The 115,343-nt window shown below is 70.6% G+C and carries 100 protein-coding genes and 1 riboswitch (2 of these 101 running past the window's edge); of the genes, 62 read left to right on the plus strand and 38 right to left on the minus strand.

All coding sequences use genetic code 11. From position 1 onward, the window contains the following. Positions 1 to 268, plus strand: partial view of a phosphomethylpyrimidine synthase ThiC gene (gene thiC / locus AMIS_RS03280; protein WP_014440761.1) — the final stretch only. 1,256 nt of this gene lie to the left of the window's left edge; only the last 268 of its 1,524 coding nucleotides appear in the window; its start codon lies off the left edge, out of view; it ends in the stop codon at positions 266 to 268. Here thiC and AMIS_RS03285 read toward each other — a convergent pair. The 5 genes from AMIS_RS03285 to AMIS_RS40205 form a co-directional block, all read right to left on the minus strand. Further along, entirely contained in the window at positions 241 to 2,361 is a 2,121-nt protein-coding gene (locus AMIS_RS03285) for a DUF5305 family protein (RefSeq protein WP_014440762.1), read from the minus strand. The two genes, thiC and AMIS_RS03285, sit on opposite strands and share 28 nt — an antisense overlap. A gap of 107 nt (positions 2,362 to 2,468) precedes the next feature. Then, the gene (locus AMIS_RS03290; RefSeq protein WP_157434728.1) at positions 2,469 to 2,897 is read right to left on the minus strand and encodes a hypothetical protein; all 429 of its coding nucleotides are present in this window, start codon (positions 2,895 to 2,897) and stop codon (positions 2,469 to 2,471) included. A 28-nt stretch (positions 2,898 to 2,925) separates the two neighbouring features. After that, positions 2,926 to 3,000: riboswitch (cyclic di-GMP riboswitch) on the minus strand. A gap of 391 nt (positions 3,001 to 3,391) precedes the next feature. After that, positions 3,392 to 4,519: an IS701 family transposase gene (locus AMIS_RS03295; protein ID WP_083888780.1), complete on the minus strand. Its 1,128-nt coding sequence runs from the start codon at positions 4,517 to 4,519 to the stop codon at positions 3,392 to 3,394. Positions 4,520 to 4,585: 66 nt separating this feature from the next. Then, positions 4,586 to 5,005: a ribonuclease domain-containing protein gene (locus AMIS_RS03300; RefSeq protein ID WP_041829532.1), complete on the minus strand. Its 420-nt coding sequence runs from the start codon at positions 5,003 to 5,005 to the stop codon at positions 4,586 to 4,588. 111 nt (positions 5,006 to 5,116) lie between these two features. After that, positions 5,117 to 6,964, minus strand: coding sequence for a YML083C domain-containing protein (locus tag AMIS_RS40205; RefSeq protein ID WP_014440767.1), 1,848 nt, complete (start codon positions 6,962 to 6,964; stop codon positions 5,117 to 5,119). Positions 6,965 to 7,621: 657 nt separating this feature from the next. Between AMIS_RS40205 and AMIS_RS03310 the strand changes: the two genes are divergently transcribed. The 4 genes from AMIS_RS03310 to AMIS_RS03325 are packed head-to-tail and all read left to right on the plus strand — an operon-like array spanning position 7,622 to position 11,950. Then, positions 7,622 to 10,537: a sensor histidine kinase gene (locus AMIS_RS03310; protein WP_231859223.1), complete on the plus strand. Its 2,916-nt coding sequence runs from the start codon at positions 7,622 to 7,624 to the stop codon at positions 10,535 to 10,537. Then, a complete protein-coding gene (locus tag AMIS_RS03315; RefSeq protein WP_014440769.1) occupies positions 10,534 to 10,941 on the plus strand; it encodes a roadblock/LC7 domain-containing protein in 408 nt (135 codons plus the stop codon). The genes AMIS_RS03310 and AMIS_RS03315 overlap by 4 nt, the downstream gene beginning before the upstream one ends. A 45-nt stretch (positions 10,942 to 10,986) precedes the next feature. Further along, a complete protein-coding gene (locus tag AMIS_RS03320) occupies positions 10,987 to 11,349 on the plus strand; it encodes a DUF742 domain-containing protein (RefSeq protein ID WP_014440770.1) in 363 nt (120 codons plus the stop codon). Beyond that, the gene (locus AMIS_RS03325; RefSeq protein ID WP_014440771.1) at positions 11,330 to 11,950 is read left to right on the plus strand and encodes a GTP-binding protein; all 621 of its coding nucleotides are present in this window, start codon (positions 11,330 to 11,332) and stop codon (positions 11,948 to 11,950) included. The genes AMIS_RS03320 and AMIS_RS03325 overlap by 20 nt, the downstream gene beginning before the upstream one ends. Positions 11,951 to 12,083: 133 nt before the next feature. Here the strand turns inward: AMIS_RS03325 and AMIS_RS03330 are convergent, their stop codons facing one another. Continuing rightward, positions 12,084 to 13,229: a uroporphyrinogen-III synthase gene (locus AMIS_RS03330; protein WP_014440772.1), complete on the minus strand. Its 1,146-nt coding sequence runs from the start codon at positions 13,227 to 13,229 to the stop codon at positions 12,084 to 12,086. A 692-nt stretch (positions 13,230 to 13,921) separates the two neighbouring features. On the opposite strand from AMIS_RS03330, the gene rplM reads away from it, so the two are divergent. The 3 genes from rplM (at position 13,922) to glmM (ending at position 16,413) form a co-directional block, all read left to right on the plus strand. Further along, positions 13,922 to 14,365: a 50S ribosomal protein L13 gene (gene rplM, locus AMIS_RS03335; protein WP_014440773.1), complete on the plus strand. Its 444-nt coding sequence runs from the start codon at positions 13,922 to 13,924 to the stop codon at positions 14,363 to 14,365. Between the two features lie 20 nt (positions 14,366 to 14,385). Continuing rightward, a complete protein-coding gene (rpsI, locus tag AMIS_RS03340) occupies positions 14,386 to 14,895 on the plus strand; it encodes a 30S ribosomal protein S9 (protein WP_014440774.1) in 510 nt (169 codons plus the stop codon). Positions 14,896 to 15,060: 165 nt separating this feature from the next. Then, positions 15,061 to 16,413 carry a phosphoglucosamine mutase gene (gene glmM, locus AMIS_RS03345; protein ID WP_014440775.1) on the plus strand — a complete coding sequence of 451 codons (1,353 nt, stop codon included), beginning with the start codon at positions 15,061 to 15,063 and terminating at the stop codon, positions 16,411 to 16,413. 21 nt (positions 16,414 to 16,434) lie between these two features. On the opposite strand, the gene AMIS_RS03350 is transcribed toward glmM, so the two are convergent. Next, positions 16,435 to 17,601 (minus strand): pyridoxal phosphate-dependent aminotransferase, encoded by a 1,167-nt coding sequence (locus tag AMIS_RS03350; protein ID WP_014440776.1) that lies wholly within the window; start codon positions 17,599 to 17,601, stop codon positions 16,435 to 16,437. Further along, positions 17,598 to 18,350: an MmpS family transport accessory protein gene (locus tag AMIS_RS03355; protein WP_014440777.1), complete on the minus strand. Its 753-nt coding sequence runs from the start codon at positions 18,348 to 18,350 to the stop codon at positions 17,598 to 17,600. The genes AMIS_RS03350 and AMIS_RS03355 overlap by 4 nt, the downstream gene beginning before the upstream one ends. A 197-nt stretch (positions 18,351 to 18,547) precedes the next feature. On the opposite strand from AMIS_RS03355, the gene glmS reads away from it, so the two are divergent. Continuing rightward, the gene (gene glmS, locus AMIS_RS03360) at positions 18,548 to 20,392 is read left to right on the plus strand and encodes a glutamine--fructose-6-phosphate transaminase (isomerizing) (protein WP_231859224.1); all 1,845 of its coding nucleotides are present in this window, start codon (positions 18,548 to 18,550) and stop codon (positions 20,390 to 20,392) included. Here glmS and AMIS_RS03365 read toward each other — a convergent pair. Then, the gene (locus AMIS_RS03365) at positions 20,379 to 21,881 is read right to left on the minus strand and encodes an alpha/beta hydrolase (RefSeq protein WP_014440779.1); all 1,503 of its coding nucleotides are present in this window, start codon (positions 21,879 to 21,881) and stop codon (positions 20,379 to 20,381) included. The genes glmS and AMIS_RS03365 overlap by 14 nt on opposite strands. After that, on the minus strand, positions 21,878 to 22,207 hold the full coding sequence (locus tag AMIS_RS03370) for a type VII secretion target (protein ID WP_014440780.1): 330 nt from the start codon (positions 22,205 to 22,207) through the stop codon (positions 21,878 to 21,880). The genes AMIS_RS03365 and AMIS_RS03370 overlap by 4 nt, the downstream gene beginning before the upstream one ends. 260 nt (positions 22,208 to 22,467) lie before the next feature. Here AMIS_RS03370 and AMIS_RS03375 point away from each other — a divergent pair, with 260 nt between their 5' ends. From AMIS_RS03375 to AMIS_RS03430, 12 genes are read left to right on the plus strand one after another with little or no spacing between them, the layout of a single operon-like run. After that, entirely contained in the window at positions 22,468 to 22,842 is a 375-nt protein-coding gene (locus tag AMIS_RS03375) for a holo-ACP synthase (protein WP_014440781.1), read from the plus strand. A gap of 12 nt (positions 22,843 to 22,854) precedes the next feature. Further along, complete coding sequence (locus AMIS_RS03380; RefSeq protein WP_014440782.1) at positions 22,855 to 24,306, plus strand: NAD(P)H-hydrate dehydratase; 1,452 nt, start codon at positions 22,855 to 22,857, stop codon at positions 24,304 to 24,306. Positions 24,307 to 24,354: 48 nt separating this feature from the next. Then, the gene (gene alr / locus AMIS_RS03385) at positions 24,355 to 25,476 is read left to right on the plus strand and encodes an alanine racemase (RefSeq protein WP_014440783.1); all 1,122 of its coding nucleotides are present in this window, start codon (positions 24,355 to 24,357) and stop codon (positions 25,474 to 25,476) included. Continuing rightward, the gene (locus AMIS_RS03390; RefSeq protein ID WP_014440784.1) at positions 25,473 to 26,534 is read left to right on the plus strand and encodes an alpha/beta fold hydrolase; all 1,062 of its coding nucleotides are present in this window, start codon (positions 25,473 to 25,475) and stop codon (positions 26,532 to 26,534) included. The genes alr and AMIS_RS03390 overlap by 4 nt, the downstream gene beginning before the upstream one ends. Then, a complete protein-coding gene (gene tsaE, locus AMIS_RS03395) occupies positions 26,531 to 26,980 on the plus strand; it encodes a tRNA (adenosine(37)-N6)-threonylcarbamoyltransferase complex ATPase subunit type 1 TsaE (protein ID WP_014440785.1) in 450 nt (149 codons plus the stop codon). The genes AMIS_RS03390 and tsaE overlap by 4 nt, the downstream gene beginning before the upstream one ends. Next, positions 26,977 to 27,660: a uracil-DNA glycosylase gene (gene ung, locus AMIS_RS03400; protein WP_014440786.1), complete on the plus strand. Its 684-nt coding sequence runs from the start codon at positions 26,977 to 26,979 to the stop codon at positions 27,658 to 27,660. Before tsaE ends, ung begins: the two co-directional genes overlap by 4 nt. 55 nt (positions 27,661 to 27,715) lie before the next feature. After that, on the plus strand, positions 27,716 to 28,375 hold the full coding sequence (tsaB, locus tag AMIS_RS03405) for a tRNA (adenosine(37)-N6)-threonylcarbamoyltransferase complex dimerization subunit type 1 TsaB (protein WP_014440787.1): 660 nt from the start codon (positions 27,716 to 27,718) through the stop codon (positions 28,373 to 28,375). Beyond that, entirely contained in the window at positions 28,375 to 28,812 is a 438-nt protein-coding gene (rimI, locus tag AMIS_RS03410; RefSeq protein ID WP_014440788.1) for a ribosomal protein S18-alanine N-acetyltransferase, read from the plus strand. Before tsaB ends, rimI begins: the two co-directional genes overlap by 1 nt. Then, complete coding sequence (gene tsaD / locus AMIS_RS03415) at positions 28,805 to 29,857, plus strand: tRNA (adenosine(37)-N6)-threonylcarbamoyltransferase complex transferase subunit TsaD (protein WP_014440789.1); 1,053 nt, start codon at positions 28,805 to 28,807, stop codon at positions 29,855 to 29,857. Before rimI ends, tsaD begins: the two co-directional genes overlap by 8 nt. 9 nt (positions 29,858 to 29,866) lie before the next feature. Next, positions 29,867 to 30,121, plus strand: a complete 255-nt coding sequence (locus AMIS_RS03420) for a hypothetical protein (RefSeq protein ID WP_014440790.1) — start codon at positions 29,867 to 29,869, stop codon at positions 30,119 to 30,121. Positions 30,122 to 30,163: 42 nt separating this feature from the next. Then, positions 30,164 to 31,849, plus strand: coding sequence for an ABC transporter ATP-binding protein (locus tag AMIS_RS03425; RefSeq protein ID WP_014440791.1), 1,686 nt, complete (start codon positions 30,164 to 30,166; stop codon positions 31,847 to 31,849). Next, positions 31,846 to 33,642 (plus strand): ABC transporter ATP-binding protein, encoded by a 1,797-nt coding sequence (locus AMIS_RS03430; protein WP_014440792.1) that lies wholly within the window; start codon positions 31,846 to 31,848, stop codon positions 33,640 to 33,642. Before AMIS_RS03425 ends, AMIS_RS03430 begins: the two co-directional genes overlap by 4 nt. Before the next feature lie 5 nt (positions 33,643 to 33,647). On the opposite strand, the gene groL is transcribed toward AMIS_RS03430, so the two are convergent. Further along, positions 33,648 to 35,300, minus strand: a complete 1,653-nt coding sequence (gene groL / locus AMIS_RS03435; protein ID WP_014440793.1) for a chaperonin GroEL — start codon at positions 35,298 to 35,300, stop codon at positions 33,648 to 33,650. 72 nt (positions 35,301 to 35,372) lie between these two features. Next, on the minus strand, positions 35,373 to 35,687 hold the full coding sequence (gene groES, locus AMIS_RS03440; protein ID WP_014440794.1) for a co-chaperone GroES: 315 nt from the start codon (positions 35,685 to 35,687) through the stop codon (positions 35,373 to 35,375). Between the two features lie 215 nt (positions 35,688 to 35,902). Between groES and AMIS_RS03445 the strand changes: the two genes are divergently transcribed. The 10 genes from AMIS_RS03445 to AMIS_RS03490 all read left to right on the plus strand — a co-directional run bounded on the left by AMIS_RS03445 (position 35,903) and on the right by AMIS_RS03490 (position 48,290). Further along, positions 35,903 to 37,090: a class I SAM-dependent methyltransferase gene (locus AMIS_RS03445; protein ID WP_014440795.1), complete on the plus strand. Its 1,188-nt coding sequence runs from the start codon at positions 35,903 to 35,905 to the stop codon at positions 37,088 to 37,090. 18 nt (positions 37,091 to 37,108) lie between these two features. Next, positions 37,109 to 37,591: a Cys-tRNA(Pro) deacylase gene (gene ybaK, locus AMIS_RS03450; protein ID WP_014440796.1), complete on the plus strand. Its 483-nt coding sequence runs from the start codon at positions 37,109 to 37,111 to the stop codon at positions 37,589 to 37,591. A 336-nt stretch (positions 37,592 to 37,927) separates the two neighbouring features. After that, positions 37,928 to 39,037 carry a sugar ABC transporter substrate-binding protein gene (locus AMIS_RS03455; RefSeq protein WP_014440797.1) on the plus strand — a complete coding sequence of 370 codons (1,110 nt, stop codon included), beginning with the start codon at positions 37,928 to 37,930 and terminating at the stop codon, positions 39,035 to 39,037. A 161-nt stretch (positions 39,038 to 39,198) separates the two neighbouring features. Further along, positions 39,199 to 40,002 (plus strand): ATP-binding cassette domain-containing protein, encoded by an 804-nt coding sequence (locus AMIS_RS03460; protein ID WP_014440798.1) that lies wholly within the window; start codon positions 39,199 to 39,201, stop codon positions 40,000 to 40,002. Then, a complete protein-coding gene (locus AMIS_RS03465) occupies positions 39,999 to 41,255 on the plus strand; it encodes a sugar ABC transporter permease (protein WP_014440799.1) in 1,257 nt (418 codons plus the stop codon). The genes AMIS_RS03460 and AMIS_RS03465 overlap by 4 nt, the downstream gene beginning before the upstream one ends. Continuing rightward, positions 41,255 to 42,433, plus strand: a complete 1,179-nt coding sequence (locus tag AMIS_RS03470; RefSeq protein ID WP_014440800.1) for an ROK family transcriptional regulator — start codon at positions 41,255 to 41,257, stop codon at positions 42,431 to 42,433. The genes AMIS_RS03465 and AMIS_RS03470 overlap by 1 nt, the downstream gene beginning before the upstream one ends. Positions 42,434 to 42,531: 98 nt before the next feature. Continuing rightward, positions 42,532 to 44,028 (plus strand): peptidase M16 family protein, encoded by a 1,497-nt coding sequence (locus tag AMIS_RS03475; protein ID WP_014440801.1) that lies wholly within the window; start codon positions 42,532 to 42,534, stop codon positions 44,026 to 44,028. A 50-nt stretch (positions 44,029 to 44,078) separates the two neighbouring features. Beyond that, positions 44,079 to 45,023 (plus strand): hypothetical protein, encoded by a 945-nt coding sequence (locus AMIS_RS03480; RefSeq protein WP_041830467.1) that lies wholly within the window; start codon positions 44,079 to 44,081, stop codon positions 45,021 to 45,023. After that, complete coding sequence (locus AMIS_RS03485) at positions 45,020 to 46,708, plus strand: peptidase M16 family protein (protein WP_014440803.1); 1,689 nt, start codon at positions 45,020 to 45,022, stop codon at positions 46,706 to 46,708. The genes AMIS_RS03480 and AMIS_RS03485 overlap by 4 nt, the downstream gene beginning before the upstream one ends. A gap of 55 nt (positions 46,709 to 46,763) precedes the next feature. Beyond that, positions 46,764 to 48,290, plus strand: a complete 1,527-nt coding sequence (locus AMIS_RS03490; RefSeq protein ID WP_041829534.1) for a molybdopterin-dependent oxidoreductase — start codon at positions 46,764 to 46,766, stop codon at positions 48,288 to 48,290. 159 nt (positions 48,291 to 48,449) lie between these two features. Here AMIS_RS03490 and AMIS_RS41430 read toward each other — a convergent pair whose 3' ends face one another. Beyond that, positions 48,450 to 48,836: a WhiB family transcriptional regulator gene (locus AMIS_RS41430; protein WP_014440805.1), complete on the minus strand. Its 387-nt coding sequence runs from the start codon at positions 48,834 to 48,836 to the stop codon at positions 48,450 to 48,452. Between the two features lie 231 nt (positions 48,837 to 49,067). Here AMIS_RS41430 and AMIS_RS03500 point away from each other — a divergent pair, with 231 nt between their 5' ends. Beyond that, positions 49,068 to 49,916, plus strand: a complete 849-nt coding sequence (locus AMIS_RS03500) for a response regulator transcription factor (RefSeq protein WP_014440806.1) — start codon at positions 49,068 to 49,070, stop codon at positions 49,914 to 49,916. Between the two features lie 288 nt (positions 49,917 to 50,204). Here AMIS_RS03500 and AMIS_RS03505 read toward each other — a convergent pair whose 3' ends face one another. Further along, positions 50,205 to 50,609 carry a DUF5319 domain-containing protein gene (locus AMIS_RS03505; RefSeq protein WP_041830468.1) on the minus strand — a complete coding sequence of 135 codons (405 nt, stop codon included), beginning with the start codon at positions 50,607 to 50,609 and terminating at the stop codon, positions 50,205 to 50,207. 120 nt (positions 50,610 to 50,729) lie between these two features. On the opposite strand from AMIS_RS03505, the gene guaB reads away from it, so the two are divergent. Together guaB and AMIS_RS03515 are read left to right on the plus strand one after the other, a co-directional pair. Continuing rightward, positions 50,730 to 52,217, plus strand: a complete 1,488-nt coding sequence (gene guaB, locus AMIS_RS03510; RefSeq protein ID WP_014440808.1) for an IMP dehydrogenase — start codon at positions 50,730 to 50,732, stop codon at positions 52,215 to 52,217. A 20-nt stretch (positions 52,218 to 52,237) separates the two neighbouring features. Further along, on the plus strand, positions 52,238 to 53,356 hold the full coding sequence (locus AMIS_RS03515) for a GuaB3 family IMP dehydrogenase-related protein (RefSeq protein WP_014440809.1): 1,119 nt from the start codon (positions 52,238 to 52,240) through the stop codon (positions 53,354 to 53,356). Between the two features lie 10 nt (positions 53,357 to 53,366). Here AMIS_RS03515 and AMIS_RS03520 read toward each other — a convergent pair whose 3' ends face one another. Together AMIS_RS03520 and AMIS_RS03525 are read right to left on the minus strand one after the other, a co-directional pair. Then, positions 53,367 to 54,779, minus strand: coding sequence for a M1 family metallopeptidase (locus tag AMIS_RS03520; RefSeq protein ID WP_041829535.1), 1,413 nt, complete (start codon positions 54,777 to 54,779; stop codon positions 53,367 to 53,369). Between the two features lie 17 nt (positions 54,780 to 54,796). Then, positions 54,797 to 55,903, minus strand: coding sequence for an LCP family protein (locus AMIS_RS03525; RefSeq protein ID WP_014440811.1), 1,107 nt, complete (start codon positions 55,901 to 55,903; stop codon positions 54,797 to 54,799). Positions 55,904 to 56,051: 148 nt separating this feature from the next. Here AMIS_RS03525 and AMIS_RS03530 point away from each other — a divergent pair, with 148 nt between their 5' ends. The 5 genes from AMIS_RS03530 to AMIS_RS03550 all read left to right on the plus strand — a co-directional run bounded on the left by AMIS_RS03530 (position 56,052) and on the right by AMIS_RS03550 (position 62,537). Continuing rightward, on the plus strand, positions 56,052 to 57,842 hold the full coding sequence (locus AMIS_RS03530; RefSeq protein ID WP_014440812.1) for a S8 family serine peptidase: 1,791 nt from the start codon (positions 56,052 to 56,054) through the stop codon (positions 57,840 to 57,842). 67 nt (positions 57,843 to 57,909) lie between these two features. Continuing rightward, a complete protein-coding gene (guaA, locus tag AMIS_RS03535; protein ID WP_014440813.1) occupies positions 57,910 to 59,457 on the plus strand; it encodes a glutamine-hydrolyzing GMP synthase in 1,548 nt (515 codons plus the stop codon). 130 nt (positions 59,458 to 59,587) lie between these two features. Beyond that, positions 59,588 to 60,535 carry an NUDIX hydrolase gene (locus AMIS_RS03540; RefSeq protein WP_041830469.1) on the plus strand — a complete coding sequence of 316 codons (948 nt, stop codon included), beginning with the start codon at positions 59,588 to 59,590 and terminating at the stop codon, positions 60,533 to 60,535. Positions 60,536 to 60,540: 5 nt separating this feature from the next. Beyond that, complete coding sequence (locus tag AMIS_RS03545; RefSeq protein WP_014440815.1) at positions 60,541 to 61,434, plus strand: NUDIX hydrolase; 894 nt, start codon at positions 60,541 to 60,543, stop codon at positions 61,432 to 61,434. 233 nt (positions 61,435 to 61,667) lie between these two features. Then, positions 61,668 to 62,537 (plus strand): CDP-alcohol phosphatidyltransferase family protein, encoded by an 870-nt coding sequence (locus AMIS_RS03550; RefSeq protein ID WP_041830470.1) that lies wholly within the window; start codon positions 61,668 to 61,670, stop codon positions 62,535 to 62,537. A gap of 90 nt (positions 62,538 to 62,627) precedes the next feature. Here the strand turns inward: AMIS_RS03550 and AMIS_RS03555 are convergent, their stop codons facing one another. The 3 genes from AMIS_RS03555 to AMIS_RS03565 all read right to left on the minus strand — a co-directional run bounded on the left by AMIS_RS03555 (position 62,628) and on the right by AMIS_RS03565 (position 66,069). Beyond that, on the minus strand, positions 62,628 to 63,872 hold the full coding sequence (locus AMIS_RS03555; protein ID WP_014440817.1) for a phosphatidylserine decarboxylase: 1,245 nt from the start codon (positions 63,870 to 63,872) through the stop codon (positions 62,628 to 62,630). Between the two features lie 80 nt (positions 63,873 to 63,952). Continuing rightward, on the minus strand, positions 63,953 to 64,285 hold the full coding sequence (locus tag AMIS_RS40210) for a hypothetical protein (protein ID WP_014440818.1): 333 nt from the start codon (positions 64,283 to 64,285) through the stop codon (positions 63,953 to 63,955). Next, positions 64,282 to 66,069, minus strand: coding sequence for a PspC domain-containing protein (locus AMIS_RS03565; RefSeq protein WP_014440819.1), 1,788 nt, complete (start codon positions 66,067 to 66,069; stop codon positions 64,282 to 64,284). The genes AMIS_RS40210 and AMIS_RS03565 overlap by 4 nt, the downstream gene beginning before the upstream one ends. A 187-nt stretch (positions 66,070 to 66,256) precedes the next feature. Between AMIS_RS03565 and AMIS_RS03570 the strand changes: the two genes are divergently transcribed. The 7 genes from AMIS_RS03570 to AMIS_RS03600 all read left to right on the plus strand — a co-directional run bounded on the left by AMIS_RS03570 (position 66,257) and on the right by AMIS_RS03600 (position 74,051). Beyond that, entirely contained in the window at positions 66,257 to 67,486 is a 1,230-nt protein-coding gene (locus tag AMIS_RS03570; protein ID WP_014440820.1) for an ATP-binding protein, read from the plus strand. Then, the gene (locus AMIS_RS03575; protein ID WP_014440821.1) at positions 67,483 to 68,151 is read left to right on the plus strand and encodes a response regulator; all 669 of its coding nucleotides are present in this window, start codon (positions 67,483 to 67,485) and stop codon (positions 68,149 to 68,151) included. The genes AMIS_RS03570 and AMIS_RS03575 overlap by 4 nt, the downstream gene beginning before the upstream one ends. A 244-nt stretch (positions 68,152 to 68,395) precedes the next feature. Beyond that, a complete protein-coding gene (locus AMIS_RS03580) occupies positions 68,396 to 70,033 on the plus strand; it encodes a peptide ABC transporter substrate-binding protein (RefSeq protein ID WP_014440822.1) in 1,638 nt (545 codons plus the stop codon). A gap of 127 nt (positions 70,034 to 70,160) precedes the next feature. After that, on the plus strand, positions 70,161 to 71,087 hold the full coding sequence (locus AMIS_RS03585; RefSeq protein ID WP_014440823.1) for an ABC transporter permease: 927 nt from the start codon (positions 70,161 to 70,163) through the stop codon (positions 71,085 to 71,087). Beyond that, on the plus strand, positions 71,080 to 72,015 hold the full coding sequence (locus AMIS_RS03590; protein ID WP_014440824.1) for an ABC transporter permease: 936 nt from the start codon (positions 71,080 to 71,082) through the stop codon (positions 72,013 to 72,015). Before AMIS_RS03585 ends, AMIS_RS03590 begins: the two co-directional genes overlap by 8 nt. A 25-nt stretch (positions 72,016 to 72,040) precedes the next feature. Next, positions 72,041 to 73,051, plus strand: coding sequence for an ABC transporter ATP-binding protein (locus AMIS_RS03595; RefSeq protein ID WP_041829537.1), 1,011 nt, complete (start codon positions 72,041 to 72,043; stop codon positions 73,049 to 73,051). Continuing rightward, positions 73,044 to 74,051, plus strand: a complete 1,008-nt coding sequence (locus AMIS_RS03600; RefSeq protein ID WP_014440826.1) for an ABC transporter ATP-binding protein — start codon at positions 73,044 to 73,046, stop codon at positions 74,049 to 74,051. Before AMIS_RS03595 ends, AMIS_RS03600 begins: the two co-directional genes overlap by 8 nt. Before the next feature lie 108 nt (positions 74,052 to 74,159). On the opposite strand, the gene AMIS_RS03605 is transcribed toward AMIS_RS03600, so the two are convergent. Both AMIS_RS03605 and AMIS_RS03610 read right to left on the minus strand, forming a co-directional pair. Continuing rightward, positions 74,160 to 74,450, minus strand: a complete 291-nt coding sequence (locus tag AMIS_RS03605; RefSeq protein WP_014440827.1) for a chorismate mutase — start codon at positions 74,448 to 74,450, stop codon at positions 74,160 to 74,162. Positions 74,451 to 74,685: 235 nt separating this feature from the next. Next, complete coding sequence (locus AMIS_RS03610; RefSeq protein WP_014440828.1) at positions 74,686 to 76,512, minus strand: bifunctional metallophosphatase/5'-nucleotidase; 1,827 nt, start codon at positions 76,510 to 76,512, stop codon at positions 74,686 to 74,688. Positions 76,513 to 76,701: 189 nt separating this feature from the next. Between AMIS_RS03610 and pcrA the strand changes: the two genes are divergently transcribed. Then, a complete protein-coding gene (gene pcrA / locus AMIS_RS03615; RefSeq protein ID WP_051041806.1) occupies positions 76,702 to 79,098 on the plus strand; it encodes a DNA helicase PcrA in 2,397 nt (798 codons plus the stop codon). A gap of 10 nt (positions 79,099 to 79,108) precedes the next feature. Here pcrA and AMIS_RS44550 read toward each other — a convergent pair whose 3' ends face one another. Together AMIS_RS44550 and AMIS_RS03625 are read right to left on the minus strand one after the other, a co-directional pair. Further along, positions 79,109 to 80,047 (minus strand): M23 family metallopeptidase, encoded by a 939-nt coding sequence (locus tag AMIS_RS44550; RefSeq protein WP_014440830.1) that lies wholly within the window; start codon positions 80,045 to 80,047, stop codon positions 79,109 to 79,111. A 139-nt stretch (positions 80,048 to 80,186) separates the two neighbouring features. After that, positions 80,187 to 80,933 (minus strand): M23 family metallopeptidase, encoded by a 747-nt coding sequence (locus AMIS_RS03625; protein ID WP_014440831.1) that lies wholly within the window; start codon positions 80,931 to 80,933, stop codon positions 80,187 to 80,189. Positions 80,934 to 81,348: 415 nt separating this feature from the next. Here AMIS_RS03625 and AMIS_RS03630 point away from each other — a divergent pair, with 415 nt between their 5' ends. The 4 genes from AMIS_RS03630 to AMIS_RS03645 all read left to right on the plus strand — a co-directional run bounded on the left by AMIS_RS03630 (position 81,349) and on the right by AMIS_RS03645 (position 86,004). Further along, on the plus strand, positions 81,349 to 81,753 hold the full coding sequence (locus tag AMIS_RS03630; protein WP_014440832.1) for a cobalamin B12-binding domain-containing protein: 405 nt from the start codon (positions 81,349 to 81,351) through the stop codon (positions 81,751 to 81,753). 607 nt (positions 81,754 to 82,360) lie between these two features. Beyond that, positions 82,361 to 83,539, plus strand: a complete 1,179-nt coding sequence (sucC, locus tag AMIS_RS03635) for an ADP-forming succinate--CoA ligase subunit beta (protein WP_014440833.1) — start codon at positions 82,361 to 82,363, stop codon at positions 83,537 to 83,539. Between the two features lie 4 nt (positions 83,540 to 83,543). After that, complete coding sequence (sucD, locus tag AMIS_RS03640) at positions 83,544 to 84,425, plus strand: succinate--CoA ligase subunit alpha (RefSeq protein WP_014440834.1); 882 nt, start codon at positions 83,544 to 83,546, stop codon at positions 84,423 to 84,425. 106 nt (positions 84,426 to 84,531) lie between these two features. Further along, entirely contained in the window at positions 84,532 to 86,004 is a 1,473-nt protein-coding gene (locus tag AMIS_RS03645; protein ID WP_014440835.1) for a cell division protein PerM, read from the plus strand. Between the two features lie 23 nt (positions 86,005 to 86,027). Here the strand turns inward: AMIS_RS03645 and AMIS_RS03650 are convergent, their stop codons facing one another. Further along, positions 86,028 to 86,366 carry a hypothetical protein gene (locus tag AMIS_RS03650; RefSeq protein WP_157434730.1) on the minus strand — a complete coding sequence of 113 codons (339 nt, stop codon included), beginning with the start codon at positions 86,364 to 86,366 and terminating at the stop codon, positions 86,028 to 86,030. A 114-nt stretch (positions 86,367 to 86,480) separates the two neighbouring features. On the opposite strand from AMIS_RS03650, the gene purN reads away from it, so the two are divergent. Further along, entirely contained in the window at positions 86,481 to 87,098 is a 618-nt protein-coding gene (gene purN, locus AMIS_RS03655; protein WP_014440837.1) for a phosphoribosylglycinamide formyltransferase, read from the plus strand. After that, the gene (gene purH / locus AMIS_RS03660) at positions 87,095 to 88,660 is read left to right on the plus strand and encodes a bifunctional phosphoribosylaminoimidazolecarboxamide formyltransferase/IMP cyclohydrolase (RefSeq protein WP_014440838.1); all 1,566 of its coding nucleotides are present in this window, start codon (positions 87,095 to 87,097) and stop codon (positions 88,658 to 88,660) included. The genes purN and purH overlap by 4 nt, the downstream gene beginning before the upstream one ends. Before the next feature lie 416 nt (positions 88,661 to 89,076). On the opposite strand, the gene AMIS_RS03665 is transcribed toward purH, so the two are convergent. Further along, positions 89,077 to 89,985: a DUF559 domain-containing protein gene (locus tag AMIS_RS03665; protein ID WP_014440839.1), complete on the minus strand. Its 909-nt coding sequence runs from the start codon at positions 89,983 to 89,985 to the stop codon at positions 89,077 to 89,079. A gap of 121 nt (positions 89,986 to 90,106) precedes the next feature. On the opposite strand from AMIS_RS03665, the gene AMIS_RS03670 reads away from it, so the two are divergent. The 3 genes from AMIS_RS03670 to adhE all read left to right on the plus strand — a co-directional run bounded on the left by AMIS_RS03670 (position 90,107) and on the right by adhE (position 94,922). Then, complete coding sequence (locus tag AMIS_RS03670; RefSeq protein WP_014440840.1) at positions 90,107 to 90,772, plus strand: hypothetical protein; 666 nt, start codon at positions 90,107 to 90,109, stop codon at positions 90,770 to 90,772. A gap of 170 nt (positions 90,773 to 90,942) precedes the next feature. Further along, positions 90,943 to 92,160 carry an NADP-dependent isocitrate dehydrogenase gene (locus AMIS_RS03675; RefSeq protein WP_014440841.1) on the plus strand — a complete coding sequence of 406 codons (1,218 nt, stop codon included), beginning with the start codon at positions 90,943 to 90,945 and terminating at the stop codon, positions 92,158 to 92,160. 161 nt (positions 92,161 to 92,321) lie between these two features. Further along, positions 92,322 to 94,922 (plus strand): bifunctional acetaldehyde-CoA/alcohol dehydrogenase, encoded by a 2,601-nt coding sequence (gene adhE, locus AMIS_RS03680; RefSeq protein WP_014440842.1) that lies wholly within the window; start codon positions 92,322 to 92,324, stop codon positions 94,920 to 94,922. Positions 94,923 to 95,051: 129 nt separating this feature from the next. Here the strand turns inward: adhE and galT are convergent, their stop codons facing one another. From galT to AMIS_RS03700, 4 genes are all read right to left on the minus strand, one after another. Continuing rightward, a complete protein-coding gene (gene galT / locus AMIS_RS03685) occupies positions 95,052 to 96,143 on the minus strand; it encodes a galactose-1-phosphate uridylyltransferase (RefSeq protein ID WP_014440843.1) in 1,092 nt (363 codons plus the stop codon). Beyond that, a complete protein-coding gene (locus AMIS_RS03690; RefSeq protein ID WP_041829538.1) occupies positions 96,140 to 96,916 on the minus strand; it encodes a DeoR/GlpR family DNA-binding transcription regulator in 777 nt (258 codons plus the stop codon). Before AMIS_RS03690 ends, galT begins: the two co-directional genes overlap by 4 nt. 85 nt (positions 96,917 to 97,001) lie before the next feature. Further along, entirely contained in the window at positions 97,002 to 97,922 is a 921-nt protein-coding gene (locus AMIS_RS03695; protein WP_014440845.1) for a glycosyltransferase family A protein, read from the minus strand. Beyond that, positions 97,919 to 98,854, minus strand: coding sequence for a sulfotransferase family protein (locus AMIS_RS03700; protein WP_014440846.1), 936 nt, complete (start codon positions 98,852 to 98,854; stop codon positions 97,919 to 97,921). The genes AMIS_RS03695 and AMIS_RS03700 overlap by 4 nt, the downstream gene beginning before the upstream one ends. A gap of 62 nt (positions 98,855 to 98,916) precedes the next feature. On the opposite strand from AMIS_RS03700, the gene AMIS_RS03705 reads away from it, so the two are divergent. Then, positions 98,917 to 99,747, plus strand: coding sequence for a WecB/TagA/CpsF family glycosyltransferase (locus AMIS_RS03705; RefSeq protein ID WP_014440847.1), 831 nt, complete (start codon positions 98,917 to 98,919; stop codon positions 99,745 to 99,747). Between the two features lie 181 nt (positions 99,748 to 99,928). Here AMIS_RS03705 and AMIS_RS03710 read toward each other — a convergent pair whose 3' ends face one another. The 9 genes from AMIS_RS03710 to cysC form a co-directional block, all read right to left on the minus strand. Next, positions 99,929 to 100,468, minus strand: a complete 540-nt coding sequence (locus AMIS_RS03710; protein WP_051041808.1) for a DUF4262 domain-containing protein — start codon at positions 100,466 to 100,468, stop codon at positions 99,929 to 99,931. 38 nt (positions 100,469 to 100,506) lie between these two features. Further along, on the minus strand, positions 100,507 to 101,502 hold the full coding sequence (locus AMIS_RS03715) for a glycosyl hydrolase (RefSeq protein ID WP_014440849.1): 996 nt from the start codon (positions 101,500 to 101,502) through the stop codon (positions 100,507 to 100,509). Continuing rightward, positions 101,495 to 102,229, minus strand: a complete 735-nt coding sequence (locus AMIS_RS03720) for a methyltransferase domain-containing protein (RefSeq protein ID WP_041829539.1) — start codon at positions 102,227 to 102,229, stop codon at positions 101,495 to 101,497. The genes AMIS_RS03715 and AMIS_RS03720 overlap by 8 nt, the downstream gene beginning before the upstream one ends. Then, the gene (locus AMIS_RS03725; RefSeq protein WP_231859226.1) at positions 102,226 to 103,785 is read right to left on the minus strand and encodes a lipopolysaccharide biosynthesis protein; all 1,560 of its coding nucleotides are present in this window, start codon (positions 103,783 to 103,785) and stop codon (positions 102,226 to 102,228) included. The genes AMIS_RS03720 and AMIS_RS03725 overlap by 4 nt, the downstream gene beginning before the upstream one ends. Next, the gene (locus AMIS_RS03730) at positions 103,782 to 104,660 is read right to left on the minus strand and encodes a sulfotransferase family protein (RefSeq protein WP_014440852.1); all 879 of its coding nucleotides are present in this window, start codon (positions 104,658 to 104,660) and stop codon (positions 103,782 to 103,784) included. Before AMIS_RS03730 ends, AMIS_RS03725 begins: the two co-directional genes overlap by 4 nt. Before the next feature lie 5 nt (positions 104,661 to 104,665). Beyond that, on the minus strand, positions 104,666 to 105,934 hold the full coding sequence (locus tag AMIS_RS03735; RefSeq protein ID WP_051041810.1) for a hypothetical protein: 1,269 nt from the start codon (positions 105,932 to 105,934) through the stop codon (positions 104,666 to 104,668). Further along, positions 105,931 to 107,298 (minus strand): O-antigen ligase family protein, encoded by a 1,368-nt coding sequence (locus AMIS_RS03740; RefSeq protein WP_014440854.1) that lies wholly within the window; start codon positions 107,296 to 107,298, stop codon positions 105,931 to 105,933. Before AMIS_RS03740 ends, AMIS_RS03735 begins: the two co-directional genes overlap by 4 nt. Beyond that, positions 107,295 to 108,971, minus strand: coding sequence for a Wzz/FepE/Etk N-terminal domain-containing protein (locus tag AMIS_RS03745; protein WP_014440855.1), 1,677 nt, complete (start codon positions 108,969 to 108,971; stop codon positions 107,295 to 107,297). The genes AMIS_RS03740 and AMIS_RS03745 overlap by 4 nt, the downstream gene beginning before the upstream one ends. An 89-nt stretch (positions 108,972 to 109,060) precedes the next feature. Then, positions 109,061 to 110,581 (minus strand): adenylyl-sulfate kinase, encoded by a 1,521-nt coding sequence (gene cysC / locus AMIS_RS03750; protein WP_014440856.1) that lies wholly within the window; start codon positions 110,579 to 110,581, stop codon positions 109,061 to 109,063. Between the two features lie 219 nt (positions 110,582 to 110,800). Between cysC and AMIS_RS03755 the strand changes: the two genes are divergently transcribed. The 5 genes from AMIS_RS03755 to AMIS_RS03775 all read left to right on the plus strand — a co-directional run. Further along, positions 110,801 to 112,093: a glycoside hydrolase family 26 protein gene (locus AMIS_RS03755; protein WP_041829540.1), complete on the plus strand. Its 1,293-nt coding sequence runs from the start codon at positions 110,801 to 110,803 to the stop codon at positions 112,091 to 112,093. Positions 112,094 to 112,216: 123 nt separating this feature from the next. Further along, entirely contained in the window at positions 112,217 to 113,131 is a 915-nt protein-coding gene (locus AMIS_RS03760; RefSeq protein WP_014440858.1) for an ABC transporter ATP-binding protein, read from the plus strand. After that, a complete protein-coding gene (locus AMIS_RS03765; protein WP_014440859.1) occupies positions 113,124 to 113,993 on the plus strand; it encodes an ABC transporter permease in 870 nt (289 codons plus the stop codon). Before AMIS_RS03760 ends, AMIS_RS03765 begins: the two co-directional genes overlap by 8 nt. Next, the gene (locus AMIS_RS03770) at positions 113,990 to 114,943 is read left to right on the plus strand and encodes an ABC transporter ATP-binding protein (protein WP_014440860.1); all 954 of its coding nucleotides are present in this window, start codon (positions 113,990 to 113,992) and stop codon (positions 114,941 to 114,943) included. Before AMIS_RS03765 ends, AMIS_RS03770 begins: the two co-directional genes overlap by 4 nt. Further along, positions 114,943 to 115,343, plus strand: partial view of an ABC transporter permease gene (locus AMIS_RS03775; RefSeq protein ID WP_014440861.1) — the 5' portion only. Its footprint extends 310 nt past the window's final position; only the first 401 of its 711 coding nucleotides appear in the window; its start codon is at positions 114,943 to 114,945; the stop codon falls past the right edge of the window. The genes AMIS_RS03770 and AMIS_RS03775 overlap by 1 nt, the downstream gene beginning before the upstream one ends.

Below are 115,343 nucleotides of genomic sequence, written 5' to 3' on the forward strand. Positions count from 1 at the left end.
GGACGATGCGCTGTCCCGGGCGCGGTTCGACTTCCGGTGGGAGGACCAGTTCGAGCTGGCGCTGGACCCGGAGACGGCTCGGGCGTACCACGATGAGACGCTGCCGGCGGCTCCCGCAAAGACCGCGCATTTCTGTTCCATGTGCGGGCCCAAGTTCTGCTCGATGCGGATCAGCCATGAGTTGCGGGCGGCGGGGATGAAGTCCAAATCGTCGGAGTTCGTGGAGGCGGGTGGCCGGGTTTACCTGCCGGTGGCACCGTCGGCCTGATCCGCTTGTTCCGGGTGCTTCGGCAGGAAGTCGTAGATCGGCTCGTGGGGTGCCTCGGGCTCGGAGCCCTCGGGTTTCGGGGCGCCACCCACTGATTTGTTGAGCTCGCCGAGGGTTTCCATGGCCTTGCGCTCGGCTTCCGGTTTGAGGCGGATCGGGCGCTGGAGGGGTGGTTTGCTGTCGGTCTCGTCGGGGGTGGGCTCCGATTTCGCGGGCTCGGCCTTCTTACGGGGGCGGCGGGCTCGCTTGGCGGGGGGCTTTGGCGCGGGGGCCGCGTCCTGTGAGGGCTCCGGCTTCTCGGCGGGCGGCTTTTCGGGGGCCTTTGCGGTGGGCTGTTCCGCAGGCTTTTCTGCAGGTTTGTCGGCTGGGGTCTCTGCGGGTTTTTCCTCGGACGCCGGCGCTTCGGCGGGAGGAACTGCGGGGGCCGGCGTTTCGGCTGCGGGCGCGGCGGGGGCCGGGGTCTCGGCCGCAGGTGGAGCGGGAGTCGGGGCTTCGGCCGGAGGAGCGGCTGGGGGTGCGGCTACCTTTGCCACCCCGGTGGCTTTGCGGGCTGAGGGGCGGCGGTGCGAGGCGGGCCGGGGTTCGGGTTGCGGTTCCGGGGTGACGTTCGCCGGGATGATCCGGTAGCGATAGGTCACCCCGTCGTCGCGAACCACGAAATCGTCCGCGCCGTCCGGCCGGGTCCAGGTGAGGATCATCTGCCCGTACTTCTCGGCGAGCTTCACCAGCGCCGGAAAACTGTCCACGATGACGACCGGTTTGCCGGGCGGGCTGGCCATCGGCTCCACCGGGACCAGCAGGTGGGGGTAGCGGCGCTGGATTTGTTCCCGGTTCTTCAGCGGAACCCGGCGGAAGGCCAGCAGGGCGACCACAGCGATGCCGACCAGCGCGACGAGCAGCGACTTCACCGCCCAGCTACGTGCCTGTCCGGCGGTGAACAGATCCGTGCCGAAAAGCGAGATCTGACGGGGAAAGGTCCCGCCGCCGGATGTCGCGGCCGACCGCTTGACCACCAGACTCTCGGCTCCGCCGAGGAGAGCCAACTGGATGTTCGTGAGGCCGAAGCTCACCGATGGCTCGAAGCTTGATCCGTCGGCATGGCTGACTCGCGCGGTGACCGACACCGTGACCGCTCCGATGTCGGTGCCGATGGCCTCGGATGCTCGCTGCGCCCGTTCGTCCAGCCCGTCGAGATCGAGCGACACGGTCCCGGTGAAGCGCTGTGCGGAGAACTCCTTGGGCTGAGCCAGCTGAACCGTCGAATGCCAGCCCGTCTGAGTCGAGAGCCGGGCACTCACCTCGACAGTTCCGGGCTTTCCGAGATACTCCATCCGCAGGACGACGAACTCCGCGAGATTCCGGTAGATCGGGTCGGGGGAGTACGCCGTGGTGCCGTCGTAGGCGGCGCTGCGCGGCACGTCCGCAGAGTAGGAGAAGGTCATCGACTCACCGGCCTCTACCGAGGAGTCGGTGGTCTGCGTGGCCGGCCTCATCCAGCCGAGCACCCCGAACAGCAGCCCGCAGACGGCCAGCACGACGGAGAGCACGGCGACAACCCAGATCGCCGGGTGGAGCCGTCTGACCGCCTTGGCGACGGTCATCACCACCGCCCAGGAGCCGCCTTGGCCGGACATGCTCTTCGTCCTCTTCTTCTGCCGGCCGCGCGGGATGTCCCGGCGGGATCTCACCGCGGCTGCCCGGGTGCCGACGATCATGAACCCGAACATCCCGAGCGCGGTCGGACTGAGCAGAGGCTTCAGCCACACTCCGCCCTTGGGGACGTGCAAGACCGCGCGGCCGATGAGCTCGTTCGCGGTGGGTTCGATCGCGTCGATAGCGGGGTTGTTGTCTCCTTGGAAGACATAGCCGGTGAGGGCGTCGCCGCCGATGATGCGGTGGAGTGTCTCTATGCCTCCGGTCCCATGGTATGCGGCGATCTGCCCGACTTCGTAGGAATCGAACTTGATCAGAAAAACCAGATCATCGGCGTAGTAGGTCGGGTTCATGCTGACGCCGTGCGTGATGACGTAGGAGAGTCGCTGGGTGCTGACCGCCCACGCACCAATGGCCGCCATCACGAGGATGGCGGCCATGGCGATACGTCGGAACCTCGGGATGGCTACTCCGCGATGTGACGACTCACAGCTGTGGTAGCAGCCATGGTGTCATCTCGGGATGACCGTTCGAGGCGGTTCTAGGATCAGATGCCCGGCTGGACCTTGACGTCGAGATCGGTCACCGCGGTCATGTAGCCGGTGGTGGCGTTGCCGACTACGCAGTTCCAGATGGTGGTCGAGCCCCAGGTGCAGGTGAGGGCCGAGGTCGAGCTCGTCGTGCCGCTGTTGTTCGTGCCCTTCAGCGTTCCGGTGATCACCGACGTGGTGGTGTTCAGCGTCGTGCCGTTGCTGCCGGCGACGTTGAGGGTGGCGCCGACGACCTTGTTGCCGTCCGTGGCGTCGTAAACCAGGGCAGCCGAGTTGAGCACCGCGCCTTCCACGGTCATCGTGGTCGTGCCACCACCGGCAATCTTGGTGAAGCCGCCGGAGTTGGTGACGCCCGAGGCGGTGAAGGCGGTGCTTCCGGCCGCGACGACACCAGCGACAGCGATTCCACCAAGAAGCTGCATCATGTTGCGCATTAAGAAGGTTCTCCCCAAGGTCGGTAGCCCAGCCAGCCTCATGGGCTCTGTGGCTTTGCGTCCCCGGCTTGCGCCGGGTTTGCTCTTGTCGGCCGAGCGGGTTGCTCGATCTCGCTTACGCCAGGTTGTTCGGTCGTGGGCTCCCCGGGCTAAGCGTTAGCAGCCACTTTTCCGGCGTCCTTTTCGAGGTTTTCGCGCCTGAGTGCAGCTCGGGTGCTAGAGGGGCGCGCGGCCGTTTTTTCGGGAGGAGAAACCGTGCGCGGCGGCTGTCCGGGGGACGGTCGCCGCGCGTACCCGGGAAGGGCTTAATACTGCAACGGCACTTCACCTGAGTGGGTAGCCGCGGCGTTTGTAGTGGCTGAGGCGGGCTTGGTGTTGGCGTCGTCGTCGCCAGCGTGACCACCACCAGATGTGTTTGGGCTGGTGGTGGCGGACGAACAGTGCGGCGAGCAGGCGCCGGATCTCCGGTACCGTGTAGCCGATCATCATGTCGTCACCGGTGCTGTTTGCTGTTGCGCGGTCTGGGTCCGGGCGACGACGAGCCAGGCGTAAGCGGCCATCGACAAGGTGATGTGCGCGTACCAGGCCCGCCAGTCCCGGACCTGGTATTCGTCGAGGCCGGCCTGACCTTTGGCCTGCTGGAAGCATTCCTCAACGGCCCATCGGGTGCCGGCGATGCGGGCCAGGTCCATCAGCCGGGTCTTCCGCGGGCCGTAGCAGACGTAGTAGGCCAGCTCCCCGGTGTTCATGCTGCGCCGGGCGAGCAGCCAGTGCCCACGCCCGGGCCGCCAGCAGATGCGGATCGGGATCCGCGCCCACCAATACTCCCGCGGTCCGTGAGCCCCGGGACCGGCCGAGATCCGCGACCAGGCCCGGCCCGGCAGCGATGCGATCAGCTCGTCGACGCGGGCGCGGCCCATGCTGGTGGTGACCACGTCGTCGTTGCAGCGGGTCGCCACCACATGCGGCTGGTCGTGCTCTTCGAGCCAGACCCGCAACGCTTTCGACTGACCGTAGGCCTCGTCCATGGTCACCCACGCCGCCGCAACCCCCGCGGTGAACGCCCGCTGCAGCATCTGCCGGGCCATCTCAATCTTCGTGGCGAAGCCGACCTCGTCCGGGATCCCTGCCGCCCGGCAGCGATCCCGGTCATCGGTCCACGCCGCCGGCAGATACAACTGCCGGTCGATCAACGCGTGCCCGCGCGTCGAGCGGTAGGCCAGGAAGACACCGACCTGGCAGTTCTCGATCCGGCCGGCGGTTCCCGAGTACTGCCGGGCGACCCCGGCGGACTTCACGCCCTTCTTCAGGAACCCGGTGTCATCGATGATCAGCACACCATTCGGATCACCGAGGTGCTCGATCACGTAATCCCGGACCTCGTCACGCACGGCGTCGATGTCCCAGTCGGCCCACCGCAGCAGGCGTTGCATCCCGTCCGGTGACAGGTCACCGGCTTGCTCGGCGAGGGTCCAGCCGTTCTTACGATCGAGGCCGGCGACCAGCCCGGACAGATACTGCCGGGCCCGCCGCCGCGGCTCCGCGCGGGTGAACCGGTCCGCGAACCGGGCATGCAACCGGTCCAGTTCACTCGACCACTGATCAAACTCGATCGACGTCACACAACAGGCAACGAGCCGATCATCTATACGTATCGCCTGCTGAGTGCCGTTGCAGTATTAAAGCTTGTAGAACGTCACATAGTGGTCGGGGGTGAAGTAGGCGACGCGGGTGCTGCGGTTGACCACGATGCGGTAAGCGTCGCGGGAGGCGCCCCGGGCGCGGGAGTAGACGTCGTATTCGCCGTAGGAGGCGGACGGGAGCTGGCCCTCGCGGTTGTAGAACGTGCCGCCGGTGTAGTTGTAGTTGCCGTACGGCCAGGCATACCAGCCGGCGCTCGTCGGCCAGTTGAGGGACTTCCAGCCGTTGTACGCGGTGCGCGCGGCTGAGCAGCGGCTGATCGTGCAGCTGTTGTAGACCGCGGCCTGGGCAGCGTCGGTGTTGGTCGGGGCTACGACGGCGGGTGCCACCAGTGCCGTGCCGGAGAGGGCGAGGACCAGGGCCAGGCCGGAGAGTAAGCGGCCGATTCGGGTGATCATGATCGGACTCCGATGCCGTGGGGGGATTACCCGGACATCGACCATCGTCACCGTGGGGGGAGGGTGGTGGTACCTCCCGGTCCGATCATTTCACCGGAGTTGGGTAACGCTTCACGCTCCGCCCAGGCCGTTCACCCAGTTGACGTACTCGTCCTGCTGGCCCTGTGCGCCGCGCTGCGGGGGAGGGCCGCTGATCGAGGTCGGCTCCACCACCGGCGGACGGGCGGTCGCCGGAGTGATGCGCGGGTGCTCGGCGGTGTCGATTCCGGTCCGGGGGCCGGGGTTGCCGGTCGCGAAACCGTCGAACGAGCCGGATGGGGAGGCCGGTGGGTTCTCCGGGGCCTGCCGGCGGCCGCGCCAGCCGCGGCGGGGTGCGGGTGCGGGCTCCTGCCGGCCGGAGAAGTGCGACGGGGCCTCCTGCTGACCGGAGAACTGCGAGGGGGCTTCCTGCTGGCCGGAGAAACGGGGCGCCGGGCCGGCGAAACGCGGTGCGGGGCTCTGCTGGCCGGGGCCCTGGTGGGCGCTGTGCTGGCCCGGGCTGTGCTGCCCGGGGTTCTGCTGGCCGGGGTTGTGCTGGCTGAGGTTCTGCTGGCCGGGGTTGTGCTGGCCGGGGCTCTGCTGCGGCGGGCCGGAGAAGCGGGCGGGGGACTGGGGCGGCTGGCCGAACGGCGTGCCCGTACCCGAATTGAAGGGTGAGTTGGGCGCGTTGGCCGGGGCCTGGTTGGCCAGGTCGGCGAGGGGGTGCGGGCGGTCGGCGACGGTGACGACGCCGGTGTCCGAGGGGCGGAGCTGCGGGTCCGGACGCTGCGCGGCGGCGGCCGCCGCGGCGGCGATGGCGGACTGACCGGGTACGGAAGGGGCGGCCTGATCGCGCCGGGGCAGCGGGGCGGGGCCGAGGTCGCTGCCGGTCGGCGCGGTGGCGCCCGAAGCGATGTTGCCGGAGGCGGTGCTGCCCAAACCGGTGTTGCCGGAGGCGGCGCTACCCGAAGCGGTGTTGCCGGAGGCGATGCTGCCCGGGACGGTGTCACCCAGGGCGGCGCCGGGTGACGTGGCGCCGGACGTGGCGCGGGACGCGGCGGTGGCCGTCGACTGCTCGTCGTCGTGGGCCCGCTCCGGCGCGCCTCGGATGATCACGGCGAGCACCGAGCCGAGGACGCCGGCGCCGGCGGCGAACATCGCCGACCAGTACGGGCTGAAGGTGAAGCCGCTGCTCTCGCCCGGACCGGCGATCAGGTAGGCGACGGTGAGCAGCGCCGGACCGGCCAGTCCGGTCAGCGCCACCGCCGAGGTCGGCATCCGGCGGCCCCGCGCCATCAGGCCGAGGATCAGGCCGGAGAAGAGCGCCAGCAGCGGCATCGTGACGAACGGGGTGCGGTCGTTGACCACGGCCGGGAGGAAATCGCCCTCCAGCACGCCGAGGCGGACCGGGGCCGCGGTGTGGCCGGGGAGCAGCGACGGGGTGACCGCGACGAGGCCGATCACCCAGACGAGCACGGTGAGGGCGGCGATGTTCCACCGGACGACCGCTCGCGCGGCGGCGGCCCAGGCGGCGAAGATGCCGACCGCGACGCCGAGGCCGGCGCACACGCCGATCACGAAGACCGGGTCGACGCCGGCGACCTGGGCGGAGCGGGCCGGCTGCATGGTCAGCGGCAGCACCACGAGAGCGCCGAGGCCGGACGCGAGGCCGACGGCGAGCGCGCCACCGGCACCGACCGGCTGGGACCGCCAGCGGGGACGGAAGCCGGTGCCGACGACGGCGCCGATCGCGGCGGCGGTCATCGCGATCCAGGCGACCCAGGCGAGCTGGGACGTCCACTGATCACTCGCTGTGACGTCAAGGTCCCGATCGAGGCGCACCATGCTGAGCCCGTAGGCGAGGCCGAGCTGACCCGCACCGACCACGGCTGCCGCCGCCGTGGTGGTGGCCAGCAGCTTCACCCAGCTCCAAAATGCCATGCCGCGCACGTTACGGAATGGCCAGGCCGACACGCCAGTCCGGAGGCCGCTTATTAAGACACCCTAAAGTCTCGATCATCAACATCGATTTGTGTAACTATGGCAGGCGTCACTGTGGGTTACTGGAGGGCGACGTACGGGTCAGTTGCCACGCCGACCGTCTGCAGTGGACACTGATCAGGCAGCCTTCAGTCCGTTCTTGGGCGGCGGTGGGGTGGTTGGAAGGGCGGACAAATAGTCCGTCGCATCGTGCCAAACCTTGCGAACGTGAGACCTTCGCAAGGTCACGGGACGGAAATCTCAGTGGCTGGAACGGTGACGGTGACTTCACGGAAGGTCGCGGGTGGAATATTCGCGCACGTCAAACCGTATGTCGCTGCTGCGCTTCGTGTTCCGGTCCGGTTTCCACCCGGACAGCCGAGCATTTTCCGGGAGGTTCCAGGCTTCCCAAACGGTCCGGCGTTCTGATGAAATCGCCGCCGTGCCGAAATCGGCGCGGGCTTTGCTGCGGGCACCGGACGGGGCCGGACCGCGGCCCCCGGCGCGCCGGCCGATCTGTCGGAGCCGAGCGGGGACGACCACGAAGGAGATGTCGTGAGCACGGGATCCTCGGCCCAGGCTGCACGACGTGGCCTTCCGCGGCTTCGCGACGCGCGCATGCGCGCCAAACTCGCCGCCCTGCTCTTCCTGCCGCTGGCCGCGGTGCTGATCCTCGCGACCGTCCGGCTCGGCGAGGTCGGCGAGCGGGCCACTGACGCCGGCCGGGTGGCCGACCTGACCAGCCTCGGCAGTGAACTCTCCCGGCTGACCGGTCTGCTGCACGACGAGCGGATGGCGGCGCTCGCGTACCTCGCGGTGCCGGACGCCGCGGACACCGGGTACCGGGAAGCGGTCAAGGCGGTGGACGCACAGGCACAGGTCGTCGGTACCCGCCGTGCCGCGGTTGACGGGATCCCGGCCATGGTCGACCAGCGGCTCACCCAGGCCGACACCGCGTTGCGCGCCCTGCCGGAACTGCGCCGGACCGTCGCCGACCGGTCCGCGACGGTGCCGGAGACCGCCGGGCGGTACGGGGACGCGATCGCCGGGATGGGCGGCTTCACCGCGACGGTGAGCCGGATCGCCGAACCGGGACCCGTCGCGGACGGCCTGCGGACACTCGCCGCCTTCAGCCGGATCGAGACGGCCGCTGCCACGCAGGCGACGGTGACGTTCGTAGCCCGTACCAGCGGGGGGTTGAACGCCGATCGGCAGCAAGCTATCGTCGCGGCGCAAGCCACCCGCCGGGAGGCCCTGGCCGACCTCCGGTCGGTCGCGACCCCGCAGCAGATCGCCCTGGTCGAGACCGTGGCCGAGGACGAGGCCGTGACCCGCGCCGACACGCTCTCCACCCCGTCGGGCGGGCTCGCCGGAACCGCGCCGAACGATGTCGTCGAGGCCTTCGGCACGGTGACCCGGCTGCTGGGCGCGGCCGAGTCGCAGATCGACGAGCAGGTGGTCGCGACCGCGCGCGACAGCAGCAGCGACACCTCCCGGCGGGCCACCGTCGAGTTCGTCCTGGTGCTGCTCGTGCTGCTGGCCGCGGTCATCGTCGCGATCTACCTGGGCCGCTCGATGCACCTCGCGGTGCGGCGCCTGCGGGAGGGCGCGCTCGCGGTGGCGAACCGGGATCTTCCCGAGGCCGTGACTCGTTTGCAGGACGTGGAGAACCTGGGCGAGGGCGGCGTCGACCGGATCGTCGCGCAGACCCGGGACCCGATCCCGGTCACCGAGAACGACGAGTTCGGCCAGGTGGCCGAGGCCTTCAACATGGTGCACCGGGAGGCGATCCGGGTCGCGGCCGAGCAGGCCGCGCTGCGGACCAGTGTCTCGACCATGTTCCTCAGCCTGGCCCGGCGCAGTCAGAACCTGGTCGACCGGATGATCGGCGAGCTCGACCAGATCGAGCGGATGGAGGAGGACCCGAAGCGGCTCGCCCGCCTCTTCGAGCTGGACCACCTCGCCACCCGGATGCGCCGCAACGACGAGAACCTGCTGGTGCTGGCCGGCGCCGAGGTCGGCTCGCCACGCCGCGAGGACGCGCTGCTGATCGACGCGATCCGGGCCGCGCAGTCCGAGGTCGAGCTCTACCACCGGATCGAGTTCGGTTCGATCGACACCGACGTGCTGGTCTCGGCCGCGTCCGTCAACGACGTGGTACGCCTGATCGCCGAGCTGCTCGACAACGCGACCCGGTTCTCCCCGCCGTCGACCGTGGTGATGGCGCACGGCGGCCGGGTGGGTGACCACGCCGTGGTCCAGGTCGAGGACCGTGGACTCGGCATCTCCGCCGACCAGATGGAGCTGATCAACCGCCGGTTGACCGAGCCGTCCGAAGTGGACGTCAGCGCGTTCCGGCTGATGGGCTTCGCGGTGATCGGACGGCTCGCGGCCCGGCACGGGATCGGCGTCGAGCTGCTGCCGGGCAGCGAGGGCGGCACGATCGCCGAGATCACGTTGCCGGCTGATGTGGTGGTTCTGCCGGGTACGCAGGCCGCGCCTCAGCGGGCGGCCAGCTGGACCCGGCCGGGACCGCCGCCGGTCCCGTCGGGCACGGGCTTCCCGGCGGCGCGGCCGGAAGCGCGGCCACCGGTCCGGAGTGTGGCGATGCCGGCCGAGCCGGTGTTCCGCAAGCCGGTGTCGCTGAGTGGACCGGCGTCCGATTTGGATCTCGCACCCACGCCGGATCGGCCGCCTCTGCCGACCCGGGCGCCGGGGTCGCCCGCGCCGGTTGCGGAAAGTTTCGCGGGGGCCTTCGTGCCGGCTGTGGAGACGCCTCCGGGCGCTTTCGCGGCGGCCCCGGAAACGCGGCCGGGCTCGGAAGCTCTGCTGGACGACAAGATTCAGCTGGAGATGCAGCACAACTGGTTCGATCGGAGTGCGGACGTGCACGGGCAGGTGGGGATGCCGACGGCGGGTTACGCGCCTCCGCCGGCGCCGGTTTCGGCCCCGGCCGCGTCGCCGGTCGCCGCATCTCCCGTCTCGGCTCCTCCGGCCTCCGCTCCTCCGGTCTCCGCCCCTTCGGCCGCGATGCCGAGGGTGGCCATGCCGCCGGTCTCCGCGCCGCCGGTATCAGCGTCGTCGGTTTCCGCGTCGTCGGTTTCCGCGCCGCCCGTGTCAGCACCGCCCGTGTCCGCGCCTATGTCAGCGCCGCCGGTTTCGGCGTTCCCGGTTTCCGGGTCGCCCGTCTCGGCTCCGGCGGGTGCTCCGGCGGCGGCTACAGTTCCGAGGCCTCGGCAGGCCGCTGAGGACCGGTGGCGGACCACGGCCGACGACGGCTGGCAGCGGGCGATGGCCGCGGCCGTGCCACAGGACGCCGGAACCACCCGGTCCGGGCTGCCCAAACGGATACCGCAGGCGCAGCTGGTGCCCGGCGGTGTGGAGAACACAGCGCGGACCCAACACCGTCGCAACCCGGAGGAGGTCCGGGGACTGCTGTCCTCGTACCACCGCGGGGTGCAACGAGGGCGGACGGACGGCGTTGCCGAATCCGCCGTCACAGCGACACATGCTCCTAAGGAGAAAGAACAGTGACCAGGCCCCCCACCATGCACGACATGGGCTGGCTGCTCAGCAACTTCGCCGACAGCATCGCCGGTATCGCGCACGTGATCGCGGTCTCGGCGGACGGGCTGCTGCTGGCCTCCTCGCGTGACCTGCCAGCGGACCGGGCGGACCAGCTCGCGGCGATCACCTCCGGCGTGGTCAGCCTCACCGACGGTGCGTCCCGGATGTTCAATGCCGGACAGGTGCAACAGACCATCATCGAAATGGACAGCGGTTATCTTTTCCTGATGTCCATCAGCGACGGTTCGTCGATGGCTGTTCTGGCGGCGCGAAGCTGCGATGTCGGCCAGGTCGGCTACGAGATGGCTCTGCTGGTGGAACGGGTCGGCGCGGCACTGTCGCCGGCGCCACGCGAGGCCGTCAGTTACTAGACGCCGGGGGCCGCTGGCCTCCGGTGGGGACGAGGTGACCGCGACATGGCAGAGCCGCACGATCCCCGGGGCAACCTGGTGCGGCCGTACGCGGTCACCCGCGGCCGGACCGAGCCGATCCGGGACATCCCGATCGAGGCGGTCCTGGTCGCGAGCGGGGCGGCCGTACAGGAAGCGCGGTTCGCCGGACATGACAAGTACCGCATCGCCGTGCTGTGCGAGCCGAAGGCGCAGTCGCTCGCGGAGCTCGCGGCGCTGACCCGGTTACCACTGGGGGTGACCCGGGTGCTCGTCGCCGACATGGTCGCCGATGGGCTTTTGACGCTGCACAGTGCCGCTCCGCGAACCGGTTTCGCGGAGCGGATGGATCTTCTGGGAAGGGTGTTGGGTGGACTACGCAAGCTCTGAGGGGGCCGGAGCGCGTCCCACGGAGATCACCTCCGCGAAGATCGTCGTCGCTGGTGGCTTCGGTGTGGGCAAGACGACGCTCGTCGGTGCCGTCTCCGAGATCGACCCGCTGACCACCGAGGCCGTGATGACCTCGGCGGGTGAGGGGATCGACGATGCCTCGAAGGTGCCCGGCAAGGAGTCGACCACGGTGGCGATGGACTTCGGCCGGATCACCATGGCCGAGGACCTGATCCTCTACCTGTTCGGGACACCGGGGCAGACCCGGTTCTGGTTCATGTGGGACGAGTTGATCCGCGGCGCGGTCGGGGCGGCCGTGCTCGTCGACACCCGGCGGCTCACCGACGCGTTCGCGCCGCTGGACTACTTCGAGAACCGGCACCTGCCGTACCTCGTCGCGGTGAACTGCTTCGACGGCGCTCCCCGGTACGAGCCGGAGGAGGTGCGCGAGGCGCTCGCCATTCCGCCCCGGGTGCCGCTGCTGATGTGCGACGCGCGCCATCGGGAGTCGGCGAAAGCGGTGCTGATCGGGGTGGTCGAGCACGCGATGGCCACGCTCGTCGCCGAGCATGAGGGAAATCAACCCGCGCCGGTCGGCTGAGCCGCCCACCTCAGCCATGCTCCGGTAGCGAAAGTCGCCGGACGGCCCGGGCCCCGCGCCCGGGCCGCGCGGCTTCTCGGGGACTCCTCGGGTGCGGTTGGGGAGGGCTTCGGGCGTACCCGATGGGTGATTTTCAGGCGGGAAGCCGGTAGCCGCGCTTGACGACGGTCTGGACCACACCGGGTACGGCAAGACCGGCGCGCAGGCGGGCGACGGCCATCTCGACGGCGTGTTCGTCGGCGCCGCGCGGAAGTGATTGCAGGAGCGCGGCGCGGGAGAGGACCCGTCCGGGTGAACCGGCGAGCTCGCGGAGGACCGCCATCGGGGCCGGCGCCAGGGGGCGGAGTTCGCCGTCGACGATCGCCGCGTGGCCGCGCAGCGTCAGGGAATGGCCGGCCACCTCCAGGGTGACGGCGCGTTTCGGCAGCTCGTCGACGATCGTGCGGACGAGGGCGCTGAGCCGGGCGCGACCCGGAGTGACGACCGGGATGCCCTGACGGCGCAGCGGCGCTGCGGTGACAGGTCCGACACAGGCTGCCAGGACGTCGCCGCGCAGCGAGTCGAAGAGGGCGTCGGCACCGGTGCCGGCGGCGCGCAGCACGGCCTGGACCGCGGCGGCCGACGTGAACGTCACGGTGTCCACCAGCTTGCCGATGATCAGATCGACCAGCCGGTGCAGCGGCGCCTGATCGACGGGCGGCGCCCAGCGGTAGACCGGCGCCTCGATCACCCGGGCGCCGGCCCGCTGCAATGCCTCGGTGTACTCCGGCTGACTGTCGCCGTGCAGCTGCAGGGCCACCGTGAGACCGGTCAGGCCGCGGGCGGTCAGGTGGTCGACGACCTCCTCGTAACCCTCGCCGTCGGGTGTCCACTGCTCGTGCAGACCGGCGGTGCGGACCGCGGCGCGTGCCTTCGGCCCACGGGCCACCAGGTACGCCCGGGACAGCACCGACCGCAGCGGCTCGGCAAGACCCCACCCCTCCGCGGCCTCCAGCCAGCCACGCATGCCGATACCCGTGTTGACCAGCACGATGTCGGGTGGCGTGTCGAGGCAGGCCCGGGTCGCGGCGCGCAGTTCGGCGTCGTCGGCGATCGGGACGATGCGCAGGGCCGGCGCCAGCACCACGCGGGCGCCGCGGGCTTCGAGGAGGGTGGCGAGCTCGTCCTTGCGGCCGTCGGCGGTCACGCCGATCGTGTAACCGGAGAGGGCCGCCGCCGGCTCCGCGAGGGCGGCAGCGGTCAGCGCGGCCCGGCGGGCGCCGGGGGGCCGGTCGGTCATCGGCAAGCCGGCTTGCTCGTGCCGCCTGGCTTGCTCGTGCCGCCTGGCTTGCTCGTGCCGCCTGGCTTGCTCGTGTCGAGAAGTCGCGGCGTGGCCGAACGGTCCACCGAAGGGCACGCTCGAAGCCCGCCGTCCTCGGCGTCGACCCGCTCCCATGTCACGCCTGCGGTCCTCGCCGTACCTCCGTCCGGGGCACGCCGCGACTCCTCCTCGCCGCACCGGCGAACCGGCCCGGCGGACATCGTCAGGTCCGTCCTCAACCCTGACGATGGTTCCTCCATGGTGCGCCCGTGAAGGCGGCATCGGCGAATCCCGGGCCGCATCTTCTCCAGAACCGCACCGTTGGGCATGACGGAAGCGTGCCGGGGTCTGATTTCGGAAGAGCGTCCCATTTGTTTCAAGCCTGCTAAGTCAGGCAGGGTGGGCTGCAGCACCCGATTAGGGGGCCTCGGCAGGGCGGGGTATGCTTGCCTCGTTTGGGGTTCCGCCGGGGCTGAGTGTCTGCAACCAGGATGCTCGCCGGTTCTTTGGTGCCCTAATCACCGCCTGTTTTGACCACTCGTCGCGTAGCCGGGTATTGTTGCCTGCTGTTGTGCGACTGTTGCGAGTGGTCCCTATGCGGGGTCGCTTGACGCATCGGCTTGATGCGACCAGCGCGCGCCCCCAGACCGACGACGAGACAAGGTAATTCTGTGCGTACGTACAGCCCGAAGCCGGGTGAGATCGAGCGTCAGTGGCACATTATCGACGCTTCTGACGTCGTTCTGGGTCGCCTGGCCACCCACACCGCGAACCTCCTCCGCGGCAAGCACAAGCCCACGTTCGCCCCGCACGTCGACACCGGCGACTTCGTGGTGATCATCAACGCGGGCAAGGTCGCGCTGACCGGCAACAAGCGGCAGACCAAGGTCGCCTACCGCCACTCGGGTTACCCGGGTGGTCTGAAGCAGGTCGGTTACGAGGAGCTGCTCACCAAGCGCCCCGAGAAGGCGATCGAGCTGGCCGTCAAGGGCATGCTCCCGCACAACAAGCTTGCGCGGCAGATCATCAAGAAGCTGAAGGTCTACCCGGGCGCTGAGCACCCGCACGCCGCTCAGCAGCCGCAGCCGTTCGAAATCAAGCAGATCGCGCAGTGAGCGCGGGAGAAGGCAGCAGCATGACCGATATCACCGAGCCGGAGACCGTCGAGACGGTCGAGACGGTCGAGGAGCCCGCTGAGGAGACGGTCGTCGTCGTCGAGACGCCCGCGCCGGCCCCGGTCCGCGCTCCGCGCCCCGGTGACCGTCCGGTCCAGACGGTCGGCCGCCGCAAGGAGGCCATCGTCCGGGTGCGCCTCGTGCCCGGCAGCGGCAAGATCACCTGCAACAACCGCGACCTCGAGAACTACTTCCCGAGCAAGGTGAACCAGCAGCTCATCCGTGAGCCGCTCGTGACCACCGAGCGCGGCGAGCAGTTCGACGTCATCGCGAACCTGCGTGGCGGCGGCATCACCGGCCAGGCCGGCGCGCTGCGTCTCGCGATCGCCCGCGCCCTCATCGCGCTCGAGCCGGACGACCGGCCGGCGCTGAAGAAGGCCGGCTTCCTGACCCGTGACGCTCGGGTCAAGGAAAGCAAGAAGTACGGTCTCAAGAAGGCCCGTAAGGCTCCGCAGTACTCGAAGCGCTGATTTTTGCGCCGCTTCTGACCGACGGCCGAGCGCACCCCGGATGGCTAGGGGCGTGCTCGGCCGTCGCTGTATTCGACACCCTCCCAACCAGCCGTTCCGGTACTCGGAGAACAAGCGTCCCTGGGGCAGTCTTGGGTCACGTGTCACCGGCGAAAGGAAGCCACCATGGGGCGACTCTTCGGCACCGACGGCGTTCGCGGTCTTGCGAACGGCGATCTGCTCACCCCCGAACTCGCCCTCTCGGTCGCGGTCGCTGCCGCCCGGGTGCTGGTCGAGACCGACAGCAGCCACCAGCCGCTCGCGATCGTCGGGCGTGACCCGCGGGCCAGCGGCGAGATGCTGGAGGCCGCGGTCGTCGCCGGCCTGACCAGCGCCGGCGCCAACGTGGTCCGGGTCGGCGTGCTGCCCACGCCGGCGGTGGCGTACCTGGTCGGGCAGACGAACGCCGACCTCGGTGTGATGCTGTCCGCCTCGCACAACCCCATGCCGGACAACGGGATCAAGCTGTTCGCCGCCGGTGGCGCCAAGCTGCCGGACGATCTGGAGGCGAAGATCGAGCAGGCCGTCGCGGACGGGCACGGCCTGGTCGGCCGGCCGACCGGCGCCGCCATCGGCCGGGTGCACGACCTTCTCGACGGCGCCGAGCACTACATCAAGCACCTGATCGAGGCGACCCCGCACCCGCTGGCCGGGCTCAAGGTCGTGGTGGACTGCGCGAACGGCGCGGCGAGCGACGTGGCCCCGGTGGCCTACCGCGAGGCCGGCGCCGAGGTCATCGCGATCCACGCCGAGCCGGACGGGCTCAACATCAACGAAGAGTGCGGCTCCACCCACCTGGACAAGGTGCGCGAGGCCGTGCTCGCCGAAGGCGCCGACCTCGGTCTGGCGCACGACGGCGACGCCGACCGCTGCCTCGCGGTGACCGCCGCCGGCGACGTCGTCGACGGCGACCAGATCATGGCGATCCTGGCGCTTGCCATGCGCGACGCCGGCACGCTCACCGACAACACGCTCGTCGCCACCGTGATGAGCAACCTCGGTCTGCGGATCGCGATGAAGCAGTCCGGCATCCGGCTGCTGGAGACCAAGGTCGGCGATCGGTACGTGCTGGAGGAGCTGCAGAACGGCGACTACGCGCTCGGCGGCGAGCAGAGCGGGCACATCGTGATGCCGGCCTACGCCACCACCGGCGACGGCGTGCTGACCGGCCTGCACCTGATGGCCCAGATCGCGGCGAGCGGCAAGTCCCTCGCCGATCTGGCGGCCGTGGTGCACAAGCTGCCCCAGGTGCTGATCAACGTACGGGTCGGTGACCGCGAGGCCGGCGCCGCGGCTCCCACCGTGCAGGCCGCCGTGGCCCTCGCCGAGAACGAGCTGGGCGAGACCGGCCGGGTGCTGCTGCGCCCGTCGGGCACCGAGCCGCTGGTCCGGGTGATGGTCGAGGCCGCCACCGAGGACAAGGCGCGCAGCGTGGCCGAGCGGATCGCCGACGAGGTACGGGCCGCCAGCCCGGCGTGACGTTTCACCGAAGGGGCTCTTCTAGAAGGGCCCCTTCAGTCTTTTCACGGCCTCGTCGATCACCTCGGTTCGTTTGCAGAAAGCGAACCTGATCAGGTGCCGGCCGGCCTCCCGGTGGTCGTAGAAGACCTGGGTGGGCACGGCCACGACACCGCATCGCTCCGGCAGACCGCGGCAGAACTCGATGCCGTCCGTCCCGCCGAGCGGCCGGATGTCGGCGGTCACGAAATAGGTGCCCTCGGACGGCAGGACGGCCAGGCCGGCGTCGGCGAGTCCGTCGACCAGACGGTCGCGGCGCTCCCGCAGGCCCTCGGTGAAGCCGGTGAAGTAGGAGTCCGGCAGGCCCAGCGCGACGGCGACAGCCGGTTGCAGCGGCCCGGCGTTCACGAACGTCAGGAATTGCTTGACCCGTAGCACCGCGGAGACCAGGGCGGCCGGCCCGGTGGCCCAGCCGACCTTCCAGCCGGTGCAGGAGAAGGTCTTGCCGGCCGACGAGATGCGTAGTGTGCGCTCGCGCATCCCCGGCAGGCCCGCCAGCGGGATGTGCACGCCGTCGAAGACCAGGTGCTCGTAGACCTCGTCGGTGACGGCGTAGACGTCGTGCTCACGGCACAGATCGGCGATCAGGTCCAGCTCGGCGCGGGTGAAGACCTTTCCGGTCGGGTTGTGCGGGGTGTTGAGCAGCACGAGACGGGTCCGCGCGCCGAAGGCGGCCCGCAGCTGGGACTCGTCGAACTCGTACCGCCCGGAGGGGCCGGGCCGCAGCGTGACCGGCCGCCGGACCGCGCCGGCCAGGGTGATCGAGGCGGCGTAACTGTCGTAGTAGGGCTCGAAGCAGACCACCTCGTCGCCGGGCTCGCAGAGTGCCAGGATCGCGGCGGCGATCGCCTCGGTCGCGCCGGCCGTCACCGTCACCTCGGTGTCCGGGTCCCGGGTCAGGCCCCAGAACCGCTGCTCGTGTGCGGTGATCGCGTGCCGGAGGGCGGGGATGCCGGCCAGCGGAGGGTACTGGTTGAAGCCTCCCGCCAGGGCCTCGGCGGCGGCCGCCAGCATCTCCGCCGGACCGTCGGTGTCCGGGAAGCCCTGACCGAGATTGACCGCGCCGGTGCGTGCCGCGAGGGCGGACATCTCGGTGAAGATGGTCGTGCCGAACGGCCGCATCCGCTCGATCAGCGGATCGGCGCTCACTCGAACACCAGCTGGGTGCAGGTGGTCGTCGCGAACGCGCCCGATCCGGTCTGCTCGGCGACCTCCTTGCCGTCGACGGTGGCGCGGCAGGTGACGCTGCCCTCGCCGCCGGTGCGCTGCGCGGAGACCGACACCAGCGCGACACCCGTCATCGTGGTGGTCACCTTCCAGGGCAGCTCGACGCGGTTGAGCACCTTGGCGGCGCCCAGCTGCTCGGTGTAGAGGATCTCGACGGGTCCGTCGCCGGTGACCTCGTAGGTCACGGTGATCTCCCGGTTGGGGTCGATGCCGGGCACGTCGGGCAGTTCAGTGGGGAACGTCGGCAGGGCCGGCAGCGTCGGCTTGGTGATCGGCTCGATCGCTTCCTGCGCCTTGTCCGTGATGCTGCGCACGATCAGGACGCCGGAGGTGACGACGCCGCCGCAGAGCAGCAGCGAGATGGCGACGATCAGGGCGATCAGCGGGGTCTTGCTCTTCCGGGGCGGCGCGCTGTACCCGCCCGACGGCGGTGGCGGAGGCGGTGGATAGCCGCTCTGGGTGTAGTCCGGCGCGTAACCCGGCTCCGGCGAATAACCCGGCGGCGCGTAGTTGACCGGCTCATAGGCGACCGGCGGGAACTGGGAAGTCGGGTCGGGGCCGGGGGCGGCGAACGTCGCGTCCGGTGGGAGGGGTGGCGTGGCCTGGCCCGGAGTGAACTGCGGGGGCCGGGGCGGCTGGCGCGGCTCGCTCGGATCGCGCGGATCGCTCATGAGTTCCCTCCCGGTGAGGCGCTGCCGTAGCCGACGGTACGCCAGCAGTGCACTTGCTCACCCATAGACCCAGCTTGTAGAGTTCCGATCACGCCCCGTGCTCGAAAGTGGCTGTCCCGAGCATGACGTTTGAGCGAAAGTCGGCTACGCTGCCCGGCATGTGTGGGATCGTGGGTTACGTAGGCAATCGTCCGGCGTTGAGCATCGTTCTCGATGGGCTCCGCCGCCTGGAGTACCGGGGATACGACTCCGCCGGGGTCGCCATCATCGACGGCGATGTCGTCCAGACCGAGAAGCGGGCGGGCAAGCTCGCCAACCTGGAGAAGGCGCTCGGCGAGCGCACCGGCGACGGCATCGCCTCCGGTGTCACGGGCATCGGGCACACCCGCTGGGCCACGCACGGCGGCCCGACCGACCGCAACGCCCACCCCCACCTCTCCGCGGACGGCCGTGTCGCGGTCATCCACAACGGCATCATCGAGAACTTCGCCCGGCTGCGCGCCGAGCTCGAGGCGGACGGCATCGAGTTCCGCAGCGACACCGACACCGAGTGCGCGGCCCACCTGCTCGCCGCCGAGGTGCGCGCGCTGCGCGCGGCCGGTGGCTTCGAGGGCCCGGCGCTGCTGGCCGAGGGCATGCGCCGCACGGTCCGCCGGCTCGAGGGCGCGTTCACGCTGCTCGCCGTCGACGTCGACGTGCCGGACGCGGTGGTCGCCGCCCGGCGCAACTCGCCGCTCGTGGTCGGCCGCGGTGACGGGGAGAACTTCCTGGCCAGCGACGTCTCCGCGTTCATCGAGCACACCCGCGAGGCGATCGAGCTGGGCCAGGACCAGGTCGTGCTGATCACCCCGGCCGGCATCGAGATCACCGACTTCGACGGCGCCCCGGCGACCGGCCAGGAATACCACGTCGACTGGGACCTGTCGGCCGCCGAGAAGGGTGGCTACGAGTACTTCATGCTCAAGGAGATCGCCGAGCAGCCGCAGGCCATCGCGGACACGCTGCTGGGCCGGCTGAGCGAGCGCGGCGAGATCATCCTGGACGAGGTGCGGCTCACCGACCAGGACCTGCGTGACGTCGACAAGGTCTTCATCGTCGCGTGCGGCACGTCGTACCACGCCGGCATGGTCGCGAAGTACGCCATCGAGCACTGGGTCCGCATCCCCTGCGAGGTGGAGCTGGCCAGCGAGTTCCGCTACCGCGACCCGATCCTCGACCGGTCCACCCTGGTCATCGTGATCAGCCAGTCCGGCGAGACGATGGACACGCTGATGGCGCTGCGGCACGCCAAGGAGCAGAAGGCCCGGGTGCTGGCCATCTGCAACACCAACGGCTCGACGATCCCGCGTGAGTCGGACGCCGTGCTCTACACCCACGGCGGCCCCGAGATCGCCGTCGCCTCGACGAAGGCGTTCCTCACCCAGCTGGTCGCCTGTTACCTGATCGGCCTGCACCTCGCCCAGATCCGCGGCGTCATGTACGCCGACGAGGTCGCCGCCGTGGTCGAGCGCCTGAGCCAGGCCCCGGACAACCTCCGCGAGCTGCTCGACGGCATGGAGGACGTGCGCGCGCTGGCCCGGGACCTCAAGACCGCCTCGACGATCCTCTTCATCGGCCGGCACGTCGGTTTCCCGGTCGCCCTGGAGGGCGCGCTGAAGCTGAAGGAGCTGGCGTACATGCACGCCGAGGGCTTCGCGGCCGGCGAGCTGAAGCACGGCCCGATCTCGCTGATCGACGAGGGCACCCCGGTGGTCTGCGTGGTGCCGTCGCCCGCCGGTCGCGGCGTGATGCGTGACAAGGTCGTCTCCAACATCCAGGAGGTGCGTGCCCGTGGCGCCCGCACCATCGTGATCGCGGAGAAGGGCGACGAGGGCGTCCGCGCGTTCGCCGACCACCTGATCGAGGTCCCGCACACCCCGACGCTGCTGGCCCCACTGATGACCACGGTTCCGCTGCAGATCCTCGCCTGCGAGATCGCCGCGGCGCGCGGGCACGACGTGGACCAGCCGCGCAACCTGGCGAAGTCCGTCACGGTCGAGTGACGGGCTCCTGAGCAGCGGTGATCCGGGCCAGCGCGTCAAGTGCGGGCCGGCCCGGATCCCAATAACCCAGGTGCCCGGCGTCGGCCTGGCTGGGGAAGACCCGGGCGCCGAACGCCGGATCGCTCGGGTTGCGCCCGAACCACAGGTCGTCCTCCGGCAGTCCGAAAGCGATCGCCGGACCGATCAGCGGCACCCGGCCCGCGAGCACGATGTCGCGGACCAGGCTGTCCGGTGACACCGCCGCGTACTGGATCACGTCGCTGCGCGATGTCGTCGACCAGGCCGGGACGCTGAGCTGGGCCGCCGAGTCGACGCCGACGCCGGGCGAGCCGACGAAGACGACCCGGTCCGCCGCGAACGATCCGGCCGCGGCGGCGCCGACGACCAGCGAGCCGTAACTGTGCCCCAGCACCGTCTGATCCGCCGGCGGACCGTCATGGGTCACCCGCAGCGACTCCTGGAACCGCCGCAACCCCTCGGCGCCTTCCCGGGCCTGCCGGTCCGACCAGGCCTCGTGCACGAAATCCGGGGCGTCGTAGTCCAGCCACAGCACCGCGCTCACCGCCTCGCCCGGCGCGATCTCGTGCGCCCGGACCGCGACGCGTTCCGCCCTGGTCAGCTCGCCGCCGAACGACTCCAGGTCACTGGTCATGCCGGGGACGTGGGTGAGGACATGCCGGGCCCGGTCCGGGTCACCCAGGGCGATCACCGCACGGCCGTCCCCCGAGACGTCCAATCCCATCAGGTACGGCCGGAGCACCGTCCCGTCCTCGACCCGTGCCCGCGCCTCGTCCACCCCGGCGGCCCGCTGGTCGTCGAGGAGCAGCCGGTTCGCCACGTCACGGTCGGCGGCCGGGATGCCGGCGGTGGACCCGAGGGCGGCCGGCTCGGTCGCGAGCAGCCAGTTCCGCCGATCCGGGGAGAGGTGGTCCCACCAGCGCCGCACCTCGGCGGGTGGGGTCGTGCAGTCGGGGCGCGGCATCGGCGCGCTGTCTCCCGAGGGCCCGGCTGTGTTTCCGGGGGAGCCGGCGGTGACAAGCGATCGCAGCCTCGTCGTGGCCTCGGTGTCGGCCGTGGCGGCGAGGCTCAGGGCCGCGGACAGTTCCGCCACGACGCCGGGTCGCTCGGGGGAGGAGCCGTGGACCGTACCCCTGTCGTCGATCACCAAGCCGCAGCGTTCCGCCCGGCCGCGCGCACGCAGAAGCAGGTCGCGGGCTCGGGCGAGCGCCGACGCGAACTCGCTCAGCACCTGGTCGGCGCGCCAGCAGAGCACCCGGAACAGGGCGATCCGGCGACGGAAAGCGACGAGCGCGTCGGCCACGGCGGAGGCGGTCGCGCCGGACCAGGCCGCCCGCAGGCGTGCCGCGACCGGCCCGAACTCGGCGCCGAGCGCACCCGCCAGGGCCGCCCAGCGACGCCAGGCCAGCGCGGCCGTCCGCCAGCGATCCGGATCGGTCATCCGCAGCCGGGCGTAGGTGGCCGGGCTCATCGGGTGAGCCGGAATCTGGTCGCGGCGCGATCATCGGCCTCCTGATAGGCCGCGGCGGCGGCGGTGATCCGCCGGGCCGTCTCCGCGATGTCCGAGCCGAGGAGCTCCAGCTGGTGCCGGAGAGCGTCGGCGGCCAGAGCGGCGGGGGTGGCCGCTGCCCAGCGTGGCGCAGACCCGGGCACGAGGCCGGACGGGCTGGACGGGCCGGTCAGGCCGGTGATCCGGGCGGCGAGGTCGTCGGTGGCCGCGGCCAGTCGGCGCAGGTCCCCGGTCTCGGCGTGGAAATCCTCGAAGTGCGGATCCTCGACGGGGAATTCGGAGCTCATCGGCGGCCTCCAGGCGCAGCGGCGGAACGGGATGCCCCGAACGCTAGGAGCCGCCGGTGTGCGCCGGCCGGTCCTGTGGACGACCGGCCCGGCGCCCGGCCGGCGGTTTGTCCACAGGGGTTGTGCGGGAGAAGAGAGCGCTGCTACTGCGCGCTCGTGAGAGGGGGTGCGCGCACACGTCCACCCGTCCGGTGGGCGGCGGGCGCGCCCCGGTTCGCGTACGCGGGGAAGGTGCTCCGGGCACCGATAGGGTGGCCCCTGTGATCGTGTCTGTGGGCATCGACGTCGTCCTGGTGGAGCGTTTCGCCCGTGCTCTGGAGCGGACGCCGCTGCTCGGGGATCGTCTGTTCACCGAGCCGGAACGGCTCACCGGGTCCGGCAATCCGCGCTCGGCCGAGTCTCTCGCCGCCCGGTTCGCGGCCAAGGAGGCCGTCGCGAAAGCGCTCGGGGCGCCGGCCGGTCTGCGCTGGCACGACTGCGAGATCGTCACCGACCCGGACGGGCGGCCGTGGTTGACCGTTTCGGGTACGGTCGCCGCCGCAGCGACCGAGCGTGGCATCCATCGATGGCATCTCTCGCTGTCACACGACGGCGGCATCGCGTCCGCGATGGTGGTCGCCGAGTCCGGCGAGTGAGGGGATGACAGGGTGCGGCAGGCATGGCGGGCGGCGGATGTCCGGGCAGCCGAGAAATCGCTGATGGCGGCGTTGCCCGAGGGCACGCTGATGCAGCGGGCGGCGGCCGGTCTGGCCCGGCGCTGCGCGCTGCTGCTGGAGGAGGCCGGCGGGGTCTACGGCGCTCGGGTGCTGCTGCTCGTCGGCAGCGGCGACAACGGTGGTGACGCGCTCTACGCCGGCGCCGCGCTGGCCCGCCGGGGCGCGCAGGTCCGGGCGCTGCTGCTCACCCCGGAGCGGGTGCATCTGGCCGGTCTGGCGGCGCTGCGGGCGGCGGGCGGCTTCACCACTGTCGAGTTGCCGGCCCGCGTCGACCTGGTGATGGACGGGATCGTCGGCATCGGGGGCACCGGCGGGCTGCGACCGCCGGCGGCTGCCGCCGTGCGCCGGCTGGGTGAGCTTCGCGGGCGTACGGGTCATCGCCCGCTCGTGGTGGCCGTGGACACGCCGAGCGGGGTGGTGGTCGACACCGGCGACGTCCCCGGTGAGTGCGTCGACGCCGACGTCACCGTCACGTTCGGATGCCTGAAGCCGGCCCACGTGATCGGCCCGGCGGCGATCCGCTGCGGACAGGTCGAGCTGGTCGACATCGGCCTCGGTCCGTCACTGGTGACCGGCCCGGCGGTCCGGGTGGCCGAGTCGTCCGACATCGCCGCGTGGTGGCCGGTGCCCGGCCCGGTCTCGGACAAGTACACCCGCGGGGTGGTCGGCCTGGCGACCGGCTCGGCCGGCTATCCGGGCGCGGCCCTGCTGTCGACCTCCGGCGCGCTCGCCGGTCCGGCCGGGATGGTCCGGTACGCGGGGAGCGCCCACGCCGAGGTGGTGCGTGCCCACCCGTCGGTGGTGGTGGCGCCCCGGGTCGCCGACGCCGGCCGGGTGCAGGCCTGGGTGTGCGGCTCGGGTCTCGGCACCGGCGACGCGGCCCGGACCGAGCTGCGCAGCGTCCTCGCCACCTCGCTGCCGGTCCTGCTCGACGCGGACGCGATCACGCTGCTGGTCGGCGGCGAGTTCTCCGAGCACCTGCGCCGGGACGCCCCGGTGGTGCTGACCCCGCACGACGGCGAGTTCAAGCGGCTGGCCGGCGAGGCGCCCGGCGCGGACCGGGCCGCGGCCGCCGCCCGGCTGGCCGCCTGGACGAACGCGGTGGTGCTGCTCAAGGGCGACCGGACCGTGGTGGCCACTCCGGCGGGTGAGATCTGGGCCAATCCGACGGGCAGCCCGGCGCTCGCCACGGCGGGCAGCGGTGACGTGCTGGCCGGGCTGCTCGGCTCGCTGCTGGCGGCGGGTCTGCCGCCGGTCCGCGCCGCGGTGGCCGCCGCCTATGTGCACGGCCTGGCCGGCCGGCGCGCGGCGGCGGACGGTCCGGTGACCGCGCCGGACGTGGCGGCCGCCCTGCGCCCGGTCCTGCGTGATCTCCTCAAGTGATCTCCGGGGGTGGCCGGGACTGTCATACCTCTCAGTAGGGTTAGAGGCATGTGGCAGGCCGAAGTCCGCGTCGATCTGGACGCGATCCGGGACAACGTCGTGGCGTTGCGGTCCCGCACCTCAGCCGAGGTGCTGGTCGCGGTCAAGGCGGATGGTTATGGGCACGGCATGGTCCCGGCCGGCCGGGCGGCGCTGGCCGGCGGGGCCACCTGGCTCGGTGTCGCCACCCTCGACGAGGCGCTCACCCTGCGCCGGGCCGGCATCGAGGCGCCGGTCCTGGCCTGGCTGCTGAGCCCGGGCCTGCCGCTGCACACCGGTGTCGAGGCGGGCATCGACCTCAGTGCTGCCACGCCGGAGCTGATCGACGAGCTGGTCGCCGCCGCGCGGCAGGCCGGCCGGGTCGCCCGGGTGCACCTCAAGCTCGACACCGGCCTGGCCCGCGGCGGGTCTCCCCGGGCCGAGTGGCCGGCGCTGCTGGAGTCCGCGGCCAAGGCGCAGGCCGGCGGCGATGTCGAGGTGGTCGGCGTGTGGAGTCACTTCGCCTGCGCCGACGAGCCCGGCCACGAGTCGGTCGACCGGCAGCTGGCCGCGTTCCACGAGGGCCTCGAGCTGGCCGAGCGCTTCGGGATCACCCCGAGGTACAGGCACATCGCCAACTCGGCGGCCACCCTGAGCCGCCCCGACGCCCACTTCGACATGGTCCGGGTCGGCATCGCGGCCTATGGTCTGTCCCCGATCGCCGGGGAGACCTTCGGGCTGCGCCCGGCGATGACCGCCCGGGCGCGGGTCACCCTCGCCAAGCGGGTCCCGGCCGGTCAGGGCGTGTCCTACGGCCTGACCTACACCACCTCGCGGGAGACGACGCTCGCCGTCGTGCCGCTGGGTTACGGCGACGGCGTTCCCCGGCACGCGTCAAACGCGGCGCCGATCCGGATCGGCGGCACGGTCGCGCCGATCGCCGGCCGGGTCTGCATGGACCAGGTGGTGGTCGACGTCGGCGACGAGCCGGTGACGGCCGGCGACGTGGCCACCCTGTTCGGGCCCGGCGACGGCGGCGAGCCGACGGCGGACGACTGGGCGGCCGCGACCGGGACGATCAATTACGAGATCGTCACCCGGTTCGGCAGCAGCCGGGTGCCCAAGGTCTATGACGGGGAGGTGCGGCCGTGAAGAAAGCGGCGAGGACCGCGGGCATATTCGGCGCCGTGGTCGGTGTCGCGGCCGCCGGGCTGGCCACCGCGTTCGCCGTGGAGCGGGTGCTCGTGCGGCGCTCGGTCAACGCGCCCGGCGACCCCTATGTCGAGGAGCCCTTCGGTGATCAGCCGTTCGACTCCGAGCTCACGGTCACCGCCGCCGACGGCACCGATCTGCATGTCGAGATCGTCGAGCCGGCCGAGCCGACCGACCGGCCCACCATCGTGTTCGTGCACGGGTTCGCGCTGGACATGGGCACGTTCTACTTCCAGCGCAAGGAGCTCGCCGAGCGCGGGGAGTACCGGATGGTCTTCTACGACCAGCCCGGTCACGGCCGCTCGGGCAAGCTGCAGTCGGGCACCTACGACATCGCGGCGCTGGGCCGTTCGCTCGCCGCGGTGCTGGAGGCCACCGTCCCGGACGGGCACATCATCCTGGTCGGGCACTCGATGGGCGGCATGACCATCATGGCGTTCGCCGAGCAATATCCGGAGTGGTTCGGCAACCGGGTCACCGGTGTGGTCCTGATGTCCACCTCGGCCGGCCTGATCGACAAGGCCCAGCTCGGCGTCACGAACGTGGTGGCCCGGGTCAGCGCGCCGTTCTTCCCTCTTTGGGACAAGGCGGCCCATCTCGGCGGCGGCACCATCGACCGGGCCCGGGTCGCTTCCTCCGACCTGGCCTGGCTGCTCACCCGGAGGTACGGGTTCGGCGAGGCGAAACCCAGCCCGTCGCTCGTCACGTTCGTGGAGAGCATGAACTCCCGGACGTCGGTGGAGACGCTGACGAAATACCTGAGCACGCTCTACTCGCACAACCGGTTCCCGGCGCTGTCGGCGCTGCGCGGCGTGCCGGTGCTGGTGGTCGTCGGCACCCGCGACTATCTGACCCCGGTCACCCACTCCGAGGAGATCCTCAAGCACCTGCCCGAGGCCGAGCTGCTGAAAATCGAGAACAGCGGTCACGTGGTGATGCTGGAGAAAGCCGATCAGGTCAACGCCGCGCTGATCCCGTTCCTGGAGAAAATCACGTGAAGCTCGCGACAGTCGAGGACACGCAGGCCTTCGGCAGGCGTCTGGCCGTGATTTTGCGGGCCGGCGACCTGCTGCTGCTCACCGGCCCGCTCGGCGCCGGCAAGACCGCGCTGGTGCAGGGCATCGGCGCCGGGCTCGGCGTCCAGGGCCCGATCACCTCGCCGACCTTCGTGATCGCCCGGGTGCATCGCGGTCCGCTGCCGCTGGTGCACGCGGACGCCTACCGGCTGGGCGAGCGCCCCGACCCGCGCGCCGAGATCGACGACCTGGACCTGGACGCCTCGGCCGACGACGCGGTGACGGTCGTCGAGTGGGGCGTGGGCCTGGTGGAGCAACTCAACGACGAATACCTGCAGGTCCGCATCGACCGGCTGGACGACGACACCCGAGTGATCGACCTGGTCCCGCACGGCGGCGACTGGGCGCAGCGACTGGAGAGCCTGTGAACCTGACCGAACTGCTGCCGGCGCAGTGGCGCGCCGAGCTGACGCCCTTCCTGGACGCCGAGGCGACCGCGAGGCTGGGCGAGTTCGTCGCCGCCGAGTATGCGAGCGAGACCGTCTACCCGCCGGTGGAGGACCTGTTCGCGGCGTACCGTCTGTGCCTGCCCGCCGACACCCGGGTGCTGATCCTGGGCCAGGACCCGTACCACGGTCCGGGCCAGGCGCACGGGCTGAGCTTCAGCGTGCGTGAGGGTGTCCGCAAGCCGCCGTCGCTGAACAACGTCTTCAAGGAGCTCGCCGAGGACGTCAACATCCCCAAGCCGGTGAGCGGCGACCTGACCGGCTGGGCTCGTCAGGGTGTGCTGCTGCTCAACGCGGTTCTGACCGTCCGGGCGGGCAAGGCGGGGTCGCACGGCAACAAGGGCTGGGAGGCGTTCACCGACGCGACGATCCGGGCGCTCAACGAGCGTGACGAGCGGATCGTCTTCCTGCTCTGGGGCAGCTACGCGAAGAAGAAGGCGGCGCTGATCACCAACCCGGCGCACGCGGTGCTGGAGGCGGGGCACCCGAGCCCGCTGAACCGGGTGGGCTTCCTCGGCAGCCGGCCGTTCAGCGCGGCCAACAAGGCCCTCGCCGACGGCGGCCGCCAGCTGATCGACTGGGACCCGCGCGCGGCCGGGTGAGCGCGGGCCGGGTAAGCGTCGACGGGGACCGGCGCGGGGCCGGGTAAGGTCAGGTGTGCTCGTTCTCGCTCTGGACACCGCCACACCCGCCTCCACTGCGGCGCTCGTCGAAGTGACAGCCGACGGCCTCTTCGGCGTTGCGGAAAGCCGCACGGTCGACCCCCGCGCGCACGGGGAGAAACTCGCCCCGGAGATCGCCGCGGTGCTGGCCGAGGCGGGTTACCGGCCGCGTGACCTGACGGCGATCGTGGCAGGTCTGGGGCCGGGCCCGTTCACGGGTCTGCGGGTCGGGCTGGCCACCGCGGCGAGCATGGGCCAGGCGCTCGGCATCCCGACATACGGGGTGTGTTCGCTCGACGGGCTGGGCCGGGCTGCCGGTCCGGGCCGGGTGCTCGTGGCGACGGACGCGCGGCGGCGCGAGGTGTACTTCGCGACGTATCAGGACGGGGAGCGGCTCACCGGCCCCGAGGTCGCGAAACCCGCTGACGTGGACGTGAACGGGGCGACGCGGGCTGCCGGCGAGGGCGCTCTGAAATATGGGGACGTCTTCGGCGTACCGGTGGAGGAACATCTCCTCTATCCGCCCGGAGCCGCCCTCGTGGCGCTCGCCGCGGAAAAGATCCGCGGCGAAGCCCGAACCGAGGCGCTGACCCCCCTCTATCTGCGGCGGCCCGACGCGGTCGAGCCGAGCGCGCGCAAGCCGGTGCTGACCTGATGCGCGTCGACCGGTTCCGCTGGTGGCACATCGGGCAGGTGATGCCGCTCGAGGAGGACCTTTTCGGCGCCGAGAAATGGTCCGCCGCGATGTTCTGGAACGAGCTGGCCCAGGGGCACTACTACCTGGTCGCGGAGGAGGACGGCGTGGTGTTCGGCTACGCCGGTCTCTCCGTCGTGGACAGTGCGGAGTCCTGGGTGCAGAACATCGCGGTGCGCCGGGACGCGCAGCGACGCGGTGTCGGGCGGCAGTTGCTCGAGGCGCTGCTCGCCGAGGCGGCCCGGCGCGGTGTCCGCAAGACCCTGCTCGAGGTGGCCGTCGACAACGCCCCCGCGCAGGCCCTGTACGCGAGTTACGACTTCGAGCCGGTCGGGATCCGGCGCGGCTACTACCAACCCAGCAACACGGACGCCCTGGTGATGATGCGCGATGCGTGACGAACCCCTGGTCCTCGGGATCGAGACCTCCTGCGACGAGACCGGTGTCGGCATCGTGCGCGGGCACACCCTGCTCGCCGACGCGCTGGCCTCCAGTGTGGACCAGCATGCCCGGTTCGGCGGCGTGGTGCCGGAGGTGGCGAGCCGTGCGCACCTGGAAGCGCTGGTGCCGACCATGCAGCGGGCGCTCGACGAGGCCGGTGTGACGCTGGCCGACGTCGATGCGATCGCGGTGACGAGCGGGCCCGGCCTGGCCGGCGCGCTGCTGGTCGGGGTCGCCGCGGCGAAGGGCTACGCGCTCGCCGCCGAGAAACCGATCTACGGGGTGAATCACCTCGCCGCGCACGTGGCGGTCGACACGCTGGAGCACGGTCCGCTGCCCGAGCCGGCGATCGCCATGCTGGTCTCCGGCGGGCACTCCTCGCTGCTGCTGGTCGACGACCTGACGGCCGGGGTCACCCCGCTCGGCGCGACCATCGACGACGCGGCCGGCGAGGCGTTCGACAAGGTGGCCCGGCTGCTCGGGCTCGGCTTCCCCGGTGGGCCGATCATCGACCGGACGGCCGTCTCCGGCGATCCTCGGAAGATCGCCTTCCCGCGCGGGCTGACCGCGCCGAAGGACCAGGCCGCGCACCGGTTCGACTTCTCCTTCTCGGGGCTCAAGACGGCCGTGGCCCGCTGGGTGGAGAGCCGCGAGCGGGCCGGTGAGCCGGTGCCGATCGCCGACGTGTCGGCCAGTTTCCAGGAGGCGGTCTGTGACGTGCTGACCGCGAAGGCGATCGACGCGTGCCTGACGAACGGCGTGAAGACGCTCGTCGTCGGCGGTGGTGTGGCGGCCAACTCGCGGCTGCGGGCGCTCGCCGAGGAGCGCGCCGCCAGGCACGGGATCGCGGTACGCGTACCCCGGCCCTCGCTCTGCACCGACAACGGCGCGATGGTCGCGGCACTCGGCTCGCACCTCGTCGCGGCCGGCGTCGCTCCCAGCCGTCTCGACCTCCCGGCGGACTCGGCGATGAGTTTGACCGAGGTCAGCGTGGCGGGGTAGGAAGCCTTCATGATCGCGCGGATGTGGGAGGTGCGGGCCTCGCGCAGCGGCTTCGACGAGCTGCTGAGCTGGGTCTGCGACACGGCGGTGCCCGCATTGGAGGTGCTGCCACAACATGTGTCGAGTGACGTCTATTCGTCCACCGATCAGCGCATCGTCGTCATCACCAAATGGCGCAACACTCCGGAGAGCATGCCGACCCCGCCGGACCACCTGGTAGCACGCACTCCGCACGTTTGGGATTTCACGCCGGTCGATCGCTGAGCGGTCGCAGTCCAGGCCACCCGGCTTTACCGTCGGGGCCTGATGCGCATCTTGCCCGAGCCGGATCCCGGCCTGCCTGACTCCCGGTCCGCCGCCCGATATCTGTTCTGGTTGGTCCGGCGGTCCCGCCTGACGGTCGTGCTCGCGGCCGCGCTCGCGATCCTCTGGATGGGCTGCCAGTCGCTGGCGCCCGCGATGGTCGGCCAGGCGGTGGACGCCGCGGTCGACCGTGACGGCCGGGAGCTCGCCGGCTGGACGATGCTGCTGTTCGGCGTCGGCACGATGCAGGCCGTCACCGGCATCATGCGGCACCGGTTCGCGGTGACGAACTGGCTGGGCGCCGCGTTCCGGACCGTGCAGGTGGTGGTGCGCCAGGCGAACCGGCTCGGCGCCACCCTGCCGCGGCGCCTGGACGCCGGCGAGGTGGTGGCGATCGGCACCTCGGACATCAGCCACATCGGCGGCGCCGTCGACATCCTCTCCCGGGGGATCGGCTCGCTGCTCGCGGTCGCCACGATCACCGTGCTGCTGCTGCGGATCTCGGTGCCGCTCGGCATGATCGTGCTGCTCGGCGTGCCGGTCATGATGCTGGTGGTGGGCCTGCTGATCGGGCCGCTGCACCGGCGCCAGCGCGAGTACCGCCGCTTGCAGGGCCGGTTGACCGGCCAGGCCGCCGACCTGGTCTCCGGGCTGCGGGTGCTGCGCGGCGTGGGTGGTGAGCCGATCATGGCGGCGCGCTATCGCGCCGCGTCGCAGGCGCTGCGCGCAGCCGGGGTACGCACGGCGCGCGTCGAAGCCCTGCTCGAGGCGGCACAGGTCCTGCTGCCCGGAGTCTTCCTGGTCCTGCTGACCTGGCTGGGCGCCCGATCCGCGTGGGCCGGGAGGATCACGGTGGGGCAACTCGTCTCGTTCTATGCCTACGCGGCGTTCCTGGTCGCCCCGCTGCGCCAGCTCACCGAGGCGGTCGACAAGATCACCCGGGGGCACGTGTCGAGTCGCCGGGTGGTCGCGATGCTCGCGGTGGAACCGGCGCTGACCGATCCGGACCGCGGTGTTCCGCTGCCCGCCGGTGAACTCGTCGACATCGAGTCGGGAGTGCGTGTGCCGCCCGGCCGGATGACCGCGATCGTCGCCGCCCTCCCGTCCGACGCCGCCCGGATCGCCGACCGTCTCGGCCGGTACGCGGACGGCGCCACGCTCGGGGGTGTGGCCCTCGCCGCGGCGTCGCTGTCCCAGGTCCGCGAGAGGATCCTGGTGGCCGAGAACGACGCGCGGCTGTTCGCCGGGCCACTGGAGTCCGATCTGGACCCGTACCGCACCGGCGCTCTGCCGGAGGCCCTCGAGGTGGCGTCGGCGTCCGGGATCGTCGCGGCGCTCCCGGATGGCGCGGCCACCGTCGTCGCGGAACGCGGCAGGTCGTTCTCCGGCGGGCAGCAGCAGCGGTTGCGCCTGGCCCGGGCGCTGATCGCCGACCCGGACACCCTGATCCTGGTCGAGCCGACGAACGCCGTCGACGCGCACACCGAGGCGCGGATCGCCGACCGTCTGCGGGCCGCCCGGTCCGGGCGGACCACGGTGATCTGCACGTCCAGCCCGCTGATGCTGAGCCGCGCCGACCAGGTCTGTTACGTCGAGAGCGGACGTCTGGTGGCTGCCGGGCCGCACGACGTCCTGCTGCGCACCACACGCGCGTACGCCCGGATGGTGTTGCGCGAGGACCAGTCGTGAGCCGCCCGCTGCCGGTGGCGAGCAGCTCCCAGGTCCGCAGGTACGCCCGTGAGGTGTTCCGGCACTACCCCGGGATGTTCCGCGCCGCGGTCGGCCTGAACGTGGCAGCGGCGCTGGCCGCCCTGGCCGGACCGCGGCTGCTCGGCGACCTGGTCGAGGGGATCGAGAAGCACGAGCCGATGTCCGACCTGAACCGGATGGTGCTCACGCTGGCCGGGTTCGTGCTGCTGCAGGCGATCCTGACCCGGTTCGCGCATCTGGCCTCGGCCCGGCTGGGTGAGCGGGTGCTGGCCCGGCTCCGCGAGGAGTTCATCAGCCGGGTGATCACGCTGCCGTTGTCCACCGTGGAGTCGGCCGGCAGCGGGGACCTGCTGACCCGGGCCACCCGGGACGTCGACGCGCTCTCCAAGTGCGTCCGGTTCGCCGTGCCGGAGACGATGATCGCGCTGATCACGCTGGTCCTCGTCGTCGTGGCGCTGGTGCTGGTCAGCCCGCTCTTCGCGATGCCGCTGCTGATCGGGGCACCGATCCTGGTGGCCGGCACCCGGTGGTATCTGCGGCGGGCGCCGGCCGGATATCTGGAGCAGAACGCCGCGTACTCGGACGTGACCGAGGGACTCACCGAGACCGTCGAGGGCGCGCGGACCGTCGAGGCGCTCCGGCGGGGACGGCAGCGGGTGGAACGTACCGACGCCGACCTCTCCCGGGCCTGGCGCGCCGAGCGGCACACGCTCTTCCTGCGGACCGTCTGGTGGCCGATCATCGAGACCAGTTACGTGCTGCCGCTCGTGGTCACGCTGCTCACCGGCGGCTGGCTCTACCTGCGTGACGTGGTGACACTGGGGCAGCTCACCGCGGCGGTGATCTACGTGCAGCAGCTGGTCGACCCGCTCGACCGGCTCTCCGCCTGGCTCGACGAGCTGGAGGTCGGCGCCGCGTCACTCGCCCGACTGCTCGGCGTGACCGCGCAGGCGGCGCCGGCGGTCACCGGGCCGGAGCCGTCCGGGAGCCGGATCGAGCTGCGCGGGGTGCGGTTCGCCTACCGGTCCGACCGTGAGGTGCTGCACGGTATCGACCTCAGCCTGGAGCCCGGTGAGCGGCTCGCGGTGGTGGGCGTCTCCGGCGCCGGCAAGTCGACCCTGGGCCGGCTGCTGGCCGGCGTGCACCACCCGACCGCCGGCAGTGTCACGGTGGGTGACGTGTCGCTGGCGGCGCTGCCGCCGGAACGGCTGCGCGCCGAGGTCGCGCTGGTGACCCAGGAACACCACATCTTCATCGGCACGCTGCGGGAGAACGTCGCGCTGGTGCGCCCCGGCGTCCCGGAGGGCGAGGTACGGGCGGCGCTCGCCGCCGTGCACGCCCTGGAGTGGGTCGACGCCCTGCCGGACGGCATGGCGACGGTGGTCGGCGCCGGCGGGTTGCCGCTGTCTCCGGCGCAGGCCCAGCAGGTCGCGCTCGCCCGGCTGATCCTGGCCGACCCGCACACGCTGGTGCTCGACGAGGCGACCGCGCTGCTCGACCCGCGGGCGGCCCGCGATCTGGAGCGGAGCCTCGCGGCCGTGGTGCGCGGGCGGACCGTGGTGGCGATCGCGCACCGGCTCTTCTCGGCGCACGACGCGGACCGGGTCGCGGTCGTGGAGGACGGGATGATCACCGAACTGGGGTCGCACGACGAGCTGCTGGCGGCGGACGGGGCGTACGCGGCGCTGTGGCGCTCCTGGCAGGGCCACCCGGAGAAGACCCCGGAAACGCAGGAAGGGCGCGCCGGTGGCGCGCCCTTCCCGGTGTACTGATCGGGTCAGAAGCCCGGGCCGTGCTGGTGGCCGTGGCCACCGTGGCTGTGCCCGTGACCGCCACCCGCGGCGGCCGGGGCCGCCTCGGCCGGCTTCTCCACCACGAGGCTCTCCGTGGTGAGCAGCAGAGCGGCGATCGAGACGGCGTTGGAGACCGCGTTGCGGGTCACCTTCACCGGGTCGATGATGCCGGCCGCGGCCAGGTCGACGTACTCGTCGGTGGCCGCGTTGAGGCCGTGGCCCCAGCCCAGCTCGCCGACCTTGCCGACCACGACGTAACCGTCGTGCCCGGCGTTCTGCGCGATCCAGCGCAGCGGCTCGACCAGGGCCTTGCGCACGATGGAGACGCCGATGGCCTCCTCGCCGGTGAGGCCGAGGTTGTCCTCGAGCTCCTTGGAGACCTGCGCGAGAGCGGCGCCGCCACCGGGGACGGTGCCTTCCTCGACTGCCGCCTTGGTCGCCGCGATGGCGTCCTCGATGCGGTGCTTGCGCTCCTTCATCTCGACCTCGGTGGCCGCGCCGACCTTGATCACCGCGATGCCGCCGCCGAGCTTCGCGAGACGCTCCTGGAGCTTCTCCCGGTCCCAGTCGGAGTCGGAGGCCTCGATCTCCTTGCGGATCTGGGCGACCCGGTCGGTGACGTCGGCCTTGTTGCCGCCGCCGTCGACGATCGTGGTGTTCTCCTTGTCGACGACGATCCGCCGGGCGCTGCCCAGCGACTCGATGCCGACCTGGTCGAGCTTGTAGCCGAGCTCGGGGGCGATCAGCTCGCCGCCGGTCGCGATCGCGAGGTCCTGCAGGATCGCCTTGCGGCGGTCACCGAAGCCCGGAGCCTTCACCGCGGCGACCTTGATGGTCTTGCGGAGCGCGTTCACCACGAGCGTGGAGAGCGCCTGGCCCTCGACGTCCTCGGCGACGATCAGCAGCGGCTTGCCGGCCTGCAGCACCTTCTCCAGCAGCGGGAGCAGCTCCTCGATGCTGGAGATCTTCTGCGTGGTCAGCAGGATGAACGCGTCCTCGAGGACGACCTCCTGCGACTCGGCGTCGGTCACGAAGTTCGGCGAGATGAAGCCCTTGTCGAACTGCAGACCCTCGGTGACCTCGAGCTCGGTCAGCATCGCCGAGCCCTCCTCGACGGTGATGACACCGTCGCGGCCGACCCGGTCCATCGCCTCGGCGATCAGCTCGCCGATGGTGGCGTCCTGGGCCGAGATGGTGGCCACGTTCGCGATCGCCTTGTGGTCGGCGACCTCGACGGCCTTCGCCAGCAGCGCCTTGGACACGACCTCGCTGGCCTTGTCCATGCCCCGCTTGAGGCCGATCGGGTTGGCGCCCGCGGTCACGTTGCGCAGGCCCTCACGGACCAGCGCCTGCGCGAGCACGGTCGCGGTGGTGGTCCCGTCGCCGGCGACGTCGTTGGTCTTGGTCGCCACCTCCTTGACGAGCTGCGCGCCAAGGTTTTCGTACGGGTCGGTGAGCTCGATCTCCTTGGCGATGGTCACACCATCGTTGGTGATCGTGGGAGCGCCGAACTTCTTGTCCAGGACGACGTTGCGACCGCGCGGCCCGAGGGTGACCTTGACCGTGTCGGCGAGCGTGTTGACCCCGTGCTCCAGCAGGTGCCGGGCGTCGTCAGAGAAGCTGAGAATCTTCGCCATCTATGGTCCCTTCACGCACCAGCGCCCTGCCCCGAGTCATCGGAACAGGGCGCCAGCGCAATCAGTCAGGTCTTACTTCTCGATGACCGCGAGGACGTCGCGGGCGGAGAGCACCAGGTACTCCTCGCCGGCGTACTTGACCTCGGTGCCGCCGTACTTCGAGTAGAGGACCACGTCGCCGACCTTGACGTCGAGCGGGACGCGGTTGCCCTTGTCGTCGATCCGGCCGGGGCCGACAGCGAGGACGGTGCCCTCCTGCGGCTTCTCCTTGGCGGTGTCGGGGATCACGATGCCGGAAGCGGTCGTGGTCTCAGCCTCGTTCGCCTGGACCACGATGCGGTCCTCGAGCGGCTTGATCGCAACCTTGGTCGCGGTAGTCACGGGCATACCCTCCTGGGTACAGGTTTCGCCGGCCATGTGCCAGGCCGGTCTGATGCCTCATGCCACCGGGCGGGGCCGTCGTCGCGGGTGCCGGTCCGCCTGGCGCCTAACCGCACGGACGGGCCGGGCGGCTGGCACCCTCATGGTGAGAGTGCTAACCGGAGACTATTCCGGAACTAGCACTCCGTCAACCAGAGTGCCAGCCTGTCACGCCGGGGAGAATGCCTGTCGTGACCCCTGAGTTGCTGTCTCGTCTGCTGACCCCCGCCGGAGCCGAAGCCCTGGCCGTGGCGGCCGAGCTCGGTGACGCCGAGCCACTCGCCGCCGCCTCGGCCGTGCGCGCCCGGGGCATCGGCGCGGAACTCGCCGCGGCCGCCTTGACCCAGGCTAGTTTGCGCGGCCGCGCGGCGATGAAATTCGGGCCGGACGCCACCCGGATGTTCTTCACCCGTCCGGGGCTGGAGCAGGCCACCCGGGCCGAGGTGGCCGCCCGGCGTGCCGCTCGTCTCGCCGCGGCGGGCGCTCGCTCGATGGCGGATCTCGGCTGCGGCCTCGGCACCGACGCGATCGCGGCGGCCCGGCAGGGCATCCGGGTGCACGCGGTCGACGCCGACCCGCTGACCGCAGCGGTCGCCGCCGCCAACGCCGAGGCGCTCGGCCTCGCCGGCCTGATCACGGTCGAGTGCGCGGACGCGACGACGGTCGAGGTGGAGAGATACGACGCGGTCTTCGCCGACCCGGCGCGGCGGCAGGCCGGGCGCGGCCGGGTGTTCGACCCGAAGTCCTATTCGCCGCCGTGGGACTTCGTGGCCGCGCTGCCGGACCGGGTGCCGCTGACCGCACTGAAGCTGGCGCCCGGCATCGATCACGCGCTGCTGCCGCCGGGCGCCGAGGGGGAGTGGGTCAGCGTCGGCGGCGATCTGGTCGAGGCGGCGTTCTGGTGCGGGCCGCTGGCGCGCGAGCCCCGGCGGGCGACGCTGATCAAGCCGGGCGGCGTCAGTGAGCTGACCGGCTCGGGAGTGGCGGCCGCGCCGGTGGGGCCGGTCGGCGCGTACCTCTACGACCCGGACCCGGCGGTGGTCCGCTCGCACCTGGTGGCCGAGTTCGCCGCGACGGTGGACGGCCGGCTGGGCGACCCGGAGATCGCCTACGTCTACACCGACGACCCGGTGGACACGCCGTTCGCCCGGCGGCTCGGTGTGACGGACGTGCTGCCGTTCTCGTTGAAGAAGCTGCGGACGCTGCTGCGCGAGCGGGGGATCGGCCGCCTGGAGATCCGCAAGCGCGGCTCGGCGCTCGTGCCCGACCAGCTGCGCAAGGACCTGCGGCTCGCCGGCCCGAACGGCGCCGGCCTGGTGCTGACCCGGATCGACGGCGCGCCGGTGGTGCTGATCACTACCACCGCGTGAACGAGTAGCCTGCCCGGCATGGCGAAGAAAGCGGCCGGCACGCCGGCCACCGTCTTGCTGGCCGCCGAGCGGGTCGCGCACACCCTCCATCCGTACGAGGTGTCGCCGGACGCCCCCAACTACGGCGCCCTGGTCGCCGAGTTCCTGGGTGTCGAGCCGGCCCGGGTCTTCAAGACGCTGATCGCCGAGGTCGACGGGAAGCTGGTGGTCGGCGTCGTGCCGGTGACCGGTGATCTTGACCTGAAAGCGCTCGGGCAGGCCGCCGGGGGCAAGCGCGCGGTCCTCGCCGACCGGGCCGCCGCCGAGCGCAGCAGCGGTTACGTCCGTGGCGGCATCAGCCCGCTCGGGCAGCGCCGCCGACTCCTCACCGTGATCGACGACACGGCGCCGGGCCTCGAACTGATGTACGTCTCGGCGGGCCGACGCGGCCTCCAGGTCTCCCTCGCGCCGGCCGATCTCATCCGCCTGACCAGCGCCACGGTGGCCCCCATCCGGGGCTGAGGCGAGCGCATCCTAGCCGTACCGGGAAAACGTCGGTTTCCCCGGTATCTGTAAACGCATCAACGCAGCGTCACCGTGTGTGTATCCGGTGATGTTTTCGGCGGGCGTGAGTAGCCCCTGGTAACCGCGTCGTGTTGCCGGATTGTTATCCCTCGTTACGAGATAGATCTTCGTTGCCGCTTGTGTTCTCGGCCACCGCCGGAATACGTTGCCGGGCACAACAAACCGGTTCCTCATCCATCGGTCCTAGGGCGCCGTGCCACCCCTGCGGCTGCGCACCAGCCCTGCCAAATCCGAACCAAGGCCCCGGATTTACCCCCCGAAAGGACATAAGGAATGCGTAAGGGACTGTTCACCCTTGCCGCGGTCGGCCTCCTGGCCACCGGAAGCATGGCCGCGTGCGGCAGCAACGAGGACGGCGGCGACGCCGGAAGCGGCAGCACGAGTGGCGCGTCGGCCGGCAAGGTCGGTGTGATCCTGCCGGACACCAAGAGCTCCGCGCGCTGGGCGACCGCCGACCTCAAGTACCTCACCGACGCCTTCAAGGCGGCCGGTGTGGAGGCCGACATCCAGAACGCGCAGGGTGACAAGACCCAGTTCCAGACGATCGCGGACGGCATGATCTCCAGCGGCGTCAAGGTTCTGATGATCGTCAACCTGGACTCCGGCACCGGCAAGGCCGTGCTGGACAAGGCGAAGGCCGCGGGCATCGCGACCATCGACTACGACCGCCTCACCCTCAACGGCGGCGCCGACTACTACGTCTCCTTCGACAACGTCGAGGTCGGCAAGCTGCAGGGTCAGGGTCTGATCGACTGCCTCACCGAGAAGAAGGCGACCAAGCCGGTCGTGGCGTACCTGAACGGTTCGCCGACCGACAACAACGCCACCCTCTTCAAGGAGGGCTACGACTCGATCCTCAAGCCCAAGTTCGACGCCAACGAGTACGTCAAGGGCCCGGACCAGGACGTTCCGGACTGGGACAACGTTCAGGGCGGCACGCTCTTCGAGCAGATGCTGACCACGAACAAGGACATCAAGGGTGTCCTCGCCGCCAACGACGGTCTCGGCAACGCGGCCATCCAGGTGCTGAAGAAGAACAAGCTGAACGGCCAGGTCCCGGTCACCGGCCAGGACGCGACCGTCCAGGGTCTGCAGAACATCCTCGCCGGCGACCAGTGCATGACGGTCTACAAGGCCATCAAGGACGAGGCGGACGCCGCCTCCGAGCTGGCGATCGCCCTGGCGAAGGGCCAGGCGCCGAGCTCGGCGACCGGCACCGTCACCGACCCGGAGTCCAAGAAGGACGTCAAGTCGGTGCTGCTGAAGCCGCAGTCGATCACCAAGGCGAACGTGAAGGACGTGGTGGCGGACGGCTTCGTCACCAAGGAGGAGCTCTGCACCGCGGACTTCGCCAAGGCCTGCACCGACGCGGGCATCAGCTGACGCTGATCCACCCGAGTCGTAACGGCTGAGGCCGGCGCCGCCCACGTCAGCGTGGGCGGCGCCGGAGTCGGTTGCGACACCCCTCCCACAGTCGGCGGAGACACACGACGACGTGGTCGAGCCCCCGGCGAAACCGGTCACCGAACGAAGGAGAACCATCAGTGACCGCGACACCCCTTCTGGAGCTGCGCGGGATCGACAAGAGCTTCGGTCCTGTCCAGGTCCTGCACGACGTCGGGCTGAACGTCTACCCGGGCGAGGTCACCGCCCTGGTCGGCGACAACGGCGCCGGTAAGTCCACGCTGGTCAAGTGCATCAGCGGCATCTACACCATCGACGCGGGCACGGTCACCTTCGACGGCAAGGAGGTCGCGATCCACTCCCCGCGCGACGCCTCCGCGCTGGGTATCGAGGTCGTGTACCAGGACCTCGCCCTCTGCGACAACCTGGACATCGTCCAGAACATGTTCCTCGGCCGGGAGAAGAAGTCGGGCGTCATCCTCGACGAGGCGACCATGGAGGAGATGGCCGGCGAGACCCTTCGCAGCCTGTCGGTGCGGACCGTCAAGTCGCTGCGCCAGCTCGTCTCCAGCCTCTCCGGTGGTCAGCGGCAGACCGTGGCGATCGCCAAGGCCGTCCTCTGGAACAGCCGGGTCGTCATCCTCGACGAGCCGACCGCCGCGCTCGGCGTGGCGCAGACCGCCCAGGTGCTCGAGCTGGTCCGCCGGCTCGCCGACAACGGCCTCGGCGTCGTGCTGATCTCGCACAACATGAACGACGTGTTCGCGGTCTCGGACCGGATCGCGGCGCTCTACCTCGGCCGGATGGCGGCCCAGGTGAAGGCCTCCGACGTCACCCACTCCCAGGTCGTCGAGCTGATCACCGGTGGGCGCAGCGGCAACCTCGGCCTTCCGCCCGAGAAGCCCTCGGAGTTCATCGACATCACGCCGGGAGAAGCCCAGTGACCACGACCACGACCACCACGGCCGGTGGGATCCAGGCCGTCAAGCCCACGGTCGCGAGCCACATCCGCGACTACTGGGGCCGGGTGCGCGGCGGCGATCTCGGCAGCCTTCCGGCCGTTCTCGGCCTGCTCGTCCTGGCGCTGATCTTCGGCGTGGCCCGCAGCGACACGTTCCTCAGCGCGCTCAACTTCGCGAACCTGTTCACCCAGGGTGCCCAGGTGGTCTTCATCGCCATGGGCCTGGTCTTCGTGCTGCTGCTCGGCGAGATCGACCTCTCCGCCGGTTTCGCCAGCGGCGTGTGCGGCGCGGTGATGGCCATCCTGCTCACGAACGAGGGCCTGCCCTGGTACGTGGCGATCCCGGCCGCGATGCTCACCGGCATCGTGATCGGCCTGGTGCTCGGCCTGCTCGTGGCGAAGCTCGGCATCCCGTCGTTCGTCGTCACCCTGGCCGCGTTCCTCGGTTTCCAGGGTGTGCTGCTGACCATGCTCAAGGGCGGTCAGAACATCTCGATCACCGACGAGTTCGTCCGTTCGCTGAACAACGACAACCTCTCGGTGGCCTGGAGCTGGGGCCTCACCATCTTCGCGATCGCCGGGTACGCGGCGATCCAGCTGAACCGCTTCCGCAGCCGGAACGCCCGCAACCTGATCGCCGACCCGCTCGGCATCGTGCTGCTGCGCATCGGCGGCCTCGCGGTGCTGCTCATCGCGGCGACCGCGGTGCTCACCCAGGAACGGGCGATCAACCCGGCGATCAACTCGCTCAAGGGCGTGCCGATCGTGGTGCCGATCATCGCGATCGCGATGATCGTCTGGGGCTTCGTGCTCGGCCGGACCACGTACGGCCGGCACGTCTACGCGGTCGGTGGCAACGCCGAGGCGGCCCGTCGCGCCGGCATCGCGGTGGACCGGATCCGCATCTCGGTCTTCGTGATCTGCTCGTTCATGGCCTCGATCGGCGGCATCCTCGTGGTCAGCCGGGCCAGCTCGGTCGACCCGAACACCGGTGGCAGCAACATCCTGCTCTACTCGGTCGGCGCCGCGGTCATCGGCGGGACCAGCCTCTTCGGTGGCAAGGGCAAGGTGATCAACGCGGTGATCGGTGGCGCGGTGATCGCCGTGATCGACAACGGCATGGGCCTGATGGGCTTCAGCTCCGGCCAGAAGTACATCTTCACCGGCCTGGTGCTCCTGGCGGCGGCGAGCGTCGACGCCCTGGCCCGGCGCAGAGCCTCCGCATCGGGAAGCTGATGCGAGCCGGCCCCACCCAGGAAGAGGTACGCCGGCACAACCTCGGAACGCTGCTCCGGTACGTGCATGTGCACGGCGCCACGTCCCGGGCGGAACTGACGAACCGGCTCGGCCTCAACCGCAGCACCATCGGGGCCCTCACCGCCGAGCTGATCAGCGTCGGGCTGGTCAGCGAGGCGGCGCCACGCGAAACCGGCCGGGCCGGTCGACCCTCGCTGGTCGTCCGGCCCGAGTCCGGGCGGGTGTACGCCTACGCGCTCAGCATCGAGGTGGACCGGCTGCGCGCGGCGCGGGTCGGCCTCGGCGGGCGGATCCTGGAACAGTACGAGACCGAGCGCCCGCCCGGGATGAGCGCCGACGACGCGGTGCAACCCCTGGCCCGGTTCGTCCGGCAGATGCGCGCAGGGGTTCCGGACGACGCCCGCTGCGTGGGCAGCGGCCTGGCCGTGGCCGGCATGGTCCGGCGTGCGGACGGCGTGGTCCGGCTCGCCCCGACGATCGGCTGGGTCGAGGAACCGGTCGGCGAGGCGCTGCTCACCGAGCTCGGCGAATCCGGCCGTCTCACCCTCGGCAACCACGCCGACGTCTGCGCCCTGGCCGAGCACTCCCGGGGCGCCGCCGTGGACTGCGACAACGTCATCTACCTCTACGGGGACGTGGGAGTGGGCGCCGGGATCGTGGCCGGTGGGCACCGGGTCACCGGGCACGGCGGATACAGCGGCGAGGTCGGGCACATGGTGGTCAACCCGTACGGCCGGCCCTGTTCCTGTGGTTCGCGCGGCTGCTGGGAGACCGAGATCGGCGAGCACGCGCTGCTGCGGGTCGCCGGCCGGGCCGACCGCACCGGCAAGGACGCGGTGCTCGAGGTGGTCGACGCCGCGATGCGCGGGGACAGCCAGGCGCAGCACGCGTTGCGTCAGGTCGGCGACTGGCTCGGCTTCGGCGTCGGCAACCTGGTCAACATCTTCAACCCGGAGGTCGTGATCTTCGGGGGCACGCTCCGCGACGTCTACCTCGGGGCCGCCGCGCAGATCCGCAGCCGGCTCAACGCGGTCGGGCTGCCGGCCTGCCGCGAGCACGTCCGGCTGCGCACGCCCGAGCTCGGCGCCGACGCGGCCCTGATCGGCGCGGCCGAGCTGGCGTTCGAACACCTGCTGGACGATCCGCTGCTGTCCTGAAATCCGGCCTCCCTCCCGACGGCCGGTGATTGCGGTGGATCTATGCTGCCCGCCATGCCCCCGCGTCGTTTCCCGCGTGCCGCCCGCCGAGGCGCGGGATGATCAAGCAACTCGAGGTGGACGGCGTGCCCGCGGTGCTGGCGCCGGTCACCGGGGAAACGCACGCCGGCCTGGTCTTCCGGGTCGGTCTCGCGGACGAGCCACTGGTCCGGCGGGGCATCACACACCTGATCGAGCACCTCGCGCTGCACGGCCTCGGCGAGGCCGGCGCGCACACCAACAGCACGACCGGGGTCGAGCACACCTTCTTCCATGTACGGGGTTCGGCCGACCGGATAGCCGCATTCCTGAACCGGGTCTGTGCCACGCTGCGTGACCTGCCCGCCGAGCGGATCGCCGCGGAGATCGAGGTGCTGCGGTCGGAGAGCGCCGGACGGCAGCCCGAACCGCGGTCGATGTGGCGGTACGGCGCCCGGGACTACGGCATGCCGAGCTTCCACGAACGCGGCCTGCACGGCGTGACAGGCGAGGACCTGCACGCCTGGGTCGCACAGTTCTTCACCCGGGAGAACGCCGCGCTCTGGGTGGCCGGCGACGAGGTGCCGGCCGGCCTGCGCCTGGACCTGCCGGACGGGGTGCGCCAGCCCGCGCCGGTGCCGTCCTGCGCGCTGCCGGTGACACCGGCCTGGTTCGCCGGGCACCGCGGCGCCGGTCACGCCGAGAGCGTGGCCTGGGACACCGTGGTCCGCCGGGAGGCCCGCGCCGCGGTCTTCGCCAACGTGCTGGAACGCCAGCTCGGCCGGGACCTGACCCGGCGCGGCGTCCGGCACGAGGTCCGCACCGAGTACGAGCCGCGCGCCGCCCGGACCGCCCGGATCACCGCGGTCGCCGACGCGGCGCCCGCTGACCGTCCCGGTGTCCTGGCCGGTCTGACAGGTGTGCTCGCCGCGATGCGGGACGGCCGGGTGGAGGCCGCCGACGTGTCCACTGTGGTGAAACTGACCTGCGAGGGCCTGCTGGACGCCGAGGAACGCGGCGGGCGGCTGCCCGGTCAGGCGTTCAACGTCCTGGCCGGCCGGGGTGTGCAGGGCGTCGACGAGGCGGTCGCCGAGGTCCGGTCGGTAACCGTCGACGAGGTGGCCCGGGTGGCGGCCGCCGCGTACCCGGCCGGGCTGCTGATGGCGCCGGCCGGGACCACCGCCGGACCCGAGGGCTACACCGCCGCGCCCGAGGTCTCCGCCTCGATGGTGACCGGCCGGACCCATCGGGCCCGCGGCAACCGCGGCCTGCGGCTGGTGCACGGCGAGGACGGGGTGAGCGTGGTCGAGGACGACGCGATCCGCACCGTCCGTTACGACTCCTGCGCCGCCGTGCTGGCCTGGCCGGACGGCGGCCGCCGGCTGATCGGCGACGACGCGATCGCGGTACGGGTCGAACCCACCCTCTACACCGGCGGCGCGGCCGTGGTGGCCGACATCGACAGCCGGACGCCGCCCGCGCTCCGCATCGACATGCCACCCCGTGACCCGGACGCGATCCCGCAGCCCCGGCGCGGGTGGCGTGACGTCTGGGGGATCTCCCGGCCGAACGGGTGAGGGTGGGATCACCGTCGCGCGGGTGGTGATCGGCCTCTATGCTGCGCGCCATGTCAGTACCTACCGACGTGGTCCTGGACCGCGCGGCCGCGTACCCGGAGACGGCGGTCCTGCGTGAGGCGGTCGCCCGGCGTGACTGGCCGGGTTGCCGGGCCGTGCTCGACGCCGCCGCGCCGATGGAGCGCACCGCGCTGATCCGCGATGTCTGCGAGATGCCGGGCATCGAGGACTTCCTGCGCCCGGTGCTGCGGCAGGACCCCCGCGACGGCACGGCGTCCGCCCTGCTCGGCACCCACCTGATCGACGTCGGCTGGAAGATCCGCACGGGCGCCCGCGCGCAGCACGTCAGCCAGGAGCAGTTCGCCGGTTTCCGGGACTGGCTGTGCAAGGCGGAGCAGGTTTTGATCGACGGCGCCGCGTACCACCCGAAGGACCCGGCCATCTGGAAGGCGCGGCTCACCTCGGCCCGCGGCCTGGAGCTCGGTCTCGCCGAGGCCCGCCGCCGGTACGACCGGCTGGTCGCCGCCGACCCGCACCACCTGCCCGGCCAGCTCCAGCTCCTGCAGACGCTCTGTCCCAAGTGGAGCGGCAGCTGGGAGCAGCTGCACGAGTTCACCCGGGACGCCGCGGCCGCCGCCCCGCTCGGCTCACCGCACGGGGTGCTCGTCGCCGAGGCGCACATCGAGCACGTGCTGGAGCTCGACGGCCGGCCCGCGATGCTCGGTTACCTGGCGCAGGAACACGTCCGGGCAGAGATCTACCAGGCCGCCCAGCGGTCCATCTGGGATCCCTCCTTCACCCGCGGTCACGGCTGGCTGGAAGCGCTGAGCACGTTCGCGATGGTGTTCACGTTGCTCGACGATCAGCGGGCGGCGGCCTCCGCGTTCGGGCCGCTCGGCAACCTGGCGACCGAGCACCCGTGGGACTACCTGAGCGACGATCCGGTGGGCGAGTTCCGCAGCGCCCGCGCCTGGGCGCTGGGAGGAACGCGATGATCACGCAGATCGAGGTCGGTGGCATACCCACGGTGCTCGCCCCGACCACCGGGCAGATGCACGCCGGCCTTGCCTTCCGGGTCGGCTTCGCGGACGAGCCGCTGGCCCGGCGCGGCATCACCCACCTCGTCGAGCATCTGGCGCTGCACGCGTTCGGGGTCGCCGACTACCACTACAACGGCGCCACCGGCACCGAGTACACGTTCTTCCACATGCAGGGCGCCGAGGCCGACATCGTCGCGTTCCTCAACGGCGTCTGCACCGCGCTGAACGACCTGCCGATGCACCGGCTCCCCACCGAGAAGGAGATCCTGCGCACCGAGGAGAACACCCGGGGTGAGGGACCGACCGAGGCGCTCCCGCTGTGGCGGCACGGCGCCCGCGACTACGGGGTGGCGACCTATCCGGAGTGGGGCCTGTCCGGGATCACCCCGGACGACCTGCGGGCCTGGGTGGCCCACTACTTCACGGTGGAGAACGCCGTGCTCTGGATCGCCGGTCCGGCGGTTCCCGCCGGGTTGGACCTTCGCCTGCCGCACGGCTCGCGTCGACCGGCGCCGGCTCCGTCGTCAGCCCTTCCGGTACGGCCGGCGTACTTCCCCGGTCCGTCCAACGTGGTCGCGTGGGACGCCGTCGTCGAACGCTCCACCAGCGCCGGTGTCTTCTCCGGGGTGCTGGAACGGGCGCTGTTCCGCTCGCTGCGCCAGGAGAGCGGCCTCTCCTACACCGTGCAGGCCGGTTACGAGCCACGCGCCGGCGGCCGGGCCGTGATCACCGCGTTCGCCGACGCGCTGCCGGAGAAGCAGGGCGCCGTGCTCGGCGGTTTCGTCGACGTGCTCGCCTCGTTTCGGCTCGGGCTGGTCGACGAGGCGGACGTGACGGCCGTGGTGAACCAGCGGGTCGAGGAGCTGACCCGCGCCGAGGAGAACGGGACGCGGCTGCCCGGCCAGGCGTTCAACCTGCTCGCCGGCCGTCCGGTGCAGACCGTCGAGAATCTGATCGCCGAGGTGCGCGCGGTCACCGCGGCGGACGTGGCAGCGGTCGCCTCCGCCGCGTTCGCCGACGGCCTGCTGATGACGCCGGGCCGCACCGGCGCGGACTGGGCCGGGTACACGCCGGCGCCACGCGACTCGGACTCGGTGGTGGACGGTACGAGGTACCCGTCGCTGGAGGACCAGGGCGTCACGTTCGTCGCCGGTGACCGGGGTGTCAGCGTGGTCGGCGACGGTTCCGCGGCGACGGTCTTCTACGACCAGTGCTCGGTGCTGCTGACCTGGCCGGACGGTGCCCGGCGGTTCGTCGGCCACGACGGCATCCAGGTCACCTTCGAGCCCAGCATGTACGCGAACGGTCACGCCGTGGTGCCGGCGCTCGATGCCCGGGTGCCGCGCGAGCTCTGGGCGGCGATGCCGGCCCGTGATCCGCGCCGCATCCCGGTCCCGAACCCGGCCGCGGTGGCCCCGCCTGCCGAAGCTCCGGCCGGGAAGGCGTGGCCGGTCGTCGTGCTGGTGGCGCTCTCCCCGCTGTTCCTCTTCTTCGGCGGGTTCGGCCTGCTCATCGGCGTCGCCGCGACGGCCGACAACGACGAGGTCGCCCTGGAGGTCACCATCGCGGCGGTCTTCCTGGCCTTCGCGGCACTGGCCGGCTGGGGCATCGTCTGGGCCATCCAGAAGCTCCGCCGGTGATCTCGGCCCGCCGTCGGAGCGCGCCCGCTGCCGGAGCGCGAGAGAGGATGGCGGGGTGAGAAGCAGCGTGCGGGGCGGACTTGCCGGGGTCGCGGCGGCGGGGGCAGCGCTCGGGGTGGCCGAGCTGGTCGCGGTCGGCACCGGGGCGGGATCCGGGCCGCTGGTCGCGGTCGGTGGTGTGGTCGTCGACCATGTGCCGGCGGCCGTGAAGGACTTCGGCATCCGGGTCTTCGGGGTGAACGACAAGACCGCGTTGCTCGCCGGCACCGCGATCCTGCTGGGCCTTTACGCGTACGGGCTGGGCGTGCTGGCGATCCGCCGGTGGGCCCTGGCGGTCGCCGGGATCGGGTTGTTCGGGCTGGTCGGGGCGGCTGCCGCGATGAGCCGGGAGGGCGCCGGCGCCGGTGCCGCGTTGCCGTCGTTGATCGGGGCGGTGGCCGGACTGTTCGTGCTACGGCATCTGCGGCGTCGCGCGGATGAGGACGGCCGGGAACCGGAGGTGGCGGGACCGGGTGGTACCCCGTACCGGAGGCGGTTGTTTCTGCGGGATCTCGGGATCGTCGCCGGGGTGGCGGCAGGCGCCGGGGTCGGCGGCAGGTTGCTCAGCTCGCGCCGCGCGGTGGACGTGGCGCGGCAGGCGGTCGCGCTGCCGGCGGCCTCGGGGAGCGTGCCGGTGGTGCCCGGCGGCGCCCAGGCGCCCGGAGCGGTTTCCTACGTCACTGCGAACCGGGATTTCTACCGCATCGATACCGCGCTGGTCACGCCGCAGGTGGACCCGGCGACGTGGCGTCTGCGTATCCACGGGATGGTTCGGAACCCGATCGAGATCACCTGGGACGAGCTGTTGCGGCGGCCGATGGTGGAGCGGTATGTGACGCTCGCCTGCGTCTCGAACGAGGTGGGCGGCGACCTGATCGGCAACGCGCTCTGGCTCGGCACACCGATCAAGGACCTGCTGGACGAGGCGGATCCGCTGCCCGGCGCGGACCAGGTGGTGCAGCGGTCGGCGGACGGCTGGACGTGCGGCGCGCCGACCACGGTGCTGCGGGACGGGCGGGACGCGCTGCTCGCGATCGGGATGAACGGAGAACCGCTGCCGGTCGCGCACGGCTTTCCGGTACGCATGGTCGTTCCCGGACTCTACGGATATGTCTCCGCCTGCAAGTGGATCACCGAGATCGAGCTGACCCGGTTCGCCGACTTCGACGCCTACTGGGTGCCGCGGGGCTGGTCGGCGCAGGCGCCCGTCAAGACCCAGTCACGGATCGACACCCCGCGCAAAGGCGCTTCCCCGACCGCCGGCGTGATCACCGTGGCCGGCGTGGCATGGGCGCAGCACCGCGGGATCGCCAAGGTCGAGGTACAGGTGGACGACGGCCCGTGGACGCCCGCGTCACTCGCGCCGGCGGTCTCCGCGGACACCTGGCGGCAGTGGAGTCACCCTTGGGAGGCCACGTCCGGTGAGCACATCCTGCGAGTTCGGGCGACCGACACCGACGGTGTGACACAGATAGCGAACGAGGCGCCGCCCGCGCCGGACGGCGCCACGGGGTGGCACCAGGTCAAGGTGAGTGTCAGGTAGCCGGAAGCCGCACTTTCGGTCCGACTCAGGAAAGCAAGTCGCTCATACGGTGGCTTGCATGTCCACCAATGCGGTTGAAGAACCGCTGAATCACCCGACACGGTCCGCAGTCTCGGACCGTGTCGCCAGCCGTGTGGTGATGCCGCGTGCCGGGCGGCGTCAGGCCGCAGGCGCCTGCCGTTGTGCGGGCACTGCCGTCTTGTGGGGCCGGCCGAGGCGCGCCTCGAGCCGGGCAAGGTCGACTCGTCCGTGACGATCCGCCAGGTCCTCCCAGCCGACCGCGAGCAGCCGCAGCCGCTCCGATTCGCTGAAACCTCCCCAGACTCCGTACGGCTCGCGAACCGCCAGAGCATGGGCGGCGCACTCGGCCCGCACCGGGCACGCGCCGCACATCGTCTTTGCCTTGGCCTCGCGGCGATTGCGGGACGACCCGCGCTCGCCGTCGGGGTGGAAGAACTGCGCACTGTCCCGGCCACGGCAATTGCCCAGTCGTTGCCAGTCCCAAAGGTCGGCGATGGGCCCGGGCAGTCTGCGAACGTTCGACATCAACACCCTCCTCCCGCGCGGCACCGCGGAGTGTTCGTCGTGAGGGCCTGTGCCCAGGCCTTTGGCGGGTGTACCCCGGCGATCGCCGGCTCACACGCACCATGTCGATGTCTTCGCGAGCGGTATGGCAAAGGGGTGGCAAGTCATACCCATCTTTCCCATTTTTTCCATCTAAAGCGCGTAATGCTGCGGCCCTCGCGTGATCTCCTCTGAGAGAGAAGGAGGATCACTGTGCGTACCGTCCTCGTGTGCGTCCGAACCCCGCTGGCGGCCCAGACCGTCGCGTCCACCGCGGCCCGGCTCGGCATGACCGGTGTCGTCCGGACCGCGGTCAGCGAGACCGAGGCCATGATCCGACTGGCGGAACGGCCGGCCGAAGTGGTCCTGGCCGACACCGCCGTGACCCGGCCCGACAGCGTCGGGTTCACCCGGCGCGTGCTCGCACGCGCCCCACAGGCGCAAGTAGTGCTGTTCGGCGCGGAAGACCCGCGGGTGGCAGCGGCGGCCGTCGCCGCCGGCGCCCGGGGCGTCATCCGCGGCGTGGAGCACGATCTGGTCAGCGTCGTCGCCAAGGCGCTGCTCCTGCTGCTGCTCCCGGTCCGCCCGCAGGGCATGCCGATAAACGGAGCGAACGCCCAGCCGGCCACGGTGGCCGGCGGGGCACGCAACAACAACTCCCCGGGCACCCGCGGTCAGTACCACAACGGTCCCGGCGGCATGGGTGTGCAGAACGCGGCGGCCGTCCCGGCGATGCTGGGCCCGAACGCCCCGATGGTCCCGGCTCAGCGGGGCGACGCCCCGATCGATCCGGCGACCGGCCGTCCGATGGTGGCCTGGCCCGGCAACGAGGCCGGGATGGCCGAGGCGGCCCCCCAGGGCAGGCGCCTGACCCTCACCGAACGAGAGCTCCAGGTCCTGAGGGGCATGGCAGACGGCAAGTCGAACGCCGAGATCGGCCGGGAGCTCTTCGTCTCCGAGGACACGGTGAAAACCCACGCACGGCGCCTCTTCCGAAAACTAGGGGCAAGAGACCGAGCCCACGCCGTAGCCGCAGGCTTCCGAGCAGGCCTCGTAGCGTAGGCCAAAGGCGCAGGTCCTGGACGTAGGTCTAAGGCGCAGGTCCTGGACGTAGGTCAAGGCGCTCTATTTTCCCGAGAGCACGTAGCCACAGAGCACGCGCAAAACGCCGCCGGTGACTTGGCCACTGGTTTCTCGACGCCCGCGGGGTTTGCGGGTGGCGGCAAACCAGCGGCCAAGTCACCGGGTATAAGGCGTTTTGCCTGCGGAGCGAAGCGACGCCATTGGGCCCAGCGTTTTGCCTGCGGAGCGAAGCGACGCCATTAAATTCAGCGTGCTTCTGGTGACCCGCTATCCGGGGTTTTCCTCTTCCGACCCCTCGGTCAACGTGTCGTGCACCCCGTCCGCGTATCCCCGCGCATACTCCCAGGTCACGTAGTGATCGGGGTCCGGGTCGTAGGCAGGCTCATGCACCCGCGGCCGCCCGCTGTCCAGCAGGTGCCGCAGGTTTCCCCGCAACAGATCCCAGTCGAAGTAGTGCGGCTCGTGACAGTCCTCGCACTCGATGACCAGCCCTCGGATGCCGGTCGGACTCAGCAGCGCCTGGTAGATCTCCAGGTCGGAGAGGTCCTCCAGGACGTCCTGCCGTTCGTCCTCGGTCAGCGGTTCGGACTCGGCGTCCTCGTTGAGGTCGTCGAGTCCGGCGGCCGGGTCGGCGGGATCGCCGTTGAACGGGTCGATCGGCTCTTCTTGCACCCCCATACCGTACTCACCTCCGGGCGCGGTGTGCTGGCCCGCACGTTCTGTCCGCCGCCCGGGTGCCCCGACCTGGGGTGGGTAGGATGATGGACTCCGCCTCTTGTCTAGGGATGATTTGTGGAAACAGACAGCGCCCGCACCGTTCCCCTCGGTCTGACCTTCGACGACGTGCTGCTTCAGCCCGGTGAGTCGGATGTCGTTCCCAGCCGGGTCAACACTGTGACGCGGCTGACGCGCAACGTCGAGCTCTCCGTGCCGCTGCTCTCGGCGGGCATGGACACCGTGACCGAGGCGCGCATGGCGATCGCCATGGCCCGTCAGGGCGGCATCGGCGTGCTGCACCGCAATCTCTCGGTGGAGGACCAGGCGGCTCAGGTCGACCTGGTGAAGCGCTCCGAGTCCGGGATGATCACCAACCCGGTGACGTGCAGCCCGGACGACACCCTGCGCCAGGTCGACGCGCTCTGCGCGCGCTACCGGATCTCCGGCGCCCCGGTGGTGGACGCCCAGGGCGTGCTCGTCGGCATCGTGACGAACCGGGACATGCGGTTCGTCAACGACTTCGACGCCAAGGTCCGCGACGTGATGACGAAGGCGCCGCTGATCACCGCGCCGGTCGGCGTGAGCAAGGACCAGGCGCTGGAGCTGCTCGCCAAGCACAAGGTGGAGAAGCTGCCGCTCGTCGACGCGGGTGGTCACCTGCGCGGGCTGATCACGGTGAAGGACTTCACCAAGTCCGAGCAGTACCCGAACGCGGCGAAGGACCCGCAGGGCCGGCTCCGGGTGGCCGCGGCGGTCGGTGTGGGCGACGACTCCTACAAGCGGGCCCGCGCTCTCGTCGATGCCGGGGTTGACGTGGTCATCGTCGACACCGCGCACGGGCATCAGCGTGCCGTGCTGGAGATGGTCGCCCGGCTGAAGAAGGACGTCCCGATCGACATCGTGGGCGGCAACGTGGCGACCTATGCGGGGGCGAAGGCCCTGGTCGAGGCGGGTGCGGACGCGGTGAAGGTGGGCGTCGGCCCGGGCGCGATCTGCACCACCCGGATCGTCGCGGGCGTCGGCGTGCCGCAGATCACCGCGATCATGGAGGCGACCCGGGCGTGCAAGCCCGCGGGTGTGCCGGTGATCGGTGACGGTGGCATTCAGTACAGCGGTGACATCGCCAAGGCGATCGTGGCGGGGGCGAGCACGGTCATGCTCGGCAGCCTGCTGGCGGGCTCGGAGGAGAGCCCCGGCGAGCTGATCTTCGTGAACGGCAAGCAGTTCAAGTCGTACCGGGGGATGGGCTCGCTCGGCGCGATGCAGTCCCGCGGTCAGGCCAAGTCGTACTCGAAGGACCGCTACTTCCAGCAGGATGTGAACGAGGACAAGCTGGTCCCGGAGGGCGTCGAGGGGCAGGTGCCCTATCGTGGTCCTCTGTCCAGGGTGGCGCACCAGCTCATCGGCGGGCTGCGCGCGGCCATGGGCTACGTGGGCGCGGAGACCATCCCCGATCTGCAGGAGCGGGGACAGCTCATCCGGATCACGGCGGCCGGGCTCAAGGAGAGCCACCCGCACGACATCCAGATGACGGTCGAGGCTCCTAACTACCACTCCCGCTAGAAACTTAAGGGCTCCCCATCATGCGTGACGTAGTGGAGATCGGCCTCGGCAAGACCGCACAGCGCGGGTACCACCTGGATGACATCGCGATCGTTCCGAGCCGCCGCACCCGCGACGTGGACGACGTGTCGACCGAGTGGAGACTCGACGCGTACCCCTTCAAGATCCCCTGCGTCGCGCACCCGTCCGACGCCACCCAGAGCCCGGATTCGGTGATCACCCTGGGCCGCCTCGGCGGCCTGGGCGTGCTCAACGCCGAGGGTCTCTGGACCCGCTACGAGGACCCCAGCAAGATCCTCGAAGAGCTCGCCTCGCTGGACGAGGACGCGGACGCGACGAAGCGCCTGCAGGAGGTGTACGCGGAGCCGATCAAGCCGGAGCTGATCGCCGAGCGTGTCCGGCAGATCCGCGCCGCCGGTGTCACCACCGCGGTCCGGGTGTCGCCGCAGCACACCCTCGCCCTCGCCCCCGTGGTGCTGGACGCGGGCGTCGACCTTCTGGTGATCCAGGGGACGCTTGTCTCGGCCGAGCACGTGTCCACCACGGACGAGCCGCTGAACCTCAAGGAGTTCATCGCCGACCTCGACCTGCCGGTCATCGTCGGCGGCTGCACCGACTACAAGACGGCGCTGCACCTGATGCGGACCGGCGCGGCCGGCGTGATCGTCGGTGTCGGCGCCGACGAGTGGTCGACGACGGACACCGTGCTGGGCATCCGGGTGCCGATGGCGACCGCGATCGCGGACGCCGCCGCGGCCCGCCGCGACTACCTGGACGAGACCGGCGGCCGGTACGTTCACCTGATCGCCGACGGCGGCATCTCCACCTCCGGCGACATCGCGAAGGCGATCGGGTGCGGTGCTGACGCGGTCATGCTCGGCGAGCCGCTCTCGCTGGCCGAGGGCGCCCCGGCCGGTGGCGCGTGGTGGCACTCGTCGGCGAGCCACCCGGCACTGCCGCGCGGCGGGTTCTGCATCGCGGGCGAGCCGGACGGGACCCTCGAAGAGGTCCTCTACGGCCCGGCCGATCGCCCGGACGGCCAGCTCAACCTGTTCGGCGGCCTGCGCCGGGCGATGGCGAAGTGCGGCTACCGGGACGTCAAGGAGTTCCAGAAGGTCGCGCTCGTCCTGGACAAGTGATGGAACGGCTTCACGGGGCCGGAGGTTTCCCGGTCCCGTAAAGCCAGTTCTGGAAGAACGTCGTCAGGTCCTTCTTGGACGCCTGCTCGGCGGCCTTGATGAACTCGTCGGTGGTCACGTTGCCGTCCTTGTGGGTGGCGGTCCAGGACTTGACGAGCGCGAAGAACGCCTTGTCGCCGATGGTCTCGCGCAGCGCGTGGACGGTCATGCCGCCGCGCTGGTAGACGGCGGCGCCGAAGAGGCGGGCCGGTGTCGGGTCGCCGGGGATCTCGGCCCAGTTGAACGAGTTGTAGGTGCTCTCGAACAGCTCCTGGGCGGTCGCCTCGCCGGAGTGCTCGGACCAGAGCCATTCCGCGTACGTCGCGAACCCCTCGTTGAGCCAGATGTCCTGCCAGCGGCTGAGCGCGACGCTGTCGCCGAACCACTGGTGGGCGAGTTCGTGCGCGACCACGCCGAGGTTCTCGCCGCCGGTGAAGAACGTGTTGCCGTAGACCGGGCGGGACTGGGTCTCCAACGCGTACCGGATCCGGTCCTCGTCGACCACGACGCCGCCGTTCGCGTCGAACGGGTACGGCCCGAACACGGTCGCCAGATAGTCGGTGATCTCCCCGGTGCGGGCCAGCGAGCGGGCCGCCGGTCCGTCCGCGGGAAGCGACTCGGGGACCGCGGTGATCATCGGCAGGCCGTTGTGCCGGCCGGTGGTGATCCGGTACTGGCCGATCACGACGGTCGCCAGGTAACTCGCCATCGGGGAGTCCTCCGACCAGCGCCAGGTCGTCCTGCCGCCGGCGGTGGTCCGCTCACCGGGTACGCCGTTGCTGAGCACTTCGAGACCGTCCGGCACGGTCATCGCCAGTTTCAGGGTGGCCTTGTCCGACGGGTGGTCGTTGACCGGGAACCAGGTGCTCGCCGACTCGGGCTGGCCGAGCGCGACGCCGCCGTCGGTGGTGCTCATCCAGCCGCCGTTGCCGAGGGCCTTGTTCTCCAGCAGGCCGGGCCTGCCGCCGTACGCGATGACGACGGTGAACTGCTGACCGGCCACGATGCCCGCGCCGGGTGTGATCACCAGCTCGTTGCCCTGGGCCGTGCTGGTCGCCGTGACGCCGTCCACGGTGACCTCGCGGGCGGTCAGGTGGGCCAGGTCCAGGTTGAACCGGGAGAGGTTCTGCCCGGCGGTCGCGGTGATCGTCGCGGTGCCGTCCAGGGTGCCGGCCTTCGGGTCGTACGTCAGGGCCAGGTCGTACCCGGCCACGTCGTACCCGCCGTTGCCGTACTTCGGGAAGTACGGGTCGCCGACGCCCTCCGCGCCGGCCGAGAAGGACACTGCTGACGGGCTCGGTCCCGGGTCGTCCGGCTCCGAGCCCGTCGAGCATCCGGCGAGCAGTGTCAGGGCGGCAAGTGTGCCGATTACCCGGTCCCTCATGGGGACGAGCGTACGTTCTACAGCCTGTTGACCAGCTTGGGATGGTCGGACAGGTACGCCTCGGCCTTGCCCTTGACGAGCGCCTTGAGGAACCCGGTGCCCTCGGGCTTGAGCTGTTCACCGAGGTACCTGCCGCCGCTGGAGACGCCCGCGCCGGGCAGGTCGACCAGGGTGATCTTCGCCGGGGTCAGGTCGCGGAGCGCGTACGCGTACTCGAAAGGCGTACGCCCACCCACGTAGACGAGCGACTCGCCGACCGCCTCGATCACCTCGCGCAGCTTCTCCGGTTCCTGTACGTCCTGGGAGAGCGCCTTGGTGAGGATCGCGCTGACCATCTGCCGCTGGTGCCGCTGCCGGTCGTAGTCGCCGTTGGGCAGGCCGTACCGCTGGCGGGCGTAGTCGGTCGCCTGCCAGCCGACCAGGTGCCGCTTGCCGGGCTGGTAGACCATCTGCGGTCCGGTGTGGTCACCGCCGCCGGGGGCGATCGGCCGGTTGGTGCCGTCCGGCTTGTGGTGCCGCGACTTCACCTTCTGGTCGATGGTCATGTCGATGCCGCCGAGCGCGTCGACGAGCTTGGAGAGGCCGGCGAAGGTGAGCACGGCGCCGGCCTGGAACTCCTTGATCCCGGTGTAGTCACTCAGGGATCGGGTCAGCAGTTCGTACCCCTGCTGTGTGCTCTTCTTGGTCTTCTCCCCGGGAATGCGGGAGCCCCGGCTCATCGCCTCGGTGAGTTTGTAGCGGCCGCCGGAGAAGCCCGACTTCTTGTAGGCGGGCATGTCGACGCGCAGGTCGCGGGGGAGCGAGTAGAGGTATGCGGAGTCCAGCCCGGCGTCGACGTGCAGCAGCATCACGGTGTCGGCGTGCGGTTCCCAGCCGGGGATGCTCACCCGGGTGTCGACGCCGACGAGCACCAGATCGAGCGGGCCCTTGATGTCCGCGCCCGGTGACGCGGACGGCGTCGCCTCCACACTGGGCGAGGGCACGGCCAGGGACGCAGCCGCCGAGCTGGATGGCGCCGCCGTCTCGGTCGAGCTGCGATTCATCGCGATGGCGACGCCGACGCCGGCGAGCAACGCGACGACCGCACCGGCGATCACCGCCCAGGTGATCTTGCTGTTCCGCATAGCGGAACAGTAAAGGACATCGTTGTGGCGCTCAATGCCCGTACATCTCCCGTTCGCTGAAAAAGTCCTTGCGATATCCAAGATCGCAAGTACGCTGGCTCGGCGTTCCGCCGATCCCCGGCGATCGCGACGGGGAGGTCCCTCCACTATGAACTCTTCCAGCCGGCGCGCTCTTGCCGGCATCACCACCGCGGGCCTGCTGGCCGGTCTCGGCGTCGCCGGGATCACGAGTCCCGCGCAGGCCGCAGCCGCCGCGCCGGTCCGCCTGGTGGTGGGTCTCAAGGCCGGAGAAGAGGTCAGCGCCGCGCTGCCCACTCTCTCCGGCTTCGGTCTCGGCGACGCCGAGGCGAGCGGCAGCAGCGTCCTGCGCGACGCGCTCGCCGAGGTACGGGCGAAGACGCTCGACGTGCCGGCCGCGAAGGCGACCGCACTGATCGCGGCGCTGAAGCTCGACCCCAAGGTCTCCTATGTCCAGGTGGACCCCGCGGTCGAGGCGTTCGCCGTGACGCCGAACGACCCGATCTACAAGAACCAGAAAGAGCTGGGCCAGATCAAGGTGCCGGACGCGTGGGCCACCACGCGCGGCGGTGCGATCAAGGTCGCCGTCGTGGACACCGGCGTGACGCCGGCCGGCGACCTGTCCGGCAAGGTCCTGCGCGGCTACGACTTCGTCAACCGGGACACCAGCGCGACCGACGACTACGGCCACGGCACCACCGTGGCGTCGCTGATCGCGGCGAAGACGAACAACGGCGCCGGCATGGCAGGTGTCTGCGCGCAGTGCCAGATCCTCCCGGTGAAGGTCCTGAACTGGGAGGGCAAGGGCGACACGTCCGACGTCGCTGCCGGGATCATCTACGCGGCCAAGCAGAACGCGAAGATCATCAACCTCTCGCTCGGCGGCTCGGAGCCGTCACCGGTCCTGCAGGACGCGATCGCCTACGCGAACGGCCGGGGCGCGCTGGTCGTGGCGTCCGCCGGCAACGAGAACAGCAGCAGGAAGAACTATCCGGCGGCGTACGCGGACGTGCTGTCCGTCGGCGCCACCGACACCCGGACCGGCGGCACGGCCCGCGCCAAGTTCTCCAGCTACGGCGCGAGCTGGGTGGATGTGGCGGCACCCGGTTACACCGCGGGCATGCTGACCGACGGCAGCTACTGCTGGGTCGGTCTCTCCGACTGCACCGGCAAGGACTACATCATCCGGGGTACGTCCTTCTCCGCTCCACTGGTCTCCGGCGTGGCCGCGCTCGTCGCCTCGAAGAACCCGAGGTACAGCGGGTGGGGCCTGTCGAACGCGATCACCAGCTCGACCCGCAAGATCGGCGGCTGGGTGAAGTACGGCCTGGTCGACGCGAAGGCCGCGCTGACCCGGGGCACCGACACCGCGAAGCCGTCGGCGACCACCACGAGCCCGGGCGGGGGTGCGAAGCTGCGGGGCAGCGCCGCGATCACCCCGGTCGGACTGAAGGACACCGGCGGTTCCGGCATCCGCAACGTCGACCTCTACGTCAACGGCAAGTGGCACAGCTGGGACTACGTCGCCCCGTTCGCGCCGAAGCTCAACACGAAGAAGTACAACGGCGCGGTCAAGGTGCAGCTGCGGCTGACCGACAAGGCCGGCAACATCACCTGGCTGGGCGCGCGCACCGTGGTGGCGGACAACACCCCGCCCAAGGTGTCGATCACCAAGGCGCCGAAGAACAAGGCCCGGGTGAAGGGCACGGTCACCGTCTCGGTCAAGGCCAATGACAAGTACGGGGTGAGCAAGGTCCAGCTGCTCGTCAACGGCAAGGTGGTGGCGACCGACGCGAAGGCCGGTTACAAGCTGTCCTTCAAGGTGGCGAAGCAGAAGCGGACGATGAAGGTCGTGGTGCGCGCGTACGACAAGGCGGGCAACGTGACGAAGCTGGCGACGCGTACCTATTACCGTCGCTGACAGTGGTGCTGGTCGCGGCGTAGGGGGAGGCCCCTCCGCCGCGACACGCCGCCGGTAAACTCGCCGGGTGAGTACCCCGCGTCCCGTCCTCGTCGTCGACTTCGGCGCCCAGTACGCCCAGCTGATCGCCCGCCGGGTCCGTGAGGCCCGCGTCTACTCCGAGATCGTCCCGCACTCGATGCCGGTGGCCGAGATGCTGGCGAAGAACCCCGCCGCGATCATCCTCTCCGGCGGCCCGTCCAGCGTCTACGAGCCGGGCGCGCCGGTTCTCGACGCCGGCCTCTTCGCGTCCGACGTCCCGGTCTTCGGCATCTGCTACGGCTTCCAGGCGATGGCCCAGGCTCTCGGTGGCACGGTGGCACACACCGGTTCCCGGGAGTACGGGCGGACCCTCCTCGCCGCACAGGGCGGCACCCTGCTCCGCGACCTGCCGGCCGACCTGCCGGTCTGGATGAGCCACGGCGACAGCGTGGCGGTCGCCCCGGAGGGCTTCGCGGTCACCGCGTCGACCCCGGGCGCGCCGGTCGCGGCGTTCGAGGATCTGACCGCCAAGCGGGCCGGTGTGCAGTTCCACCCCGAGGTGGCGCACACCGAGCAGGGCCAGGAGATGCTCAAGCGCTTCCTGTACGACATCGCCGGCATCGAGCCGACCTGGACGCCCGGCAACATCATCGACGACCAGGTCGCCCTGATCCGTGAGCAGGTCGGCGACAAGCAGGTCATCTGCGGCCTCTCCGGCGGCGTCGACTCGGCGGTCGCCGCGGCGCTCGTCCATAAGGCGATCGGTGACCAGCTCACCTGCGTCTTCGTCGACCACGGTCTGCTGCGGGCGGGCGAGCGCGAGCAGGTGGAGAAGGACTACGTCGCCGCCACCGGCATCCGGCTCGTCGTGGTCGACGCCGAGGAGCAGTTCCTCGGCCACCTCGCCGGCGTCACCGACCCGGAGCAGAAGCGCAAGATCATCGGCCGCGAGTTCATCCGCACGTTCGAGGCGGCGGCCCGCGACCTGGACGCCGAGCGGCACATCGAGTTCCTGGTGCAGGGCACCCTCTATCCGGACGTGGTGGAGTCCGGCGGCGGCACCGGCACGGCGAACATCAAGTCGCACCACAACGTCGGCGGCCTTCCGGACGACCTGCAGTTCGCGCTGATCGAGCCGCTGCGCACGCTCTTCAAGGACGAGGTCCGCGCGCTCGGCGCCGAGCTCGGCCTGCCCGAGGCGATGGTGCAGCGGCACCCGTTCCCGGGTCCCGGCCTGGCGATCCGGATCATCGGTGCGGTGGACCGGGACCGGCTGGACATCCTGCGTCAGGCCGACCTGATCGCCCGCGAGGAGCTGACCTCGGCGGGGCTGGACCGCGACGTCTGGCAGTTCCCGGTGGTGCTGCTCGCCGACGTGCGCAGCGTCGGGGTTCAGGGCGACGGACGCACCTACGGTCACCCGGTGGTGCTGCGGCCGGTCTCCAGCGAGGACGCCATGACCGCCGACTGGTCCCGCTTGCCGTACGACGTGATCGCCACGATCTCGAACCGGATCACCAACGAGGTCCGGGAGGTCAACCGAGTGGTTCTGGACGTCACGAGCAAGCCGCCGGGCACCATCGAGTGGGAGTGACTCCCTGTAGTGGATCAATTGCTCAGGGCGGGTAAAACCGCCCTGAGCTGCGGTTACTCACCGCTATCCCACTGTCGTGAAGTTGACAGAAGTTCTTGAGAGGTAACATATTCCGGGCAGAATGCCGCCCGTGACCCCCGCACTGGAACCGCTCCGCAGGATCGCCGCCTACGCCGTCGCGCATGACGACGCGGGCCGCGTTCTCCTGGTCCGGGCCTCGTCCAAATCCGGCACTCCCGGAGTCTGGTCGCTGCCCGGCGGCGCCGTCGACCACGGCGAAGATCCCAATCACACCGTCGTCCGTGAGACCGCGGCGGAGACCGGACTCTCGGTCGCCGTCACCGGGTTGCACGACGTCCTCGCCGACATGCGGTCGATGCCGCATCGCGGCGTCACCATCCACACCGACCGCCTGATCTACGAGGTGTCGGTGCGTGGCGGCAACCTGATCGACCGGGTCGGGCACCCCACCGACCTGGCCCGGTGGCACACGCTCGAAGAGGCGGCCGGGCTGAAACTGCGGCAGTTCACCGCGGCCGCGCTCGGGCTGCCCGCCGCCTCCGCCGACCTGCGGCCCGAGGAAGCGCCGGTCTTCCCCTCGTTCTATGCCTACGAGGGGCCGGACGGACTGCACCGGGCGCAGCGCTTCGCGGCGTACGCGATCGCCACCGACCCGTACGAGAACCTCCTGCTCACCCGCATCTCGCCGGGATATCCGGGCGCCGGCTGCTGGCACCTGCCCGGCGGCGGCACCGATTACGGCGAGCAGCCGGGACCGGCCCTGATCCGGGAGCTGGTCGAGGAGACCGGACAGGCGGGCCGGATCGTCGAGCTGCTCGGGGTGGCGAGCCACCGGGACGCCGCCTCGCTCGGCCCGGAGGGATACCCGATCGACTGGCACGGTGTCCGGGCGTTCTACCGGGTCGTCGTCGACCACCCCACCGAGGTGACCATCCACGACGTGGGCGGCTCGACCGACGAGGCACGGTGGATGCCGCTCAAGGAGGTCGCCGAACTCGCCGCCGACCAGCTGACCGAGGTGACAGCGGACGCGCTGCGGACGGCGCGGCTAATCTAGGCTCGGTGAAGATCAATAGACGGGCGGCGGCGTACGGCGTCTGCCGCGACACCGGCGGCCGGGTGCTGCTGACCCGGGGCTCGGACTCGGCGGCGTTCCCCGGTGTCTGGTCGCTCCCCGGGGGCGGCATCGATCACGGCGAGCACCCGGACGACACGATCGTCCGGGAGTTCGCCGAGGAGACCGGCCTTTCGGTACGCGTGACCGGGGTGCGCGCCGCCACCGCCGACCTGATCGTGCTGCCCGACGACACGGTCGAGCACACCGACCGCATCCTCTACGACGTCGAGATGATCGGCGGCGACCTGCGCGACGAGGCGGACGGCACCAGCGACCTGGCCGAGTGGGTGTCGCCGGCCGACGTCGCGACGCGGCCGCTGCTGCCGTTCACGGCGAGTGTCCTGGGAGTCCCCTTCGAGACCCCGGCGGTGCCGGTGCCCGAGGTTCCGGCGGAGCGGCCGCCCGGACCGGTGCAGCGCTTCGGGGCGTACGCCCTGGCGAGCGACCCGGCCGGCCGGATCCTGCTGACCCGGATCGCCGACGGCTACCCGGGCGGGGGACGCTGGCACCTGCCCGGCGGCGGCACCGACTTCGGCGAGACACCGGACCAGGCGCTCGCCCGCGAGCTCGTCGAGGAGACCTCCCAGCACGGTCGCGTCGTCAGCCTCCTGGGCGTTTCCCACAGGTACGACCCCGCGGCGCTCGGCCCCGAGGGCGTGCCCCTCGACTGGCACGTGATCCGGGTGTTCTACGAGGTCACGGTCGATGATCCGACCCCGGCGGCGGTCACCGAGGAGGCCGGCGGATCCACTTCCGAGGCCGGCTGGTTCACCCGCGCGGAGCTCGCGAGGCTGCCCCTTACCGAGCTGTCCCGGGAGGCGTTGGCCCGGAAGGGCTAAAATCGGGATCGTAAGGCCGAGGATGAATGAAATTCGCGGACGCCGGCGTTGTACATGAGGATCATGCGCCTCTCGCCAAGGCAGTCCGGGTTGTGCGAAGGTGTAACCCGCATTTCGCCGGACACCGGCGGAACAACCGAACTCCATGGAGGAAGCACGTGCCGAGTTCCCCTTGGCGCCGGCGTCGAACGACGGATAGTCCCCGTCCCGCTGGGCGTCGTTGGGCTGGCCGGCTGCGCCGCGGCGGGAGTCTAGCGCGGCAGGCCCTGATGGTTCGGGTGGGCCGCCGCTCCGGTGACACCGGCCGGGCCGCGACCGCGACCCGCGCCGAGGTGCTCTACACCCCGTCCGAGCCGGTGCGCACCCTGGTGGTTCCGGTGCCCGTCCCGGTCGCCGAGCCGGAGACGGACTCGATCTCGCTGCTTCCCGGCGAGCACACCATCTCCCGCAAGGCCAGCTTCGCGCTGGTCAACGCGTGCACCCTGGCCAGCCTGGGCCTCGGTCTGCTGGCGATCTTCCTGGCCATGGACGGCGACGTCCGGATCGCGGCCGCCTGCCTGGTGGCCTGCGTCGGTTTCGACGGCCTGGACGGCGCGCTCGCCCGCAAGCTGGGCGTCTCCAGCCCGTTCGGCGCGCAGATGGACTCGCTGGCCGACATGTGCAGTTTCGGTCTCGCCGCGCCGGTCGTGGTCTACGCCTCACTCGCCGACTCGGTCCCACCGGCCGCCGCCGCGATCGCCTGCGCGTTCGTCGCGGGCTGTGCCGCGATCCGTCTGGCACGTTTCAACGTCTCGCCGAAGGACGGCCGGTTCTTCAGCGGCGTCCCCACCACGATGGCCGCCGCGGTGCTGGCGCTCACCGTGCTGATCGGGCTCGACGACCTGCCCGGCATCGCCCTGCTCGGTGGGGTGACGATGCTCGCCTTCGCGATGGTGTCCAGCTTCCCCTACGCCAAACTGGCCCGGATCCTGAAGCTTCCGCCGTGGCTCCTGCTGCTGCCGGTGGTGGGCGCGCTGATCGACCCGCGGATGGCGTTCGTGCTGATCGTGGCGACCTACCTGGCCAGCGGCCCGGTCCTCTGGATGCGCGCCAAGCGCGTCTGACCAGCCCACCCGGTCGCCGCTTCGGGCGGCCGATGTTCTACGGCGAAGGCCGCCTCCCCGACCCGGGAGGCGGCCTTCGTCATGAGTGGATCACTTCCAGCGGGCGATCACCGTGGCGCCACCGACCACGCGCTCACCGACGTTGACCAGCGCCTCGGCCTTGTCGGCCGGCAGGTAGACGTCGGTGCGCGAGCCGAACCGGATCAGTCCGTACCGCTCGCCGCGGGCCAGCAGCGTGCCGACCGGCGCGCGCTGCACGATGCGGCGGGCGATCAGACCGGTCCGCTGGACCACCGCGACCGTGCCGTGGTCGGTGTCGAGCACCGTGTACGCGGCCACGTTGTGCTCGGCCGCGGCGGTCATGGCGTTCGCGTAACCGCCCTCCTCGACGAAGTAGTCGGCGACCCGGCCGGCCACCGGCGAGCGGTTCACGTGCACATCAAAAACGGACAGGAAGACCGCGATGCGGAGGAACTCGCCGGGTCCGAACCGCTCGTCGTGCATCCGCTCGACGGAGAGCACCTTGCCGTCCGCCGAGGCGACAACGGCGGACGGGTCGGTCGGCCCGTCGCGCTCCGGGTCACGGAAGAACGCGGCGACCGGCGCGGCGGCGAGCGCCGGGATCAGCCACAGCTTCGACTTCGGGCGGGCGCGGCGGGCGAGCGCGGCCAGGCCGAGCGCGATGCCGGCGGCGGCGACGCCGTTGGAGTCGATGTGCATCGTCCGGGTGACCGGGACGCTCGACGTGCGGTAGGCAGGCGCGAGAGCCGCGGCGGTCGACACGTCGGCCGGCGAGAACCGGAACTTGTGGACCCGCAGCGGCGGCTGGTTGCGGACCACCAGGTCGGAGCCGACACCGAAGAGCGCGCCCTGACGGAAGAGCTCGGCGGCGGCGCCACCGGTGCGGCCCGGCGTGGCAGGTGTGGCGACCGACAGCACGCCACCGTCGGCGAGGTGCTTGCCGAGCCGGTCGAGCAGGACGCGGGTCTCCTCGGCCGTGCCGGTGACCGGCTCGGCGACGATCACGACGTCGGCGGGCTGCGCCTCGTCCAGAGATTCGACGATCTTCACCCGTTCGGCGACCCAGCTGCCCAGGCCGGTGATGTGTCCGCGCAGCAGATCGGCGCTGCTGTGCTCACCGGGGACGAGGGTCAGGGTGTCGCCGGGGAGCAGAGCCTCGACGGCCGCGGCGACCACCGCGGAGGCATGGTCGGCACCCACCAGCAGCGCGGACGTCGCCGCGTTCTGGCGGGCGAACTCGGCGGTCAGGGTACGGGCGGCCCGGGCACCCACACCGGTTACGGGCGTGGTGGACACGGCGGGATACGGGGTCATCCAGCGAGCATATTGCCCCGCCCAACCGATGTTTCCCGGTGGGCGGGGCTCTGGCACTTCCGGTCAGTCCCGGTGGTTGGTCAGTCCCGGTGGTGCTGTTCCTTGGTGAACCGGGTGGCCGGGTCGTCGAGCAGCTCCTGCACGATCGAGGCGTGCATCTCCGGGGGCAGGTCGCCGGGGGTCTCGATCCGGGCCTCGGCGGCCACCGGCGCCGGGGCCGGCTCGTCACGCCGGCCGGAGCGGATGGCGCCGAGCAGGCCGATCACCCCGAAGAAGATCAGACCGGCCGCGACGATCCAGCCGACGGCGGGCAGATGAACCGTGATCACCCGGGAGATCGCCCACCAGACCGCGATGCCCAAGAAGATCAGGCCGAACGTCAGGGAGACGCCGTCCATGCGGTGCGCCTTCATCGGGAAACCTCCACGTTGCCGGTGTCCAGCCGCAGGTCGAGCTGGAGTGTTCCACCACCGGCGCCGTCGGCGCCGAGGTCGGTGACGGTCTGCCGGTTCTCGTCGGAGCTGGCGCTCTCGGTGCCGAACAGGACGGTACGGACGCCGCCACCCGTCACGTCGACGGTGGTGTCCACCTTCGGCGGCAGCACGACCCGCAGCTGTCCGATCTTCATGTCCACGGTCGTCTGCTGCTGCGCGCCGGTGAAGTCGATCTCGCTGAGGTCGAGCGTGACGTTGCCGAAGGTGAAGTCGTAGCGGTCGGCGAGCTCGCTCAGGCTGGTCGGGCGGTAGACGCTGTCCCGGAACTCGCCACCCCAGCGCTCGGTGCCGGTCGAGACGAAGAGCCCGAGGGTGGCGATCAGGGCGAGCGCGATCAGCCCGCGGGCCCGGCCGAACCACGATCCGACGATCAGGCCGAGCGCGATCGTGGTGAGGGCGGCCGCGAAGTACGCCGAGACGACCACGTTCACCCCGGCCATGTCGAGGACGGCGAGCAGGCCCATCACGACGACGACCGCGAAGAAGGTCAGGCGGCCCAGCACCGAACGCTCACGCGGGGGCTTCGGCGGCTTGGCGGGCTTGGGCGGTTTCGGTGGCTGCGGCGGCTGCGGGGGAACGGATCCGCTGGCGTAGGGGCCGTGCGGCGCGAACGGCGGGCGGTAGCCTTCGGCCGGCGGGGCGAACAGCGGCGGCTCGTAGCTCGGCGCGGGCGGGGCGGTCACCGGCTCGGCCGGGACGGCTCCCGAACCCGTACCCGTTCCCGGACCGGTCCCCGGCCCCGCTCCCGGATCGGCCCCCGGCACTCCAGCCGGGGCCTGTCCCGGCGCGGCTCCCGGCATGGCTCCCGGCGCGGCTCCCGGCGTCGCGAAGGGCGCGGTGAAGGCCATCGTCGGCTCCTCCGGGACGCCGGTGGGCGGTGGCGGTGACGGCGGCGCGGTGGTGGCGGCGCGCGTCGTGTCGCTCACGCCACCCCGTTTGATCAGCAGGAACGCGCCGAGGACCACCGCCGCGGCGAGCATGCTGGACCGCGCGCCGGAGTTCACGATGAAGGCGAAGGTGAGCAGCGCGGCGCTGCCGAGCAGCACGACGGAGAGCGGCGCCATCCCGGAGTGGCCCTTGCCGAGCAGCGACTCGACGGGGGAGGCGGTGTCGCCCTCGGACGGGATGATCAGCCAGCCGATCAGGTAGAGCAGAACGCCGGTGCCGCCGAGAATGCCCAGCACGCCGAGCAGCACCCGCCACAGCACCGGGTCGGTGTTGGTGGCCCGGGCCAGGGCGCCGCAGACGCCGGCGATGTACCGCCCGTTGCGCGGCCGCACCAGCTGCTGCCGGTCGAACGCGGCGCTCGCGCCGGCGAGCCACGGCGGAACGTTCGCGCTCGTCTGCCACCCGGGCGGCGGGCCGGCCTGCGGACCGGGCGCGTGGCCGGCCTGGGCGCTGGGCGGGGGGCCGGCGTGCGCACCGGGCGGAGGGCCCGGCTGCGGCTCTGCCCGCGGATCCGGCTGTGCGCCGGGAGCCGTTTCCGGATGCGCGGCGGAAGCGGTCTCCGGCTGCGCGGTGGAAGCGGTCTCCCGCTGCGCGGTGGAAGCGGTCTCCCGCTGCGCGTCGGCGGCGGTCTCCCGCTGTGTGCCGGGGGCGGTCTCGGGCTGCGCGCCGGTGTCGGGAGAGGAAGGTGCCTCGGCGCCCTGTGGACCGGCGCCCGGCGTGGAAGGTCCGCGGGACTGGGCAGCTTCGTCGTTCATGCCATCGATCCTGCGCGCCCGCTCACCCGAGCCGCTTCCGGAACCGACCCTGAGGCCACCCTGAGATCCGGGGTCCCGGTTTCCCAGGGTGGTTACCCGTGGCCCCCGAGCGGCGCGACGTGTGACGATCGGAGGGTACGAAAGGAGAAGTGCGATCACCACCACCGCTGTTCCTCAGCCGCGCCGGTTGTACCGGCCGCGGGACCACCGCATCGTCGCGGGTGTCGCCGCCGGGCTGGCGCGCCATCTCGGCGTGCCGGTGCTGGCGGTGCGGATCGCCCTCGTGGTCCTGCTCGGTTTCAACGCACTGGGCCTGCTTCTCTACGCCGCGTACTGGGCGGTGCTGCCGCAGGAAGCGCGCGGCGACGAGCAGCCGGCCGGCCGTGACCTCTCCGCCCTGGCGCCGTTCGCCGCGATCGGTCTCGGCGTGGTGCTGCTCCAGGCCCTCGTCTTCGACGATCAGGTGGCCACCACCGTCGGCTGGATGATCGCGGTGATCGCGGTCGGCGCCGGTGTGATCTGGCACCAGTCCGACTCCAGCCGCCGCGAGCAGGGTGCCGACTACAACATCGCCTCGACGCCGTGGGTCGCCGCCATCGTGTCCGAGAACGATCGGCGTTCCTTCCTCTTCCGCTTCATCGGCGGCGGCGTCCTCGTCGCGATCGGCCTGATCGGCGTGGTCGCCGTCTACGCGCCGGACAACTCGATCTCCGCGGTCTTCAACGGTGTGATCTTCGCCTTCGTCGGCCTGGCCGGCGTCGGCGTGGTGGTCGCGCCGCTGCTCTGGCGCACCTTCGGTCAGCTGCGCGCCGAGCGCGAGGGCCGGATCCGCGAGCAGGAGCGCGCCGAGCTGGCCGCCATGATCCATGACCAGGTGCTGCACACGCTCGCGCTGATCCAGCGCAACTCGGCGGACATCAAGGAGGTGCAGCGGCTCGCTCGCGGGCAGGAGCGCAGCCTGCGCAACTGGCTCTACAAGCCGACCGCCTCGCCGACCGAGCGGTTCGCGGCGGCGCTGGAGCAGGCGGCGGCCGAGGTGGAGGACACCTACGCGATCACCGTGGAGACCGTGGTGGTGGGCGACACCCAGTGCGACGATCGGGTGGCGGCGCTTGTCGCGGCGGCCCGCGAGGCGCTCGTCAATGCCGCACGGCACGCTGGTGTGCAGACAGTCTCGCTCTACGCCGAGGTCGAGGAGGACGAGTTGAGCGTCTTCGTCCGGGACCGCGGCGCGGGCTTCGAGATCGACGGCGTGGCGGAGACCCGGCACGGCGTCCGTGGGTCGATCATCGGGCGCATGCAGCGCCACGGCGGGCGCGCCGAGATCCGCAGCGCGCCCGGCGACGGTACAGAAGTGCGGCTCATGCTCCCCGTCACACGGGAGAGCGTGACCGCCGGTAAGGAGCAGGCACGATGACCGAGCCCGTTGCAGAGACCGCACCGCGACGGCTGACCGTCTTCCTCGTCGACGACCATGCGATGTTCCGCGCCGGGGTGCGCTCGGAACTGGGCGCGCATGTCGACGTGGTGGGCGAGGCAAGTTCGGTGGCCGAGGCGATCAGCCGGATCCAGGCGGTCCGCCCGGACGTGGTGCTGCTCGACGTGCACATGCCGGACGGTGGCGGCCGGGCGGTGCTGGAGTCGATCAGGCGTACCCATCCGCAGGTGTTGTTCCTGGCGCTCTCGGTGTCGGACGCCGCGGAGGACGTGATCGGGCTGATCCGGGCCGGGGCGCGCGGTTACGTCACGAAGACCATCTCGCCGGACGAGCTGGCCGCGGCGGTGCGCCGGGTGGCCGACGGCGACGCGGTGTTCAGCCCCCGGCTGGCCGGTTTCGTGCTGGACGCGTTCGCCTCCCGGCCGGACGTGCCGGTGGCCGACCCGGAGCTGGACCAGCTCACCAACCGTGAGCGCGAGGTGCTGCGGCTGCTGGCCAGGGGTTATGCGTACAAGGAGATCGCCAAGGAGCTGTTCATCTCGATCAAGACAGTGGAAACGCACGTCTCGAACGTGCTCCGGAAGCTCCAGATGAGCAACCGCTACGAGCTGTCACGATGGGCCGCTGACCGGCGCCTGGTCTGAAGGTCATCCGACTGGCCGTCCAAAATGGGCCGTTTGGCTGCAGGGGGTAGCCGAGGGGCCACGCGCGGACGTACACGCAGGTCAGGCCGGTCGAATCCGGCGAAAGAACGATCTTTGGGTCTGCGTACGGACGTAAACGGCTAATATCGGCTTGATAACGGCGCTCATCGGTTTCCGTGCCTCTGTGTCACAGTGGCAGCTACTCACACAACCCCTCGTGAGCGCCCCTGAAGGAGGCACTCCCATGCTTGGGAAAAGCCCATGGAAGATGGCGGTCGGCGCGACCGCCATCGCCTTGTTGGCCGCCGGTTGCAGTAGCGGCGACTCGGACGAGTCGTCCGCCGCTTCCAATACTGTGGTGATCGGTATCGCCGAGCCGCAGCACCTGATCCCGTCGAACACGACGGAGTCGAACGGTGCTGAGGTTCTGGCCTCGCTCTTCTACCCGCTGGTCGACTTCGACGCCAAGAACAACCCGGTCACGGTTGCGGCCGAGTCGATCACGCCGGACAAGACCAACAAGGTCTGGACCGTGAAGCTGAAGCCGGGCTTCACCTTCCACAACGGCGAGCCCGTCATCGCGCAGAACTACGTCGACGCCTGGAACTACGGCGCCTACGGTCCGAACGGCCAGGGCGGTTCCTACTTCTTCTCGAGCATCGCCGGCTACGCCGACCTGCAGAGCGAGGACCCGGACGGCGAGGAGGGCCCGAAGAAGGCTCCCGAGCCCAAGGCGAAGAAGCTCACCGGCCTGAAGGCCGTTGACGACAGCACGATCGAGATCACGCTGGCCGCCCCGTTCGCGAGCTTCGCGTCGCTGCTCGGCTACACGGTGTTCTACCCGCTGCCGAAGGCTGCCTTCTCCTCCGACGGCGTCATTGCCGAGGGCTTCGAGGACGCGATCATCGGTAACGGCCCCTTCAAGATGAAGGGCAAGTGGGAGCACGACTCCCAGGTCGTCGTCGAGAAGGTCGCCGACTTCAAGGGCCAGGTCCCGAAGATCGACGGCATCACCTGGAAGATCTACCAGGACGACGCCGCTCAGTACGCGGACCTCGTCGCGGGCAACCTCGACGTGCAGACCCAGATCCCGATCGAGAGCCTCGCGTCGGCCTCCGCCGACCTCGGCGACCGGTTCCAGAAGAGCCCGAACTCCTCGTTCCAGTTCGTCGGTTTCCCGACGTTCCAGCAGGAGTTCAAGGACGTCAACGTCCGCAAGGCGATCTCGATGGCGATCAACCGCAAGGAGATCACCGACCAGGTCTTCCTGGGCTCGCAGACCCCGGCGACCTCGTTCGTCTCCCCGGTTGTGGCGGGTTACCGCGAGAACACCTGTGGCGCGAACTGTGAGTACAACCCCACCGAGGCGAAGAAGATCTACGACGCCGCCAAGGGCCCGTCCGAGCTGAAGATCACCTACAACGCTGACGGTCCGCACAAGGCGTGGGTCGACGCGACGTGCAACCAGATCAAGGCTTCGCTCGGCGTGAACTGCACCGGTGTCGGTGAGCCGAAGTTCGCCGACCTGCTGACCAAGGTCGAGAAGAAGGAGCCGGTCGGCCTCATCCGCCTCGGCTGGCTGATGGACTACCCGCTGATGGAGAACTACCTCGGCCCGCTGTACAGCACCGACGGTTCCTCCAACTACTACGGGTACAGCAACACCGCCTTCGACGACCTGGTGGCCGCGGGCCGCTCGGCCGCCTCTCCGGAGGAGGCCATCGCGAAGTGGCAGCAGGCGGAGGATATCCTCGCCAAGGAAATGCCGGTGATTCCGCTGCGCAACGGTCAGAACGTGTTCGGCTACTCGGAGAAGGTCTCCAACGTGACGGTTGACCTCTTCCAGAAGGTGAACCTGTACGAGATCGAAGTAGTCAGCTGATTTAACCGCTCGAACGGTGGTGGCGTCACGGAGCATGTGAAACCGTGGCGCCACCACTGCGTTAACCCCACTCCTCGTCGCCGAGCTCACGAGGCCGGCGCTCTTCCGCGGAAGAGGCTAAACCCGTATGTTCCGCTACATCGTGCGGCGCTTACTGCAGATGGTCCTGACTTTCTTCGGGGCCACCTTTGTGGTTTTCGCGCTGACGTTCGCCAACCAGGACGACCCCCTCCAGGCGTTGGCGGGCGAACGGCCCATCACTGAGAGTCAGCGCCTCGCGCTGACGGAGCGTTATCATCTGGATGAGGGCTTCCTCACTCAGTACTGGTATTACATGAAGGGTCTCCTCACCGGTGACCTCGGCCAGTCGCTGACCGGCCAGAAGATCTCGGCCATGCTCGCGAACGCGTGGCCGGTGACCCTGAAGCTGGCACTGCTCGCCATCGTCATCGCAGCCACGATCGCGGTCACGGCGGGCGTCTACTCCGCAATCAGGCGGGGTGGCTTCTTCGACAACGCCACCCTGGTCGCGACCCTGGTCGTCCTGGCCATGCCGATCGTCGTCCTGGCGCCCCTCGCACAGCTGGTCTTCGGTATCAAGCTGGGCTGGTTCCCGCCGACCGCGACCCGGGACGCCTCGCTCTTCGACCTGCTGCTGCCGGCCCTGGTGCTGGGCAGTCTGGTGATCGCCACGGAGCTGCGGGTGACCCGTACCTCGGTGGTGGAGAACCTCCGTGCCGACTACGTGCGCACGGCGCGGGCCAAGGGCCTGACTCGCCGGCGCGTCATCTGGGTCCACGTGCTGCGCAACTCGCTGATCCCGGTCGTGACGCTGATCGGCGTCGACCTGGGCGGCCTGATGTCCGGCGCGATCGTGACCGAGAAGATCTTCAACATCCCCGGCGTCGGCTTCAACATCGCCCGCGCGATCACGACCGAGGACGGCCCGCTGGTGGTCGGCTTCGTCAGCGTGCTGGTGGTCATCTTCCTGGTCGTGAACCTCCTCGTCGACCTGCTGTACGCCGCCCTCGACCCCAGGATCCGCTATGAGTGACCCCAACGCCGTAACCGCTGTCGAGGCCCCCGCGCCACAAGCCGCCGGGCCACGTCCGGGCCGCAAGTCCGACAAGCCACGCAGCCTTGCCGGAGACGCCTGGATCGACCTTCGCCGGAACAAGATCTTCTGGGTGTCGGTCGTGCTGGTGTTCCTCATCCTGCTGATGGCGATCTGGCCGACCCTCTTCACCTCGGCGGACCCGCGCGCGTGCACCCTGGCGAACCAGCACAAGGGCGCCAGCGGCTCGGCGTACTTCGGGTACGACTTCCAGGGCTGTGACGTCTTCGCGAAGACCGTCTACGGCGCCCGGAACTCGATCATCGTCGGCATCATGTCGACCCTGCTGGCCGGTGTGATCGGGCTGATCTTCGGTCTCGCCGCCGGTTATTTCGGCGGCTGGGCCGACGCGGTCCTGTCCCGCGGCATCGACATCATGCTCGGCATCCCGTTCCTGCTCGGCGCGATCGTTCTGTCGAACCGCCTGGTCACCGAGAAGTCGGACGGTGTGCTCGCGGTGACACTGACGCTCGGCCTGCTGACCTGGACCTCCGCGGCCCGGGTGATGCGGTCCGCGGTGATCTCGTCGAAGAGCCAGGACTACGTGGCCGCCGGCCGGATGCTGGGCGCCGGACCGGGCCGCCTCATGCTGCGGCACATCCTGCCGAACTCGATCGCGTCCTTCATCGTGGTTCTCACGATCCTGCTGGGCACGAACATCGCCAGCGAGGCGACGCTGTCGTTCCTCGGCGTCGGCCTGAAGAACGACGCGATCAGCTGGGGCATCTCGATCTCCGAGGCGTCGCCGTACGCTCGAGTGGCGACCGAACCGCTGGTCTGGCCGTCGATCTTCCTCGCGGCCACCGTGCTGGCCTTCATCATGCTGGGCGACGCCATCCGCGACGCCTTCGACCCGAAGTTGCGGTGACCCTGTGACTGATATCAAGGCGCAAATGGATGTCATACCCGGCATCGATCCGCGCGCACCTCTGCTCGAGGTGACCGACCTGCACGTCGAGTTCCGCACCCAGTACGGCGTCGCCAAGGCCGTCAACGGCGCGAACTTCTGGCTCTCCCCGGGCGAGACGCTCGCCATCCTGGGCGAGTCGGGCTGTGGCAAGTCGGTGACCGCTCAGGCGATCATGGGCATCCTGGAGAGCCCTCCCGGGTTCATCACCAAGGGCGAGATCCGCTACCGCGGCGTCGACCTGCTGGCGGTCTCGGAGGAGCAGCGCCGCAAGGTGCGCGCCAACCGGATCGCGATGATCTTCCAGGACGCGCTCTCCGCGCTGAACCCGGTCTACAACGTCGGGTTCCAGCTCAGCGAGCTGTTCCGGATGCACCGCGGAATGTCCCGCGCGGACTCCAAGAAGCGGGCGATCGAGCTGCTCGACCAGGTCAAGATCCCGGCGGCGAAGTCGCGGATCAACGACTACCCGCACCAGTTCTCCGGTGGTATGCGGCAGCGCGTCATGATCGCCATGGCGCTGGCGCTCGACCCCGAGGTGCTGATCGCCGACGAGCCCACCACGGCTCTCGACGTGACGGTCCAGGCGCAGATCATGGGCCTGCTCGCGGAGCTCCAGCAGGAGCGCAACATGGGCCTCATCCTGATCACGCACGACATGGGCGTGGTCGCGGACGTGGCCGACCGGATCTCCGTGATGTACGCGGGCAAGGTCGTCGAGGAAGCGGCTGTCTACGACATCTACTCCCGCCCGGCGCACCCGTACACCCGCGCCCTGCTCGAGTCGATTCCCCGGCTCGACATGAAGGGTCAGGAGCTCAACGTCATTCGCGGCCTGCCGCCGGCGCTGACCGACATCCCGAAGGGATGCGCGTTCAACCCCCGCTGCCGGTACGCGAAGGACCCGTGCCGTCAGGACCCGCCGCCGCCGGCCTATGCCGTCGCGCCGCACCGTACCGCCCGTTGCCACTTCTTCCGGGAGGTCCTCGGTGAGTGATGTCGTTCTCGAGACCAAGGGTCTGATCAAGCACTTCCCGATCACCCAGGGCATCGTCTTCAAGACCAAGGTCGGCGCGGTCCGCGCGGTCGACGGCGTCGACATCCAGCTGCGCCGCGGCGAGACGCTGGGTGTCGTCGGCGAGTCCGGCTGTGGCAAGTCCACGCTGGCGAAGCTGCTGGTCGGCCTGGAGAAGCCGACCTCGGGCTCGATCATGGTCCGCGGTCAGGACATGGTCCGGCTCAAGGGCACCGAGCTGCGCAAGGCCCGCCGCAACATCCAGATGGTGCTGCAGGACCCGTACACCTCGCTGAACCCGCGTATGACGGTCGGCGACATCATCGGTGAGCCGTTCGAGATCCACCCCGAGGTCGTCCCGAAAAAGGGCCGGCAGCGTGCGGTGCAGGACCTGCTCGACACGGTCGGTCTGAACCCGGACCACATCAACCGGTACCCGCACCAGTTCTCCGGCGGCCAGCGCCAGCGCATCGGCATCGCCCGCGCGCTCGCCCTCAAGCCCGAGATCATCGTCTGCGACGAGCCGGTCTCCGCGCTCGACGTGTCGATCCAGGCCCAGGTCATCAACCTGCTGGAGCGGCTGCAGGACGAGTTCGGCCTGTCCTACATCTTCATCGCGCACGACCTGTCGGTGGTCAGGCACATCTCCGACCGCGTCGCCGTGATGTACCTCGGCCGGATCGTGGAGCACGGTTACGACCGGGAGATCTACGAGCAGCCGACCCACCCGTACACGCAGGCTCTGCTCTCGGCCGTGCCGGTCCCGGACCCGCGCCTGCGCGGCCAGCGCGACCAGATCGTTCTCGAGGGTGACGTGCCGTCGCCGGCCAACCCGCCGTCGGGTTGCCGGTTCCGGACCCGCTGCTGGAAGGCTCAGGACATCTGCGCTCAGCAGGACCCGCTGCTGCAGATCCGCGACCGGTCGCCGCACCCGAGCGCGTGCCACTTCGCCGAGATCCGCGACGTGGTTCACGGTCGTTGACCGTCTGACCGGAAATGAACAGCGGCGGCCCGGGTTCTCCCGGGCCGCCGCTGTCTCGTTCCACCGCGGATCTGGTGCGCTCGCGTTCCCGGCAAGATCGGGAAAGGGCTACAGCGGGCCGCGGCCGGAGCGGAGCAGGAGCAGCGCCACCTGGGTGCCGTCGGGGCCGAGGGCGGTGCGGAAACGCTCCACGATCTCGCGCTCGCGGGCCAGCACCAGGCGCGTGCCGCCGCTCGCCATCCGGGTCTTGCCGACCTCCTGGGAGAGGCTTGCGCGTTCCAGCCAGAGGTCGATGATCGCTTGGTCGATCTCGTCGATGCGCTCACGCTTGGCACGGATCGCCGCGGCGGCCTGCTCCGCGCCGGCTCCGGTGGTCTGGTCCACGGTCTCGGCGGTCATGTCCTGCTCCTCGGGTGCTCACGCCCCGGTCGACCCGGCCCGGGCAGCAACAAGCCCCGGACTGGGGAAGCCCGGGGCTTGTTGTAGGTCTGTGTTTCAGACGCGACCTACGGCTGCCGGACTTCCGGTGCCGTAGTAAAAAAATCGCGCTCGCTGGATCACGTTGCCGAGTATGCCCCCGTCCCGGACGGTCCCGCAAGGAAACCGCCCGAGTGGTGGGACGTCACGCCTGGTCTCACGGTGTCGTGGTGATCCGGTTGGCCGGTCCCGGCGCGATCGGGCCGGTGGCGAGGTGTGCCACCAGCGCGTCCACGTCGAAGCCGGGAGCGGTGACCCGTCCGGTGCCCTGGGTCAGGTTGCTGAAGCCGTCGCCGCCGTTCGCCAGGAAGTCGTTCGTGGTGACCAGGTAGTTCGTGGCCGGGTCGATCGGCGTGCCGTTCAGGGCCAGGTTGCTGACCTTGGAGCCCGGCGCGGCGGACGCGCTCCAGGTGTAGGTGAGCCCGGCCGACACCTGCAGGATCCGCTGGGTGGTCTGCCCGGCGAAGCCGGCGAACTGCTGTTCCAGCACGTTCTTCAGCTGGGCGCCGGTGAGGGTCTGCGTCACCACCAGGTTGTTGAACGGCTGGACCGTGAACGCCTCGCCGTAGGTGACCTGGCCGTAGGCCTCGCCGCCGGAGGACTGGTCGGCGTCCAGGTCGGCGCGGATGCCACCCGGGTTCATCAGGGCGATCTGCGCGCCGGCCGGCCGGGTGTAGGCGAGCTGGGCGTCCGCGATCACGTCACCGAGCGGGCTCTCGCCGGCCGGGGTGGCGGTCCGGACGATGTCCGCGCTGATGCTGCCGACGATCTCGTTGGCGATCGGGGCGACCGCGGTGCGGTACTTGTCGGCGACCTTCTTGGCCGCGGCGTCGACGGTGTCCGGGTTCCGCAGGTACGCCCCGGAGGCGTCCCGCGACCAGCCGCCCTTGCCGTCCGGCACGCCGTTCTCCACGATCACGTTCCGCGCGGTGATCCCGGTGAACCGGCCGGTCCGGGTGTCCAGCGAGTAGTCGATGTCGGTCACCAGCTGCCCGTTGCTGCCGGCGCTGGTGACGACCGTGTCGGCGCCCGCGCTGTTCGGCAGCTTGCAGGTGTAGAAGCGGTGCGTGTGCCCGGAGATCACGATGCTGATCTCGGGCCGGAGGCCGGCCACGATTCCGACGATCGGACCGGTGAACTTCGTGCAGTCCGAGACGCCCGGCGTCGGGGTGGCCGAGCCCTGCGACCCGCCCTCGTGCAGCAGCAGCACCTGCGCCTTCACACCGATCGCGCTGAGCACCTTGCTCCACTTGTTCGCGGTGGCCACCTCGTCGGTGAAGCGCACGTTCTGGATGCCGGCCGGGTTGACGATGCTGGGCGTGCCCTCCAGGGTCATGCCGATGAAGCCGACCGGCACCCCGCGCACGTACTTGATCTCGATCGGCGGCAGGATCGGCAGTCCGGTCTGCTTGTCGATAGTGTTGGCCGCCAGATAGGTGAACGCCGCACCCCGGTAGCCGTCGCCGTCCTGGCACCCGTCGACCGGGTGACAGCCGCCGCGCTGGATCCGGATCAGCTCGGCCACGCCCTCGTCAAACTCGTGGTTGCCGACCGAGCTGACCTGCAGCCCGATCTCGTTCATCAACTCGATCGTCGGCTCGTCGTGGAAGGCCGCGCTGACCAGCGGGGTCGCGCCGATCAGGTCGCCGGCGCCCGCGGTGATCGTCGACCGGCCCTCGGCGGTGGCCTCGGCGCGCAGCCTCTTCAGCCAGGTCGCGAGGTACTCCACACCGCCGGCGGGCGTCGACGTGCCGCTCGCGTTGACCACCGCGCCGCTTCCGGTGGGTGGGTCGATCGCACCGTGGAAGTCGTTGTAGCTCAGGAACTGACCTTCGACGACCTTGCCCTTGGGTACGTCGTAGGCAGCGGTCACCGGTGTGAACTCGGCCGGTGGCGCGGCGGCCGCGCCCGGTGGCGCCGGAACGGCCGCCAGTGCGAGTGCGGCGATGGCCGCGGCGGGTAGGGCGAGACGCAACCGTGTCATGGGGAGTCCCCCGATCGGAGTGAGTTTTTCGCCGACTCGGACAGCTTGGTGTAACAGCCGATCCGGCGCTACCACTTCGGGGGAACGTCGATGGATGAGCGGGTCGGCGGGGAAGTTCTGTCGGGGGGTCGGCATACACTTGCTCCCGCGATGCGACCTTCCTCAGAACCTGCCGACACCCTGTTCTCCATGCCCGTGATCAAGGCGCAGGAGAAGCACACCGAGCCGTCCCGGCCGACCTCCCGGCCGAGCCCTCGGCGGATCGATCCGGAGTCCCTGCTGGTCGGGCTCAACGGGCCTCAGCGTGACGCTGTCACGCACTCCGGCTCGCCGCTGCTGATCGTGGCCGGCGCCGGTTCGGGCAAGACCCGGGTGCTGACCCACCGGATCGCCTATCTGCTGGCCGAGCGCGGTGTGCACCCCGGCGAGATCATCGCGATCACGTTCACCAACAAGGCCGCCGGCGAGATGAAAGAGCGGGTGGCCCAGCTGGTCGGCCCGCGGGCCCGGCTCATGTGGGTGTCGACGTTCCACTCGGCATGCGTGCGGATCCTGCGGGCCGAGCACGAGCACGTCGGGCTGAAGAGCACGTTCTCCATCTACGACGCGGACGACTCGCGCCGTCTCATGCAGCTGGTCGCCCGCGAGCTCGACCTGGACCCGAAGCGGTACACCGCTCGTGGCCTGGCCGCCCAGGTGTCGAACCTGAAGAACGAGCTGGTCGAGCCGGAGGAGTTCAAGCAGAAGGCGAAGGGGCCGAACGAGCGGGCCGTCGCCGAGGCCTACGAGCTCTACCAGCGGCGGCTGCGCGAGGCGCACGCGCTGGACTTCGACGACATCATCATGGCCGTGGTGCACCTCTTCCAGGCGCACCCGATGATCGCCGAGGCATACCGTCGCCGCTTCCGGCACGTGATGGTCGACGAGTACCAGGACACCAACCACGCTCAGTACCAACTGATCCGTGAGCTGGTCGGCACCGAGGGCGGCGAGGTCGAGCCGTCCGAGCTCTGCGTGGTCGGTGACGCCGACCAGTCGATCTACGCGTTCCGTGGCGCCACGATCCGCAACATCCTGGAGTTCGAGCGGGACTACCCGCAGGCCCGCACGATTCTGCTGGAGCAGAACTACCGATCCACCCAGACCATCCTCTCCGCGGCCAACGCGGTGATCGACCGCAACACCTCCCGCAAGCCGAAACGGCTCTGGAGCGACCAGGGCGCCGGCGAGCAGATCGTCGGTTACGTGGCGGACACCGAGCACGCCGAGGCGGACTGGGTGGCCCGCGAGATCGACCGGCTCTGCGACAACCACGAGGTCCGCCCCGGTGACGTGGCGGTCTTCTACCGCACCAACGCGCAGTCCCGCGTGTTCGAGGAGGTGTTCATCCGGGTCGGCCTGCCCTACAAGGTGGTCGGCGGGGTGCGCTTCTACGAGCGCAAGGAGGTCCGCGACGCCCTGGCCTACCTGCGCGCGATCGTGAACGAGGACGACACGGTCAGCGTCCGCCGGGTGCTGAACACGCCGAAACGCGGCATCGGCGACCGGGCCGAGGCCTGCGTCGAGGCCCTGTCGAACCGGGACCGGCTCTCGTTCGGCCAGGCGCTGCGTCACGCCAAGGACGCGCCGGGCATCTCCACCCGCGCGGCGAACAGCATCGGTGACTTCGTGCGGCTCCTCGACGACCTGCGCGAGCTCACCCGGACCGCGCCGCCGGAAGAGGTGCTGGAAGCGGTGCTGCAGCGGTCCGGCCTGCTCAGCGAGCTGGAGGAGAGCCTCGACCCGCAGGACCAGGGCCGCGTGGAGAACCTGCAGGAGCTGGTGAGCGTCGCCCGGGAGTACACCGAGCGCGTGGAGTCCCTGGCGGAGGAGGGGGAGGAGCAGGTCGCCACGCTTGCGGGCTTCTTGGAGCAGGTGGCGCTTGTCGCCGACGCCGACCAGATCCCCAGCGACGACCCCGACCACCAGGGCGTGGTCACGCTGATGACGCTGCACACGGCGAAAGGCCTGGAGTTCCCGGTCGTCTTCCTCTCCGGCCTGGAGGACGGCGTCTTCCCGCACATGCGGGCGCTCGGCGACAACACCGAGCTGGAGGAGGAGCGCCGCCTCGCCTACGTGGGCATCACCCGGGCGCGGCAGCGGCTCTACCTCTCCCGCGCGGTGACCCGGTCCGCCTGGGGCCAGCCGCAGTACAACCCGCCCTCCCGCTTCACCGACGAGCTGCCGACCGAGCTGGTCCGCTGGGAGCGCACCGGCGGGTCGTACACGTCGTGGTCCGGCACCGGGGGCGGTGTGGGTGGTCGCGGTGGGGGAGACCGCCAGCGCGGCGGAGGCTTCGCCGGGGGTACGCCCAAGGCGCAGCGCATCGCCGAGCGACTCGGCATCGACGGCAGCAAACTCGCCACCGCGAGCGACCTGAAGTCGGCGCCGAAGGTGGATCCGGGTGACCGGGTCAACCACCAGCGTTACGGCCTGGGCCGGGTGCTGGCGGTGGAGGGGCACGGGCCGGGCGCCCGGGCGCAGATCGACTTCGGCGACCAGGTGATGTGGCTGGTGCTCCGGCACGCCCCGATCGAGAAGATTTGACCGACCCGGCCTACGGCGTGGGGCAGCCGCTGATGTCGACGCCGTGGGCGTGCATCCATGCGGTCGGCTCGATCGGGTTCTTGTAGTGGCCCGCGTGCACCTCGAAGTGCAGGTGCGGGCCGGTGGAGTGCCCGGTCGAGCCTTCCAGGCCGATCTGTTCGCCGGCGGTGACCCGCTGGCCGGCCGCGACCTGGATCTCGGACATGTGGCCGTAATGGGTGAGGTACCCGTTGGCGTGCCGGATGAGCACGGCGTTGCCGTAACCGCCGGCCGGCCCGGCTGACACCACCGTGCCCGCGCCCGCGGCGACGATCGGGGTGCCGTGCGCGGCGGCTAGGTCGACACCGGCGTGCAGGCGTCCCCCGCGCGGGCCGAAACAGGACGTGACGCCGGCTGACGGCATCGGGTGCACCCACTGCCCGCCGGACCCGGACCTGGAGCCGGACCTGGAGCCGGAGGTCGTGGCGGTGCGGTGGCCGCCGCTCGTGCCAGTGGCGGCGGCCGTTGTGGTGATGACCGGGCGCTTCTTGCGTTGCACGGCGGCTACGGCCGGCTCGCTCAGTGAGTCCGCCACGCTTTCCGCCCACTCGTGCGCGGCGGCGCTGCCCGGGACGAACCGCTTGGCCGGGGCCTCGTCACCGGCCGGCGCGACGACCGGCAGTTCGGCGAAGGGGTGGGACGCGGTGGCCTGCGCCGTGGAGCCGGCGCTCTGGGAGGTGTGGCCGATCGAGGTGCTGTCGCCGGACAGGTGGGCGAGGGCGCCGGGAGCGGCGGAGGCGGCGACGCCGGCAGCTGTCACGCCCGCCGCGATCGTGGCGCTCAGGGCGCTCACCGAGAGGGCGGTGCGGCTGCGGGTGGCGAAGAGGGTGGGGAAGGAGGGTGCGCGGTGGCGGTGCAGTCGCTCCTGGCGGTGCCGGCCGACCCGGCCCGATGACGACTGCTGACCCACGCGGATTCCTCCCGGCGGACGGAACGGTTGCTGACACGTTCCTGTCGGCTTCTCAGGGGAGAGCGTGAGGCTGGAGAGAGAGGATCAACCGGATTGCAACGGGCGGTGTTTCAACCCGTACCCCAATGGGGAAGATCTTTTAGGAAGCTGCCTCGGCGGCGGCCATGCCGGCGTAGACCGACTCGATCTGCAGCTTGATGTCGACGCCGCGCTCGCGGAGGAAGACGATCGGGTCGACCGGGGTGCCCTTGACGTGCACTTCGAGGTGCAGGTGGGTCCCGTAGGAGTAACCGGTGTTGCCGACCTCGCCGATGACCTGACCGGCCTTGACCTCGTCGCCCTTCTTCACCAGCAGGCGCCGGGAGTGCGCGTAGATCATCTCGGTCCCGTCCTCCTGCTCGACGGTGATCGAGTAGCCGTAGCCGCCGTTGTAACCGGCGCTCGTCACCTTGCCGCCGTGCACCGCCTTGTAGGGCGTCCCGTCGGCGGCGGCCAGGTCGATGCCGGCGTGCAGCTTGCCGAACCGGACGCCGTAGGGCGAGGAGAACTGGTAGTCGTCGAGGGGCAGGAGGTAGATGTCCTCCGCGGAGACCTCGGCACTTACCTCTTCGGCCTTGTCGGACCGCTCGCTGCTGCGGGAGGCGCGCTCACCGTCGCTGTCGCGGCTCTCCAGGGCGTCGGTCGCGATCTGCGAGCTCTTCAGGCTCTGCAGAACGTCGGGGTTGACGTCTTTCGCGTCCGGGAGGTTCGAGGCGGCGCCGAGAGCGACGACGCCGGCGCCGACGAATGCGGAGGTGACGACCGCGGCGTAACGGCTGCGGGGAGGGGTCGGGACGCGGCGGCGGCCGCGATAGCGATCGGGCTCAGACGACAAGCGCTGGCGCACGAACAACCCTCCGTCGGTGGCATTACGGCGGCCCGCCATCTCGCCCGCGAACAGCGGTAAACGATGGCTTGCCGGGTCCTCGCTATGGGGTGAACCTGTGCGAGAGCCGTGGGCCACGGTAACGAAACGGCAGCCGGGTCACAAGTCGCAGCGCCATTTTCATGACAGTTCCTGGTCAGCATTGATCATTGAATGTCCGAATTGGTTACCTTTCCGGGTGGGTGATATGGCGACCCTCTGTGAGCAGGCGGAATGCGGAAAGTAATGTGACCTAAGGAACTATTCATCGGCCCTTCGGGTTGGACCGCCTGCTACCCCGGCTCGGCGTCTCGGGTTACCGTTCGTTCAGGTGACCGCGGGGGCTGCCCGCCTGAGGCGCCCGGCACCGGGGTCGGATAGCCCGAAGGGGTCTTGCATGCAAGCACGGATCAGGGTCGTGGTGGCGAAGCCCGGGCTGGACGGGCACGACCGTGGCGCCAAGGTGGTGGCGCGGGCGTTGCGTGACGCCGGAATGGAAGTGGTCTACACCGGGCTGCACCAGACGCCCGAGCAGATCGTGGAGACCGCGATTCAGGAGGACGCCGACGCGATCGGTCTGTCGGTGCTCTCCGGGGCACACATGACGTTATTCCGGAGAGTGATCGAGCTGTTGGCGGAACGTGATGCCGAGGACATCGTCGTTTTTGGCGGCGGCATCATTCCGGAGGACGACATCACGGAATTGGAATCACTCGGTGTAGCCAAGCTATTTACGCCGGGTGCGACGACCGCGTCCATCGTTGAATGGGTGCGCGCCAATGTAGCTACGCCGGTGTCGTGATTACCGGGCCCGCGTTCGCGCGGGCCCGCCACCGTAACGGCTGGCCGGAGTGCCGGTGCGGGCTTCTCCACCGCAAGGGGAGAGGCCGGACGCACCCCTCACACGTCCGGCCCCTCTATGCGCGATGCCCCGCCGCCACCCCTCGACCGACAGGGCATCGGCCGTTTTCCTTGCGGGCGCCTTAAGTTTCAGCGCTCCGACATCTCAATCAACGATGTCCTTCTCAGCCGGGTTACGTGCGGTGCTGTGACTTTTTCCGTTCACTCTCCCGTGTCAGCAGATCTTGAGTGGATCGATCTCCCGCGCCCCTGTGGACGGCCTGTGGACAGGGGCTGCGGCATTCCCTCCGGTGCACATTCCGCACGCCTGTCACAAGAGCCCCGGAGCTGCGATTTCGCCACTGTGGTGTGCGGTCTTGCACACCGCGCACCCGCGCGGTCACAGGGGTCCAAACGGTCGCTAGTCTGCGAATGACGGCCATGCCGCAATCCTGCGGAAGGCTGGACGATCCTCACGCTGGCGGCGCAGCTGCGACGCGCCGCGCACACAGGTCGGGACGCAACGGTGCGGCTTGCCGGCGCTTGGCGTCGCGAGCGAAAGGAGACACGTGGACCTGTTCGAGTATCAGGGGCGCGACCTGTTCGAACGGCACGGGCTGCCCGTGCTGGGCGGCGGTGTCGCCGAGACCCCGCAGGAAGCCCGGGCGATCGCCGAGCGGCTCGGCGGCAAGGTCGTCGTCAAGGCCCAGGTCAAGGTCGGTGGCCGTGGTAAGGCCGGCGGCGTGAAGCTGGCCGACGGCGCGGACGAGGCCGAGGCTCGCGCGACCGACATCCTGGGCATGGACATCAAGGGCCACACGGTCCACAAGGTGATGCTGGCCGAGACGGCCGACATCAAGGAGGAGTACTACTTCTCCTACCTGCTGGACCGGGCCAACCGGACCTTCCTCTGCATCGCCAGCGTCGCCGGCGGCATGGAGATCGAGACGGTCGCCGAGACCGACCCGGACCGGGTCGCCAAGGTCGCCATCGACGCCAGCAAGGGCGTGGACGAGGCCAAGGCGCGGGAGATCGTCACCCTCGCCAAGTTCCCGGCCGACGTCGCCGACCAGGTCGTCGACATCGCGGTGAAGCTCTGGCAGGCGTTCGTCGCCGAGGACGCGCTCCTCGTCGAGGTCAACCCGCTCGCCAAGGTCGGCGACGGCCGGGTGCTCGCGCTCGACGCCAAGGTCACGCTGGACGAGAACGCCGGCTTCCGGCACCCCGACCACGAGGCCCTCGAGGACAAGTCGGCCGTCGACCCGATCGAGCAGGCCGCCAAGGCGAAGAACCTCAACTACGTCAAGCTCGACGGCGAGGTCGGCATCATCGGCAACGGCGCCGGCCTGGTCATGTCGACCCTCGACGTGGTCGCCTACGCCGGTGAGAAGCACGGCGGCGTCAAGCCGGCGAACTTCCTCGACATCGGTGGCGGCGCCAGCGCCCAGGTGATGGCGAACGGTCTGGAGATCGTGCTCGGCGACCCGTCCGTGAAGTCCGTCTTCGTCAACGTGTTCGGTGGCATCACCGCCTGCGACGCGGTCGCCAACGGCATCATCCAGGCCCTGGCCCTGCTCGCCGAGCGCGGCGAGACCGTCACCAAGCCGCTCGTGGTCCGCCTCGACGGCAACAACGCCGAAGAGGGACGTGCCATCCTCGACGGTGCGAACAACCCGCTGGTCCAGCGGGTGGACACGATGGACGGAGCGGCCGCTCGCGCCGCCGAGCTCGCGGCTGCGGGGAAGTGAACTAATGGCTATCTGGCTCACCAAGGACTCCAAGGTCATCGTCCAGGGCATCACCGGTGGTGAGGGCTCCAAGCACACCAAGCGGATGCTCGCCGCGGGCACCCAGGTCGTCGGTGGCGTGAACCCGCGCAAGGCCGGCACCAAGGTCGACTTCGACGGCACCGAGCTGCCGGTCTTCGCGACCGTCGCCGAGGCCATCAAGGAGACCGGCGCGGACGTCTCGGTCATCTTCGTGCCGCCGGCGTTCACCAAGGCCGCCGTGGTCGAGGCGATCGACGCCGAGATCCCGCTCGCCATCGTGATCACCGAGGGCGTGCCGGTGCAGGACTCGGCGTCGTTCTGGTCGTACAACGTGGCCAAGGGTTCCAAGACCCGGATCATCGGCCCGAACTGCCCGGGCATCGCCTCGCCGGGCGCCTCCAACGCCGGCATCATCCCGGCCGACATCACCCCGCAGGGCCGGATCGGCCTGGTCAGCAAGAGCGGCACGCTGACCTACCAGCTCATGTACGAGCTGCGCGAATTCGGCTTCTCGACCGCTGTCGGCATCGGTGGCGACCCGATCATCGGGACCACGCACATCGACGCGCTGAAGGCGTTCCAGGAGGACCCGGACACCGACGCGATCGTCATGATCGGTGAGATCGGTGGCGACGCCGAGGAGCGTGCGGCCGAGTTCATCAAGGCCAACGTCACCAAGCCGGTCGTCGGCTACATCGCCGGCTTCACCGCGCCGCCCGGAAAGACGATGGGCCACGCCGGCGCCATCATCTCCGGCTCGGCCGGCACCGCCGACGCGAAGAAGGCCGCCCTCGAAGCGGCCGGCGTCAAGGTCGGCAAGACGCCGAGCGAGACCGCCCGCCTCATGCGCGAGGTCATGAGCTGAAGTCAGCGGAGATGACGCGCCGCCGACCAGGTCGTTACGACTTGATCGGCGGCGCGCCGCTGTCTCTGCATCGCCGGAACCGCCGCGACGTGAAAAAGTAGTCGCGATGCCCAGCACAACCGACCGGCCTGACGGCTCGGAGGACCCGTTCGCGGTCGCCGAGGCGCTGCAGTCTGTGGTGCGGGACACCGAGGAGACGCCGATCGACCGCGATCGCGCGGACACCCCCTCGGACAGCACCGCCTCGGAGAGCACCGCCCCGGCCGGTGCCGAACCGAGCAGCGCCGATCCGGCCAACCGGGACACCGTCGTGGTCGACGACGAGATGCTCGGGCGGCGGGACACCGTGCGCCTGCCCCACCAGCGCCGGCCCGGCGAGCCGGTGCGCCGGGCGCCGATGGCGGTGGCGGCCGGCTTCGCCACGCTCTGGGCCGCCCTGCTCAGCTATCTGCCGATCGCGGTGGTGATCGGTCTGGCCCGCACGCTGGAGGACTCCGGCGGACTGGGCGCCGCCGCGCACGCCGGTCTGGCCGCCTGGCTTCTCGGGCACGGTCTGCCGGTGGGTACCTCGATCGGCCCGCTCGCGGTCACGCCGCTGCTGCTCACCCTCCTGGTGATCTGGCGGCTCAACCGGGCCGGCCTGCATGTGACACGTGCGGTCGGGGCCCGGCGCAGCGGCTCGACGGCCACCGCGCTGGGTGTGGCGGGCGCTGTCGGTCTCCCGTACGCGCTGGTGGGTGCCCTGGCGGCGGTCGCGACCGATGGGCGCGGCACCCAGGTCTCCGCCGGTCTGGCCGCGGTGCACTTCTTCGTTCTCGGCGTCGCGGGCGCGCTGATCGGCTCGCTGCGGGGGACCGACGCGGTCTCGGTGCTCGCCCGCAGGATGCCGCCGGTTCTGCGGCACGGCGTCCGCGCCGGGCTGGTCGCCGCGTTCCTGATCCTCGGCGCCGGCGCGGTCGCCGGCGGCCTCTCGGTGGCGCTCGGCGGCGGGCAGGCGGCCGAGATGATCGCCGCCTACCAGACCGGTGTGGCCGGGCAGGCCGGCATCACGCTGATCAGCATCGGGTACGCGGTGAACGCCGCGATCTGGGCGGCCGCCTACCTGCTCGGGCCGGGATTCGCGCTCGGCGCCGGATCAGCGGTCAGCATCACCGAGGTCTCGGTCGGCCCGCTGCCGATGCTGCCGCTCGTGGCCGGACTGCCGGACGGCCCGATGGGCGCGACCGGGACCGCCCTGCTGCTCCTGCCGGTGATCGCCGGTGGCGTGGCCGGATGGCTGCTCACCCAGCGGCTGCGGCACGGGCGCGGCGGCGCGCTGCGGACCGGTCGCCGCGGCGGCGCGACGGCGGACGACCCGCCGTGGTCACTGCTCATCGGAGCGGGCGTGCTGGCCGGACCGGTCGCCGGGGTGGTGCTGGGTCTGATGGCGCGGCTCTCCGGTGGATCACTCGGGGCCGGAAAACTCTCCGAGATCGGGCCGGACCCGCTGCGGGTGGCGCTGATCGCCGCGATCGTCGCCGCGGCCTCGGTGGTGGCCGGCGCGGCGGCAGCCCGGGTGTTCGGGAACCGGAGTTCCTGAGCGTCGCACCCGGGCCGGTCGCGTCAGGGCTGGGAGTTCTCCTCGATCCACTGGTTCCAGTCGAAGTCGGACGGGAACGTCAGGGCGAGGATCGCGAAGGCGATGCTGAGCACCAGGCCCGCGATGCTGGTGGCGATGCCCGCGATCACGATGCCGCGGTTGTTCGCCAGGCCGGTGTCGACCTTCTTCTTGCCGAGAATGCTGAAGATCAGGCCGAGGACGCTGAGCACTCCGCCCACCGGCCAGCAGCAGGAGATCGGGATCGAGACGATGCCGAGGATCATCCCGGTCAGCCCGAGCCCGTTCTGCGGCTGAGCCGGAGGGCCGGCCGGCGGTCCGTAGGCCGGAGGGGGATATGCCACTCTCTTCACACTCCTTCTCCGCCACGATGGGCTGCGGCCGTCAGCCTAATGGATTCGATTCGATCTACGCTGCCCGTTGACGGGGCGTTCGTGCTGCGGCGATAGGGTGCACAGGTGACTGACCCCGCGCCCGCCCGCCTGGTCGTCCTCATCTCCGGATCGGGCAGCAACCTGCAGGCTCTTCTCGAAGCGACAAAGGACCCGGCGTACGGCGCCGAGGTGGTCGCCGTCGGCGCCGACCGGGACGGCATCGCCGGTCTCGATCATGCTGCCGCCGCCGGTGTGCCCACTTTCGTGGACTCGGTGAAGGCGTATCCCACCCGTGACGACTGGGACGCCGCCCTCGCCGCGCACGTCGCCGAGCACCGGCCCGACCTGGTCATCTCGGCCGGGTTCCTGAAGCTGGTCGGCAAGAAGTTCCTGGACGCGTTCGGCGATCGGTACATCAACACGCACAACGCGCTGCTGCCCGCGTTCCCCGGCATCCACGGCCCGCGGGAGGCGCTCGCGTACGGCGTCAAAATCGCCGGCGCGACGCTCTTCTTCGTCGACGCCGGCGTCGACACCGGGCCGATCATCGCCCAGGTCAGCGTCCCCGTGCTCGACGGCGACACGGAGGAGACGCTCACCGAGCGGATCAAGGTGGCCGAGCGGGCGCAGCTGGTGGAGTACGTCGGCCGGCTGGTCCGCCAGGGCTGGACCATCGAGGACAGAAAGGTACGGATTCCGTGACCACCTCTTCAGGCGAGGGTCGTCGTCCGATCAAGCGGGCGCTGCTGAGCGTCTGGTACAAGGACGGCATCGTCGAGCTGGCCCAGGCGCTGCACGCCGCCGGCGTGGAGATCGTCTCGACCGGTTCGACCGCGTCGACCGTGGAGAAGGCCGGCGTGCCGGTGACCCGGGTGGAGCAGATCACCGGCTTCCCCGAGATCCTGAGCGACCGGGTGAAGACGCTCCACCCGAAGGTGCACGGCGGTCTCCTCGCCGACATGCGCCTTCCCGAGCACGTCAGTGAGCTCGCCGAGCACGGCATCGAGGCGTTCGATCTGCTGGTCAGCAACCTCTACCCGTTCACCGAGACGGTCGCGTCCGGTGCGAGTGAGGAGGAGTGCATCGCGAAGATCGACATTGGCGGGCCGGCGATGGTTCGGGCGGCTGCCAAGAACCATGCATCCGTTGCGGTGGTGACGGCGGTTTCCGCGTACCCGATGGTGCTGGAAGCTCTGAAGGACGGCGGTTTCTCGCTGACGCAGCGCAAGCTGCTCGCTGCTCGCGCTTTCGCGGACATCGCCGAGTACGACGTGGCGGTGGCGAACTGGACCGCGTCGGCGCTCGTGGGCGGCGATTTCGCGGAGTTCAGCGGGCTGGCGCTGCGGCGTTCCTCGGTTCTGCGGTACGGCGAGAACCCGCACCAGCAGGCCGCGCTCTACCTCGACCCGAACGCGCCGGCCGGGCTCGCGCAGGCTACGCAGCTGCACGGCAAGGAGATGTCCTACAACAACTACGTCGACGCGGATGCCGCGTGGCGCAGCGCCAATGACTTCGACGCGCCCTGTGTCGCGATCATCAAGCACGCGAACCCGTGCGGGATCGCGATCGGCGCCGACGTGGCGGAGGCGCACCGGAAGGCGCACGCGTGTGACCCGGTGTCGGCCTTCGGTGGCGTTGTCGCAGTAAATCGCGAAGTTTCGGTCGAGCTGGCGCAGCAACTCTCCGAGATCTTCACCGAGGTGATCGTGGCGCCGTCGTTTGCGCCCGCCGCCCTCGACCTCTTCCGCGAGAAGAAGAACCTGCGGGTGCTCGTGGCGCCGGCCTGGAACCCGCCCGCCACGGAGATCAAGCAGGTCGGTGGCGGTGTGCTCGTGCAGGCCGCCGACCGGATCGACGCGGACGGCGACGACCCGGCGAACTGGACACTGGCGACAGGTACGCCGGTTTCCGACGAGGTCATGGCGGATCTGGCGTTCGCGTGGCGGGCGATCCGGAGCGTCAAGAGCAACGCGATCCTGCTGGCGTCCGGTGGTGCGACCGTCGGCGTCGGGATGGGCCAGGTCAACCGGGTCGACTCGGCCCGGCTCGCGGTGTCGCGTGCCGGGGAGGAGCGGGCCGCGGGCAGTGTGGCGGCTTCGGACGCGTTCTTCCCGTTCCCGGACGGGCTTGAGGTGCTGATCGCGGCTGGGGTGCGGGCCGTGGTGCAGCCGGGCGGGTCGATCCGGGACAATCTGGTCATCGAGGCGGCGGAGAAGGCCGGGATCGCGGTCTACCTGACGGGCACACGCCACTTCTTCCACTGACGTGGTGCGGTCGCGGGGTGCGGCACGGTGGTCGTCCGGGCGGCTGGGGTCGGCCGGGGTGGCTGGTTCGGTTGGGCTCAGTTGGCTCAGTTGGGCTCGGCGGGTGGAGGCTCAGCCGTCGCTCAGGCAGGTTTGGGGTCCTTTGATCATGCTTGAACTACGGCTCGGTGGGCCGAGCCGTAGTTCAGGCTGGTTATTCGTGCTTGATCACAAGGTTGGGCTACGGCCGAGGTGTGCGGGCCGTAGCTGAGGCCGGTGACCGGTGCTTGATTACATGGCTGTGCTACGGCTGGCGGGTCCGAGACCTGCGCGGGCTACGGCTCGCCTGCCCGGGGACCTGCGTGGGCTACGGCTCGCGTGGGGGCGGAACCGCTGCGGCCCCGCCCTCACGATCGGCCCCGGCCACGGCCTCACGATCAGCCCCGGCCCCGCAACGGCTCCAACTCCGCCAGCGCCGCCGTCACCAGCCGCACCGTCTTCAACCGCTGGCGCAACACGTCCTCAGCCGTGAACCGCAGCACCGTCCACCCCGCCATCCGCAGCGCGTTGAGCCGCTCCACATCTCGGCGGAACTGCTCCGCCGAGCGGTGCTGATCACCGTCGTACTCCACCGCGAGCCGCACCTCGGGCCAGGCCAGGTCGACCCGTCCGACCAGCCAGCCGGACGCCTGGCGTACCTCGAACTGCACGGCCCCCGGCGGAACCCCGGCATCGACGAGCAGAAGCCGCAGGCAGGTCTCCATCGGTGATTCGCTGCGGGCGTCGGCCAACGCCAGCAGGGCCCCGAGCCGGGACGTTCCCGGCCAGTTCACGCGTCTGCTGATCATCCGGCGGAGGGCGTCCGGGTCGAGTAGATGACGGTGCAGCAGGGCGTCGAGCACCACGAGCGCATCGGCTCGGCCGGCCCGCCGTCCGACGTCGAAGGCGGTTCGTTCCACGGTGGTGAGCGCCAGGCCGTGGTGTGTGGTGACGTCGCCGGGCCGGAGGCTGGTGTAGTGGACCGCGATACGTGGGTCCCGGCGCAGCCTGATGGCGCGCGGCGCGGCGACATGCACGGGCGTGGTGTGCGCCGGTGTCACGGCGCCCCACAGGCTGGCGGCGCTCGGTCCGCCGATCACGGCGCCGGCCGGGATCGTCAGCGTCGCCGCCGCGCACCAGTCCCGATGGTCGAGTTGGTGATCGCGGTGCACGTACACGTCGGGGAAGATCCGTGACCAGGACGGACCGGCGAGCATTCCGCGGGTGAGCAGGCCGGAGTCGACGGCTGCCGAGCCGCGGAAGGCGCGGCCGGCGAGTTCGGGTGGGGTGTGGGGGTGGCGGGGCACCGGGTGAGGATGGCGCGTGTGGGCTTGATCGTGTCCGGGGCTGGGGACGAAGGTTGACAGAGCGGCTACCGTCGATCTTGTCAGGTGGGCGCCGTAGCCGGCCCGGGTGGGAGGAGTGGCGATGAGCTTCGATCTCTATGTGTGGCACGAGCCGGCTCCGATCAGCGCGGACATCGCCGAGGCGAAGATCCGCCGGTGGCCCGAGGACGAGCTGATGTTCGCGCCGCACGAGGCGGTGGCGGCGTTGCGCGCGGAGCTGCTGCGACGGTTTCCGGCGGATGGTCCGGACAGTGTGTGGAGTGTGCTGCCGGAGGAGTCGGACGCGGTGCTGGCGCTCTCCTGCGTGTGGTCGCGGGCCGGCGAGTTCGGCGAGGCGGTGCGTGGTCTCGCGGCCCAGCACGGTCTGGTCTGCTACGAGCCGCAGAGCCGGCTGCTGGACCCGAACGCCCCCGGCTATCGTGCCGATTTCACTTTGACGTCGGCGGAGTGGCCGATGGTCCACGATCCCGCGGAGGCCGATCTGGAGCGGGTGGTGCGCGGTCTCGGCAGTGACAACTTCTACGCGTTGCTGGAGCGGTCGGACGGCCATTTCGCGCAGGTCGGCTTCGGTGCGAGCGCCGGCGCCGCCGCAGGGACCTATGTGCTGGAGCACCGGGCCGGCCGGGACGGCGATCATGTCCGCGCGGAGACTCCGGATGTCACCGAGGCGGTCCGGTTCCTCCGGGAGTTCCGGGCCGGCGACGAGACGTGGCGCAGGCGCCACACCTGGCGGTTGCTCAGCTTGTGAAAAGTTCAAGCCCGATTTGGTACGGGCTGAGCTGTCCCGGAATCGCTTATCGCCCCGCCCGGATCGCCGAGCCTGAGATGGTAGAGGTGCGGGGCCGCCCGGTGATGGTCGGCGGGCGGGCAGTACGCTCGTACTGCTAAGCATGTGTTTCGGGAGAGGAGCGCCGGCCGATGGCGAAAATCAAGGTCAAGAACCCGGTCGTGGAGATCGACGGCGACGAGATGACCCGGATCATCTGGAAGCAGATCCGTGAGCAACTGGTCCTGCCGTACCTCGACGTGAACCTCGAGTACTACGACCTTTCGATCCAGTACCGCGACGAGACCGACGACCAGGTGACGATCGACGCGGCCAACGCCATCAAGCAGCACGGTGTCGGCGTCAAGTGCGCGACGATCACGCCGGATGAGGCGCGGGTCGAGGAGTTCGGCCTGAAGAAGATGTGGCGGTCGCCGAACGGCACGATCCGCAACATCCTCGGCGGCGTCGTCTTCCGTGAGCCGATCATCATGAGCAACGTGCCGCGTCTGGTACCGAGCTGGACGAAGCCGATCATCATCGGCCGTCACGCGCACGGCGACCAGTACAAGGCGACCGACTTCGTGGCGCCCAGCGCGGGCAAGATGACCGTCACGTTCACCCCGGCCGACGGTTCGGCGCCGATGGAGTTCGTGGTGTCGGACTTCCCGGCCGGCGGCGTCGGCATGGCGATGTACAACTACGACGAGTCGATCCGCGACTTCGCGCGCGCCTCGTTCCGGTACGGCCTGGCCCGCAACTACCCGGTCTACCTCTCCACCAAGAACACGATCCTGAAGGCGTACGACGGCCGGTTCAAGGACCTGTTCGCGGAGATCTTCGAGACCGAGTTCGCCGACCAGTTCAAGGCGGCCGGCCTCACCTACGAGCACCGGCTGATCGACGACATGGTCGCCGCCGCGCTCAAGTGGGAGGGCGGCTACGTCTGGGCCTGCAAGAACTACGACGGTGACGTGCAGTCCGACACCGTGGCCCAGGGCTTCGGCTCGCTCGGCCTGATGACCTCGGTGCTGATGACCCCGGACGGCAAGACCGTCGAGGCGGAGGCCGCGCACGGCACTGTCACCCGGCACTACCGGCAGTGGCAGAAGGGCGAGAAGACCTCGACGAACCCGATCGCGTCGATCTTCGCCTGGACCGGTGGCCTCAAGCACCGCGGCAAGCTGGACGGCGCCCCCGAGGTGACCCAGTTCGCCGAGACGCTGGAGAGGGTCTGCATCGAGACCGTCGAGGGCGGTCAGATGACCAAGGACCTGGCGCTGCTGATCGCGAAGGACGCGCCGTGGCTCTCCACGGACGAGTTCATGAACGCGCTCGACGAGAACCTGGCGCGCAAGCTCGCGGCGTGAGCAAGCGAGCAAGCGAGCAACTGAGTAACTGAGCAGGTAAGCAAGTAAGCACGTAAGCACGAACGAAAGGCCCGCCGGCACATGCCGGCGGGCCTTTCGGCACTCCGGAGCGGAAGCACAACGGCGAACGATGAAGGGAGACGAGCGGAGAGGAGCGGATCGTGGGCGAGCGGGAGGCGATGATCGACCTGCTGGTGCGGGACGCGGAGAAGGCTTTGGCCGATTACGCGGACTTCACCCAGGAGCAGGTCGACCACATCGTCGGCAAGGCTTCGGTGGCGGCGCTCGACAAGCACGGTGATCTCGCCGCGCTGGCGGTCGAGGAGACCGGCCGGGGCGTGTTCGAGGACAAGGCCGTCAAGAACATCTTCGCCTGTGAGCACGTCACGAACAGCATGGCGGGGATGAAGACGGTCGGCGTGATCCACCGCGACGACGTCGACGGGATCACCGAGATCGCCGACCCGGTGGGCGTGGTCTGCGCGGTCACCCCGGTCACCAACCCGACGTCCACCACGATCTTCAAGGCGCTGCTGGCGTTGAAGACCCGCAATCCGATCGTCTTCGCGTTCCACCCGAGCGCGCAGCGGTGCAGCGCCGAGGCGGCCCGGGTGGTCCGGGACGCGGCGGTGGCGGCGGGCGCTCCGGCGCACTGCATCCAGTGGGTCGAGCAGCCGTCGATCCAGGCCACGGCCGCGCTGATGAACCACCCGGGTGTCGCGACGATCCTGGCGACCGGCGGGAACGGGATGGTCCGGGCGGCGTACTCGACAGGCAAGCCCGCGCTCGGCGTCGGCGCCGGAAACGTTCCCGCCTACGTCCACCCGACCGCTGACGTGGTCCGCGCGGTGCACGACATCGTGCTCTCGAAGACGTTCGACAACGGCATGATCTGCGCGTCCGAGCAGGCGGTCATCCTGGATCGGGGGATCGCGGAGCAGGCCCTCAGGGAATTCAAACGACTGCACGCGTACGTGGTGAGCGCCGACGAGAAGACGCTCCTGCAGAACTACATCTTCCCGCCCGACGGCGAGGGCACCGACTGCGTCGGCGAGAAGCTCAACGCCGCGGTGGTGGGCCAGTCGCCGGTGTGGATCGCCGAGCAGGCCGGGTTCACCGTGCCTGCGGACACCTCGATCCTGCTGGCCGAGATCGGCGAGGTCGGTCCGGGTGAGCCGCTGAGCCGGGAGAAGCTCTGCCCGGTGCTCGCGATGCTCACGGCGGACGACGAGGAGCAGGGCATCCGGTACGCCGAGCAGATGGTCGAGTTCCACGGTCTCGGGCACAGCGCTGTCGTGCACGGCCGGGACGCCGCGCTCGCCGAGCGGTTCGGCAAGCGGATGAAGGCGGTCCGGATCATCTGGAACGCGCCGGCCTCGCAGGGCGGCATCGGCGACATCTACAACGGCTTCCGCCCGTCGCTGACGCTCGGCTGCGGCAGCTACGGGCACACCTCGGTCTCCGACAACGTGTCCGCCCTCAACCTGCTCAACATCAAACGAATCGGCCGCAGGACGAACAACATGCAGTGGTTCAAGGTGCCGGCGAAGATGTACTTCGAGCCGCACGCCATCCGGTACTTCCGGGACATGCCGGAGGTCGCCCGGGTCACCATCGTCACCGACCACACGATGACCAAGCTCGGTTACGTGGACCGGATCAGCGCCGTGCTGCGGGAGCGGCCGGAGCCGGTGACGATCCAGGTCATCGACAGCGTCGAGCCGGAACCGAGCATCGACACCGTGCAGCGCGGCGCCGCCCTGATGCGCTCGTTCCGCCCGGACACGATCATCGCGCTCGGCGGCGGCTCACCGATGGACGCGGCGAAGGTGATGTGGCTGCTCTACGAGCACCCGGACATCGACTTCGGCGACATGAAGGAGAAGTTCTTCGACGTACGGAAGCGGGCCTTCAAGTTCCCGGCCCTGGGCGCGCTCGCGAAGCTGGTCTGCGTGCCGACCACGTCCGGCACCGGCGCCGAGGTGACGCCGTTCGCGGTCATCACCGACACCGAGACCGGGCAGAAGTACCCGCTCGCCGACTACGCGCTCACCCCGAGCGTGGCGATCATCGACCCGCACCTGACGATGGATCTGCCGCCGGTGGTGACCGCGGACTCGGGCTTCGACGCGCTCACCCACGCGACCGAGGCGTACGTGTCGGTCTACGCCAGCGACTTCACCGACGGCCTGGCGCTGCACGCGATCAAGCTGATCTTCGGGAACCTGGAGCAGGCGGTGCGGCACGGCGACACCGATCCGGTGGCCCGGGAGAAGATGCACAACGCCGGGACGATCGCCGGCATGTCGTTCGGCAACGCGTTCCTCGGCATCGTGCACGCCATGGCGCACACGCTGGGCGCCACCTTCCACGTGGCGCACGGGCGGACCAACGCGATCCTGCTGCCGCACGTGATCCGGCACAACGGCACCGTGCCGTCGAAGCTGAACAGCTGGCCGAAGTACGAGCGGTACGTCGCGCCGGAACGGTTCCAGGACATCGCCCGTCACCTGGGCCTGCCCGCGGACACCCCGGAGCAGGGCGTCGAGTCGTACGCCCGGGCGGTGGAGCGCCTGCGCGACGCCGTCGGGATCCCGCCGTCGTTCCAGGGCGCCGGCGTCAACGAGCAGGAGTTCCTCGCCGCCCTCCCGCAGCAGGCGATGAACGCCTACCTGGACCAGTGCGCGCCCGCGAACCCGCGGATGCCGATGCTCGAGGACCTCAGGAGGATCATGGAGGACGCTTATTACGGTACGAAGTAACCCGTCAGGCCGAACGAGCCGCGTCCCCGAGAGGGTGGCGCGGCTCGTTCGCGTCAAACGTGCGGTAAGCCCAACCGAAGTCCGTCGGCGCAAAGAGGCGCAGCGCCGGCGAGCCGGAGGCGACGCCGATCAAGCACGTTCGCGGAGCATCTGTGCGGCGTTCTCCGGGACCACATCGTTGACGAAGGCGCCCATCGCGGACTCGGAGCCGGCCAGGAACTTCAGCTTGTCGGCCGCCCGCCGGATGCTGAACAGCTGCAGGTGCAGGTAGCCCAGCTCACGACCCTCGCCGACGACCGCCTGGTGCCACGCCGAGATGTACGGCATCGGCTTGCCGAAGAGGCCGTCGAAGCGCTTCAGCACGTCCAGGTAGAGCGGCCCGAAGGCGTCGCGCTCGGCGTCGCTGAGGCCGGGCAGGTCGAGGACCTGCCGGTGCGGGGCCAGGTGCACCTCGAACGGCCAGCGGGCCGCCGCCGGCACGTAGGCAGTCCAGTGCTCGTTGGACGCGATGACCCGTACCTTCGCGGTCTGCTCGGCGGCCAGGACGTCCGCGTAGAGAATGCCCCCACCGGTCTGCGAAGCGTGCCGCGCAGCGGCGCGGAGCATGGCAGCGGTGCGCGGCGGCACGGTCGGGTAGGCGTAGATCTGACCGTGCGGGTGGTGCAGGGTCACGCCGATCTCGACGCCCCGGTTCTCGAACGGGAAGACCTGCGCGACGCCGGGCATCGCGGAGATCTCGGTGGTCCGGTCGGCGAGCGCGTCGATCACGGTCCGCACCCGGGACGGCGGCAGGGCGCCGAACGAGCTGTTGTGGTCGCTGGTGAAGCAGACCACCTCGCAGCGGCCCAGACCTGGCTTGACCGGCACCAGGTCGGTCAGCGAGGTGATCTCGTCGGGAACGATCCGGTCGCTGAACGACGGGAACTGGTTCTCGAAGACCGCCACGTCGTAGCTCGGCGCCGGGATCTCGCTGGCGAAGTGTGCGTTCGTCGGGCAGAGCGGGCAGGCGTCCGACGGCGGCAGGAAGGTCCGGGTGTTGCGGTGCGCGGCGATCGCGATCCACTCGTCGACGAGCGGGTCGTAACGCAGCTGGGAGGCGGGCGGGGGCGGCGGCAGGTGCCGGGTGTCGGGGTACGACGCGCGGCCGCTGTCCGGCTCCTCGTCGTAATAGAACAGGTCCCGGCCATCGGAGAGCTGGATGGACGAGCGTATCGGTGTCACTGGGGGTTCACCACCACGAGTTCAGGAACGGTTTCCGAAAGGAGGGCTCGCGCGTCCTCGTCCAGACCGGAATCGGTGATCAGGACGTCGGCGCGTTCGAGGGGGACGATCGAGGAGATGCCCACGGTGCCCCACTTGGTGTGGTCGGCGAGCACGACGAGGCGCTCGGACGCCTCGACGAGCGCCCGGTCCGCGTCGGCTTCCATGAGGTTGGGCGTGGTGTACCCGGCGCGCTCGCTCATCCCGTGCACGCCGAGGAAGAGCAGGTCCAGGTGCAGTGACGCGATGGCCGCCACGGCGACCGGTCCGACAAGAGCATCAGACGGGGTACGGGTACCGCCGGTCAGCACGACTGTCTGGTCCGGCCGGCCGGCCCGGTAGAAGACGTCGGCGACCGGGATCGAGTTCGTCACGACGGTCAGCGACGGGACGTCGACCAGGCGCTGGGCCAGCTCCGCCGTGGTCGTCCCGGCCGAGAGGGCGATCGCGTCACCGGGCGAGACCAGGGCGGCGGCCCGCATCGCGATAGCGGTCTTCTCGCCGCGCTGGCGCACCGATTTGGCGGCGAATCCAGGCTCGTGCGCCGAACCCGGGCTGACGGTGGTCGCTCCGCCGTGTACTTTCGCCAGCAAACCGCGGTCGGCGAGGGCCTCCAGGTCACGGCGGATCGTCATGTCGGAGACGCCGTACTCCGTGGCGAGCTCGCTGACCCGGACTCCACCGGTGGCGCGCACCCGGTCGAGGATCGCGGACTGACGCTGTTGAGCGAGCATCAGCAGCGCACCTTCAGCGGTGACCGCACTAATTCGAACACACTCGAACACTACCGCGTGATCGGCTCAGTGCGAAAGGGTGAGTTCAGATACCCCGGCCGCGCTTGTGCAGGGCGGACAGCACGTTCTCCACCTTCACCGCGCCGGTCAGCGCGGCCAGCGCGATCGCGGTGCGCGGTTCCCGCCAGTTCGCCCGCACCGCCTCCTTGCTGTACCGCCAGGCCTGGCTGCGGTTGCCGGTCGCCGCGGACCAGCAGGCCAGCTGGCCGTAGACCCGGGCCGCGCCGGGGCGGCACCCGCTGATCTCCGGGTGCCGGCGCATCATCCAGCGCAGTGAGGAGATCTTGGTGGCGTACTCGTAGGCGTAGTGCGAGGTCCGGCCCCAGAGCACCTGGACCAGCGGCTCGTCCAGGTGCACGATCGGCGCCCGGCGGGCCGCCCGGAGCAGCAGGTCCCAGTCCTCGTTCTGGCTGCCCGGCGCGTCCTCGGCGACCAGGCCGACGGCGTCGGTGGCGAGGGCCTCCCGGCGGATCAGGAACGACGACGAGTGCAGCATCGCCATCCGGGACCGGGCCAGGTCGTCCACGGTGACCCGTCCCCGGCCGGCCAGCCGTGCCGTGGTCCGTCCCTCGTACTCCACCTCGATCGCGCAGGTGGCGAACTCCGCGTCCGGGTCGGCGAGCAGGGCGGCGACCTGTCGGCGCAGCTTGTCCGGCAGCCAGCGGTCGTCGTCGTCGCAGAACGCCACCAGTTCGGTGTCCAGCGCGAGCAGGCCGGTGTTGCGGGCGCCGGCCAGGCCGGAGGTGCGCCAGTTCGTCAGGATCAGCACCGGCACGCCGTCGGCCGAGGTGGAGGCGAGCAGATAGTCCGGCTCGGTCTGGTCGTAGACCACGACGATCCGGATCTCACCGGGATAGCGCTGCTCGCGGACCGCGGCGATGGCCCGGCGCACCAGCTCGGGGCGGTTGCGAGTCGGGATGACCACCCCGACGGACGGCCAGTTCATCGTGCCTCCGATGCGACGTTGATCGGGTAGCCGTAGGCGTGCAGCAGCGGGCCGCAGACCGCTCCGACCAGCCGGCGCTGGGAGCGGGGCAGCGCGCGTACCCAGGCGTCGTCGTGGCGCAGCGGGAGCCGGCCCACGGTGAACCGCATCGGGTTGCCGGCGGCGCTGTGCCCGGTTCGCAGCATCGCGTGGTCGGGACCGAGGAAGTCCAGGTCACCGGGGTGCAGCGGGACGCCGGCGAAGTCGGCCAGCCGGACCAGGGCGGCTCGCGGGTCGGCGAGGAACTCCTCGTAACGGATCCGGCGCACCGGCACGCCGCGGCGGGCGAGCAGCCCGAACGCGGCGTTGTGCGCGTTCCAGAGCAGCGCCGAGCGGCCGGGGGAGTAACGGGTCATCTCGTCGGCGCCGTCGGTCTCCGGGCGGGCCACCGTCTTGGTCCACGAGTACGCGACCCCGCGCGGGTCCCGCACCACGTGCACCACCCGCAGGTCGACGTCGTCGGCCCAGCGGAGCACGTGCGCCAGGGCGGAGTGCTTGGAGGAGTCGATGACGACCCGGGCGCCGGCCACCTCGGCGGCGGCGGAGTAGACCCGGGAGTAGAAGGCGGCGTACTCGCGTACCTCACCGGTTGCCGTCGTCGCGGTGGCGAGCCGGGGGATGTGCCGGGTCCGCTCGACGGACTCGCGGAGCTCGTGCACCCGGTCCACATCGACGTTGTCCCAGCCGTCGAAGGCACGTTTGCCGACCTGCTGCCAGAACTCGCAGGCGGAGAACCGGACCCCGCAGCCGCAACGCTCGTCGTCGCGGACGTCGCGCTGCCACAGGTGCACGATCTCGCCCAGCGCGCACATCCCGGGCAGTTCGCCGAGGAGACGCTCGACGAGTGTTGTCCCGCTTCGCCCGAGTCCGCCCAGAAATAGCACCTGTGCCACTTTGGCCCGCCTTCGTTCGTTTCGCTGTGGTAACGAGTGAAGCAGGCAAAAGGAGGCGTTAGGTGTCTATCGAGGCTTTCGACCGCGTACACCTGGACGGAACCGGAATCGACCGGATCACCGAGGACGAGGTCGTGGCCGTCGTACGGGACGCCCTCGCGCACGGGCGAGGCGGTCGGATCATCACCCCGAACATCGACATCCTGCGCCGTGCGGCTGCCGATCCGCGGTCCCGCCGCCATCTCGACGACGCCGATCTGATCGTGGCGGACGGCATGCCGCTCGTCTGGGCGAGCCGGCTCGGCGGCGCCCCGCTGCCCGAACGGGTGGCCGGCAGCAGCCTGATCTGGTCACTCTCACGGGGTCTCGGCCGGGACGGCCGGTCGGTCTTCGTGATCGGCGGGGCGCCGGCCACCGAGGATCGCCCGGCCGGCGCGGTCCGGGCCGCGGCCCGGCTCCAGGCGGAGGCGCCCGGCCTGCGGATCGCCGGCGCGGTCAGCCCGGAGTTCGGTTTCGAGCGGCGCGAGGCACGGTACGCCCGTTTCCGTGCCGAGGTGATCGAGGCGGTTCCCGATCTGGTCTTCGTCGGGCTCGGTTTCCCCAAGCAGGAGCTGGTGATCGAGCGGCTTCGCAGGCACCTGCCGTCGGCCTGGTTCATCGGCTGCGGCGCCGCGGTGAACTTCGTGGCCGGCGACGTGCACCGGGCTCCGCGCTGGATGCAGCGCACCGGCCTGGAGTGGGCACACCGCCTCGGCGTCGAGCCGCGCCGCCTGGCCGGCCGGTACCTGAGGCACGACGCCCCTTACGCCCTGCGGCTGCTGGCCCGAGCCCCGCGCGGCGCCCGCGAGAGGCCCACCGTCACGCCCGCGAAAAGCCCGGCGTCCCGCCGGTGACAAGCCCGCAGTCACGGTCATGCCCGTGAAAGCCCGGCGTCCCCCGCCCGTGAGAGGGCCCGCTCGGCAGGGCGCGGCATCGCGGCGTGAGGCGGCGCGGCGCAGCGTGCATCGCGGCGTGAGGCGGCTCGGCACAGCGCGGCGCCGCGTCGTGGGCGGCCACGCGCGGCCCGGAACCGAATCACCCCGGGCCGCGCACGCCCCGTCTCGCGCGGCCGCGGGGGAGCCCCCGGAAACCCGTGCAGCGGCGGGCCGCCCGGACCGCCGCCACCCCGATCGTCGGCTGCGGCCAGTCGCCCTCGACATAGCCGCTCTGCCAGGGGAAACGGCCCTCCGGGTCGGGCCAGACCAGCTGGCGCAGCACGACCTGCTCCTCGCCGTAGCGATACAGCGCGGCGCCGGGGAAGACCTCGTCGGTCGGCCCGCCGGCCACGACCATCAAATCGTGACCGGCGACCAGGCCGGCGACCCGCTGGCCGTGACGCAGCCGCAGGCCCTCGTGCCGGATCCGGGCGGCCGCCTCGTTCAGCAGCGCGCCGGTGAGGTCGAGCGGAACCCCGGCGACGGCCACCTCGGGATGCCCGCACTCGGTGAGGCCCACCGTGTAGCCGAACGGCACCGCACCGGGCGGGTCGTCGTCGGCCGGCTCGACGTGGACGACGGTCCACCCGTATTTGTCGATCAGCCTGCTCTGCTCGTCGAAGAACTCGTCGAGGTCCATGAGAACATCTTGGAACAGGTGTACGACACTTTTTGCCACTACGGATTGAAGTACGGGTCTTTCACCATGGTGTGGAAGGCCGCGAACGCCGGCTCGTCACCCATCAGCTGAAAATGCTGGTTGGGCTTGTTCCGGTCCGGGTTCGACTCGAAGTACGCCACCGCCTTGATCTGCGGGTTCGCCTTGAAGGTCCGCTCGGCGTCGCGCAGCCAGTCGGCCCGGCCGGCCGACCCCCACACCTTCGCCACCCCGAACTCGCCGATCACGATCGGTTTCGGCCGCTGGGCGGCCCAGTCCAGGAACGGGCCCATCAGCTCCCCGATCGGCTGGAACTGCGCGCCGGCGTACACGTCCACGCAGGTCCAGTCCACCTGGTCGTCGCCGGGGTAGAAGTCCGGCGCGTCGCCCCGGACGAACCCCTCGGCGGTCGGGCACCACACCCAGGAGACGTTCTCGGTGCGCTCCTGCCGGAAGATGTTCCGGACGTACTTCCAGGCGTCGATGTAGTCGGCGCCCGACCACATGGTGGCCCGCAGGTTCGGCCGGTCCATCTCCCAGCGCATCCGCAGCATCACCGGCTTCTTGATCCGGCGGATCGCGCGGGCCTGCTTACGGATCAGCTTGTCGTGGTCGCCGGCCAGGATCGACCGGTTGTCCCCGGTGGCCCAGCTGATCATCAGGTTCGCGTCCTGGGCCAGGAACTCCTTGTCCGAGGCGGTGCCCATCATCTGGTCGAAGCGGCGGTACGTGTTGATGAAGTCGAGTCGCCGGCCCAGTGACTGCTCCAAGCCGCCGACCGCCGCGATCCGGCCGACGTGGGTGAGCTCGTCCGGCTTGATCCACGCGCCGAGGTATGCGCCCTGTTCCGGCGGCCGGAACGGCCCCGCCTGGAACGGGCCGGGGTTGACCGCGACCGCCCGGGGAGCCCGGGACAGGTCGGGCGACGGTTCCGGAGCGGGTTCCTTGCGGTCGTCCCGGGAGCAGCCGGCCAGCAGCAACAGCAGCACCACGGCGGTGGTGGCGACCCTACGCATGGACCCGCCGCGCCGTGTAGAGGACGTTCACCGCGTACCCGTCGATGCCCGGCAGGTGCCGTGCGGTGGCGTCGGCGATCCGGGCCAGCCGCCGGTCGTGCAGCGAGGGGGTGAGCATCGAGAAGCCCCGGCGCTCGACGATCTCGAAGCCGTGCCGGGCGAGCAGCCGTTCCACCTGCTCGTGGGAGAGCTCGGCGAACCAGCGCTCGCCGTCGTGCCGCCGGGCGCGCAGGTGCCGCAGCGACCCGGCGTTGCCGTGGTTCTCCACGACCAGCAGCCCGGAACCCCGGTGCGGCAGCGCCTTGGCGGCGAAGGCGAGGGCGCGGTCGCGTACCCCCTCGTTGACGTTGAGAAGCAGCCGGAAGATGGTGACCAGGGCCGGGAAGCCGGCCGGCACCGGGGTGGGCACCGGGCCGTCCATCGGGACCTGGTGCCAGTACGCGCGGGAGCCCACGTCCGCCGCTTTGGACATCATCTCGGCCGACGTGTCGTACCCGTGCGCCTCCCGGACCAGGCCGTGCAGTGCCCGGACCGCCCGGCCGGTGCCGCAGGCGAAGTCGTGGTGCACCGGCGGGTGCTCGGGGAACTCGCGGCGCACCAGCGTCCGCAGGTAACTCCGCTGCCGTTCGTTGATCCGTGACGCGTAACTGTCCGGGGCGTAGGTGACGGTCTCGTACTTCTCGACCGCGTCGGTGTCCCGGAACACCTGTGTGTAATCGCTGGTCAACTCTCCTCCAATTGAGATCGTCGGGCGAAGGCAGCGAGGCCCAGCTCGCGGCGGAGCAGCCAGGCGCCCGCGCAGTAGGCCGGCACGGCGACGGCCAGCGCCGGCAGGAGCCCGGTCAGGGCGCCGGCCACCGCGGGCAGCAGCCCGAAACAGCCGAGCGAGAGCAGCGCGGCGGCGCGCGTGCCGGTTCCGAAGGGGTGCAGCCCGGTGCTGCGGTAGACCTGCGCGAGCGGCAGCAGGTTGTTCACGACCACCGCGCAGGCCAGTCCGGCGGCGGCGCCGAGCGCTCCGGCGCGGGGGATCAGCAGCAGGTCGAGGCCGATCATCACGGCCAGGGCGGCCAGCACGTTGCCCAGGTTCAGCGAGGTCCGGCCGGCCATCGCGAGAACCATGTCGACCATGCCGCAGCCGGTCGCGACGAGCATCGCGGCGGCCAGCACCAGCACCACCGGCCGGCCCGCGGCGTAGTCGTCGCCGAAGATTCGCAGGTAGTAGGGCGCGCATGCGATCACCAGCAGGTTGATCGGCCAGGTCACGAGCACGAGCCAGCCGGTCGCGGTCTGGTAGAGCCGGTTCGCCGCCTGCCGGTCGCCGGTGCTCAGCGCCTCGGCGAGCCGCGGCTGCACCGACTGGGAGAGTCCCTGGTTGGCGAACTGGATCAGCACCACGAACCGGCCGGCCACCGCGTAGATCGCGGCCGGCGCGAGGCCGCCGAGGGCGGCCACCAGCAGCACGTCGACCCGCTGCAGCGCAAGCTGGGCGACTGCGGCGACCGCGCGGGGACCGGTGAAGATCCAGAAATCGCGGCGCAGGCGCCGTCGTTCGGCACGCTCGGCGGTGGGTCCGGCCGGGCGATTGCCGGTGTACGCCCGACGCGCCGCCCACCCCGCCAGGATCGCGACCGGCAGGTAGGGCGCGGCCCAGGCCAGCGCGAACATCGGAAGCGACGCGGTGACCCAGAGGGTCGCCACTCCGGCCGCGCTCACCGCCAGCAGTTGCAATACGCTGCGCAGCACCCGGTCCAGCAGCACGGTCGGCCGCATGATGCGGTATCCCCGGGTGACCGTCAGCAGCACGTCGGTCAGCGCCTGCAACGGCAGGAAGACGGCGAGAACCCGCAGGCCCGCGGTGTGCCCGGCGGCGATGTGCGGCGACTCGGTGGCGGTGAGGCGCGCGATCTCCGGTGCGGCGAGCCACATCGCCCCGGCCAGCACCAGCGAGAACCCGGCGACCGGCGGGATGCCGGTCCGCAGGCAGGCGCCGAGCAGGTGGCTGCGGCCGGTCGCGCGCAGCCGGGCCGGCCAGTACACCAGGCCGGTGTGGGTGCCCAGCTTGGCCAGGCCGCCGGCCAGCACGAACGCCGCGGTGGCGGCGAAGAACGCGCCCGCCTCCTCCGCTCCGAGGGTGCGCGCGACGATCCAGGTGACCAGCACGCCGGTGCCGCCGGCCAGCGCCGACCCGGCCATGTTCGCCAGCCCGCCGCGCGCCGCGCCCCGCGCCGCCCGATCAGGATCGTCCGGAGAAGAGGGCCGGGCGGGTAGGAGAGGAGCCGTCACGCCCGGCGCCAGATCGGGGTGCGCCCGAGCCAGCCGGCCAGCGCCTCGTCGTGCGACTGGTAGTAGGCCCGCAGGTCCCGGCGCAGGCCCGGATCCATGTCGCCGGCCCGGGGACGGGCGTTGTGCTGCTCGAACGCCGGCCGTTCCAGGTCGGTGGGCAGTCCCAGGAACGCGCAGATCTCGTCGTAGACCGGTTCCGGCTCGGTGAAGAACCGCTCGCTCTCCACGACGTGGATGCGCTCCCGGCCGACGTGCTGGGCCATCACGCTCAGGTAGCGGGCGTACTCGCCGCGGGCCCGGTACGCGTGGTGCTGGTGGGCGAAGCTGTAGTAGCTGGGGTCGATCGCCAGCCGCTCCTCCTGGCGGTGCAGCCGGGCCGGCTCCAGGGCCAGCGCCGCCCCGAAGTCACGCTCCGACTCGAAGGCCCGGGCCACCTCGTGATGATGCTGCGAGTACGCGCGCTCCACCGGATCCCGGACCAGCACCACGAGCCGCGCGTACGGCAGATCACGGGCGATCCGGGCGGCCGCCTGCGGGTGGTACATGTAGTACGGGCTGGATTCGAAGGTGCGGGCCGGCACCCCGTACCGTTCGGCGATCTTCTCGGCGCTGCGCAGCAGCGGGAAATGCGCGCGGTACCAGTCGAGCCCTCGGTGATAGTCGGTGTCGAAGTAGTGCACGCCCTTGTGCAGCACCGCCTTGAGCACCACCGGGTGCGCGGCCAGGGCGCGGTACAGCGAGGTGGTGCCGCACCGCTGACCACCGCAGATCAGGAACGACGGCAGCATCCGGTTCTCCGCCGTGAGCCGTCCGATCGAGCGGGAGCCCAGGTGCACCACCCGCTTCACCGGTGCGGGCAGGTTACGTACGTCCATGGTGTCTAGAGCTCCTCTACGCGGCGGATCAGCACCGGCAGCAGCCACGTGCCGAGCACGCCGAGCCGCGCGCCGGCCTCCGCCTGCCGGTCGGTCAGGTAACGGACGGCCAGGTCGACGAGGTAGAGCAGCGCGGTGATCTCCCGGGACACCGGCGCGACGCCGAACGGGGCCAGCAACTCGTCGCTGCGGCGTACGGTCGCCTCGACCGCGGCCCGGGCGTCCCCGGTGGACTGGATGCGTTTCTGCAGCTCGTGGTGGACCGCGTCGAAGCCGAGCGGCACCCCGGTGGCGAACCGTTCCCAGTCCCAGACCAGCAGCGCGTGCTCGAGACTCGCCATGTTCCAGGGGGCCCAGTCGCCGTGCCAGGCGCCGTACCGCAGCGTGGTGTCACCGGAGTGGGCGGCGAGCACACCGACCGCGGCCGCCAGCCCGGCGCCCTCCGGCCGGTCGGCCACCGCGGCGAGCCGTTCCTGCAGCTGCTGCCAGTACCGGCTGCCGGTCAGCGGCCCCGAGGTGACACCCTGGCAGCCCGCCACCTCGACCATCGCCGCGGTCAGCCGCCGCTCGCTGAGCGGTGCCCGGGGCAGCCAGACCGGCAGCGCCGACTGGATGAGAACCTGCAGGCCACGCCACTGCCCGGCGTGCAGCACCCGGGGCACGGCCACCTTGGTCAGCCCGCCGGCACCGAGCCGCTGCAGCGCCGCGGTCTCCGCACCGACCAGGCTCCTGGTCAGCGGGCCGGTGCCCAGCTTGCCGAACGCGAACGTCTCGCCCTCGGTGGTGAGCAGCTGCAACACCGGTTTGCGGTTGGCCCGCGCCGGGCCGATGTGGATGCTGACCGCGAGGTCGCGGCGCAGCGCGTCGCTCAGGTATCCGTCGATGCCCGCCGACGCCGGGCCGGTGACCCGGATCCGGTCGCGGAACAGCAGGCCGGTGGCACGGGTGTGCACGGCGGCCACCACGGCGTCGCGCTTGAGCCGGGCCAGGCGGGACTGGGGTTCGGCGTACCTGCGGACCGCCGCGGCCGCGACCGCCGGGTTCAGCGAGGGCACGAGCAGCCGGGGCCGCCGCGCATTCGGGACCACCAGGTATTCGGCGATCACCGGCACCCCCGGGTTCTTCATGGGTTTTCCCCCGCGGGAAGGCAGAGCTCCGCCCTCGGTGTCGCACGGTGGCGGATAGAGCAGCCCGAGAACCTCGTTCAGGTACTGGGTCCGCAGCATCGCGTCGTCGGCGGTCAGTTCCGCCGGCGCCGTCCTCACGGGACTCATGTGTGGTCGCTCCCCTCGATCCAGTCGCGCCAGAGCAGCGCGTACGCCAGAACCATGAAGGCCAGAGGGGTGACCAGGGAGTTGTACCAGAGCATCGCCGAGAACGAGGTGACGAGCGCACCGCTCGCGGCCACCCCGATCGCGCTCCGGTCACGGCGGAAGCGCCACAACCCGTACCCGAAGAAACCGAGATATCCGGCCGTGCCCACCGCGCCGTGCGCGTAGAGCAGCTGCCAGAGCTGCCCGTTGCCGCCGACCGTGAAGTTGCCGCAACGCTCGCAGCCCGCGCTCTCCCCGACCGCGATCGAGTTCCGCCCGCCGAGGGTGTCCCGGGTGCCGCCGTATCCGATCACCGGTGACTCGGCGAAACCGTCCAGGGCCCTCTCGATCAGGTACGACCGGACGCCGTTGGACTTGCCGTTGTCGAGTCGCGCCTGCACGGTGTCACCGAGTGGGGTGGCCGTCAGCACGGCGGCCAGCGCACCGGCGGCGGCGATCACCACCCCGAGGATCCAGATGCGGCCGGCCAGCACGTACCGGATCGCGACGTAGACGACGAGCACGCCGATCCCGATCCAGAGGCCGCGGTTGAGCGAGGCCACCGCCGGCACGGCCGAGATGGCGAGGCAGAGCAGGGCCAGCGCCTTCTTGCCGGCGCTGCGGCTCGCCCACGCGGCCACCAGCAGGAATCCGGCCAGCAGGCAGAAGTTGTTGCCCCAGGTGTTGGTGTAACCCCAGGGCGCGGCCGGGCGCGGCTTCTCACCACCGACCAGATCCATGATCTGCGCGGCGTAGGGGTGCACCAGGGACCTGATGAACCCCTTGTTGCGTACGCCGGACGGCAGCACCCACTCGACCGGCGAGGTGAACTCGAACGTGCCGGCCACCATGCCGAGCAGGCCACCCGCCACGGTCAGCACGAACATGCCGGCGAGCAGCCGCACCAGGCGCCGGCGGGACAGCTCCGCCTCGGTCAGGTTGCCGGCGTAGAGCAGCAGCACGGTCAGCGACAGGTACATCGAGAGCTTGTAGACGACGGCCGGCAGCCTGTCGCTCGCGCGTTCCACCACGGTGCCCGTCGGGTCCGCGCCCAGCGCGGCGATGCTGACCACCGCCGCGATCAGGAAGATCGCCCACCAGGCGAAACCCGGTGGCAGGCGCAGCGGCCGGCCCGCGGCCCGCCGGCGCACCAGCAGAAACAGCATCGGCGCCGCCATCAGCGGAAAGATCAGCACGCCCAGGCCGAGCGCCCACCAGAGCGGGTAGAGCAGCAGGATGCCGGCGACCGGCCAGGCCGGCAGGGAGCGGTTCTTGACGCTGCGGGCGGCCGGTCCGGCGAGCGGAGCCGCCGCGACCGTCGTCACTTCTCGTCGCCGTCGCTGGCGATCTTCTCGATGACCGCGGTCTCGTCGGCGACCGCCTCGGCCGGGCGCTGACGCGGCGATCCGGCGAACTGGAGCTTCTGGGTGGGCTCGTCGACCGGCTGCGGGGTCAGCGTCACGGCCGGCGCCACGAAGTCGCCGGGCTTCATCGGGGCGAGCTTCGGCATCACCACGGCGCCGAGCAGCCGGGTGCCGACCCGCTGCAGCTGCTCGGTCGCGTCGATCAGGGCGGGCCGGCGGGAGCGGCGCAGCTCGACCGCGAGGATCGCCGCGTCGGCGAGGCTCGCCAGGCTCTGCGCGTCGGCGCTGCTGCTCGTCGACGGCGCCTCGATCACCACGTATCCGCCCTGCTGGCGCAGCGCCGACAGGGTGTCCTTGAGGCGCTGCGACTGCATCAGCCCGGCGGCGGTGGCCGCGCCCCCGGTGGTGATCACCCGCAGCGACGGGATGCGCGGGGTCCGCTGCAGCGTGCGCGACAGGGACGCCCGCCCGGCCAGCAGGTCGGAGAGCCCGGGCAGGGCGGAGACCCCGAGCATCCGCGCCAGCGGCGCGGCATCGACGACGCTGTCCGGCAGGTGCGCCCCGATCAGGATCACATCACTGCCGGTACGGGCCAGCGCCGCAGCCAGGTTCGCGGCCACCAGCGTGCTGGCCGACCCCCGGCTGATCCCGGTCACCACGATGATCTGGTCGCCCTCGCGCAGGCTGGCGAGAACCTCGTTGCGGAGGCGGTTGAAGACCCGCCCGCCCGGCCCGTACGGCTGCACCACGTCGTCGAAGTGCGGCGTGCTCCGCTCGTCCAGCACGGCCAGCACCGGCACCCGGCCCCGGTCCCGCACGTCGGCCGCGGTGACCAGCCGCCTGTCGAAGCGTTCCCGCAGGTAGGCGAAGCAGAGGCCGAGCAGTAGGCCGATCATGCCGCCGGTGCCGACGTTGAGCAGCGTGTTCGGGCTGGTCGGGCGCTCCGGGAGGCGGGCGTCGCTGATGATGGTGCCGCCGCCGACCATCGTCGTGGTGAGCTCGTTCAGGCGGCCGGTCAGCGAGTTCAGCTGGTTCTGCGAGTTGTTCCGCAGGCTCTGCAGGTTGCTCTCGGTGGAGCTGCCGGGCGCCGCGACGGCCAGTTTCGCGTTCAGGCCGGTCAGCGCCCCGGTCAGCTGCTTGACCTTGAGGCTCAGCGACCGGATCTGCTTGTCCAGCTGGGCGCGCGCGGTCTCGTCCCGGTTGCGCAGGTACGCCTCGGCGAACGCGTGCGAGCCGATCCGTGCCGCCTGGGGCGTGTCCGCCTGGAACGTGATCACGAGGACCGTGGTGTTCGCCGGAACCTGCACCGACACCGAGCGTGCCAGCTCGATCGGCGAGGTCCCGGAGCGCATCAGGGCGGCGGCTCGGGTCGCGACCGCGCCGGAGCCGACCAGCTGGGCCTCGGTGTCCAGGTTGACCGCGCCCTTGGTCCGGCCGCCCTGCGCGTTGGTGTCCTGGTCGACGGATTGGACGAGCACCGAGGTCGACGACTCGTACACCTTGGGCATGGTCTGCGCCAAGATGGCGCCCGCGCCAAGGCCGGCCCCCGTCGCGACCAGGGCGATCCACCAGTGACGGCGGAACGCGCCCAGGTATTGCGAGACATCGGCGGACGCAGGACGAGGCGCTTCCATCAGAGTTCGGCGGCCCTTCCGGGTAAAGGAGTGTTTCGGGCGTTTCGCCCCAGAGGGGTAACGCCGCACTCCCGCCGCGAGTGATGGGCCTACGTGAGTTTGGGCTCCACCCAGCCGTTCTCGATCAGGTATGCGAGCACCACTTCGACCGCGTCGGGCACGGTCATCGTGGTGGTGTCGATGGTCAGTTCGGCGTTCACCGGCACCTCGTACGGGTCGTCGATCCCGGTCATCCCGCGCAGCTGACCGGCGCGGGCTCGGGCGTACAGGCCCTTGCGGTCGCGGCGCTCGCAGACCTCCAGCGGGGTGGCCACGTGCACCAGGACGAACCCGGCGCCGGCCTCCGCCGCCATCCGCCGGGCCGCCGCCCGGGCCTCCTCGTACGGGGCGATCGGGCAGGCCACGGCCATGCCCCGGTGCCGGCCCACCTCGGCCGCCACCCAGCCGATCCGGCGCACGTTGCGGTCCCGGTCGGCCTTGCTGAAGCCGAGGCCGGCGGTCAGCTCGCGGCGCACCACGTCGCCGTCGAGCAGGGTGATGGTCCGCTCGCCGTTCTCCCGCATGGCGTCGGCCAGGTTGCGGGCGATCGTCGACTTGCCGGAGCCGGAGAGGCCGGTGAAGAAGACCACGAGCCCGCGGTGCCGGCGCGGCGGCCGGACCCGGGACAGCTCCTTGGCGACCGCCGGCGGGGTGTGCCACTCGGGCAGCGGGAAGCCGCGGTCCAGCAGGTCGTCGATCTCGGCCGGGGACATCGCGAGGCGGCGGTTGCGCGGCGGGATGTCGTCGCGCCAGCGCCACTGGCCGTCCCGGTTGTCGTAGGCGAGCTCGCGCGGGACGAGGACGCGCACCCCGGCACCGGAGAGCATCTCGCCGGTGGAGAGGACGTGGGTCACCCCGTACGCCTGGGCCACCCGGGCGCGCAGCAGGGCGTCCCGCATCTCGTCGCCGTGCGGCAGCAGCGGCACCGCGACGACGGTGGCCGGTGGCATCCGGTCACGGGCCGCGAAGATCGAGCGGACCAGCGACTCCGGTGGCAGGCCGTCCGGTCCGGGGCCGCTCACCGGGATCAGGATCAGCAGGTGCGCGGCGAGGGTGCGCGCGGCGTGCGCGATCTGGGCGAGCTGCGGCCGGTGCAGCGGACGGTCGGCGATGACACCGAGCACCCGTCCGGGGGGAAGCAGCGCGGTCACCTCGCCCGGGGTGCGCCGCAGCCGCTGGAACGGGCCATGGCCGCCGTCGCCCATCCGGCGCACCGGGCCGCCGATGCCGAACCGGTTGACCCCGGTCTGCCAGGCGTCGGTGACGTCGATGGCGGCGACCGGCGCGCCCTCCGGGTCGGTCAGGACGACCGTGCGCCGGCCGGGATCGCGCAGGTCGAGGGTCTGCGCCAGCTCGCCGGGGACCTCCAGCGTGACCGCGACCGGCCAGGGAGTGCCGTCGGCGAGACGGCCGGTCCGGCTCAGCGAGGCCAGGTCGGCCCGGCCGAGGAACCCGGTCAGTGGTGCGTACGCCCCGGAGAGCAGTAGTTCGAGGTCCGCCAACTCGTACGGGCGCGGCGTGAAGGACGGGGCGTCCCGCAGCACATCCTCGGGCAGTACCGATCCATTCACCTTCGCATCCCCCTGCAGCAGACTTGGGGGACAGTTTCGCAGCCTCGATCGAGTGGGTCGAGACGGGCTCTCGCTCTTCTGCGGATCTTCTTACGAGACGGGCCGCAGGAGCGGCCAAAACGACTTAACTCGGGGATCCGGTTAAATCGCGTCATTTCTGGACAAATTGCGCCGATCGCCTGATACTGCCTGTTTGTGAGACAGAACCGGAGCCGACTCGTGCACAGGGCAGTCCTGACCACAGCCTTCGCCATGTCGGTGACGGTCACCCTGGCATGGGCCTGGACCGGCGGCATCGACCAGCTCGGGCTGCGGCACGAGCCGCCCCGGGAGCCGCGGATCGTCGTGCCGGACGCCGACGCGCCACTGCCCCGCACACTCGCGCCACTGGGACCGCCGGCGTACGAGCCGGAGCCCGGATCCGCCGGGACTCCCGGTGACGGCGGGGCGTCGGGGGGCGTGCTCCCCCCGTACCGGAAACCGGTTCTGAGTAATTCCGGCACCCAGCTGCTCGGCGGCGTGCCGGTCCGGCACCAGCCGCGGGCGGCGAACCGGGCCGAGGGCAAGAAGTGCCGGACCGGCGCCCGGCTCGTGCCGACCTGCGGGGTGCTCTGGGGGGTGGCGCCGGGCGCGAAGACCGAGGCCCGCGGTGTGCAGGCGCTGCACGAGTTCGAGCGCAAGACCGGGCGGCACCAGGCGGTGTTCCACGCCTACCACAGCGGGATCAACCAGGTCTTCCCCACCGAGCAGGAGATCGCGATCTCCCGCGAACACGGCCGCAAGCGGATCCTGCTGCTCAACTGGAAACCGGAGACCACCACCTGGGCGCAGATCGCCAAGGGCGACCGGCGCACCGACGCCTTCCTCGACCGGCTCGCCGAGCACCTGCGCAAGAACTACCGGGAACGGTTCTTCTTCGCGATCCACCACGAGGCCGAGGATCAGGTACGGGAGAGGACCGGCTCCGGATACACGGCTCGGGACTACGCCGCGATGTTCCGGCACGTGGTCAAGCGGCTGCGGGCCAAGGGCGCGCACAACGTGGTGACCGTCCTGATCCACATGGCCTACGTCCCGCACACCACCAAGAGCTGGTTCAGTGACATGTACCCGGGTGACGACGTGGTCGACTGGATCGGCTTCGACACGTACTCCTACAGCGACCCCGGTTACGGCCACGGCGACTTCGAGGAGCTGCTCAACCGCCGCTCGGCGAGCAAACCGGGTTGGCCCGGCTTCTACAACTGGGTGCGCGCCAGGCATCCGCACAAGCCGCTGATGGTCGCCGAGTGGGGTGTCTGGTTCTCCAAGCGCAACCCCGGGCACATGGCCGACTTCTACCGCGAGGTGGGCCGGGAGATCGGCCGCTTCCCCGGCATCAAGGCGATGGTGCACTTCGAGACGCCCGCCAACCACAAGGGGCAGGACTCGTCGGTCGACAGCACTCCGGCCGCGCTGCGCGAATATCGGCGGCTGGGGCGGCTGCCGGTGTTCCAGGTGGCGGTCAGCTGAGTTCCCCGTCTTCCGGTCGCTTTCTGTCTCCGGTCGTTTCCTGTGGGGAAGCTGAGAGACCCTGAGAGTCATCAGGGTTACTTCCGGATACCCCGGGGTGCGTCGCCTTTCTAGGCTGAGGCCGTGACCATCATCGCTACGCAGGCGCTGACGAAGACGTACGGGGGCGGGGTGACCGCCCTCGCCGACCTGACCGTTGACGTCGACGCCGGAGTCATCGGGCTCGTCGGCGCCAACGGCGCCGGCAAGAGCACCTTCATCAAAATCATGCTGGGGCTGATCGCGCCCAGCGCGGGCTCGGTCCGCGTGTTCGACCTCGACCCGGTCACCCAGACCGACCGGGTCCGTGCGCGGGTCGGATACATGCCGGAGAACGACTGCCTGCCGCAGGACGTCTCGGCTGCCGAGTTCGTCACCCATCTGGGGCGGATGAGCGGCCTGCCACGCACCGCGGCGCGCGAGCGTGCCTCCGAGGCGTTGCGGCACGTCGGCCTCTACGAGGAGCGGTACCGGCAGATCGGCGGCTACTCGACGGGCATGAAGCAGCGGGTCAAGCTGGCCCAGGCGCTCGTCCACGACCCCGACCTGTTGCTGCTTGACGAGCCGACCAACGGCCTCGACCCGGCCGGGCGCGACGCCATGCTGGCGCTTGTGCACCGCATCGGCACCGAGTTCGGCATCTCCGTCGTCGTCTGCTCGCACCTGCTCGGCGAGGTCGAGCGCATCTGTGACTCGCTCATCGCGATCGAGGGCGGCCGGCTGCTTCGCGCCGACCGGATCTCGAGCATGACCGCGGCCTCCGATGTGCTCGCGGTCGAGGTCAGTGAGGGTACGGATGAGCTGGCCGCCGCCCTGGCCGGGATGGGCATGGCCGTGACCCGGGACGGGCGGATGCTGCTCGTGCCGATGGACTCGGAGACCGCCTACGACCGGATCCTGCACGCGGTGACCGAGCTCGACCTCTCCCTGCACCGCCTGGACCAGCGCCGGCACCGCGTCGCCGAGCTCTTCACCGCGAAGGAGACCGCCGATGTCTGAGGCCGGCGTCATCCACGACATTGGCTATCAGCGGTACGAAGGCGTACGGCTGGGCCGGGGTGCGGCACTGCTCGCGCTCTACGTGCACGGCCTGCGCGCCGCGTTCGGCTTCGGCCGCTCGGCCAAGGCGAAGATCTTCCCCTGGCTGGTGGCCGGCATCATGCTGCTGGTCGCGGTGATCCTGGCGGCCGTCCGGTCCCAGCTCAACCAGGTGATCTTCACGTACACGCAGTTCGACGACCAGATGGCCTGGCTGATCATCTTCTTCGTCGCGATCCTCGCGCCGGAGCTGATGTCCCGGGACATCAAGTCCGGCACGCTGCCGCTCTACTTCAGCCGCCCGCTGCGCGCCGCCGACTACGTGACGGCGAAATACCTGGCGATGGCGAGCGCGGTCTGGCTGCTCCTCGGCATCCCGCAGCTGATCATGTTCCTGGGCGCCGCGTTCACCACGGACGACGGGGCGAAAGGCGTCTGGAACGAGTTCCTCGACCTGGCGCCCGGCTGGGGTTACAGCCTGCTCTGGGCGCTGCTGTTCAGCGGCATCGGCCTGCTGATCGCGTCGCTCACCGGCAAGCGGGCGTTCGCGGCCGGCGGCATCGTCGCCGTCTTCCTGCTGACCACCCCGGTGGTCGGCGTGCTGAGCATCCTGACCTCCAGCACGGCGAACCACCTGGCCGGCCTGGCCAGCCCGATGACGCTGGTCTCCGGCGTCGGCACCTGGATCTCCGGCAGCGCCGACGACGAGATGGGCATCCCGATCGGCGACTTCGGACCCGTCTACGCCATCGAGGCGTTCTGCCTGATCGCCGCGTGCCTCCTGCTGCTGCTGGCCCGATACCGGAAGGTGGCCTCGCTGTGACGACCCAGACCATCGAGCCCCAGACCGGCGCCGGCACCGGCGTGGTCGAGCTGACCAACGTGACCCGCTGGTACGGCAACGTCGTCGCGGTCAACGACATCACCATGTCGCTGGGCAGCGGCGTGACCGGCCTGCTCGGCCCGAACGGCGCCGGCAAGACCACCGTGCTGCACATGATGGCCGGATTCCTCGCGCCGTCCCGCGGCACCGTCACCATCGAGGGCAAGCCGACCTGGCGCAACCCGGCCGTCTACCGCGACCTGGGCCTGGTCACCGAGCGCGAAGCGGTGCACTCGTTCCTCACCGCCGAGCAGTTCGTGCTGGCCTGCGCCAAGATGCAGAAACTGCCCGACCCGGCCGGCGCCGCCCGGCGCGCGCTCGAGCTGGTCGAGATGACCGGGGCCGCCGACCGGCGGATCGGCACCTTCTCCAAGGGCATGCGCCAGCGCACCCGGGTCGCCGCCGCTCTGGTCCACGACCCGCGCGTGCTGCTGCTCGACGAGCCGTTCAACGGCATGGACCCGCGCCAGCGGATGCACATGATGGAGCTGCTGCACTCGCTCGGCGACCGCGGGCACACCATCCTGTTCAGCTCGCACATCCTGGAAGAGGTCGAGCAGGTCGCCGGCCTGGTTCAGGTGATCGTGGCGGGCCGCCTCGCGGCCTCCGGCGACTACCGCAAGATCCGTCGCCTGATGACGAACCGCCCGCACGTGTTCGCCGTGCAGAGCTCCGACGACCGGCGGCTCGCCGTCGCGCTGATCGGCGAGAAATCGGTGAGCGGCATCGAGATCGAGTCCGGCGGCGGCATGACCGTCCGGGCGTCCGACTACGGCAGCTTCACCCGCGCGCTGCCGCGCATCGCCCTGGACCAGGGCATCCGGCTGCACAAGCTGGTGCCGTCCGACGAGTCCCTGGAGAGCGTCTTCTCCTACCTGCTGGAGGCCTGATGTCCACCGTCGCTCTGATCACGGCGCGCGGGCTCTTCGGCCAGCGCCGGGCGCTGATCCTGCTCCCGCTCCCGTTGCTGCTGATCGGCCTGGCAGCGATCTGCCGGGCGTACGACATCGACGCCGACCAGTGGGGTGCCGCGGTCATCGTCGGCCTCGGCTTCGCCGTGGTCCTCCCGGTGGTCTCGCTGATCGTCGGCACCGGCGTCCTCGGCTCCGAGGTGGACGACGGCACGCTGGTGCACATCCTCACCAAGCCGCTGCCGCGCCGCGACATCATCCTCGCGAAGTACATGGTCGCCGCCGGCGCCTCCGCGGTCACCTCGGCCGTGCCGCTCTTCGTGGCGGGCGTCCTGGCCGACTCGGCCACGTTCGGGTTGGCCCTGGCGGTGGCGGCGGT

Origin of the sequence: Actinoplanes missouriensis 431 (genome assembly GCF_000284295.1) — a bacterium.
Lineage (GTDB): Bacteria > Actinomycetota > Actinomycetes > Mycobacteriales > Micromonosporaceae > Actinoplanes > Actinoplanes missouriensis.

What these genes read in the sequence shown, in the direction of transcription:
- AMIS_RS03285 (WP_014440762.1), bottom strand. Translation starts at nt 2,361, where the DNA reads ATGGCCGCCATCCTCGTGATGGCGGCCATTGGTGCGTGGGCGGTCAGC.
- AMIS_RS03290 (WP_157434728.1), bottom strand. Translation starts at nt 2,897, where the DNA reads ATGATGCAGCTTCTTGGTGGAATCGCTGTCGCTGGTGTCGTCGCGGCC.
- AMIS_RS03300 (WP_041829532.1), bottom strand. Translation starts at nt 5,005, where the DNA reads ATGATCACCCGAATCGGCCGCTTACTCTCCGGCCTGGCCCTGGTCCTC.
- AMIS_RS40205 (WP_014440767.1), bottom strand. Translation starts at nt 6,964, where the DNA reads ATGGCATTTTGGAGCTGGGTGAAGCTGCTGGCCACCACCACGGCGGCG.
- AMIS_RS03310 (WP_231859223.1), top strand. Translation starts at nt 7,622, where the DNA reads ATGCGCGCCAAACTCGCCGCCCTGCTCTTCCTGCCGCTGGCCGCGGTG.
- AMIS_RS03320 (WP_014440770.1), top strand. Translation starts at nt 10,987, where the DNA reads ATGGCAGAGCCGCACGATCCCCGGGGCAACCTGGTGCGGCCGTACGCG.
- AMIS_RS03330 (WP_014440772.1), bottom strand. Translation starts at nt 13,229, where the DNA reads ATGACCGACCGGCCCCCCGGCGCCCGCCGGGCCGCGCTGACCGCTGCC.
- rpsI (WP_014440774.1), top strand. Translation starts at nt 14,386, where the DNA reads ATGACCGATATCACCGAGCCGGAGACCGTCGAGACGGTCGAGACGGTC.
- glmM (WP_014440775.1), top strand. Translation starts at nt 15,061, where the DNA reads ATGGGGCGACTCTTCGGCACCGACGGCGTTCGCGGTCTTGCGAACGGC.
- AMIS_RS03355 (WP_014440777.1), bottom strand. Translation starts at nt 18,350, where the DNA reads ATGAGCGATCCGCGCGATCCGAGCGAGCCGCGCCAGCCGCCCCGGCCC.
- AMIS_RS03365 (WP_014440779.1), bottom strand. Translation starts at nt 21,881, where the DNA reads ATGAGCCCGGCCACCTACGCCCGGCTGCGGATGACCGATCCGGATCGC.
- AMIS_RS03370 (WP_014440780.1), bottom strand. Translation starts at nt 22,207, where the DNA reads ATGAGCTCCGAATTCCCCGTCGAGGATCCGCACTTCGAGGATTTCCAC.
- alr (WP_014440783.1), top strand. Translation starts at nt 24,355, where the DNA reads ATGTGGCAGGCCGAAGTCCGCGTCGATCTGGACGCGATCCGGGACAAC.
- rimI (WP_014440788.1), top strand. Translation starts at nt 28,375, where the DNA reads ATGCGCGTCGACCGGTTCCGCTGGTGGCACATCGGGCAGGTGATGCCG.
- tsaD (WP_014440789.1), top strand. Translation starts at nt 28,805, where the DNA reads ATGCGTGACGAACCCCTGGTCCTCGGGATCGAGACCTCCTGCGACGAG.
- AMIS_RS03420 (WP_014440790.1), top strand. Translation starts at nt 29,867, where the DNA reads ATGATCGCGCGGATGTGGGAGGTGCGGGCCTCGCGCAGCGGCTTCGAC.
- AMIS_RS03425 (WP_014440791.1), top strand. Translation starts at nt 30,164, where the DNA reads ATGCGCATCTTGCCCGAGCCGGATCCCGGCCTGCCTGACTCCCGGTCC.
- groL (WP_014440793.1), bottom strand. Translation starts at nt 35,300, where the DNA reads ATGGCGAAGATTCTCAGCTTCTCTGACGACGCCCGGCACCTGCTGGAG.
- groES (WP_014440794.1), bottom strand. Translation starts at nt 35,687, where the DNA reads ATGCCCGTGACTACCGCGACCAAGGTTGCGATCAAGCCGCTCGAGGAC.
- AMIS_RS03445 (WP_014440795.1), top strand. Translation starts at nt 35,903, where the DNA reads ATGCCTGTCGTGACCCCTGAGTTGCTGTCTCGTCTGCTGACCCCCGCC.
- ybaK (WP_014440796.1), top strand. Translation starts at nt 37,109, where the DNA reads ATGGCGAAGAAAGCGGCCGGCACGCCGGCCACCGTCTTGCTGGCCGCC.
- AMIS_RS03455 (WP_014440797.1), top strand. Translation starts at nt 37,928, where the DNA reads ATGCGTAAGGGACTGTTCACCCTTGCCGCGGTCGGCCTCCTGGCCACC.
- AMIS_RS03470 (WP_014440800.1), top strand. Translation starts at nt 41,255, where the DNA reads ATGCGAGCCGGCCCCACCCAGGAAGAGGTACGCCGGCACAACCTCGGA.
- AMIS_RS03475 (WP_014440801.1), top strand. Translation starts at nt 42,532, where the DNA reads ATGATCAAGCAACTCGAGGTGGACGGCGTGCCCGCGGTGCTGGCGCCG.
- AMIS_RS03480 (WP_041830467.1), top strand. Translation starts at nt 44,079, where the DNA reads ATGTCAGTACCTACCGACGTGGTCCTGGACCGCGCGGCCGCGTACCCG.
- AMIS_RS03485 (WP_014440803.1), top strand. Translation starts at nt 45,020, where the DNA reads ATGATCACGCAGATCGAGGTCGGTGGCATACCCACGGTGCTCGCCCCG.
- AMIS_RS41430 (WP_014440805.1), bottom strand. Translation starts at nt 48,836, where the DNA reads ATGTCGAACGTTCGCAGACTGCCCGGGCCCATCGCCGACCTTTGGGAC.
- AMIS_RS03515 (WP_014440809.1), top strand. Translation starts at nt 52,238, where the DNA reads ATGCGTGACGTAGTGGAGATCGGCCTCGGCAAGACCGCACAGCGCGGG.
- AMIS_RS03520 (WP_041829535.1), bottom strand. Translation starts at nt 54,779, where the DNA reads ATGAGGGACCGGGTAATCGGCACACTTGCCGCCCTGACACTGCTCGCC.
- AMIS_RS03525 (WP_014440811.1), bottom strand. Translation starts at nt 55,903, where the DNA reads ATGCGGAACAGCAAGATCACCTGGGCGGTGATCGCCGGTGCGGTCGTC.
- AMIS_RS03530 (WP_014440812.1), top strand. Translation starts at nt 56,052, where the DNA reads ATGAACTCTTCCAGCCGGCGCGCTCTTGCCGGCATCACCACCGCGGGC.
- AMIS_RS03555 (WP_014440817.1), bottom strand. Translation starts at nt 63,872, where the DNA reads ATGACCCCGTATCCCGCCGTGTCCACCACGCCCGTAACCGGTGTGGGT.
- AMIS_RS40210 (WP_014440818.1), bottom strand. Translation starts at nt 64,285, where the DNA reads ATGAAGGCGCACCGCATGGACGGCGTCTCCCTGACGTTCGGCCTGATC.
- AMIS_RS03565 (WP_014440819.1), bottom strand. Translation starts at nt 66,069, where the DNA reads ATGAACGACGAAGCTGCCCAGTCCCGCGGACCTTCCACGCCGGGCGCC.
- AMIS_RS03575 (WP_014440821.1), top strand. Translation starts at nt 67,483, where the DNA reads ATGACCGAGCCCGTTGCAGAGACCGCACCGCGACGGCTGACCGTCTTC.
- AMIS_RS03580 (WP_014440822.1), top strand. Translation starts at nt 68,396, where the DNA reads ATGCTTGGGAAAAGCCCATGGAAGATGGCGGTCGGCGCGACCGCCATC.
- AMIS_RS03585 (WP_014440823.1), top strand. Translation starts at nt 70,161, where the DNA reads ATGTTCCGCTACATCGTGCGGCGCTTACTGCAGATGGTCCTGACTTTC.
- AMIS_RS03590 (WP_014440824.1), top strand. Translation starts at nt 71,080, where the DNA reads ATGAGTGACCCCAACGCCGTAACCGCTGTCGAGGCCCCCGCGCCACAA.
- AMIS_RS03595 (WP_041829537.1), top strand. Translation starts at nt 72,041, where the DNA reads ATGGATGTCATACCCGGCATCGATCCGCGCGCACCTCTGCTCGAGGTG.
- AMIS_RS03605 (WP_014440827.1), bottom strand. Translation starts at nt 74,450, where the DNA reads ATGACCGCCGAGACCGTGGACCAGACCACCGGAGCCGGCGCGGAGCAG.
- AMIS_RS03610 (WP_014440828.1), bottom strand. Translation starts at nt 76,512, where the DNA reads ATGACACGGTTGCGTCTCGCCCTACCCGCCGCGGCCATCGCCGCACTC.
- pcrA (WP_051041806.1), top strand. Translation starts at nt 76,702, where the DNA reads ATGCCCGTGATCAAGGCGCAGGAGAAGCACACCGAGCCGTCCCGGCCG.
- AMIS_RS03630 (WP_014440832.1), top strand. Translation starts at nt 81,349, where the DNA reads ATGCAAGCACGGATCAGGGTCGTGGTGGCGAAGCCCGGGCTGGACGGG.
- sucD (WP_014440834.1), top strand. Translation starts at nt 83,544, where the DNA reads ATGGCTATCTGGCTCACCAAGGACTCCAAGGTCATCGTCCAGGGCATC.
- AMIS_RS03645 (WP_014440835.1), top strand. Translation starts at nt 84,532, where the DNA reads ATGCCCAGCACAACCGACCGGCCTGACGGCTCGGAGGACCCGTTCGCG.
- AMIS_RS03670 (WP_014440840.1), top strand. Translation starts at nt 90,107, where the DNA reads ATGAGCTTCGATCTCTATGTGTGGCACGAGCCGGCTCCGATCAGCGCG.
- AMIS_RS03675 (WP_014440841.1), top strand. Translation starts at nt 90,943, where the DNA reads ATGGCGAAAATCAAGGTCAAGAACCCGGTCGTGGAGATCGACGGCGAC.
- AMIS_RS03690 (WP_041829538.1), bottom strand. Translation starts at nt 96,916, where the DNA reads ATGCTCGCTCAACAGCGTCAGTCCGCGATCCTCGACCGGGTGCGCGCC.
- AMIS_RS03695 (WP_014440845.1), bottom strand. Translation starts at nt 97,922, where the DNA reads ATGAACTGGCCGTCCGTCGGGGTGGTCATCCCGACTCGCAACCGCCCC.
- AMIS_RS03710 (WP_051041808.1), bottom strand. Translation starts at nt 100,468, where the DNA reads ATGGACCTCGACGAGTTCTTCGACGAGCAGAGCAGGCTGATCGACAAA.
- AMIS_RS03715 (WP_014440849.1), bottom strand. Translation starts at nt 101,502, where the DNA reads ATGCGTAGGGTCGCCACCACCGCCGTGGTGCTGCTGTTGCTGCTGGCC.
- AMIS_RS03730 (WP_014440852.1), bottom strand. Translation starts at nt 104,660, where the DNA reads ATGGACGTACGTAACCTGCCCGCACCGGTGAAGCGGGTGGTGCACCTG.
- AMIS_RS03735 (WP_051041810.1), bottom strand. Translation starts at nt 105,934, where the DNA reads ATGAGTCCCGTGAGGACGGCGCCGGCGGAACTGACCGCCGACGACGCG.
- AMIS_RS03745 (WP_014440855.1), bottom strand. Translation starts at nt 108,971, where the DNA reads ATGGAAGCGCCTCGTCCTGCGTCCGCCGATGTCTCGCAATACCTGGGC.
- AMIS_RS03765 (WP_014440859.1), top strand. Translation starts at nt 113,124, where the DNA reads ATGTCTGAGGCCGGCGTCATCCACGACATTGGCTATCAGCGGTACGAA.